Source organism: Mycobacterium nebraskense (assembly GCF_002102255.1).
GTDB lineage: Bacteria > Actinomycetota > Actinomycetes > Mycobacteriales > Mycobacteriaceae > Mycobacterium > Mycobacterium nebraskense.
This window is the reverse complement of sequence record NZ_LQPH01000158.1, coordinates 1-115,343: the sequence shown is the minus strand read 5'-3', so window position 1 is coordinate 115,343 and position 115,343 is coordinate 1. Positions and strand designations below refer to the sequence as shown.

The 115,343-nt window shown below is 66.8% G+C and carries 92 protein-coding genes, 5 tRNA genes and 2 pseudogenes (1 of these 99 running past the window's edge); 35 read left to right on the top strand and 64 right to left on the bottom strand.

Annotated elements, in window-relative coordinates; translation table 11 throughout:
- Positions 1 to 1,664 carry the 5' portion of an adenylate/guanylate cyclase domain-containing protein gene (locus AWC17_RS24180; RefSeq protein ID WP_046182130.1) on the bottom strand. The gene continues 577 nt to the left of window position 1, outside the view, so 1,664 of the gene's 2,241 nt are visible here — the first part of the coding sequence; it begins with the start codon at positions 1,662 to 1,664; its stop codon lies beyond the left edge, outside the window.
- A 152-nt stretch (positions 1,665 to 1,816) separates the two neighbouring features.
- Between AWC17_RS24180 and AWC17_RS24175 the strand changes: the two genes are divergently transcribed.
- The 3 genes from AWC17_RS24175 (at position 1,817) to AWC17_RS24165 (ending at position 3,971) form a co-directional block, all read left to right on the top strand.
- Positions 1,817 to 2,494, top strand: a complete 678-nt coding sequence (locus tag AWC17_RS24175; RefSeq protein ID WP_082122842.1) for a cation efflux transmembrane domain-containing protein — start codon at positions 1,817 to 1,819, stop codon at positions 2,492 to 2,494.
- Positions 2,495 to 2,584: 90 nt separating this feature from the next.
- Complete coding sequence (locus AWC17_RS24170; protein ID WP_047323207.1) at positions 2,585 to 3,463, top strand: PfkB family carbohydrate kinase; 879 nt, start codon at positions 2,585 to 2,587, stop codon at positions 3,461 to 3,463.
- 100 nt (positions 3,464 to 3,563) lie between these two features.
- Positions 3,564 to 3,971, top strand: a complete 408-nt coding sequence (locus AWC17_RS24165) for a hypothetical protein (RefSeq protein WP_046186578.1) — start codon at positions 3,564 to 3,566, stop codon at positions 3,969 to 3,971.
- 50 nt (positions 3,972 to 4,021) lie between these two features.
- Here AWC17_RS24165 and AWC17_RS24160 read toward each other — a convergent pair whose 3' ends face one another.
- Entirely contained in the window at positions 4,022 to 6,064 is a 2,043-nt protein-coding gene (locus AWC17_RS24160) for an NAD(+) synthase (RefSeq protein ID WP_046186577.1), read from the bottom strand.
- A gap of 59 nt (positions 6,065 to 6,123) precedes the next feature.
- Between AWC17_RS24160 and AWC17_RS24155 the strand changes: the two genes are divergently transcribed.
- Both AWC17_RS24155 and AWC17_RS24150 read left to right on the top strand, forming a co-directional pair.
- Positions 6,124 to 6,663, top strand: a complete 540-nt coding sequence (locus AWC17_RS24155; RefSeq protein WP_046186576.1) for a cysteine hydrolase family protein — start codon at positions 6,124 to 6,126, stop codon at positions 6,661 to 6,663.
- Between the two features lie 94 nt (positions 6,664 to 6,757).
- A pseudogene (locus AWC17_RS24150) lies at positions 6,758 to 7,616 on the top strand (Sir2 family NAD-dependent protein deacetylase).
- Here AWC17_RS24150 and AWC17_RS24145 read toward each other — a convergent pair.
- Positions 7,613 to 8,890, bottom strand: coding sequence for a cytochrome P450 (locus AWC17_RS24145; RefSeq protein WP_047323211.1), 1,278 nt, complete (start codon positions 8,888 to 8,890; stop codon positions 7,613 to 7,615). The pseudogene AWC17_RS24150 and the gene AWC17_RS24145 overlap by 4 nt on opposite strands.
- 103 nt (positions 8,891 to 8,993) lie before the next feature.
- Here AWC17_RS24145 and AWC17_RS24140 point away from each other — a divergent pair, with 103 nt between their 5' ends.
- The 3 genes from AWC17_RS24140 (at position 8,994) to AWC17_RS24130 (ending at position 10,678) form a co-directional block, all read left to right on the top strand.
- Positions 8,994 to 9,644 (top strand): TetR/AcrR family transcriptional regulator, encoded by a 651-nt coding sequence (locus AWC17_RS24140; protein ID WP_046187086.1) that lies wholly within the window; start codon positions 8,994 to 8,996, stop codon positions 9,642 to 9,644.
- A gap of 86 nt (positions 9,645 to 9,730) precedes the next feature.
- A complete protein-coding gene (locus tag AWC17_RS24135; protein WP_046187087.1) occupies positions 9,731 to 10,222 on the top strand; it encodes a MarR family winged helix-turn-helix transcriptional regulator in 492 nt (163 codons plus the stop codon).
- Positions 10,223 to 10,279: 57 nt separating this feature from the next.
- Entirely contained in the window at positions 10,280 to 10,678 is a 399-nt protein-coding gene (locus AWC17_RS24130) for a DUF5313 domain-containing protein (RefSeq protein WP_046187089.1), read from the top strand.
- Here the strand turns inward: AWC17_RS24130 and proB are convergent.
- From proB to clpX, 15 genes are all read right to left on the bottom strand, one after another.
- The gene (gene proB / locus AWC17_RS24125) at positions 10,675 to 11,787 is read right to left on the bottom strand and encodes a glutamate 5-kinase (protein WP_047323213.1); all 1,113 of its coding nucleotides are present in this window, start codon (positions 11,785 to 11,787) and stop codon (positions 10,675 to 10,677) included. The genes AWC17_RS24130 and proB overlap by 4 nt on opposite strands.
- A gap of 55 nt (positions 11,788 to 11,842) precedes the next feature.
- Complete coding sequence (gene obgE / locus AWC17_RS24120; RefSeq protein WP_046186481.1) at positions 11,843 to 13,285, bottom strand: GTPase ObgE; 1,443 nt, start codon at positions 13,283 to 13,285, stop codon at positions 11,843 to 11,845.
- 96 nt (positions 13,286 to 13,381) lie between these two features.
- Complete coding sequence (gene rpmA, locus AWC17_RS24115) at positions 13,382 to 13,636, bottom strand: 50S ribosomal protein L27 (RefSeq protein ID WP_046186480.1); 255 nt, start codon at positions 13,634 to 13,636, stop codon at positions 13,382 to 13,384.
- A gap of 14 nt (positions 13,637 to 13,650) precedes the next feature.
- Positions 13,651 to 13,962: a 50S ribosomal protein L21 gene (gene rplU, locus AWC17_RS24110; protein WP_007169506.1), complete on the bottom strand. Its 312-nt coding sequence runs from the start codon at positions 13,960 to 13,962 to the stop codon at positions 13,651 to 13,653.
- Positions 13,963 to 14,175: 213 nt separating this feature from the next.
- Entirely contained in the window at positions 14,176 to 17,058 is a 2,883-nt protein-coding gene (rne, locus tag AWC17_RS24105; RefSeq protein WP_085165170.1) for a ribonuclease E, read from the bottom strand.
- Positions 17,059 to 17,387: 329 nt separating this feature from the next.
- Positions 17,388 to 17,798, bottom strand: a complete 411-nt coding sequence (gene ndk, locus AWC17_RS24100) for a nucleoside-diphosphate kinase (RefSeq protein ID WP_046185968.1) — start codon at positions 17,796 to 17,798, stop codon at positions 17,388 to 17,390.
- Between the two features lie 51 nt (positions 17,799 to 17,849).
- A complete protein-coding gene (locus tag AWC17_RS24095; RefSeq protein ID WP_046185969.1) occupies positions 17,850 to 18,209 on the bottom strand; it encodes a DUF4233 domain-containing protein in 360 nt (119 codons plus the stop codon).
- Positions 18,206 to 19,651, bottom strand: a complete 1,446-nt coding sequence (gene folC / locus AWC17_RS24090; RefSeq protein WP_046185970.1) for a bifunctional tetrahydrofolate synthase/dihydrofolate synthase — start codon at positions 19,649 to 19,651, stop codon at positions 18,206 to 18,208. Before folC ends, AWC17_RS24095 begins: the two co-directional genes overlap by 4 nt.
- A 7-nt stretch (positions 19,652 to 19,658) precedes the next feature.
- Positions 19,659 to 22,316, bottom strand: coding sequence for a valine--tRNA ligase (locus tag AWC17_RS24085; protein WP_046185971.1), 2,658 nt, complete (start codon positions 22,314 to 22,316; stop codon positions 19,659 to 19,661).
- Between the two features lie 62 nt (positions 22,317 to 22,378).
- On the bottom strand, positions 22,379 to 23,638 hold the full coding sequence (locus AWC17_RS24080; protein ID WP_046185972.1) for a saccharopine dehydrogenase family protein: 1,260 nt from the start codon (positions 23,636 to 23,638) through the stop codon (positions 22,379 to 22,381).
- A gap of 78 nt (positions 23,639 to 23,716) precedes the next feature.
- The gene (locus AWC17_RS32835) at positions 23,717 to 24,241 is read right to left on the bottom strand and encodes a transglycosylase family protein (RefSeq protein ID WP_085165172.1); all 525 of its coding nucleotides are present in this window, start codon (positions 24,239 to 24,241) and stop codon (positions 23,717 to 23,719) included.
- A 1,053-nt stretch (positions 24,242 to 25,294) separates the two neighbouring features.
- Positions 25,295 to 25,900: a molybdenum cofactor guanylyltransferase gene (mobA, locus tag AWC17_RS24070; protein ID WP_046184056.1), complete on the bottom strand. Its 606-nt coding sequence runs from the start codon at positions 25,898 to 25,900 to the stop codon at positions 25,295 to 25,297.
- A gap of 1 nt (position 25,901) precedes the next feature.
- On the bottom strand, positions 25,902 to 26,993 hold the full coding sequence (locus AWC17_RS24065) for a 2-oxoacid:ferredoxin oxidoreductase subunit beta (RefSeq protein ID WP_046184057.1): 1,092 nt from the start codon (positions 26,991 to 26,993) through the stop codon (positions 25,902 to 25,904).
- Complete coding sequence (locus AWC17_RS24060) at positions 26,990 to 28,963, bottom strand: 2-oxoacid:acceptor oxidoreductase subunit alpha (protein ID WP_141224751.1); 1,974 nt, start codon at positions 28,961 to 28,963, stop codon at positions 26,990 to 26,992. The genes AWC17_RS24065 and AWC17_RS24060 overlap by 4 nt, the downstream gene beginning before the upstream one ends.
- A gap of 387 nt (positions 28,964 to 29,350) precedes the next feature.
- On the bottom strand, positions 29,351 to 30,631 hold the full coding sequence (clpX, locus tag AWC17_RS24055) for an ATP-dependent Clp protease ATP-binding subunit ClpX (protein ID WP_046184059.1): 1,281 nt from the start codon (positions 30,629 to 30,631) through the stop codon (positions 29,351 to 29,353).
- Positions 30,632 to 30,952: 321 nt separating this feature from the next.
- Between clpX and mmuM the strand changes: the two genes are divergently transcribed.
- Positions 30,953 to 31,885 carry a homocysteine S-methyltransferase gene (gene mmuM, locus AWC17_RS24050; protein WP_167385632.1) on the top strand — a complete coding sequence of 311 codons (933 nt, stop codon included), beginning with the start codon at positions 30,953 to 30,955 and terminating at the stop codon, positions 31,883 to 31,885.
- Here mmuM and AWC17_RS24045 read toward each other — a convergent pair.
- The 5 genes and pseudogenes from AWC17_RS24045 to AWC17_RS24025 all read right to left on the bottom strand — a co-directional run bounded on the left by AWC17_RS24045 (position 31,847) and on the right by AWC17_RS24025 (position 36,126).
- Positions 31,847 to 33,101, bottom strand: a pseudogene (locus AWC17_RS24045) (IS30 family transposase). The gene mmuM and the pseudogene AWC17_RS24045 sit on opposite strands and share 39 nt — an antisense overlap.
- 91 nt (positions 33,102 to 33,192) lie before the next feature.
- The gene (locus AWC17_RS24040) at positions 33,193 to 33,837 is read right to left on the bottom strand and encodes an ATP-dependent Clp protease proteolytic subunit (RefSeq protein WP_046184060.1); all 645 of its coding nucleotides are present in this window, start codon (positions 33,835 to 33,837) and stop codon (positions 33,193 to 33,195) included.
- The gene (gene clpP1 / locus AWC17_RS24035; RefSeq protein ID WP_046184061.1) at positions 33,834 to 34,424 is read right to left on the bottom strand and encodes an ATP-dependent CLP protease proteolytic subunit ClpP1; all 591 of its coding nucleotides are present in this window, start codon (positions 34,422 to 34,424) and stop codon (positions 33,834 to 33,836) included. The genes AWC17_RS24040 and clpP1 overlap by 4 nt, the downstream gene beginning before the upstream one ends.
- 127 nt (positions 34,425 to 34,551) lie before the next feature.
- On the bottom strand, positions 34,552 to 35,982 hold the full coding sequence (tig, locus tag AWC17_RS24030) for a trigger factor (RefSeq protein ID WP_046184062.1): 1,431 nt from the start codon (positions 35,980 to 35,982) through the stop codon (positions 34,552 to 34,554).
- A 67-nt stretch (positions 35,983 to 36,049) separates the two neighbouring features.
- Positions 36,050 to 36,126: transfer RNA gene (locus AWC17_RS24025), tRNA-Pro, on the bottom strand.
- A gap of 148 nt (positions 36,127 to 36,274) precedes the next feature.
- Here AWC17_RS24025 and AWC17_RS24020 point away from each other — a divergent pair.
- Together AWC17_RS24020 and AWC17_RS24015 are read left to right on the top strand one after the other, a co-directional pair.
- A tRNA-Gly gene (locus AWC17_RS24020) sits at positions 36,275 to 36,345 on the top strand.
- Between the two features lie 32 nt (positions 36,346 to 36,377).
- Positions 36,378 to 37,556, top strand: a complete 1,179-nt coding sequence (locus tag AWC17_RS24015; protein ID WP_046184063.1) for a serine hydrolase domain-containing protein — start codon at positions 36,378 to 36,380, stop codon at positions 37,554 to 37,556.
- Positions 37,557 to 37,610: 54 nt separating this feature from the next.
- On the opposite strand, the gene AWC17_RS24010 is transcribed toward AWC17_RS24015, so the two are convergent.
- From AWC17_RS24010 to AWC17_RS24000, 3 genes are read right to left on the bottom strand one after another with little or no spacing between them, the layout of a single operon-like run.
- A complete protein-coding gene (locus AWC17_RS24010) occupies positions 37,611 to 38,411 on the bottom strand; it encodes an Fpg/Nei family DNA glycosylase (RefSeq protein WP_046184064.1) in 801 nt (266 codons plus the stop codon).
- A 7-nt stretch (positions 38,412 to 38,418) separates the two neighbouring features.
- Complete coding sequence (locus tag AWC17_RS24005; RefSeq protein ID WP_046184065.1) at positions 38,419 to 38,898, bottom strand: ribose-5-phosphate isomerase; 480 nt, start codon at positions 38,896 to 38,898, stop codon at positions 38,419 to 38,421.
- 27 nt (positions 38,899 to 38,925) lie between these two features.
- Positions 38,926 to 39,549: a mycothiol-dependent nitroreductase Rv2466c family protein gene (locus AWC17_RS24000; protein ID WP_046184066.1), complete on the bottom strand. Its 624-nt coding sequence runs from the start codon at positions 39,547 to 39,549 to the stop codon at positions 38,926 to 38,928.
- A 105-nt stretch (positions 39,550 to 39,654) separates the two neighbouring features.
- On the opposite strand from AWC17_RS24000, the gene pepN reads away from it, so the two are divergent.
- A complete protein-coding gene (pepN, locus tag AWC17_RS23995; protein ID WP_085165166.1) occupies positions 39,655 to 42,237 on the top strand; it encodes an aminopeptidase N in 2,583 nt (860 codons plus the stop codon).
- On the opposite strand, the gene AWC17_RS23990 is transcribed toward pepN, so the two are convergent.
- The 3 genes from AWC17_RS23990 to AWC17_RS23980 all read right to left on the bottom strand — a co-directional run bounded on the left by AWC17_RS23990 (position 42,234) and on the right by AWC17_RS23980 (position 43,641).
- Positions 42,234 to 42,701: a DUF5130 domain-containing protein gene (locus AWC17_RS23990; protein WP_046184453.1), complete on the bottom strand. Its 468-nt coding sequence runs from the start codon at positions 42,699 to 42,701 to the stop codon at positions 42,234 to 42,236. The two genes, pepN and AWC17_RS23990, sit on opposite strands and share 4 nt — an antisense overlap.
- Positions 42,688 to 42,915, bottom strand: a complete 228-nt coding sequence (gene ctaJ, locus AWC17_RS23985) for an aa3-type cytochrome oxidase subunit CtaJ (protein ID WP_046184462.1) — start codon at positions 42,913 to 42,915, stop codon at positions 42,688 to 42,690. The genes AWC17_RS23990 and ctaJ overlap by 14 nt, the downstream gene beginning before the upstream one ends.
- Positions 42,916 to 42,993: 78 nt before the next feature.
- The gene (locus tag AWC17_RS23980) at positions 42,994 to 43,641 is read right to left on the bottom strand and encodes an HNH endonuclease (RefSeq protein WP_046184454.1); all 648 of its coding nucleotides are present in this window, start codon (positions 43,639 to 43,641) and stop codon (positions 42,994 to 42,996) included.
- A 142-nt stretch (positions 43,642 to 43,783) separates the two neighbouring features.
- On the opposite strand from AWC17_RS23980, the gene AWC17_RS23975 reads away from it, so the two are divergent.
- The 4 genes from AWC17_RS23975 to AWC17_RS23960 all read left to right on the top strand — a co-directional run bounded on the left by AWC17_RS23975 (position 43,784) and on the right by AWC17_RS23960 (position 47,728).
- Complete coding sequence (locus AWC17_RS23975) at positions 43,784 to 44,179, top strand: globin (protein ID WP_046184463.1); 396 nt, start codon at positions 43,784 to 43,786, stop codon at positions 44,177 to 44,179.
- Positions 44,179 to 45,777, top strand: coding sequence for a glycoside hydrolase family 13 protein (locus tag AWC17_RS23970; RefSeq protein WP_046184455.1), 1,599 nt, complete (start codon positions 44,179 to 44,181; stop codon positions 45,775 to 45,777). Before AWC17_RS23975 ends, AWC17_RS23970 begins: the two co-directional genes overlap by 1 nt.
- A gap of 179 nt (positions 45,778 to 45,956) precedes the next feature.
- Positions 45,957 to 46,589, top strand: a complete 633-nt coding sequence (locus AWC17_RS23965) for a DUF5134 domain-containing protein (RefSeq protein WP_231588595.1) — start codon at positions 45,957 to 45,959, stop codon at positions 46,587 to 46,589.
- Positions 46,590 to 46,714: 125 nt separating this feature from the next.
- Positions 46,715 to 47,728 (top strand): NAD(P)/FAD-dependent oxidoreductase, encoded by a 1,014-nt coding sequence (locus tag AWC17_RS23960; protein WP_046184465.1) that lies wholly within the window; start codon positions 46,715 to 46,717, stop codon positions 47,726 to 47,728.
- 68 nt (positions 47,729 to 47,796) lie between these two features.
- Here the strand turns inward: AWC17_RS23960 and AWC17_RS23955 are convergent, their stop codons facing one another.
- The 10 genes from AWC17_RS23955 to lipQ all read right to left on the bottom strand — a co-directional run bounded on the left by AWC17_RS23955 (position 47,797) and on the right by lipQ (position 65,302).
- Positions 47,797 to 48,471: a DUF8185 domain-containing protein gene (locus tag AWC17_RS23955; protein WP_046184456.1), complete on the bottom strand. Its 675-nt coding sequence runs from the start codon at positions 48,469 to 48,471 to the stop codon at positions 47,797 to 47,799.
- Positions 48,459 to 48,872, bottom strand: a complete 414-nt coding sequence (locus AWC17_RS23950) for an acyl-CoA thioesterase (protein WP_046184457.1) — start codon at positions 48,870 to 48,872, stop codon at positions 48,459 to 48,461. The genes AWC17_RS23955 and AWC17_RS23950 overlap by 13 nt, the downstream gene beginning before the upstream one ends.
- Positions 48,869 to 53,713, bottom strand: a complete 4,845-nt coding sequence (locus tag AWC17_RS23945; protein ID WP_085165164.1) for an NAD-glutamate dehydrogenase — start codon at positions 53,711 to 53,713, stop codon at positions 48,869 to 48,871. The genes AWC17_RS23950 and AWC17_RS23945 overlap by 4 nt, the downstream gene beginning before the upstream one ends.
- A gap of 118 nt (positions 53,714 to 53,831) precedes the next feature.
- Positions 53,832 to 55,508 (bottom strand): energy-dependent translational throttle protein EttA, encoded by a 1,677-nt coding sequence (gene ettA, locus AWC17_RS23940; protein ID WP_046184459.1) that lies wholly within the window; start codon positions 55,506 to 55,508, stop codon positions 53,832 to 53,834.
- A gap of 92 nt (positions 55,509 to 55,600) precedes the next feature.
- On the bottom strand, positions 55,601 to 56,107 hold the full coding sequence (locus tag AWC17_RS23935; RefSeq protein ID WP_046184460.1) for a single-stranded DNA-binding protein: 507 nt from the start codon (positions 56,105 to 56,107) through the stop codon (positions 55,601 to 55,603).
- A gap of 153 nt (positions 56,108 to 56,260) precedes the next feature.
- The gene (locus tag AWC17_RS23930; RefSeq protein ID WP_047323142.1) at positions 56,261 to 58,297 is read right to left on the bottom strand and encodes a bifunctional copper resistance protein CopD/cytochrome c oxidase assembly protein; all 2,037 of its coding nucleotides are present in this window, start codon (positions 58,295 to 58,297) and stop codon (positions 56,261 to 56,263) included.
- 29 nt (positions 58,298 to 58,326) lie between these two features.
- Entirely contained in the window at positions 58,327 to 60,696 is a 2,370-nt protein-coding gene (locus AWC17_RS23925) for a glycerol-3-phosphate 1-O-acyltransferase (RefSeq protein WP_046182841.1), read from the bottom strand.
- A complete protein-coding gene (locus AWC17_RS23920) occupies positions 60,693 to 62,435 on the bottom strand; it encodes an HAD-IB family hydrolase/lysophospholipid acyltransferase family protein (RefSeq protein WP_046182835.1) in 1,743 nt (580 codons plus the stop codon). The genes AWC17_RS23925 and AWC17_RS23920 overlap by 4 nt, the downstream gene beginning before the upstream one ends.
- Positions 62,432 to 63,901, bottom strand: a complete 1,470-nt coding sequence (locus AWC17_RS23915) for a WS/DGAT/MGAT family O-acyltransferase (protein WP_046182834.1) — start codon at positions 63,899 to 63,901, stop codon at positions 62,432 to 62,434. The genes AWC17_RS23920 and AWC17_RS23915 overlap by 4 nt, the downstream gene beginning before the upstream one ends.
- 153 nt (positions 63,902 to 64,054) lie before the next feature.
- Positions 64,055 to 65,302: an esterase LipQ gene (gene lipQ, locus AWC17_RS23910; RefSeq protein ID WP_046182833.1), complete on the bottom strand. Its 1,248-nt coding sequence runs from the start codon at positions 65,300 to 65,302 to the stop codon at positions 64,055 to 64,057.
- A 186-nt stretch (positions 65,303 to 65,488) separates the two neighbouring features.
- Between lipQ and AWC17_RS23905 the strand changes: the two genes are divergently transcribed.
- Positions 65,489 to 65,562, top strand: a tRNA-Arg gene (locus tag AWC17_RS23905).
- A gap of 193 nt (positions 65,563 to 65,755) precedes the next feature.
- The gene (locus AWC17_RS23900; protein WP_231588394.1) at positions 65,756 to 66,448 is read left to right on the top strand and encodes a cutinase family protein; all 693 of its coding nucleotides are present in this window, start codon (positions 65,756 to 65,758) and stop codon (positions 66,446 to 66,448) included.
- A 142-nt stretch (positions 66,449 to 66,590) separates the two neighbouring features.
- On the opposite strand, the gene AWC17_RS23895 is transcribed toward AWC17_RS23900, so the two are convergent.
- The 4 genes from AWC17_RS23895 to AWC17_RS23880 all read right to left on the bottom strand — a co-directional run bounded on the left by AWC17_RS23895 (position 66,591) and on the right by AWC17_RS23880 (position 70,360).
- The gene (locus tag AWC17_RS23895) at positions 66,591 to 67,769 is read right to left on the bottom strand and encodes a serine hydrolase domain-containing protein (protein WP_046182831.1); all 1,179 of its coding nucleotides are present in this window, start codon (positions 67,767 to 67,769) and stop codon (positions 66,591 to 66,593) included.
- Positions 67,766 to 69,238, bottom strand: coding sequence for a biotin carboxylase (locus AWC17_RS23890; protein WP_141224747.1), 1,473 nt, complete (start codon positions 69,236 to 69,238; stop codon positions 67,766 to 67,768). The genes AWC17_RS23895 and AWC17_RS23890 overlap by 4 nt, the downstream gene beginning before the upstream one ends.
- A gap of 110 nt (positions 69,239 to 69,348) precedes the next feature.
- Complete coding sequence (locus tag AWC17_RS23885) at positions 69,349 to 70,041, bottom strand: type 1 glutamine amidotransferase domain-containing protein (RefSeq protein ID WP_046182829.1); 693 nt, start codon at positions 70,039 to 70,041, stop codon at positions 69,349 to 69,351.
- A gap of 82 nt (positions 70,042 to 70,123) precedes the next feature.
- The gene (locus tag AWC17_RS23880) at positions 70,124 to 70,360 is read right to left on the bottom strand and encodes a hypothetical protein (protein ID WP_141224746.1); all 237 of its coding nucleotides are present in this window, start codon (positions 70,358 to 70,360) and stop codon (positions 70,124 to 70,126) included.
- A gap of 299 nt (positions 70,361 to 70,659) precedes the next feature.
- Between AWC17_RS23880 and AWC17_RS34040 the strand changes: the two genes are divergently transcribed.
- The 3 genes from AWC17_RS34040 (at position 70,660) to AWC17_RS23865 (ending at position 72,759) form a co-directional block, all read left to right on the top strand.
- Positions 70,660 to 71,073, top strand: coding sequence for a hypothetical protein (locus tag AWC17_RS34040; RefSeq protein ID WP_046182840.1), 414 nt, complete (start codon positions 70,660 to 70,662; stop codon positions 71,071 to 71,073).
- 520 nt (positions 71,074 to 71,593) lie between these two features.
- On the top strand, positions 71,594 to 72,364 hold the full coding sequence (locus tag AWC17_RS23870; protein WP_046182827.1) for an enoyl-CoA hydratase: 771 nt from the start codon (positions 71,594 to 71,596) through the stop codon (positions 72,362 to 72,364).
- Positions 72,365 to 72,468: 104 nt separating this feature from the next.
- Positions 72,469 to 72,759 carry an Mtp family mycobacterial-type pilin gene (locus AWC17_RS23865; protein WP_046182826.1) on the top strand — a complete coding sequence of 97 codons (291 nt, stop codon included), beginning with the start codon at positions 72,469 to 72,471 and terminating at the stop codon, positions 72,757 to 72,759.
- Between the two features lie 4 nt (positions 72,760 to 72,763).
- Here AWC17_RS23865 and AWC17_RS23860 read toward each other — a convergent pair whose 3' ends face one another.
- The 10 genes from AWC17_RS23860 to AWC17_RS23815 all read right to left on the bottom strand — a co-directional run bounded on the left by AWC17_RS23860 (position 72,764) and on the right by AWC17_RS23815 (position 83,746).
- A complete protein-coding gene (locus AWC17_RS23860; RefSeq protein ID WP_046182825.1) occupies positions 72,764 to 73,927 on the bottom strand; it encodes a dihydrolipoamide acetyltransferase family protein in 1,164 nt (387 codons plus the stop codon).
- Positions 73,924 to 74,979 carry a 3-methyl-2-oxobutanoate dehydrogenase subunit beta gene (bkdB, locus tag AWC17_RS23855; protein WP_046182824.1) on the bottom strand — a complete coding sequence of 352 codons (1,056 nt, stop codon included), beginning with the start codon at positions 74,977 to 74,979 and terminating at the stop codon, positions 73,924 to 73,926. Before bkdB ends, AWC17_RS23860 begins: the two co-directional genes overlap by 4 nt.
- The gene (gene pdhA, locus AWC17_RS23850; protein WP_046182823.1) at positions 74,980 to 76,080 is read right to left on the bottom strand and encodes a pyruvate dehydrogenase (acetyl-transferring) E1 component subunit alpha; all 1,101 of its coding nucleotides are present in this window, start codon (positions 76,078 to 76,080) and stop codon (positions 74,980 to 74,982) included. It abuts the gene before it with no gap.
- 208 nt (positions 76,081 to 76,288) lie between these two features.
- Positions 76,289 to 77,107 carry an HpcH/HpaI aldolase/citrate lyase family protein gene (locus tag AWC17_RS23845; RefSeq protein WP_046182822.1) on the bottom strand — a complete coding sequence of 273 codons (819 nt, stop codon included), beginning with the start codon at positions 77,105 to 77,107 and terminating at the stop codon, positions 76,289 to 76,291.
- The gene (locus AWC17_RS23840) at positions 77,104 to 77,634 is read right to left on the bottom strand and encodes a MaoC family dehydratase (protein WP_141224745.1); all 531 of its coding nucleotides are present in this window, start codon (positions 77,632 to 77,634) and stop codon (positions 77,104 to 77,106) included. Before AWC17_RS23840 ends, AWC17_RS23845 begins: the two co-directional genes overlap by 4 nt.
- Positions 77,598 to 78,764 carry an acyl-CoA dehydrogenase family protein gene (locus tag AWC17_RS23835; RefSeq protein WP_046182820.1) on the bottom strand — a complete coding sequence of 389 codons (1,167 nt, stop codon included), beginning with the start codon at positions 78,762 to 78,764 and terminating at the stop codon, positions 77,598 to 77,600. Before AWC17_RS23835 ends, AWC17_RS23840 begins: the two co-directional genes overlap by 37 nt.
- A complete protein-coding gene (locus AWC17_RS23830) occupies positions 78,761 to 80,767 on the bottom strand; it encodes an acetyl-CoA carboxylase biotin carboxylase subunit (protein WP_046182839.1) in 2,007 nt (668 codons plus the stop codon). Before AWC17_RS23830 ends, AWC17_RS23835 begins: the two co-directional genes overlap by 4 nt.
- A 5-nt stretch (positions 80,768 to 80,772) precedes the next feature.
- The gene (locus tag AWC17_RS23825) at positions 80,773 to 82,344 is read right to left on the bottom strand and encodes a carboxyl transferase domain-containing protein (protein ID WP_046182819.1); all 1,572 of its coding nucleotides are present in this window, start codon (positions 82,342 to 82,344) and stop codon (positions 80,773 to 80,775) included.
- A gap of 11 nt (positions 82,345 to 82,355) precedes the next feature.
- A complete protein-coding gene (locus tag AWC17_RS23820) occupies positions 82,356 to 83,006 on the bottom strand; it encodes a CoA transferase subunit B (RefSeq protein WP_046182818.1) in 651 nt (216 codons plus the stop codon).
- Positions 83,003 to 83,746: a CoA transferase subunit A gene (locus AWC17_RS23815; protein WP_046182838.1), complete on the bottom strand. Its 744-nt coding sequence runs from the start codon at positions 83,744 to 83,746 to the stop codon at positions 83,003 to 83,005. Before AWC17_RS23815 ends, AWC17_RS23820 begins: the two co-directional genes overlap by 4 nt.
- A 193-nt stretch (positions 83,747 to 83,939) precedes the next feature.
- Here AWC17_RS23815 and AWC17_RS23810 point away from each other — a divergent pair, with 193 nt between their 5' ends.
- Together AWC17_RS23810 and AWC17_RS23805 are read left to right on the top strand one after the other, a co-directional pair.
- A complete protein-coding gene (locus AWC17_RS23810; protein WP_082122920.1) occupies positions 83,940 to 84,596 on the top strand; it encodes an SACE_7040 family transcriptional regulator in 657 nt (218 codons plus the stop codon).
- Positions 84,597 to 84,665: 69 nt separating this feature from the next.
- On the top strand, positions 84,666 to 85,448 hold the full coding sequence (locus AWC17_RS23805) for an MmpS family transport accessory protein (protein WP_167385631.1): 783 nt from the start codon (positions 84,666 to 84,668) through the stop codon (positions 85,446 to 85,448).
- Between the two features lie 5 nt (positions 85,449 to 85,453).
- On the opposite strand, the gene AWC17_RS23800 is transcribed toward AWC17_RS23805, so the two are convergent.
- Positions 85,454 to 86,794, bottom strand: a complete 1,341-nt coding sequence (locus AWC17_RS23800; RefSeq protein ID WP_046182662.1) for an MFS transporter — start codon at positions 86,792 to 86,794, stop codon at positions 85,454 to 85,456.
- A 130-nt stretch (positions 86,795 to 86,924) separates the two neighbouring features.
- Between AWC17_RS23800 and cmrA the strand changes: the two genes are divergently transcribed.
- Positions 86,925 to 87,731: a mycolate reductase gene (gene cmrA / locus AWC17_RS23795; protein WP_046182663.1), complete on the top strand. Its 807-nt coding sequence runs from the start codon at positions 86,925 to 86,927 to the stop codon at positions 87,729 to 87,731.
- Between the two features lie 3 nt (positions 87,732 to 87,734).
- Here cmrA and AWC17_RS23790 read toward each other — a convergent pair whose 3' ends face one another.
- On the bottom strand, positions 87,735 to 89,309 hold the full coding sequence (locus tag AWC17_RS23790) for a helicase HerA-like domain-containing protein (protein WP_046182664.1): 1,575 nt from the start codon (positions 89,307 to 89,309) through the stop codon (positions 87,735 to 87,737).
- A 120-nt stretch (positions 89,310 to 89,429) separates the two neighbouring features.
- Between AWC17_RS23790 and orn the strand changes: the two genes are divergently transcribed.
- The 3 genes from orn (at position 89,430) to AWC17_RS34295 (ending at position 90,714) form a co-directional block, all read left to right on the top strand.
- Entirely contained in the window at positions 89,430 to 90,077 is a 648-nt protein-coding gene (gene orn, locus AWC17_RS23785; protein WP_046182665.1) for an oligoribonuclease, read from the top strand.
- Between the two features lie 53 nt (positions 90,078 to 90,130).
- Positions 90,131 to 90,206, top strand: a tRNA-His gene (locus AWC17_RS23780).
- A 289-nt stretch (positions 90,207 to 90,495) separates the two neighbouring features.
- The gene (locus AWC17_RS34295) at positions 90,496 to 90,714 is read left to right on the top strand and encodes an Rv1352/Rv1906c domain-containing protein (protein WP_482805291.1); all 219 of its coding nucleotides are present in this window, start codon (positions 90,496 to 90,498) and stop codon (positions 90,712 to 90,714) included.
- Positions 90,715 to 90,721: 7 nt separating this feature from the next.
- On the opposite strand, the gene AWC17_RS23770 is transcribed toward AWC17_RS34295, so the two are convergent.
- Entirely contained in the window at positions 90,722 to 91,933 is a 1,212-nt protein-coding gene (locus tag AWC17_RS23770) for a L,D-transpeptidase (RefSeq protein WP_046182666.1), read from the bottom strand.
- Between the two features lie 303 nt (positions 91,934 to 92,236).
- Here AWC17_RS23770 and AWC17_RS23765 point away from each other — a divergent pair.
- Positions 92,237 to 92,312: transfer RNA gene (locus AWC17_RS23765), tRNA-Lys, on the top strand.
- 192 nt (positions 92,313 to 92,504) lie between these two features.
- Here AWC17_RS23765 and AWC17_RS23760 read toward each other — a convergent pair.
- Positions 92,505 to 93,299 carry a bestrophin-like domain gene (locus tag AWC17_RS23760; protein ID WP_231588384.1) on the bottom strand — a complete coding sequence of 265 codons (795 nt, stop codon included), beginning with the start codon at positions 93,297 to 93,299 and terminating at the stop codon, positions 92,505 to 92,507.
- Positions 93,300 to 93,626: 327 nt separating this feature from the next.
- Between AWC17_RS23760 and AWC17_RS32830 the strand changes: the two genes are divergently transcribed.
- The 4 genes from AWC17_RS32830 (at position 93,627) to AWC17_RS23745 (ending at position 98,010) form a co-directional block, all read left to right on the top strand.
- A complete protein-coding gene (locus AWC17_RS32830; RefSeq protein WP_156174114.1) occupies positions 93,627 to 93,785 on the top strand; it encodes a hypothetical protein in 159 nt (52 codons plus the stop codon).
- A complete protein-coding gene (locus AWC17_RS23755; protein WP_085165160.1) occupies positions 93,782 to 95,146 on the top strand; it encodes an FAD-binding oxidoreductase in 1,365 nt (454 codons plus the stop codon). Before AWC17_RS32830 ends, AWC17_RS23755 begins: the two co-directional genes overlap by 4 nt.
- Before the next feature lie 307 nt (positions 95,147 to 95,453).
- On the top strand, positions 95,454 to 96,056 hold the full coding sequence (locus tag AWC17_RS23750) for a hypothetical protein (protein ID WP_231588385.1): 603 nt from the start codon (positions 95,454 to 95,456) through the stop codon (positions 96,054 to 96,056).
- Positions 96,057 to 96,267: 211 nt separating this feature from the next.
- Positions 96,268 to 98,010 carry a DUF3556 domain-containing protein gene (locus AWC17_RS23745; RefSeq protein WP_046182670.1) on the top strand — a complete coding sequence of 581 codons (1,743 nt, stop codon included), beginning with the start codon at positions 96,268 to 96,270 and terminating at the stop codon, positions 98,008 to 98,010.
- Between the two features lie 4 nt (positions 98,011 to 98,014).
- Here the strand turns inward: AWC17_RS23745 and AWC17_RS23740 are convergent, their stop codons facing one another.
- On the bottom strand, positions 98,015 to 98,242 hold the full coding sequence (locus tag AWC17_RS23740; protein ID WP_046182679.1) for a DUF3618 domain-containing protein: 228 nt from the start codon (positions 98,240 to 98,242) through the stop codon (positions 98,015 to 98,017).
- 98 nt (positions 98,243 to 98,340) lie between these two features.
- Here AWC17_RS23740 and bcp point away from each other — a divergent pair, with 98 nt between their 5' ends.
- The gene (bcp, locus tag AWC17_RS23735) at positions 98,341 to 98,814 is read left to right on the top strand and encodes a thioredoxin-dependent thiol peroxidase (protein WP_046182671.1); all 474 of its coding nucleotides are present in this window, start codon (positions 98,341 to 98,343) and stop codon (positions 98,812 to 98,814) included.
- Here bcp and AWC17_RS23730 read toward each other — a convergent pair whose 3' ends face one another.
- Positions 98,815 to 100,191: a cytochrome P450 gene (locus AWC17_RS23730; protein WP_046182672.1), complete on the bottom strand. Its 1,377-nt coding sequence runs from the start codon at positions 100,189 to 100,191 to the stop codon at positions 98,815 to 98,817.
- A gap of 184 nt (positions 100,192 to 100,375) precedes the next feature.
- On the opposite strand from AWC17_RS23730, the gene AWC17_RS32190 reads away from it, so the two are divergent.
- Entirely contained in the window at positions 100,376 to 100,669 is a 294-nt protein-coding gene (locus AWC17_RS32190) for a hypothetical protein (protein WP_141224743.1), read from the top strand.
- A 21-nt stretch (positions 100,670 to 100,690) separates the two neighbouring features.
- Here the strand turns inward: AWC17_RS32190 and AWC17_RS23725 are convergent, their stop codons facing one another.
- The 5 genes from AWC17_RS23725 to AWC17_RS23700 all read right to left on the bottom strand — a co-directional run bounded on the left by AWC17_RS23725 (position 100,691) and on the right by AWC17_RS23700 (position 113,997).
- Positions 100,691 to 102,016, bottom strand: coding sequence for a dipeptidase (locus AWC17_RS23725; protein ID WP_046182673.1), 1,326 nt, complete (start codon positions 102,014 to 102,016; stop codon positions 100,691 to 100,693).
- Positions 102,017 to 102,026: 10 nt separating this feature from the next.
- The gene (acpS, locus tag AWC17_RS23720) at positions 102,027 to 102,425 is read right to left on the bottom strand and encodes a holo-ACP synthase AcpS (RefSeq protein ID WP_046182674.1); all 399 of its coding nucleotides are present in this window, start codon (positions 102,423 to 102,425) and stop codon (positions 102,027 to 102,029) included.
- A gap of 109 nt (positions 102,426 to 102,534) precedes the next feature.
- Positions 102,535 to 111,774: a type I polyketide synthase gene (locus AWC17_RS23715; RefSeq protein ID WP_046182675.1), complete on the bottom strand. Its 9,240-nt coding sequence runs from the start codon at positions 111,772 to 111,774 to the stop codon at positions 102,535 to 102,537.
- A 525-nt stretch (positions 111,775 to 112,299) separates the two neighbouring features.
- Positions 112,300 to 113,022 carry a glycoside hydrolase domain-containing protein gene (locus AWC17_RS23705; RefSeq protein WP_046182676.1) on the bottom strand — a complete coding sequence of 241 codons (723 nt, stop codon included), beginning with the start codon at positions 113,020 to 113,022 and terminating at the stop codon, positions 112,300 to 112,302.
- Between the two features lie 60 nt (positions 113,023 to 113,082).
- Positions 113,083 to 113,997 (bottom strand): MerR family transcriptional regulator, encoded by a 915-nt coding sequence (locus AWC17_RS23700; RefSeq protein ID WP_046182677.1) that lies wholly within the window; start codon positions 113,995 to 113,997, stop codon positions 113,083 to 113,085.
- A gap of 40 nt (positions 113,998 to 114,037) precedes the next feature.
- Here AWC17_RS23700 and AWC17_RS23695 point away from each other — a divergent pair, with 40 nt between their 5' ends.
- Positions 114,038 to 115,234 carry an aromatic ring-hydroxylating oxygenase subunit alpha gene (locus tag AWC17_RS23695; protein ID WP_046182678.1) on the top strand — a complete coding sequence of 399 codons (1,197 nt, stop codon included), beginning with the start codon at positions 114,038 to 114,040 and terminating at the stop codon, positions 115,232 to 115,234.
- The last annotated feature ends 109 nt before the right edge of the window (positions 115,235 to 115,343 follow it).

Below are 115,343 nucleotides of genomic sequence, written 5' to 3'. Positions count from 1 at the left end.
ACGACCGACTCGGGCATCAGCGCCAGCAACAAGCGGTCGTTCTCCCGGCGCTGTTCGTTGAGCAACTCCTCCTTGATCGCCAGGTTGCGGCTCATCTCGTTGAAAGCCGCAGTCAGGTCGCCGATTTCGTCGCGTGTCTTTACCGGGATGTTGACCTCGTAGTCGCCGGAGCTGATCTTCTGCGTGCCGGCCTGCAGCCGACGGATCGGCCGTAACATCAGCTGGGCAATCACCATCGATGCCACGCAGATGACAAAGATCATGACCGACACCGCCAGCACCAGCGTTCTGCTGAACCTGCCGAGGCGCGCGAAGGCATCGGAGTTGTCGCGCGTCGCCAGGATCGACCAGTGCAGATCGGAGTTCGGCACCGTCAGCGGGGCGTAGGCTTCCAGCTCCCTGTTGCCCAGATAGTCGGTGGCGCTGACGACTCCGGTTTGTCCGCGTTGTGCGGCACGAAGGCCCGCGGTCGGGACCGGCTGCACCAACGTCGTGCCACCCAGGCGGATCGCTTCCTCCACGATGTCGGGCGGGGTGCCGGATGCAATGGCCTCGCGCCGGTATTCAGCTGGATCGTCGAGGAAAAGCCTTGAGTCGGAACGCATCAGGTTATCGGGGCCGGCCAGGTACGTCTCCGTTGCGGGGCCCATACCGGCGGCCTCCCAGTGTTTGTCGGCGGTCATGATCTTGTTGATCTTCGAGATCGGCAGCGGCAGCGCCATGACGCCGTTGAATTTGCCGTTCATTCCGACTGGCGACACCACCCACGCCGTGGGGACGTCGAGTTGCGGCTGGTACGGCTGGAAGTCGGTGATCCAGACGAAGTTGAGATCGTTGGAGCGCAAGGCCTTTTGGTATGCGTCCCGCAGATTGGATTCGCGGTACGGGCCGGTGAAGATATTCGTGCCAAGGTCTGGGCCCTTGTTCACCGAAAAGACGACGTTGCCCTGCATGTCCAGCAACAGCGCATCCGGATATTCGAAACGGGTGACGATGTCGCGCATGTAGAAGCTATAGCGGGCGCTGGCCGCCGACCACGCGCTGCCGTCGCCGGCGTCCTCGACCTTCCGCGCCTCGGAGATCGACGGGTACGGCGCGGTGTAGTAGGCCTGAAGGTACTTCTGCGCGTTGGAACTCGGGAAGATTGCGTTGCGATCGAGTTCCTCACCGGTGATTCGTTTGATCGGTTTGATCATGTTGTTGTCGTAGTAGTTGACGAGCGCCTGCTGCTGGGCCGGCGTGATCGTCGCGTTGGACAACTGCGCGAAGCCGTCGGTGAACGCCGTCGTCGCCTCGACGATGCTGAAGCCGCCGCTGTAGACGATCAGGGAATTCGTCACCTCTTTGAAGAGCGACTGCACCTGCCGCGCCTGGGACTCGCGCAGCTCGGTGAGTCGCTCGGATTCGACTTGGCGCAGGGCGGTGCGGCCCGACGACGCCCCGATGAAGGCGATCACCCCGATCGACAGGATGCTGCAGACCAGCAATATCAGCAAAAGCTTGGACTGAAGGCCGATCCGGAAAAGCCGCCGACGGCGAAACCTTTGGCGTTTGCGAACCTCGCGTTCCGGCGCCGCGGCCATTTCGGCCGGGGCGGGTGCCGGGGCATGTTCCGGTGCGGTCTTGGAAGCCGGCTCAGCGTCTTGTAGCTCGCTCGATGTCACTCGACTTCGCCCTTCCTCGGACACGCAGCATCGCTCACGCAGCACACTAGCGCGCGCGTCTCAAGATATGGGTGATTGCGGCAAAGCGTTCAACGCACGCCAAGAATGCTTGCGCCTTTATTCAAATAGCGGAGCGCACTTATTCTTGGCGTATGGGCGATGGGTGTGCGGAAGGTTGCGGCTGCGGGACGACCGGCGTGGCAACCACCCGACGACCGGAGCGCGACGCCGAATGGGTACGGGCCGCGCGCTGGGCGCGTTGGCTCGCGTGGGCGAGCCTGTTCTGGATGTGCGCGGAGGGCGCGCTCGGCCTCTGGCAGGGGTTCGCCGTGGAATCCATCTCCCTGATCGGCTGGGCGCTTGGTAGCGCGGTCGAGGGCTTGGCGAGCGTGATCGTCGTGTGGCGGTTTACGGGTTCACGCACGCTGTCGGAGACTTCGGAGCGCCGGGCGCAACGCGGGGTGGCCATTTCGTTCTGGCTCATCGCGCCCTACATCGCGTTCGAATCGGTCCGGGATCTGCTCACCGGGGCCCGCGCCGAGACGACGTTGATCGGGATCGCCCTGACTGCCGTGGCGCTGGTCCTGATGCCGCTTCTGGGATGGGCCAAGCGGCGGCTCGGCGCGCGCTTGGACTCGCGGGCGACCGCCGGGGAGGGCACACAAAACTACTTGTGCGCCGTGCAGTCCGCCGCGGTGCTGCTCACGTTGACCGTCATCGCCGTGTGGCCGGGCGGCTGGTGGCTGGACCCGGCCGTCGGGCTCCTGATCGCCGGTATTGCGGTCCGGGAAGGTTTCGAGGCGTGGCGCGGTGAGGAATGCGGATGTTGACACGAGCGCCAAAATCACTGTGCTGCAGTTGGTTTGGCTATTTCTGAAGTCCCGGTACGCGGAGAATTGCAACCGACTAACGTCAGCGCAATGGCACGAGTCTGTGTGGTCGGCAGCGTGAACATGGACCTGTCGCTGCGCGTCGACGCCCTTCCCCGCCCCGGCGAGACGGTCCTGGCGACGTCGTTGACCCACGCACCGGGCGGCAAGGGCGGCAATCAGGCGGTGGCGGCGGCGCGCGCGGGCGCACGGGTGCAATTCGTCGGAGCGGTCGGCGACGACCCCGCCGCCGAACAGTTACGCGCCCATCTGCTGGACAACGGCGTCGGGCTCGACGCCACCGCCGAAACGCCCGGACCGAGCGGCACGGCGATCGTCGTTGTGGATGGCGACGCCGAGAACACCATCGTGGTCGCGCCGGGCGCCAACGGGCGGCTGACGCTGGACGCCGAGGCCGTGCGGGGCGTCATCGCCGGCTGCGACGTGTTATTGACGCAGTTGGAAATTCCGGTGCGGGCGGCGGTGGCGGCGGCACAGCAGGCCCGTTCGGCCGGGGCGGTCGTCATCGTCAATGCCTCGCCCGCCGGCCAGGACCAAAGCTCGTTGGCCGACCTGGCGGCCGCGGCCGACGTAGTCATTGCCAACGAGGCCGAGGCCGACGCGTGGCCGTGGCGCCCAACTCACCTGGTCACCACGCTGGGTGCGCGCGGCGCGCGGTACGTGGGCGCCGACGGCGACTTCGTCGTGCCCGCTCCCGCGGTGGCCGCGGTGGACACCGCGGGGGCCGGGGACGTGTTCGCGGGCGTGCTGGCCGGAAGCTGGCCGCGCAATCCGGGTTCGCCCGCCCAGCGGCTGCGCGCGTTGCGGCGCGCCTGCGCCGCGGGCGCGCTGGCCACGCTGGTACCCGGCGCGGGCAACTGCGCACCGGACGCCGAAGCGATCGACGCGGCGCTCGAATCACCGGCCTGACCTGCGGTTGGCAGTGGTTGGCAGCGTCTGGCGTCGATCTGGCAGTGGTTTGCGGGCAGCGTCGGTGGCGATCGCTATAGCCATCGCAGAAAGGAACATCATGTCCGCCACCACGATTGACCGCACGGCCACCCGGGCCGGCCTGCTTCGCCTGGCCATGCGCGCCGACGCCGTCATCAGCGGCCTGGTCGGCCTGGCCGGTATCCCGCTGGCCGGGAGGCTCGCCAAGCTCTCGGGGACCACGACGGCGTTCGAGTACGCCATGGCCGCGTTCTTGATCGGCTACGGCGTGATCGTGTTCGGGCTCGCCGGTCTGCCGTCGGTACGCCGCGCCGGTATGGGCGTCATCATCGCCAACTTGGCGTACACGGTGGCCGCCGTCGTGCTGGTGCTCGCCGATGTCTTCCCGTTGACCTCGGCCGGCGTCGCGTTGAACCTGGCGGCCGGCGCCTACACGCTGGTGTTCGCGGAGTTGCAGTACCAGGGGTGGCGCCGCGCGATAGCGTGAGCCGGACGCTCTGGGCCCGCCCGGCAGTCCCGGGCGGGCTCATGGGCGTGCTATTCCTCGGGAATCTGCCGCTCGATCTCGTCGAGCCAGATGCGCGCGGACATGTCCGACGGGGCGCGCCAATCACCCCGGGGCGACAGCGCACCGCCGTGGGACACCTTCGGGCCGTTGGGCAATGCCGAGCGCTTGAACTGGCTGAACGAATAGAACCGCTGCACGAAGACCCCCAGCCAGTGCCGAATCTCCTTCAGGGAGTAGACCGGTCGCTTGTCCTCGGGGAATCCCGGCGGCCAGTTGCCCCGCTCCGGGTCGCTCCACGCATGCCAGGCCAGGAACGCGATCTTCGACGGCCGGAACCCGTAGCGCAGCACGTGGAACAACGAAAAGTCTTGCAGGGCATAGGGTCCGACTTTGTCTTCGCTGCTCTGCAGCTCTTCCTCTTCGCCGCTCGGAACGAGCTCGGGGGAGATCTCGGTCTCCAGCACCGACTGCAGCACGTCGGTGACATCGGACTCGAACTGGCCGGACGCGATGACCCAGCGAATCAGGTGCTGGATGAGCGTCTTCGGGACACCGCCATTGACGTTGTAGTGCGACATCTGGTCGCCCACCCCGTACGTCGACCAGCCGAGCCCCAGCTCGGAGAGGTCCCCGGTGCCGAGCACGATGCCGCCGCGCTGATTGGCCAGCCGGAAGAGGTAGTCGGTGCGCAGCCCCGCCTGGACGTTTTCGAAGGTGACGTCGTAGACCTTCTCGCCGCGCCCGAAGGGATGGTCGATCTCCTTGAACATCAGCATTGCGGTCTCGGTGATGTCGATCTCGGAGAAGGTGACCCCGAGGGCGCGGCACAGTTCGATGGCGTTGCGTTTGGTGCGATCGCCCGTCGCGAACCCGGGCAGCGTGAACGCCAGAATGTCGCTGCGCGGCCGTTCTTCGCGATCCATCGCCCGTGCGGCGACGATCAGCGCATGGGTCGAGTCCAGTCCACCGGAGATCCCGATGACCACCTTCGGGTAGTTCAGCGCACGCAGCCGTTGCTCGAGCCCGGCGACCTGGATGTTGTAAGCCTCGTAGCAATCCTGTTCCAGGCGTTGCCGATCGGCGGGCACGAACGGGAAACGCTCGATGTCGCGGCGTAATCCGATATCGCCGCCGGGCGGCTCCAGCCGGAAGTCGACGCGCCGGAACGACTCGGCCGACCCGCGGTGGTGGCGCCGGTTGTCGTCGAATGTCCCCATGCGCAGCCGTTCCGAGCGCAGCAGGTCGATATCGACGTCGGCGACGCTGCGTCGCTCCCCTTTCGGAAAGCGCTCCGATGACGCCAGCAGTTCGCCGTTCTCCCACACCATGGTCTGGCCGTCCCAGGCCAGGTCGGTGGTCGATTCGCCCTCGCCCGCGGCGGCGTAGACATAGGCGGCCAGGCATCGCGCCGATGCCGAGCGGGCCAACAGGCAGCGGTCCTCGGCGCGGCCGATGGTGATGGGGCTGCCGGACAGGTTCGCCAGCACCGTCGCGCCCGCCAACGCCGCTTCCGCACTGGGCGGGATCGGCACGAACATGTCCTCGCAGATTTCGACGTGCAGCACGAAGCCGGGGATATCCGATGCGGCGAACAGCAGGTCGGGGCCGAATGGGGCGTCGGCGTCACAGATCCGGATGGTGCCGCGCTCGTCGTCTCCGGCCGCGATCTGGCGCGCCTCGTAGAACTCCCGGTAGGTGGGCAGGTACGACTTCGGCACCACCCCGAGCACCGCGCCACGGTGAATGACCACCGCGGTGTTGTAGATGCGATGCCGGTAGCGCAGCGGGGCGCCGACTACCAGAACCGGCAGCAGCTCGGTCGAGGACGCGACGATGTTCTCGACGGCGGCTTTGACGTCGTCGAGCAACAGGTCCTGCATCACGATGTCCTCGATGGAGTAACCGGACAGCGTCAGCTCCGGGAACACGGCCACCGCGACGCCGTCGTCGTGACACTCACGGGCCAGCCGCAAGACCGACTCCGCGTTGGCCGCCGGATCGCCGATCGTGGTGTGATGCGTGCACGCGGCGACTCGGACAAAGCCCTGGCTGTAAGCGTTGTAAAAGTCCATCGCCCTTCCATTGTCGCCTGACCGGTGTCAACCCGTGGCCGCCGGGTATCCCCTACATCATGAGCGATACTGCGGTGGTGGTGGTCGACATGATGAACACCTATCAGCATCCCGATGCTGAAGAACTGATACCCAATGTCGGCAAGATCATCGACCCGCTGGCCGATTTGGTCCGGCGCGCACGCGAATCCGACGACGTGGACCTGATATACGTCAACGATAACTATGGCGATTTCGCCGCCCAGTTCTCCGACATCGTCAGCTCCGCGCTCGACGGCGCGCGACCCGATCTGGTGAAGCCGATCATGCCGGCCGGGGACTGCCGCGTGATGACCAAAGTGCGACACAGCGCGTTCTACGCGACCGCGCTGGCCTATCTGCTGAACCGGCTGGAGACCAAGCGGTTGATCATCGCAGGACAGGTCACCGAGCAGTGCACCCTCTACACCGCGCTCGACGCCTACGTGCGCCATTTTCCCGTCGTGATCGCGACCGACGCCGTCGCGGGCATCGACGCTGAACTGGCCGCGACAGCCCTGAAAATGATGGAGAAGAACATGTCCGCGGAACTCACCACGGCCGCGGAGTGCCTCGGCTGACGATCCGCCGCCAGGGTGTGCGCAGAATGCCAGGTTTTGCCGGCGTGTCGCCGGGCAAACACACGCACGCTCGCGCAGGGCTAGCCTCAGATAGGTGACCACCCGCTGCGCCGAATCGCCGGAGCTGGTCGCGGTGCTGGTCGGTTGCCGGATCGCGGTGTTGACGGGCGCGGGCCTGTTCCACGGACTCCGGCATTCCCGACTATCGCGGACCTGATTCGCCGCCCAGCAATCCCATGACTATCCGCCAGTTCACCTCGGATCCGGTGTTCCGGCAGCGCTACTGGGCGCGCAACCACGTCGGCTGGCGACACATGGACGACACCGCGCCCAACGCCGGGCACCGGGCGTTGGCCGCGCTCGAGCGCGCTTCGGTGGTGACGGGGGTGATCACCCAGAACGTCGACCTGCTGCACACCAAGGCCGGCAGCGCGAACGTCGTCAATCTGCACGGCACCTACGCGCAGGTGGTCTGCCTGGGCTGCGGATACACCCTGAGCCGCGCCGCACTGGCCGAACAGCTGGAAGCGCTCAACCCGGGATTCATCGAGCGCGCCGAAGCGGTCGGCGGTCTCGCGGTGGCACCCGACGCCGACGCCGCCATATCCCCGGCCGCCGATACCACGTCGTTCCGCCACCTCGACTGTCCGCGCTGCGGCGGCATGCTCAAGCCGGACATCGTCTACTTCGGCGAAAACGTCGCCAAAGGCGTTGTCGACCAAGCATATTCACTGGTTGATGAAGCCGATGCGCTGCTCGTTGCCGGCTCGTCGCTGACGGTGTTCTCCGGCTACCGGTTCGTGCGTCACGCCGCCGCGCTGAGCAGGCCGATCGCCATCATCAATCGTGGCCCCACCCGCGGGGATGACCTGGCCACCGTCAAGGTCGACGGCGGCTGCTCCGAGCTGTTGGCGCTGCTCGCCGATGAATTATCGCCTATTCCAACGCGTTAGAACGTGCACGGCATGCTGCGGACGGCGTGAATGAAGTTGCCCGCCACGTACGTCGGATCACCCGCCTGAATCTGCGGCAGTTGCCGCAACAACTCGCCGAAGATGGCCCGCAATTGCGCCCGGGCCACATGGGCGCCGAGGCAGAAGTGCACCCCACCGCCACCGAAGCCAACGTGCGGGTTGGGGTCGCGGCTGAGGTCGAAACGCTCCGGATGGTCGAAAGCCTGGGTGTCCCAGTTGCCGGACGGGTAGAACATCACGACCTTTTCCCCCGCCCGGATGGTCTGGCCACCCAGGTCGACATCCTTTGCCGCCGTGCGCCGGAAGGTCATCACCGGCGATGCCCACCGGATGAACTCCTCGACCGCCAAGGGAATCCGGTTGTCGAAATCCTCGAGGAGCCAGGCCCTCTGATCTCCGAAGTCGGTGAGCGCCTTCATCGCATGGCTGGTGGTCTGCCGGGTGGTGTCGTTGGCGGCCACCGCGAGCAGCACGAAGAACGCGGCTACTTCCGCATCCGTCAGCCGGTCGCCGTCCACCTCGGCGTTCACCAGGCCGCTGAACAGGTCGTCGCCCGGCCGCCCGCGGCGGTCGGCGGCCAAGGCGCCGGCGACCTGATGCAGATACATCTGGTTCTCGACCAAGACCTCCAGCGGATTGCGGCCGTCGAGGTAAACCGGGTCGGCCCAGGACACCATCGCATCGGCGGCCTGCGCCACCCGCTCACGCTCGGATTCCGGGATTCCCACCATGTCCGAGAGCGTGCGGATGGGCAGCTGCTTTGCGCACTGCTCGACGAAATCGACGCCGCTGCCGGCGGCCCTGAGCTCTTCGACGATGGCCTTGGCGTTCGCCTTGATCGAGTCCTCGATGCGGCGGACCTGCCGCGGAGTGAACGCTGCGCTGACGAGCTTGCGCAGCTTGGTGTGTCGCGGTGGGTCCATCGCCAGGAAGGATTGCGACGCCTCGAGCAGTTCGGTCGGAACGTTCTCGAAAATCACGCCCTGGCCTGACAGGAACACCTCATTGTTGCGGCTGACCGAGACGATGTCCGCGCGCCGCGTGACCGCCCAGTAGCCGGGGTCGTCGGGATCGGGCATCAGGGCGTCCTCGACCGGTGGGTGCCAGCTCACCGGGCGTTCGGCCCGCAGCACCGCGAACGAACGTTCCCTCTCGGCCGCGGTCGTGGACCAAAACGCGCGCGAGGACAGGTCGATCGGGTCGTAGGCGCGGCCGGGCTTCTCGGTGCCCGACGTGCCGGTCATGACGGTCATGGTGGTCCTCCGTTGCGTATGACCTCGGTCACAGACTGCCAGCGACATTATTCCTAGACATAGTGTCTAGTCAAGTCGTCACATAGCGTTCTATGCTGGTTGAATGCCATCGGTCACCCGTAAGCCGCAGGCGAACCGCGAACAGGAACGTCAGCAGCGGCGAGAACAGATCGAGCGACGGTTGCTGGACGCCACCGAGCGCCTGATGCGCGATGGCGCCAGTTTCACCGAGCTCAGCGTCGACCGGCTCTCGACCGAGGCCGGCATTTCCCGCGCGAGCTTTTATATCTACTTCGAGGACAAAGGCCACCTGCTGCGCCGCCTGGCCAATCAGGTCTTCGCCGATCTCGCCGAGAGTGCGGACCGCTGGTGGAGCGTGTCGTGGCGGCACGATCCCGGAGACGTCCGCGCCGCGATGGACGGCATCATCACCAGCTATCGGCGTCACCAACCGGTGCTGGTCGCGCTCAACGAGATGGCCGGCTATGACCCGCTGGTCGCGGCGACCTACCGCAACCTGTTGACCGCGATCACCGGGCGGATGGCCCGGGTCATCGAGGAGGGTCAGGCCGATGGGTCAATCCGGCCAGAGTTACCCGCGGCCACCACTGCCAACGCGCTGACCTGGATGGTAGAGCGGGCCTGCCAGCAGAACCTCCCGGTGCAGCCGCGCGACTACGACGCGGAACTGGCCGCCACGCTGGCCGAGATCGTCTGGGGTGCCTTGTATCTCAAGGCCACCTCGGTGCGTTGATGCGCCGGGGGTGGTCGGCGGCCGTGACGAAATCTGTGACGAGGACGACATAATTAATGTCCTAACTATTAGGGTAGTATGCAAATATGGCGTCGCTGGCCGCACCGGAGATCGACCCGCTTTCCCTCGAACAGCAGGTCTGTTTCGCGCTGAGCGTGACCAACCGCGCCGTCTTGGCGGTCTACCGGCCGTTGTTGGAGCCGTTGGGGCTCACCCACCCCCAGTATCTGGTGATGCTGACACTCTGGGATCACCAGAAGGCGGCAACGGGCCAGCAGAAACCGCTGTCGGTCAAGGAGATTGCGACGACGTTGCAGATGGATTCGGCCACGCTGTCGCCCATGCTCAAGCGCTTGGAGGGGCTCGGCCTGATCACCCGTACGCGAAGCGCCGTCGATGAGCGCTCCACCGACGTCAAACTCACCGACCGCGGCACCGCCTTGCGTCGACGTGCGCTGAAGATTCCGGCCGCAGTGGTCGCGCGCCTGGGCGTCGGCATGGGCGAACTTCAGCACCTGCACCAGGTGCTCACCCGCATCAATACGGCCGCCTTGGCAGCGGGCGCATTACAGTCCTGAAACCGCCCGCCCATAGGAGTCACCGTGACCAAATCCAAGACCAGCACCAAACCCAACATGTGGCAATACATCGCCTACTCGTATGGGCGATGCCTACCCGACTCGATGCGCGACTGGGTCGCCAACGATCTGGCGGGCAAAGGAGCCGTGCGCCGGCACATGATCCGGTGGGCCATACCACCGCTGTTCGTTCTCGCGCCATTCTGGCTGCTGCCCGCTTCGCTGTACGTGCATAGTGAGATGACGGTGCCGCTCTACACCTGGGCCCTGCTGATCTCGCTCGCGTTGAACAAGGTTTGGCGTCGGCACCGGCTGGCGCAGCATGGCCTCGACCCGAACCTGGTCGATGTGATCAAGAACAAGAAGCAAGCGAGGATGCACGAAGACTACGCCCGCCGTTTCGGGCCGCGTCCCGAATCGGCGGCCTGGCAGGACAACAGCAACCCCTTCAGCTAGCCGACCTGTACCGCCACCAGGTCGTCGGCGTGCACCGCGGGCCTGCGCAATTCGCCGGGTAGCTCGGAGGTCGACCGGCCGATCATGGTCGCCAGTTCGGTGGCGTCGTAGGCCACCACGCCCCGGGCCACCATGGCCGCGTCCGGGCCGCGCAATTCGACGACGTCTCCGGCATAGAACCGGCCCGACACCGCGGTGATACCCGCGGCCAGCAGCGAGCGACGCTGGGCCACCACCGCGCGCACCGCGCCCTCGTCCAGGATGAGCGCGCCCGCCGCCTCGGCGGCATACCGCACCCAGAACCGGCGGGCCGACATCCGAACGGGCCGTGCGGCAAACACCGTGCCGACCGAGGCGTCGGTGAGCGCGGTCGCGGCGTCGGCCGCGGCGGCCAGCAGGACCGGCACTCCGGCGTCGGCGGCCAGCAATGCCGACGACACCTTCGACACCATTCCGCCGGTACCAAGGTCGCTGCCCGGCCCGGCGACCACACCGGACAGATCCCCCGCACCGGAGACCTCCGCAACGAATCGCGCGCCCTGCGTTTTTCGGGGATCTGAGTCGTACAGACCGTCAATGTCGGAGAGCAGCACCAGGGCTCCGGCGCCGACCAGGTGAGCCACCAGCGCCGAAAGCCGATCGTTGTCGCCGAACCGGATCTCGTTGGTGGCCACCGTGTCGTTCTCGTTGACGATCGCCACCGCGTGCAGGGCCCGCAGCCGGTCCAGGGTGCGCTGGGCGTTCGTGTGCTGAGCCCGCATGGAGATATCGTGCGCGGTCAGCAGCACCTGCCCCACCGTGCGGCCATACCGCGCGAACGCCGCGCTCCAGGCGTTCACCAGCGCGACCTGCCCGACGCTGGCCGCGGCCTGCTTGGTCGCCAAATCCTTGGGGCGACGGGTCAATCCGAGGGGCTCGATCCCGGCGGCGATGGCGCCCGAAGAGACGATGACGACGTCGGTGCCCGCCTTCATGCGCGACTCGATGGCGTCGGCCAGCCCGGCCAGCCGGCCGGCGTCGAATACTCCCGACGCTGTGGTCAGCGCGTTGGTCCCGACCTTGACCACCAGGCTGCGCGCGGTCCGGATGGCCTCACGATGAGCGGTCACGATGCGCCGCTCTCCCCGCGAGCGGGCGATGCTCCCACTGCATCGTCACCGGCGCTCACGACTCGTCACCGCGCTCGCGGCGCTGACGGCGAGCCGCCTTGCGCTCCGCGGCACCGGCGCGCTCGCTGCGTTCCAGCCGCACATCGGTTCCGCGGCCCGACATCGCAACGTGTTGTCCCGCAGGCGTTTGCGGCTCCCAGTCGAATGTCATGTCCCCGATCGTCACGGCGCACCCGGGTTGCGCGCCCAGCCGCAGCAGCTCCTCCTCGACACCCAGCCGGGCCAGGCGGTCGGCGAGATAGCCCACGGCTTCGTCGTTGTCGAAGTTGGTCTGCCGGACCCAACGCTGAGGCCGGGCGCCGGTGACCACAAAGCCGCCCTCACCGTCGGGCTCGACGGTGAAGCCGCTGTCGTCGACGGGAACCGGGCGGATCACCGGCCGCCGTGGCACGATCTGCGGCCGGGCGGCGTTGTATTCCGAGATCATCCGCCAGAGCCCGAAGACCAACGGCTGCAAGCCTTCCCGCGACACCGTCGACACGAGGAATACCGGCCACCCGCGCTCGGCGATCTCGTCGCGGACGAATTCGGCCAGCTCGCGCGCCTCGGGCACGTCGATCTTGTTGAGCACCACCGCCCGTGGCCGCTCGGCGAGGTCACCCAGCGTCGTATCCCCTTGCAGGGTAGGCGTATACGCGGCGAGTTCGGATTCCAGCGCGTCGATGTCGGAGATCGGGTCGCGGCCCGGCTCCGAGGTGGCGCAATCGACGACGTGCACCAGCACGGCGCAGCGCTCGATGTGCCGAAGGAAATCCAGGCCCAGGCCGCGGCCCTGCGATGCGCCGGGAATCAGGCCCGGCACGTCGGCGACGGTGAAGGTGTGCTCGCCGGCCGACACCACGCCGAGGTTGGGCACCAGCGTGGTGAACGGGTAGTCCGCGATCTTCGGTTTGGCCGCCGAGATCACCGACACCAGTGACGATTTCCCGGCCGAGGGGAACCCGATGAGGCCGGCGTCGGCGACGGTCTTGAGCTCGAGCGTCAGGTCCCGCGCTTCGCCCTGCTCTCCGAGCAGCGCAAAGCCGGGGGCCTTGCGCGCGCGCGACGCGAGTGCCGCGTTGCCAAGGCCACCACGGCCACCGGCCGCGGCTTCGAAGCGGGTGCCCGCACCCACCAGATCGGCCAGCAGGCGACCGCTTTCATCCAATACGACGGTGCCGTCGGGGACTTTGACTTCCAAATCCGCGCCGGTCGCTCCGTCGCGGTTGTTGCCCATCCCCTGTTTGCCCGACGGCGCAGTGACGTGCGGATGGAAGTGAAAGTCCAGCAGGGTGTGCACCTGCGGATCGACGACAAACACGATGCTGCCGCCGCGTCCACCATTGCCGCCGTCGGGACCACCCAACGGCTTGAATTTCTCACGATGGACCGAGGCGCAGCCGTTACCGCCGGAACCCGCACGCGCGTGGATGACGACCCGATCGACAAATCGAGGCATCGAATACCAGCCCTTCGAATGTCACGCCAGGGCGAAATACCTCGCGAAGCCGCCGCAGCGTTCCCCGCACGGGGGCGGTGCCCCCGGCTCGCGAGGCTAGACCTGGGGCGTGATGCTGACGGTTTTGCGTCCGCGCTTGATGCCGAACTCGACGGCTCCGGCCGCCTTGGCGAACAGCGTGTCGTCGCCGCCACGCCCGACGTTGAGACCGGGGTGGAACTTGGTGCCACGCTGGCGAACGATGATCTCGCCCGCCTTGACGATCTGGCCGCCGAACCGCTTGACACCCAGCCGCTGAGCGGCGGAATCGCGACCGTTTCGCGAGCTGGAAGCGCCCTTCTTGTGTGCCATGTCTGTCGCCTTTGCTACTTGATCCCGGTGACCTTCAGGACCGTCAGCTGCTGACGGTGTCCCTGACGCTTGTGGTAGCCGGTCTTGTTCCTGAACTTGTGGATACGGATCTTGGGGCCCTTGGTGTGCTCGAGCACCTCGCCGGTCACCGCCACCTTGGCCAGCGCGGCGGCGTCGGTGGTCACCTTGGCGCCGTCCACGACGAGGGTGACGGGCAGCGACACATTCGCGCCCGGGTCGGAGTCGAGCTTCTCGACCTTGACCACGTCCCCGACGGCGACCTTGTACTGCTTGCCGCCCGTCTTGACGATTGCGTAGGTCGCCATCGTTGCTCCTGCCTTCTTTCCTCTGCTCAGCCGCTTCTTCGGCTCTTCGCGCGCGAGCCACCGGCGGTGCGCTCGAACAAGCTCAGTGGGTCTTGGGTGCGGGTCTGCGCCGACTGCCCGGGAGTCCCGCTGTCGCCGGCCAAAGTCCGAACGGCCTGGCGACAACTGTCCTAGGGTACTTGACCAGCGGCTACAGGGTCAAACCGGGCCAGGTCAATCGGCGTGGATCGGCGGGCCGGCCGGCCTGCCCGCCGCGCGGCGCCGCCGCGGGCGTTCGAACCCCGATCCGGCGTTGACGGACCCTCCGGGACCTTCGTCGGAGTCGGAGTCATCGGAGTCGGAGTCATCGGCGTCGGAATCATCCTCGACGTCCAGGTCGTCGTCGTCCATCTCCAGGTCGTCGTCGTCATCGCCCAGGTCTTCCTCGTCGTCGAGGTCCTCGTCGTCGTCCTCGTCGAGATCTTCGTCGGTGTCGTCGTCAGAGTCGTCGGTGTCTTCGTCAGACTCCTCGAAGTCCTCCTGATCGGTGTCCTCCGCGTCGGCCATATCCCGCTGCTTCTGCTCGTCGAGCTCGTCGGTCGGTTCCTCGGCGGACTCGTCGGATTCTTCGTCGTCACGGCCGGTCTGCCCCGGCCCGCCGGCGGCCATCGCCTTGAACATCGGGTGCTCACCGGGAGCGTGCGTGGGCACCTTGGCCACCACCGGCTCCTCGGCGCGGTTCTTCTTGGAGCGCCTGCCGCGGCGACCACCGGACTCGGACTTGCGCCCGTTCGAGGGGGCCGAATCCACCGGGTCGGTGTGCAGCACGATCCCCCGGCCGCCGCAGTGGGAGCACGAGGTCGAGAAAGCCTCGATCAGCCCGGTACCCAATCGCTTGCGGGTCAGCTGAACCAAGCCCAGCGACGTCACCTCGGACACCTGATGGCGGGTGCGGTCACGGGCCAGCGCCTCGGTCAGCCGCCGCAACACCAGGTCGCGGTTGGACTCGAGGACCATGTCGATGAAGTCGATGACCACGATGCCGCCGATGTCGCGCAGCCGCAGCTGGCGCACGATCTCCTCGGCCGCCTCGAGGTTGTTCTTGGTGACGGTCTGCTCGAGGTTGCCGCCGGACCCGGTGAACTTTCCGGTGTTGACGTCGACCACCGTCATGGCCTCGGTCCGGTCGATCACCAGGGTGCCGCCCGACGGCAGCCACACCTTGCGCTCCATCGCCTTGGCGAGTTGTTCGTCGATGCGATGCACCGCGAAGACATCGGGCCCCCCCTGACCGTCCGGGCCGCTGGGCGGCTCGTACTTGTTCAGTTTCGAAACCAGATCGGGCGCAACGGAATTCACGTATTCGGTGATAGTCGTCCACGCTTCGTCGCCGGAGACGATGAGGCCGGCGAAGTCCTCGTTGAACAGGTCACGGATGACCTTGACCAGCACGTCCGGCTCTTCGTAGAGCGCGACCGCCGCGCCGGCGGCCTTCTCCGTGATCTCGGTCGCCTTGGCCTCGATTTGCTTCCAGCGCTCCTGCAGGCGAGTGACGTCGTTGCGGATGTCGTCCTCTTTGACGCCCTCGGACGCGGTGCGGATGATCACCCCGGCGTCGGTCGGCACCACCTCGCGCAGGATTTCCTTGAGCCGCTGCCGTTCGGTGTCGGGCAACTTGCGGCTGATCCCGGTCGACGACGCACCGGGCACGTAGACCAGGTATCGACCGGCCAGCGACACCTGGGTGGTCAGCCGGGCGCCCTTGTGCCCGACGGGGTCCTTGCTGACCTGGACCACGACATAGTCGCCCGGTTTGAGCGCCTGTTCGATCTTGCGGTCGGACCCGCCCAGCCCCGCGGCTTCCCAGTTGACCTCGCCGGCGTAGAGCACGCCGTTGCGGCCGCGGCCGATGTCGACGAACGCCGCCTCCATCGAGGGCAGGACGTTCTGCACGATCCCGAGGTAGATGTTGCCCACCAACGAGGCGGAAGCGGCCGACGTCACGAAGTGCTCGACGACGATGCCGTCTTCGAGCACCGCGATCTGGGTATACCGGGCCCCCTGATGCGGCGGCTCGATGCGGACCCTGTCCCGCACGACCATGACCCGTTCGACGGCCTCGCGGCGCGCCAGGAACTCCGCCTCGGTCAGTACCGGTGGGCGGCGCCGTCCGGCGTCGCGGCCGTCTCGGCGCCGTTGCCGTTTGGCCTCCAGCCGAGTGGAGCCGTCGATGCCCTTGATCTCGGCGTTGGACGAGCCGTTGCCGCCATCGCCGCCGTTCTTGCCGTTTCGCGGCGGCCGCTCGTGCACCACCGTGTTGGGCGGGTCGTCGGGCGATGAGGATTCGTCACCGTCGTCACCCGAGCCCGACTTGCGGCGCCGGCGCCTGCGGCGCCGGCGGGTGGCGCCCTCCGCCGAACCGTCGTCACCGGTGTCATCGGAGTCCGAATAGTCAGAGCCCTCTTCGTCGTCGCCGTCCTCGGCGTCGGAGGAGTCGCCCTGACTCGCCTTCTGGCGCCGCTGTTGCGGCTCGTCGTCGTCACCGGCGTCGTTTAAATTATCGGCCCCGCCCTGCTCGCCGCGGCCGCGGCCGCGACCGCGACGGCCTCGACGTCGCCGCCGGCTGGCCGGCCGATCGTCCTGCTCGTCGTCTTCGTCGTCGGTGTCGGAATCGTCGGGCTCGTCGGAGTCGGTGCCCTCGTCGGCGTTTCCGTCGTCTTCGTCCTTTATCGGCTGCGGCGCGACGAACAGCGGCATGTAATGCGGCCGCTCGGCGGCGTTCTCCGGGGCCGCCAGCATCAGCCGGGATTCGGGTTCCTCGGCCGCGGCTTCGACGCTTACATCGCCGGCGACCACGGCGGCCGCACCGCCGTCCGCATTCTCGGCGCCCTCGTCGGGCTGGGCGGCCAGCAGATCGCGAACCCGGACCGCGTCATCGCGGTCCACGGTGGAATGCGCGCTGCGTATCCGCCCGTCGAGTGCGCTCAGCGCGTCCAACACCCGCTTACTGGTGGTTCCCAGAGTTCGGGCCAGCGAATGAACTCTCAGACGGTCCGGCAGTTCGTCGTGCCGGGTCGGCTCTTCGAATGACTCTGTGGATGGTGCACCGTCTACCACGTATTCTCCTCAAGCCCCCGGGCGCGTCCTTGCGACGCGGCCACGCGAGGGCTTCGCTATGGGCCCGGATAACTTCCCCCGGGCTTGTGATGGTCTCGCCCCGAGAGGTTCGCGGAGAACGCACTCGGCGCCGTGCTGAATGACGGCCTGACATGCCGCGCACCAACGCGGGGTGGCGATGATCGCGCTTGTCTAAGTCTTCATTCGGGTGTCCGACACCGGTCCGGCGACGTTCACCCTTCATCAGTATCCCACATCACTCGGCGAGCCAACCCGCCCCTGAGCGAACGCGCTGTCAGCGGCGCGGCGCGGCCTTGTTAGCTGGGGCGCTACGCCTCGGGAAACCAGAGCGCGATTTCGCGCTTCGCGGACTCGGTCGAATCGGACCCGTGCACCAGGTTGAACTGCGTCTCCAGCCCGAAATCGCCCCGGATCGTGCCCGGTGTGGCCTTGTCCACCGGATCGGTACCGCCCGCGAGCTGCCGAAACGCGGCGATCGCCCGCGGTCCCTCGACGATCGCGGCCACCACGGGCCCCGAGGTGATGAACTCCAACAGCGATCCGAAGAACGGCTTGCCTTCGTGCTCGGCGTAATGCTCGGCGGCCAGGTCCTCGCTGACGCGCCGGAGCTCCAGCGCAGCAATGGTCAGGCCCTTCCGCTCGATGCGGCCGATGATCTCCCCTACCAGCTGCCGCTCGACGCCGTCCGGCTTGATCAGTACCAGGGTCCGTTCGGTCACGGCGGACAGCGTACAGCGGCGATTGGGGCTGGGGCCTCGGGGACGGTTGCTCTACCGCTGGCGGCGCCGTACCTCGGCGCGGAAGTACGCGATCAAAGCCCACAGCCCGGTGAACAGCACCCCGATGAATCCCACGCCCGGGTACACCACGAAGCCGGCGAGCACGATCAGTTGGACACCGAGGTTCGCCCAGATCGCCCAGGGCTTGCGTTGCACCCCGCCCAGCAGGATGAGCAGCGCGGCCAAGCCGATGAGATAGCCCAGCGACACGGGCGTCAGTCCGCCACCGACCGCGCTCACCACCGGGATCGCCAGCAACACCACGATCGCTTCCAGAAGCAGCGTCGCGGCCATCACCGCGCCGAAGCTCCGCCACGGGTCGGCCGGCGGGGCCGGGTTTTGGTCGGTCATTCCGGATCACGACCGAACAGGGTCCGTGCCGCCCCGGCAGTGACGACCGAGCCCGTGACGACGATCCCGGTACCCGAGAAGGCGTCGGCGTCCCCGTCCAACGCCGCGTCGTCGACCAGGGCGGTCGCGGCGTCGATGGCGTCGCGCAGGTTCTCGGCGGAAATCACCCGATCCGGTCCGAACCGCTCCCCCGCGGCCAGCGCCAGCGACTCGACGTCCAGTGCCCGCGGCGACCCGTTATGGGTCACCACGACGGCGTCCAACACCGGCTCGAGTGCGGCGAGGATGCCGTTCACGTCCTTGCCGGCCAGCACGCCGAGCACACCGACCAGATACCGGAAGTCGAATTCGTCGCTCAGGGTCTGCGCCAGCGCGGCCGCACCCGCAGGATTGTGCGCGGCGTCGATGAACACCGTGGGCGCGCTGCGCATGCGTTCCAGCCGACCGGGACTGGTGACGGCGGCGAATCCGGCCCGCACCGCCTCGACGTCGAGTTGCCGCTGCGCGCCCGCGCCGAAGAAGGCTTCCACCGCCGCGAGGGCCACCGCCGCGTTGTGCGCCTGGTGCTCGCCGTGCAGCGGCAGATAGATGTCGGAATACACGCCGCCGAGGCCCTGCAGCTGCAGCACCTGTCCGCCGATGGCGACCTGACGCCCCAAGACCGCGAACTCCGAATCCTCGCGGGCCACCGCGGCGTCGGCGCGCACGGTCTGGGCCAGCAGCACTTCCATCGCTTCCGGCACCTGGCGCGCGATGACGGCGACGGTGTCAGGGGCGCCTTCGGGAGCGTGGGTGATGATGCCGGCCTTTTCGCCGGCGATGCCGGCGATGTCGTCACCGAGGTATTCGACGTGGTCGATGCCGACCGGGGTGACGACGGCCACCGGCGCGTTGATGACGTTGGTGGCGTCCCACCGCCCGCCCATGCCGACCTCGATGATCGCAACGTCGACGGGGGCGTCGGCGAACGCCGCGAACGCCATGGCGGTCAGCACCTCGAACTTGCTCATTGCCGGGCCCCCGGCTGCCTGTGATTGCGCGTCGATCATGTGCACGAAGGGCTCGATCTCCCGGTACGTCGCCACGTACTGCGCCGGGGTGATCGGCCGTCCGTCGATCGCGATGCGCTCAACCGCCGATTGCAGGTGCGGGCTGGTGGTTCGCCCGGTGCGCCCGTGCAGTGCGGTGACCAGCGCGTCGACCATGCGGGCGACCGAGGTCTTGCCGTTGGTGCCGGCGATGTGGATCGAGGGATAGGCCAGCTGTGGCGAGCCCAGCAAGTCCATCAGGGCGCTGATCCGGGTCAGGCTCGGCTCGATCTTCGTCTCCGGCCAGCGCTGGTCCAGCAGATGTTCGACCTGCAGCAGGGCGGCGATCTCGTCCGGGGTGGGAGCCAGGCTGGTGGCCTCACCGCGCTCGGGCCAGTCGGACGGCTCGGTCATCGAACACTCATCGCAGGTCGGCCAGGCGCGCGTTGATCCGGTCAGTCTCGTCCTGGGCCACGCGCTGACGGTCCCGGATCTTGCCGACGACGTTCTGCGGGGCCTTGGCCAGGAAGTCCTCGTTGGCCAATTTGGCGGTGGTCGACGCCAGTTCCTTTTGCGCCGCGGCGAGGTCCTTCTCCAGGCGGCGGCGTTCGGCGGCGACATCGATGGTGCCCGAAGTGTCGAGTTCGACGACGACCGTGCTGTCCATGGTGGGGCCGAGTCGCACCTCCAACGACACCGACGGCTCGAAATCGTCGCCCGGCGCGGTGAGCCAGGCCAGCGACGTCACCGAGGCCACCTGGGCGCTCAGATCGGCGCTGTCCAACCCGCCCAGCCGGGCCGGCACTTTCTGCCGATCGGCCAGGCCCTGATCGCTGCGGAACCGGCGGACTTCGGTGACCAGCCTTTGCATATCGCTGATCCGTTGTGCGGCAACGGGATCCAGGTCTATACCCGACGATTGGGGCCAGTCGGCGATCACCAGCGACTCCTGGCTGGTCAGCGCCTGCCACAACGCCTCGGTGAGGAACGGGATGACGGGGTGCAGCAACCGCAGCAGCGTGTCCAGCACGGCGGCGAGCACGGCGGTGGTGTGTGCGTTCCCTTCGGCCAGCTGCGTCTTGGCCAATTCGACGTACCAGTCGCAGAATTCGTCCCATGCGAAGTGGTAGAGCGCTTCGCAGGCGCGGCTGAACTCGTAACCGTCGAGGGCCGAATCAACTTCGGCGCGAACCTCTTCCAGCCGTCCCAAGATCCAACGGTCGGCATCGGTCAGCTCGTCTTGTGCGGGCAGCAGTGCGACGTGTGCGCCGTTGAGCAGCGCGTAGCGGGTGGCGTTAAACAGCTTGGTACAGAAATTGCGTGACGCCCGCACGGCGTCCTCCCCGACGGACAGGTCACCGCCGGGGCTGGCACCGCGGGCCAGCGTGAACCGCAGCGCGTCCGCGCCGAACATGTCCACCCAGTCCAGCGGGTCGATGACATTGCCCTTGGACTTACTCATCTTGCGACCGAATTCGTCGCGGATCAGCCCATGCAGGAACACATCGGTGAACGGCACCTGCGGCCCGCGGCGGCCGTCCAGGGTGATGGCCTCGTCACCTCCGACGAAGGTGCCGAACATCATCATGCGGGCCACCCAGAAGAACAGGATGTCATAGCCGGTGACCAAAACGCTTGTCGGATAGAACTTTTCCAGTTCCGGCGTTTTGTCCGGCCAGCCCATCGTGGAGAACGGCCACAGGGCCGAGGAGAACCAGGTGTCCAGGACGTCGGGGTCCTGCTCCCAGCCCTCCGGCGGCGTTTCGTCCGGCCCGACGCACACCTGCTCGCCGCCCGGCCCGTACCAGATCGGGATGCGATGGCCCCACCACAGCTGCCGGGAGATACACCAGTCGTGCATGTCGTCGACCCAGGCGAACCAGCGCGGCTCCAGGCTGGCGGGATGAATGACGGTGTCGCCGTTGCGAACCGCATCACCGGCGGCCTTGGCCAGCGATTCCACCCGGACCCACCATTGCAGCGACAGCCGCGGCTCGATCGGCTCCCCGCTGCGTTCGGAATGCCCGACGCTGTGCAGGTAGGGGCGCTTCTCCTCGACGACACGATGCTGGGCTGCCAACGCCTCACGCACCGCGACCCGGGCCTCGAAGCGGTCCATACCGTCGAATTGTGTTCCGGTGTCGGCGATTCTGCCCTTGGTGTCCATGATTGAGATCATTGGCAGTTGGTGCCGTAGGCCGATATCGAAGTCGTTCGGATCGTGGGCGGGCGTGACTTTGACCGCGCCCGTGCCGAATTCGGGATCCACGTGTTCGTCGGCGACGATTGGGAGCTGCCGGTCGGCGAAGGGGTGCGGCAGGGTGGTGCCGACCAGGTGGCGGTAGCGCTCGTCCTCGGGGTGGACCGCGATGGCGGTGTCACCGAGCATCGTCTCGACCCGCGTGGTGGCGACCACGATGTGCGGTTGCGCGTCGTCGAGCGAGCCGTAGCGGAACGACACCAGTTCGCCTTCGACGTCAATGTAGTTGACCTCGAGGTCGGAGATCGCCGTCTCGAGCACCGGGGACCAGTTGACCAGCCGCTCGGCCTGATAGATCAGCCCCGCGTCGTAGAGCCGCTTGAAGACGGTGCGCACCGCTCGCGACAGACCCTCGTCCATGGTGAACCGGTCGCGGCTCCACGCCACTCCGTCACCGAGCCGGCGCATCTGGCCGCCGATGGCACCGCCGGACTCACGCTTCCAGTCCCACACCTTTTCGACGAACAGCTCCCGGCCGAAGTCCTCCTTGGTCTTGCCGTCGATTGCGAGCTGCTTTTCCACCACGCTCTGGGTGGCGATGCCCGCATGGTCCATACCCGGCTGCCACAGCACCTCATAACCCTGCATCCGTTTGCGACGGGTCAGGGCGTCCATCATGGTGTGTTCCAGCGCATGGCCCATGTGCAGGCTGCCGGTCACGTTCGGCGGCGGCAGCACGATCGAGTACCCGGGTTTGGCGCTCGTCGGGTCCGCCTCGAAGTAGCCCGCGTCGAGCCACTTCTGGTAGATCGCGCTTTCGGCGGCAGCGGGATCCCACGACTTGGGCAGGTCGGTGGCGGGGCTGCGGCTGGCGGTCACCCGTCAATTCTAGGGAGCGCCGTTTACCTCGATGTAAGTGCCCAAATCGCAGGTGAGTCGGGTCACTTTGTGAGCCGGTCGACCTGCAATGTCACACCGGCGGCGGGGAACCTGGCCAGCAGGGCGTCACCCATCGCGGCCGCGGGGGTGAGCACGCCGTGCAAATTCGGCAGCTTGTCGCGGTCGAATGCGAGCGCAAGGCCGCACTCCCCCAACAGCACCGAGGTCGCCTTGTAGCCGGGGTCTCCGCGCTGCTCCATGCGCGCGGCGTAGCGCGCGCCGGTGGTTGTGGTGGTGTAGGTCTCGATCCGGTAGTAGCCGCGCTCGCGCGCCGCCTCGCTGGGGCCCGTCCCGGGCTTGGGGACGATGCGCTCCACCAGCCGGCGGGGCAGCAGCCGGAAATAGCGGCTGCCCAATCCGAAGGTGGCGTTGGCTACCCCACCCACCGCAGCGGATGCCAGCGGTGCCAGCGGCGACGACCCCAGGCTCATGCTTTCGGTGTAGCGGAATTGTCGGCCGTACGCCCAGTCCAGTAATGCGTTGCTGCGCCGCACGATACGGGTGTTGTAGGGCGCCATCACGAATCCCGACGTCCACAGCCCGCTCAGTTCCGGCGCGATCTGACGACCACGGCGCCACGGCAGGTCGGGCTGCGGGCCGATTTCCGGCTCGGCGCTGCGGTCGGTGCTCAACGTGTACGGGTCGGCGAGCTGACGGCGGGCGTCGGGATCGCGGGAAGCCCTGTCCAGCACTTCCAACATCGACGCGACGGTTCCGCCGGATACTCCGCCCGAGAAGGACCGCACGACGAGGTCGGTGTCTGCGAGCTCTCCGGCGCCGTCGTCCCGTGCGGCCCGGTACAGCGCATAGACACTGAGGTCTGAAGGGACGGAATCGAATCCACAGGCGTGCACGATGCGGGCGCCGGTGTCAGCGGCCTGCTTGTGGTACAGGTCGATGCTCTCGCGGACGAACATCGCCTCGCCGGTCAGGTCGGCGTAGTCGGTGCCCGCCGCCGCGCACGCGGCCACCAGTGGCAGCCCATAGCGGGTATAGGGGCCGACCGTGGTGATGACCACCTGGGTGCGGGTCGCCATCTCATTCAGCGTCGACGGCGACGAGGCGTCGGCGGCGACAAGCGGCCAGGACTGCGCGGACTCGCCCAGTGTGTCGCGGACGGCCCGCAGCCGTTCGGTTGACCTGCCGGCCAGCGCCACCCGCGTGCCAGGCCCGGAACGGGCCAGGTATTCGGCGGTCAACTTCCCGACGAAGCCGGTCGCCCCGTACAACACGATGTCGAATTCGCGCGGCGTTGCGGTCACGGGCCCGACGCTACCCGACCCGCTAATAAGTAATGCCGGGCCATGGCCCGGCATTACTTATTACTGCGTAGTGGGTCGTCAGCCGCGACGCCCGCAGACCGGCCAAGCGCCGATGCCCTGCGAGTGCAGCACGTTCTCGGCCACCCGGATCTGCTCCTCGCGGCTCGCGCCGGACGGGGAACCCGACCCGCCGTTGGCACGCCAGGTGCTCGGGGTGAACTGCAGGCCGCCGGAGAACCCGTTACCGGTGCTGATCGACCAGTTGCCGCCCGACTCGCACTGCGCGATGGCGTCCCAGTTCACGCTGTACGCCCGGACCGGCGGAGGCGGCGGGGCGTCCGGGCCCGGAGGCGGCGGCACGTTGGGGTCAAAGCCCGCGGGTGCCGGCGGCGGGGCGTCGGGCGCCGGGGGCGGAGGAGGAGCGTCCGGAGCCGGGGGCGCCAGGGCGTCCGGCGCCGGGGGCGGCGGAGGCGCGTCCGGTGCCCCGGCGGGCGCCATGTTGGGGTCAAAACTCATCGGCTCCGCACTGGCGGTGGCCGACGGGATGCTCACGAGGGTGCCCGTGATCGCGGCAAGAACGAGCGTCTTACGGACGTTCTTCAATATCTTTCCTTTCGCGGTGCGCGCGCGCCAAAGCAAGCCCACGGGTGTGGGCTGACGGTGTTTGTTGTTGCGGAAAACCTGCTTTGGAACGTGCCGAGTTGTTCCGGCACGACAGCGGTGGGCTCGAGTCGCCCGGCGGGCTGCTACCCCGCCGGCCGCGGACGGGGTTTCGCCGTCCGCAGCCCCGCTCACACGCGGGTCCGTGGATTCTATTTTCAGTTACTCTTCCGTAACCCGTTGCGGGCTAACACGGACCGTACGAGACCCAGCCGCATTCGTCATCTTCGGGAAACGGACATCTCCGTTCGGTAACGGGGTGATCACAGCGCAATACCGTCACCATTTTGGCAGGTCAGCGACGCAATTCCGACAAGTACCCAACAATCGCAAAGACTTTCAAATCGTGAGCCGAATCACGCCCATTTTGTGAACTGGCCCACGTATTTGCGCCTGCACGTTTAGGCCTTCGCAGCACCAACGGACTCGGGTCCGCCGCCGCGAAGCGGCGTAGCCTACAACAAGTTACGGTGGTCCGTCACATGACACGCCCGACCACGCGAGCGAATTGCGTTGTCCTGCTGGCTAACTTGCATCGTTCAAATAGTGCACACGATGCCGGGCGTGTTGCCTGCGCATAGAGGCCCGACATACCGAAATATACTTCCGTACAATGACTTTGGAGAGACCAGCCGTGTGACGACACGCCGCGGGTGCGGGCGCAACGCCACCGCCGAACGGCTCCCGAGCCGCCGTCCGATCCAGCCAAATCAATTTGCTCAGAAAAATCTGATTCCGGATGGCGCCGAAGCGCGACGATGTCACACCTCCGGCGGAGCAGCGCTCATTCGATCCGAAATTCCCGGTGCCCCAACAGATCACGGCCGCGGCCCAACTCGGATACTCCACCGCCCGCAGAGCGCCCAGCCATTACCGCAAGCGAAAAGAAGAACTCGTCTTATGTCTAATAGAATTGCGGATTCTCGCGCATAATCGCGGCGCCCGGATGATTTACTCAGAATGTATCCGACGCGATTCAACCGCGACCGGATTGGGTCAGCTGGGGGACTGCGCGAGAGCGCGGAGGTCCGCGTCGGTGTTGACGTTGGTCAGCGACCGCAAATCCGACGTCACGATGCGCTGGGCATCCGATGCGTCCACCAAGGCGCGCATCTTGCGCTCGCCGGCGGCTACCAACGTGTCGACACGGTCGGCCAGGTCGGTCCGGTACACCGCGGCAAGGTAGTGGTCCTGGCCGTCCCACGGCAGCACTACTTCCGCGCCGGTCTCCAGCGCCTTGCGGGCGAGATCGTCGATGAGTTCGACTGCCAGGAAAGGCATGTCGACGGCGCAGACGAAGGCGAGCCGGGCACCGGCATCGGCGGCCGCACGCAACGCCCGCCCCGTCGCGGGCAACGGCCCCAGCCCGCGCAGTTCGTCGCGCATGACCCGGGCTTGCAGCTCGGGCAGCGGCTGGCCCTGGGCGGCCATGACAAGGACCGGGTCGCAGCGCTGTCGGAGGATGCCGACCACGTGCTCGACCATCGTGGTTGCTTCCGACCCGGCGGATGCAGGAACCGGGAGGCTGGCCTTGTCGCGGCCCATTCGTTGCGATGCGCCGCCGGCGAGCACTACGCCGGCCAGTGAACCTGTTTCGCCCACGTCAGTCGACGGTCCAGGTGTCGCGCCCGCGCAGCAGCGACTGCAGGGCGGCGTCGTCAAACGGCTTCGAAGCCCGCGCGGCCTGCACCTGGGAGCGCGCCGCGTCGTCGTAGGTGGGCCGGTTGACGTCGCGGAAGATGCCCAGCACGGTGTGCTCGAGATTCTGATCGGAGAGCCGGGACAGGGCAAAGGCGTAGGCCGAGTCGTCGGTGTGCGCGTCGTGCACCACGATCTCGTCCACGGACACGTCTGCGGTCTTGGCCACGTCGAGGCCGAAGCCGGATCGCACCACGCAGTACTCGCCGTCGGCGCCGAAGACGATTGGCTCACCGTGGCGGACGTTGATCACCCGCTCCTCGGCGCCCTCCTTGCGCAGCACGTCGAATGAGCCGTCGTTGAAAATCGGGCAGTCCTGCAGGATTTCGACCACCGCGGCACCGCGGTGCTCCGCGGCGGCACGCAATACCTCGGATAGTCCGTTGCGGTCGGAGTCGAGGGCCCGGCCGACGAACGTGGCCTCGGCGCCCAGCGCCAACGACGCCGGGTTGAACGGGTGATCCAGCGATCCCATCGGCGTCGACTTGGTGACCTTGCCGACCTCCGACGTCGGCGAGTACTGGCCCTTCGTCAGCCCGTAAATCCGGTTGTTGAACAACAGGATCGTGATGTTGACGTTGCGGCGCAGCGCGTGGATCAAGTGGTTGCCACCGATCGACAACGCGTCGCCGTCGCCCGTGACCACCCACACCGAAAGGTCCTCGCGGGCTAGCGCCAGACCGGTCGCGATCGCCGGCGCGCGGCCGTGGATCGAGTGAAACCCGTAGGTCTCCAAGTAATACGGGAACCGGCTCGAGCAACCGATGCCGCTGATGAACACGATGTTCTCGCGGCGCAGCCCGAGCTCGGGCAGGAAGTTGCGGATGGTGTTGAGGATGACGTAGTCACCACACCCGGGACACCAACGGACCTCTTGGTCACTGGTGAAGTCCTTGCCCTTCTGCGGCTGATCCGCAGTGGGCACACCGTCGTTCTTCTTCAACCTCGGAGTCAGCCCGAGGTCGGTGCCCGCCAGATTTCCCATCAGGTCGGTCATTCGCTAGCTCCCGCTCCAACCGTTGCTGCCGCCATTCTGGCGACCATCGTCTTGTCTTGCTCGATTTCGGCCAGCGTGCCGCCTATCGCTGCGCGGATGAGGCGCCCGATCTCGTCGGCAAGGAACGCGACACCTTGGACCTTGGTGACGGATTGCACGTCGACCAGGTACTTGCCGCGCAGTAACAGGGCCAGCTGGCCGAGGTTCATCTCCGGGCAGACCACCATCGGGTAACGCCGCAACACGTCACCCAGGTTCGCCGGGAACGGGTTCAGGTGACGAAGGTGGGCATGCGCGACCTTGACGCCCTTGCGCCGCGCGCGCCGGCAGGCTTCACCGATCGGGCCGTACGAGCTGCCCCAGCCGATGAGCAGGAGCTCGGCGTCGCCGGTCGGGTCGTCGACCTGAAGGTCGGGAACCGAGATGCCGTCAATCTTGGCCTGGCGCAACCGAACCATCAGGTCGTGGTTGACCGGCTCGTAGGAGATGGCGCCCGAACCGTTGGCCGCTTCCAGGCCACCGATGCGGTGCTCCAGGCCCGGGGTGCCCGGAACGGCGAATTGGCGAGCGAGGGTCTCGGGGTCGCGGTTGTAGGGCTGGAAGGGCTCATCCGGTTTGGCGAAGGTGTGCTTGATCGGCGCCAGCGTGCCGACATCCGGAATGCGCCACGGCTCAGAACCATTGGCGATCGCGCCGTCGGACAAGACGATCACCGGGGTGTGATATGACACCGCGATGCGCACCGCCTCGAGCGCGGTTTCGAAACAGTCGGACGGTGAGCGTGGCGCCAGCACCGCAAGCGGCGACTCCCCGTTGCGGCCGTACAGCGCCTGCAGCAGGTCGGCCTGCTCGGTCTTCGTCGGCAGGCCGGTCGAGGGCCCGCCGCGCTGAACGTCGATGACCAACAACGGCAATTCGGTCATCACCGCGAGGCCCAACGCTTCGGACTTCAACGAAATCCCCGGACCCGACGTGCTCGTGACTCCGAGGGCACCGCCGTACGAGGCGCCGATTGCGGCACAGATGCCGCCGATCTCGTCCTCGGCCTGGAAGGTGATCACGTTGAAGTTCTTGTGCTTGGACAGCTCGTGCAGGATGTCCGATGCCGGCGTGATCGGGTAACTGCCGAGCACCACCGAAATGTCGGCCAGCTGACCCGCCGCGACGATGCCGTAGGCCATCGCGGTGTTGCCGGAGATCTGCCGGTATTCGCCGGATGGCAACGTCGCCCGCGACACCTCGTAGGTGGTGCCGAACGCCTCAGTCGTCTCGCCGTAGTTCCAGCCCGCCTTGAGGGCCAAGACGTTGGCCTCCGCGATATCGGGCTTGCGGGCGAACTTCTCCCGGATGAACTTCTCGCTGGTCTCGATCGGGCGGCCGTACATCCACGACAGCAGGCCCAGCGCGAACATGTTTTTGGCGCGCTGGCCGTCCTTCTTCGACGCGCCGATCGCCTCGACGGCGCCCAGCGTCAGCGTCGTCATCGCGACGGAGTGCACGACGTACTCCTCGAGTTCGTCGGTCTCCAGCGGGTTCGTTACGTAGCCCACCTTGGTCAGGTTGCGCTTGGTGAACTCGTCGGAGTTCGCAATCACCATGCCGCCGCGCGGCAGATCACCGAGGTTGGCCTTGAGCGCCGCCGGGTTCATCGCGACGAGCACGTCGGGGCGGTCACCGGCAGTCAGGATGTCGTAGTCGGCGATTTGGATCTGGAAGGACGAGACCCCGGGCAGGGTGCCTGCGGGAGCCCGGATCTCGGCGGGATAGTTCGGCTGGGTCGCCAGGTCGTTACCGAAAAGCGCTGCCTCCGACGTGAATCGGTCGCCGGTCAGCTGCATTCCGTCGCCGGAGTCCCCGGCGAAACGAATGACGACTTGTTCCAGGCGCTGGCGGTGGGAACCGCCACCAGAAGGCGAACCATTCGAGCCGTTATGAGAATCAGACCCGGCTCCGCTGCCGTTCGGATCCACGTATCCGCCTTCCATTGGTTATCCGGATAGGCACTTCGCTGGAGCTTTAAGGGTACGCGCCATTGAGGCGACTCCCGCGCCCGCGAGCTTGTGTGTCACTGGTAGTACCAATTATGGCACTCCTTTTCGGCGAGAATGTGCGTCTCTAAACCATTACATGCAGCGGTTTTACACCTAAAGCCGATGTCAGCGAGGGGACGCTGGTGCGGACCATTCAAAACTGTGGTATTGGTCACTTTTGCGCGCGGCGCTCTGTTCGCTCGGCGCCGCTTCCGGCATCGCGTTCAGTAGACGATGAAAGCCTGCGCCGGCGAGCGCGCCCAGGAAAGGCGAACGCGGGCATCCGCAGTTGGTACCCAAGTGTGCGGCCGCTCGACCGCGGAGGTGCTAGGCGCTCTTGTCGCGGCGCTCGGTGCGCGACGGCTTGCGCGGCACGATCGTCGGAAGCACGTTGTCTTGCACGGTCTCCTTGGTCACCACGACCTTGGCGACGTCGTCGCGGCTCGGGATGTCATACATCACCGGCAGCAGGACCTCTTCCATGATGGCGCGCAAACCACGGGCGCCCGTGCCGCGGTGGATGGCCTGATCGGCGATCGCCTCCAGCGCGTCCTCGGTGAACTCGAGTTCGACGCTGTCCATCTCGAACAGCCGGGTGTACTGCTTGACCAAAGCGTTCTTCGGCTCGGACAAGATCTTGACCAACGACTCCCGGTCCAGGTTGGTCACCGAGGCGACCACCGGCAGCCGGCCGATGAACTCGGGGATCAGGCCGAACTTGATCAGGTCCTCCGGCATGACGTCGGCGAAGTGGTCGGTGGTGTCGATCTCGGCCTTGGAGCGCACCTCGGCGCCGAAGCCCAGGCCGCGCTTGCCGACGCGCTCGTAGATGATCTTCTCCAGGCCGGCGAACGCCCCCGCCACGATGAACAGCACGTTGGTGGTGTCGATCTGTATGAACTCTTGGTGCGGGTGCTTGCGGCCGCCCTGCGGGGGCACCGACGCCTGGGTGCCCTCCAGGATTTTCAGCAGGGCCTGCTGAACGCCCTCGCCGGAGACGTCACGGGTGATCGACGGGTTCTCGCTCTTGCGGGCGATCTTGTCGACCTCATCGATGTAGATGATTCCGGTTTCGGCACGCTTGACGTCGTAGTCGGCGGCCTGAATGAGTTTGAGGAGAATGTTTTCGACATCCTCACCGACGTATCCGGCTTCGGTCAGCGCGGTGGCGTCGGCGATGGCGAACGGCACGTTGAGCATCTTGGCGAGCGTCTGGGCCAGGTAGGTCTTGCCGCAGCCGGTGGGCCCGAGCATCAGGATGTTGGACTTGGTCAGCTCAACCGGCTCGTGCCGGGAGTCACGGCCCTTCTCCCCGGCCTGAATGCGCTTGTAGTGGTTGTAGACCGCGACGGCCAGTGTCCGCTTGGCGGTGTCTTGCCCGATGACGTACCCCTCCAAGAACTCCCGGATCTCAACGGGCTTGGGGAGTTCGTCAAGTTTGACGTCGTCGGCGTCGGCGAGTTCCTCTTCGATGATCTCGTTACAGAGATCGATGCATTCATCGCAGATGTATACACCGGGGCCAGCAATGAGCTTCTTGACCTGCTTCTGGCTCTTCCCGCAGAACGAGCACTTCAGCAGGTCACCGCCGTCTCCGATGCGCGCCATGGTGCTGAGGGCCTACTTCCTTTTCGCCGTTCGTCTTGCTGTGCCGCATGTATCCCCCGACGCTACCCGCTAGATCGGGCCCGACGCGACCATTAAGGCCGAATCGCGTCGGTGGTATTCATGCTGTCCGTCCCGATGAAACATATAGCCCGACGGCGCCCGTCATTCGCGAAAGACGCGCTTTGCGTGTCTTTGGCGTGTCGCGGTCGTTACCCGACCGAGGCTCAAGCGCCGACCGACCCCCAGATCCGCCCGGAGATGCCGATCCAGGCGGAGCATGGGCAGATCCCCAAGAAATCACCCTACAGTGGCCGGGTGGGATTGGCTCTGATCAGCGGATCGGTCCTGATCAGCGATGGCGGTTTGGCCACCGAACTGGAAGCGCGCGGTCATGACCTTTCCGACCCGTTGTGGTCGGCGAGGCTACTGGCGGACGACCCGGACGAAATCGTCGCCGTGCACGCCGCCTACTTTCGCGCCTGCGCCATGATCGCGACGACGGCGAGCTATCAGGCATCGTTCCAGGGCTTCGCATCGCGCGGGATCGACCGAGACGAAGCCGCCGGGCTGCTGCGCCGCAGCGTCGAACTCGCGAAGACCGCGCGTGATGAAGCGGACACCAGCGGGCTCGTCGTCGCCGCTTCGGTCGGCCCGTACGGCGCGGCGCTGGCCGACGGATCCGAATACCGCGGCCGCTACGGCCTATCCGTCGCGGCCCTGAGGCGATGGCACCGACCCCGGCTGGAAATCCTGGCGGGCGCCGGCGCCGACGTGCTGGCGTGCGAGACCGTGCCCGACGCCGACGAGGCTGAGGCGCTGGTCGATCTGGTCGGTTCGGTCGGCATGCCGGCCTGGCTCAGCTACACCGTCGACGGCACCAGGACCCGGGCCGGGCAACCGCTGACCGATGCGTTCGCCGTCGCCGCCGGGGTGCGCGAGATCGTCGCGATCGGCGTCAATTGCTGTGCGCCCGAGGACGTATTGCCGGCGATCGAGATCGCCTCGGCTACCGGCAAGCCGGTGATCGTCTACCCGAACAGCGGCGAGCGCTGGGACGGCCGGGGTTGGGCGGGGCGGCGATCGTTTTCCGCGCGCCTCGCCAAGCAGTGGGTGGCGGCCGGGGCGCGCATCGTCGGTGGCTGCTGCCGGGTGGGGCCCGCCGATATCGCCGAGGTTCGCCGAGCGTGCACTGAGCGCGAAAAATCAGGGGCGGTTTCAAGGTTTGGTTGCAACAGTGGTTTCTGTCGGGGATGACAGTAGCCGGTTGAGGACTTGGGCGGGACTGTCCCAGCCGAATCGTTTGCGTGGGCGTTCGTTGAGTTCGGCGGCGACTTGGGCGAGGTAGTCCGCGGAGTGCACCGATAAGTCGGTGCCTTTCGGGAAGTATTGGCGTAGAAGGCCGTTGGTGTTCTCGTTGCTGCCGCGCTGCCACGGTGAGTGCGGATCGCAGAAGTAGATGTCGATGCCGGCGTCGATACTGATGCGAGCGTGACGTGACATTTCGCTGCCTTGGTCCCAGGTCAGTGAGCGGCGCAACGATTCAGGCAGGGTCTTGATGGCGGCGATCATCGCCTCGGCCACCGTCTCGGGATCGCGGCGGGCGGGCAGATGCAGGAGTTGGACGAACCCGGTGGAGCGCTCGACGAGGGTACCGATCTGAGAATGTTGGTTTTTGCCCAGGATCAGATTCCCAGTGCCCGGGCACCGCGCGGTCCGCGGCCTCAGCGGGCCGCTCACTGATGTTGACCATGCCCGGAATCCGGCCACGCCCGTTGCCACCACGGGCCCGACCATGTGGCCGGCGTAACGCCCGCCCGGTCCGCAAACACTTGGCCAGCTCACGGCGCAGTTCCCCACGCCCTTGCACATAGAGCGCTTTGTAAATGGTTTCGTGGGACACCTGCATCTCCGGGCGATCGGGGTAAGTCCTGGCCAACACCCCAGCGATCTGCTCGGGGCTGTACTTCTTGACCAACCACGCTTGCACCTCGGCGCGCAGCGCCGGGCAGCGCCCCAGCTTGCCGGTCTTAGGCCGGCGCGCCCGCTGCTCACTGCGCAGCTGAGCAATCCGCGCCGAGTACCCCGACTTGGCGTCCCAGCCGGCCCGGCGGGCCCCGAAGCGATACCGGCCGCGATAACGGCCCACATACCCCCGCATGACGCCGTGGTGGGCGATCTCGCGCATCACCGTCGAGGGGGCCCGGCCCAGCCGGGCTGCCATCGAGCGGATCGACTCACCTTGAGCGGTGCCGATCATGATCTGTTCACGCTCATCAGCCGACAACCGCGGCCGTTTCTGCCCCTGGGGTGCTAACCATCGCGGATTCACACCACCAAACCTGCGAAACCACGTGCTACCGCACGTCGGCGACACGCCGACCGCAACCCCGGCATCCTCCGAAGACACCCCTGCTGCGATCAACTCCCAATACCGACGCTGCACCGACAACAGCTGAGGCACACCCGTCATCAACACCCCTACCTACGAAGTGTTGCAATCACCCCTTGAGCCCAGGGCGAAGATTCGCGCTGAGCGCACGGTCGGCGGAGGGCCGTTGACGCTAGGCGGTTTGCGCGGAGAGCTTCCGGTACTCCAGGACGGTGTCGATGATCCCGTACTCCTTGGCCTCAGCCGCGGTCAGGATCTTGTCGCGGTCGGTGTCCTTGCGGACGGTCGCGGCGTCCCTGCCGGTGTGGTGGGCCAGCGTGGTCTCCATCAGCGTGCGCATCCGCTCGATCTCGGCGGCCTGGATCTCCAGATCGGAGAACTGGCCCTGGATCACGCCCTGAAGCGACGGCTGGTGGATCAGCACCCGGGCGTTGGGCAGCGCCATCCGCTTGCCGGGAGTGCCCGCGGCCAGCAGCACCGCCGCGGCGGAGGCGGCCTGGCCCAGGCACACCGTCTGAATGTCGGCGCGCACGTACTGCATGGTGTCGTAAATCGCCATCAGCGAGGTGAATCCGCCGCCAGGCGAGTTGATGTACATGGTGATGTCGCGGTCGGGGTCCAGCGACTCCAACACCAGCAGCTGCGCCATGATGTCGTTCGCCGAAGCGTCGTCGACCTGGACGCCGAGGAAGATGATGCGTTCCTCGAACAGCTTGTTGTAGGGGTTGGACTCCTTGATGCCGAAGCTGGAGTGCTCGATGAACGACGGCAGGATGTAGCGCGCCTGCGGCTGGATCTGGGGGTGCTGCGTACTCACTGGGCTTCTCCGTTGGTGATGTGGGCGGCGCGCGTAATGATGTGGTCGACGAACCCGTATTCCAGGGCCTCCGGGGCGGTGAACCAGCGGTCGCGATCGGAATCCGCCTCGATGCGTTCGATCGACTGGCCGGTGAATTCGGCGTTGAGCCGGAACATCTCCTTCTTGATGACATGGAATTGCTCGGCCTGGATGGCAATGTCGGCCGCGCTACCGGTCACCCCGCCCAGCGGCTGGTGCATCAGGATGCGGGCGTGCGGCAACGCGTAGCGCTTGCCCTTGGTCCCCGCCGCCAGCAGGAACTCACCCATCGACGCGGCCATACCCATCGCGTAGGTGGCGATATCGCAGGGGGCCAGCACCATGGTGTCGTAGATGGCCATGCCGGCGCTGATGGATCCGCCCGGCGAGTTGATGTACAGGGAGATGTCTTTGTCGCCGTCCTCGGCGGCGAGCAGCAGGATCTGCGCGCACAGCCGATTGGCGACTTCGTCGTTCACCTCCGAACCCAGGAAGATGATGCGCTCGGAGAGCAAGCGCTCATAGACCGAGTCCGTGAGGTTCAGACCCTGCGAATTCGAACGCATGTCAGACACGACTGGGTTACCTGCTTTCTCGAGTTCTTCTATGCACCGACACTAACCAACTGAGCCCACTGTTTGGCGGCCACGCTCCCCCTCAATTGGGCGCTTTCGCTCACAGCTTCAAGATCGGTCACTTCGCTTCGTCGTCGGAGGCTTCCGTTTCCAGGACGTCGTCGGCCCCCTCTGTCGGATTGTCGGCCTCCTCCGCCTCGCCGGCCAGCTCGGCTGCGTCGGCCTCCGAACGCTTGCCGAAGAACTCACTGGTGTCGATGGCGTTCCCGTCGGTATCGGTGACCGTGGCCGCCCGCACCACCTCGGCGACGGCCAGCCCGCGCCGGACGTCCGCGAACATGGCCGGCAGCTGGTTGTTCTCCTGCAGGTAGCCCAATAGCTGCTGCGGCTCGATGCCGTATTGCCGGGACGTCGCCACCAGGCGTTCGGTAAGGTCGTCCTGTCCGACCTGGACCTCCAGCTCGTCGGCCAACGCATCCAACACCAGCTGCCTCTTGACGTCGGTCTCCGCGGCGGTGCGCGTCTCGGTCTCGAATTCTTCGCGCGTCTTACCCTGCCCGGCGAGCGCCTCTTCGAGCTTGGCGTCGTCGTGGTCGAGGCCGTGCAGCGCGCCGTGAATGGTGCTGTCGTATTGAGCCTGGACGATCGCTTCCGGCAGCGGCACGTCGAGCTGTTCGATGAGAGCGTCCAGCGCGGCGTTACGTATCTCGTCGGCCTGCTGAGCGCGCTTGAGCTGACCCACCTGCTCACGCAGGTTGGACCGCAGCTCCTCGATGGTGTCGAACTCGCTGGCCAATTGCGCGAACTCGTCGTCGGGTTCGGGGAGCTCGCGCTGCTTGATCGACTTGACCGTGACGGTCACCTGCGCGTCTTGCCCGGCGTGTTCGCCGGCCGCCAGCTTCGCGGTGAACTCCCGGGACTCGTCCACAGACAAACCGACCAGGGCATCGTCGAGACCCGCGATGAGCCGGCCCGACCCGACCTCGTGGGACAGCCCTTGCGCGGCGGCCCCCGGCACCTCTTCGCCGTTGATGGTGGCCGACAAGTCGATCGAGACGAAGTCGCCGGTGGCCACGGGGCGGTCGACGCCGGTCAGGGTGCCGAACCGGGCGCGCAGCGACTCCAATTCGGCGTCGACGTCGTCGTCGCTGACCTCGATCGGGTCCACCGAAACCTTGAGCGCACCCAGGTCCGGCAGCTCGATCTTGGGGCGGACGTCGACCTCGGCGGTGAACGCCAGCTCCTGGCCATACTCCTTCTTGGTGACCTCGATTTCGGGCTGACCAAGGGGCTGCACCTCCGAGTCCACGACCGCCTGCCCGTACCGCGCGGGCAGCGCTTCGTTGACGACCTGGTCGAGCAGCGCCTCCCGGCCGAACCGGGCCTCCAGCAACTTTGCCGGCGCCTTGCCGGGCCGGAAGCCGGGGAGCCGGACCTGCTTGGCCAGCTCCTTATACGCGCGCTGGAAATCGGGCTCGAGTTCGGCGAACGGCACCTCCACGTTGATGCGGACCCGGGTTGGGCTCAACTGCTCGACAGTGCTCTTCACGGGGGTTGCTCCTCGGTGGTCGTTCCTGGCGGTCGGTGGGCCGTGTGTATACGGCACGGGGTCGTGCTGGTCGGGGTGACAGGATTTGAACCTGCGGCCTTCCGCTCCCAAAGCGGATGCGCTACCAAGCTGCGCTACACCCCGCGCTGACCTCGATGATCCTAAGGCCCCACCAGGCAGGGTCGGCCATTGGCTTCGCGGTGACCTCGCAGACCCTCACGGAGCGATCACAAGACCGCGTCGATTAGATTTGATCTTGGTCGACAGCTACAGTCACGCTCGACTAACACATGCGGGCGTAGCTCAATGGTAGAGCCCTAGTCTTCCAAACTAGCTACGCGGGTTCGATTCCCGTCGCCCGCTCGGGGTAAGGCTCTGCTCCACAGAAAGGCGCCATGAGCGACGTCAAAATCCATGGCTCATGCGCGTCGGACTTCGTCGGAGTGCGCGACGCGTTCGAGCGCAATTTCACGCTGGGCGATGAAGTCGGCGCGGCCGTCGCGGTGTGGGTGGACGGGTCGCTCGTCGTCAATCTCTGGGGCGGCTGGGCTGACGCCGCCCGCACCCGGCCCTGGCAGCAGAACACCCTGACCACGGTGTTGTCCGGGACCAAGGGCCTGTCGGCCACCTGTGTCCACCAACTGGCCGACCGCGGCGAGCTGGATCTGCAGGCCCCGGTCGCCCATTACTGGCCCGAGTTCGGGCAGGCGGGCAAACAAAACATCACGCTGGCGATGGTGATGAGCCACCGGTCCGGCGTGATCGGCCCCCGCACCCGGTTGCGCTGGGAAGACGTGGCCGATTGGGACTTCGTCTGCGAACAGCTGGCCGCCGCAGAACCCTATTGGGAGCCGGGCACCGCCCAGGGCTACCACATGACCACGTTCGGATTCATCCTCGGCGAGGTGTTCCGGCGGGTCACGGGCCGGACGATCGGCCAATACCTACGCACCGAGATCGCCGAACCGCTCGGCGCCGACGTGCACATCGGGTTGTCGCTGGCCGAGCAACGCCGCTGCGCCGAGCGGGTCAACAAGCCGCACGCCCGCGACCTGCTGGCCGACGCGCAAGCCCCCAACTACCCGGCCAGCCTGGCCGAGCATCCCAAGGCGGGGCTGTCGATCTCGATGGGGTTCGCCCCCGACGACGAGCTCGGCTCGCACGACCTGCAGTTGTGGCGCGAACTCGAGTTCCCCGGTACGAACGGGCAGGTGTCGGCCCTGGGATTGGCGACGTTCTACAACGCGCTCGCCCAGGAGAAGGTGCTCAGCCGCGAACACATGGACCTGGTGCGGGAGTGTCAGGGCGGCCTGGAGACCGACTTGGTGCTGGGGCCACGGGTCGCGGACCACGGCTGGGGCCTGGGTTACATGCTCAACCAACGGTGCGTCAACGGGCCCAACCCGCGCATCTTCGGCCACGGCGGGCTGGGCGGCTCCTTCGGGTTCGTCGATCTGGAACACCGGATCGGCTACGCGTACGTGACGAACCGCTTCGACGCCACCAAGGCCAACGCGGACCCGCGCAGCCTGGCCCTCAGCAACGAGGTCTACGCCGCGCTGGGCGTCACCTAGGTCCGGTACCCGCCACCGGCCGCGCGTAGTTCTCGGCCGGCCCGGTATGTTGCATCATTTCTGGCAGGTGGGACACCAGAACACGTTTCGGCCCTCCAGCACGGTGGTGCGGATCGAGTCGCCGCAGACCCGGCAGGCGTCGCCGGCGCGCCTATACACATACGTTCGCGGCCGGCCGGCCCGATACGACGGCGGTCCGTGGTCGTGCTCGGGTCGCACCACGATGATCTTGCCGCGGCGCAAGCCGACCTTCATCAGTGCCACCAGGTCGGTCCACGCCGCGTCGAACTCCGCCTGGCCGATGTCCCGGCCGGGACGGAACGGGTCGATGTGGTGGCGGTACAGCAGCTCGTTGCGGTAGACGTTGCCCACGCCGGCGACGACCGTCTGATCCATCAGCAGCGCGCCAATCGGCCTGCGGGACTTGGCAATTCGGTTCCACGCAGAGGACGGATCGGCGTCGTTGCGCAACGGGTCGGGGCCGAGCCTGGCCAGCACGTCGGAAACCCGGCCCTCGTCGATCACCTCGCACACCGTGGGGCCGCGCAAATCGGTGCCGTAGTCGGCGCCGACCATCCGCATCCGCACCTTCCCGACCGGTTCCGGAACGACCGCTCCCTCGCGCGGCCACTCGGTGAAGGCACCGTAGAGGCCCAAATGCACGTGCACGATCGGTCCGCCGTCGTAGTGGTGGAACAGGTGTTTGCCCCAGACGCTGGTGCGGCGCAACACGCGGCCGTCCACCACAGCCGAATCGGCGAAGCGGCCCTGCGGGCTCGACACCGCGACTGGCGCGCCAGCGAATCGGCGCTGGTGCAGCCGGGCCAACCGGTGCAGGGTATGCCCTTCGGGCATGCGCGCCTCAGCTCTGCGCGCCAGGCACCGGCGGCGCCTGGTGAGTGCGTTCGTATTCGGCGAGGATGTCGATACGCCGTTGGTGGCGTTCGGCTTTCGACCATTGCGCACTCAGGAAGGCGTCCACGATGGCCAACGCCTCCGGGGCGGTGTGCATGCGACCGCCGATCCCGATCAACTGGGCGTTGTTGTGTTCGCGGGCCAACGTCGCGGTCTCGACACTCCACGCCAGCGCGCACCGGGCTCCCGGCACCTTGTTGGCCGCGATCTGCTCGCCATTGCCCGATCCGCCCAGCACGATGCCCAGGCTGTCGGGGTCGGCCACCGTGCGCGTCGCGGCGGCGATGCAGAATGCCGGGTAGTCGTCCTCGGCGTCGTACGTGTAGGCGCCGCAATCGATCGGCTCGTGGCCGGACGCTTTGAGGTGCTCGATGATCTGCTGCTTGAGCTCGAATCCGGCGTGGTCAGAGCCGAGGTAGACGCGCATGCCCGCAATCCTTACACGGGGCGCTCGTCAGTCGAATTCGGGCTTCTCGGTGCGGGTCCGCTTGAGTTCGAAGAAGTGTGGGTAGGACGCGAACGTCACCGACGCGTCCCAGAGCTTGCCGGCCTCCTCGCCGCGCGGGATCTTCGAGAGCACCGGCCCGAAGAACGCCACACCATTGACGTGGATGGTCGGCGTGCCGACGTCGTCGCCGACGGCGTCCATGCCGGCGTGGTGGCTCTTGCGCAGGGCGTCGTCGTAGGCCTCGCTGTGCGCGGCCTCGGCGAGCTCCGCGGGCAGGCCGGCGTCGGCCAGCGACAGCTTGATGACCTCTTCGAGATTCTTGTTGTCCTCGTTGTGAATCCGGGTGCCCATGGCGGTGTACAGCGGGTCCAGCACTCCGGCGCCGTGGGCCTGCTCGGCGGCGATCGCCACCCGCACCGGTCCCCACGCGTGCTTCATCATCTCGCGATACTTGTCGGACAGGCCTTCTCGGTTCTCGTTGAGGATCGCAAGGCTCATGACGTGAAAGTGCACGTCGATGTCGCGAACCTTCTCCACCTCGAGGATCCAGCGCGACGTGATCCAGCACCACGGGCACAGCGGATCGAACCAGAAATCGGCTTGGTCTTTCCCGGCAGCCTTGTCAGGCATAGCGCAGTCCTCTCGTCGGTCAACACACCGTTCAGCACAACCGTAGGCGCCTCGCCCCTGTTCCCGCAGTGCCCGAGATGCGAGCCGGGCACGTAAGTTGGACGCGTGGCCCTTCCTAATCTCACCCGGGACCAGGCCGTCGAACGCGCCTCCCTGATCACCGTCGACAGCTACCGGATCGACCTCGATGTCACCGACGGCTCCGGTTCTGGCGCTCCAGGCGAACGGACCTTCCGGTCCACTACCACGGTGGTGTTCGACGCGCTGCCGGGCGCCGACACGTACATCGACCTCGCCGCCGAGACGGTCCGCGCCGCCACCCTCAACGACCACGAACTCGATGTGTCCGGATACGACGAATCGACCGGCATCCCGCTGCGCGGCCTCCAGAAACACAACATCCTCGTCGTCGACGCGGACTGCCGCTACTCCAACACCGGTGAGGGGCTGCACCGTTTCGTCGACCCGGTCGACGACGAGACGTATCTGTACTCGCAATTCGAAACCGCCGACGCCAAGCGCATGTTCGCCTGCTTCGACCAACCCGACCTCAAGGCGACGTTCGACCTGCGGGTGACCGCGCCCAAGCACTGGAAGGTGATCTCCAACGGCGCCACGGTCTCGATCGAGAAGGGGACACACACCTTCGCCGCCACCCCGCGGATGAGCACCTATCTGGTGGCCCTGATCGCCGGACCGTACGCCGAGTGGAAAGACAGCTACACCGACGAACACGGGGAGATCCCGCTGGGCATCTTCTGCCGGGAATCCTTGGCGCGGCACATGGACGCCGAGCGGCTCTTCACCCAGACCAAACAGGGATTCGGCTTCTACCACAAGAACTTTGGGATGCCGTACGCGTTCGGAAAATACGATCAGCTGTTCGTCCCCGAATTCAACGCCGGCGCAATGGAAAACGCCGGTGCGGTGACCTTCCTGGAGGACTACGTTTTCCGCAGCAAGGTCACCCGCGCCTCCTACGAGCGGCGCGCCGAAACCGTGCTGCACGAGATGGCGCACATGTGGTTCGGGGACCTCGTCACCATGACCTGGTGGGACGACCTGTGGCTCAACGAGTCGTTCGCGACCTTCGCGTCGGTGCTGTGCCAGGCGGAGGCGACCGAATTCACCGAGGCCTGGACGACATTCGCGACGGTCGAGAAATCGTGGGCCTACCGCCAGGACCAAATGCCGTCGACGCACCCGATCGCTGCGGACATCCCCGATCTGGCCGCGGTCGAGGTGAACTTCGACGGCATCACCTACGCCAAGGGCGCGTCCGTCCTCAAGCAGCTCGTCGCCTACGTCGGGTTGGAGCACTTCCTGGCCGGGTTGCGCGACTACTTCCGCAGCCACGCGTTCGGCAACGCAACCTTCGACGACCTGGTCGCCGCGCTGGAGAAGGCGTCGGGCCGGGATCTGTCGGACTGGGGCCAGCAGTGGTTGAAGACGACCGGGTTGAATACGCTGCGGCCGGATTTCGACGTTGACGCCGACGGCCGGTTCACCCGGTTCGCCGTGACGCAAGGTGGCGCCGCCCCGGGGGCCGGTGAGACCCGAGTGCACCGGTCGGCGATCGGGATCTACGACGATGACGGCGCCGGCAAGCTGGTGCGGGTGCGGCGGGAAGAACTCGACGTCGCGGGTCCTGTCACGGATGTGCCTGCGCTGGTTGGTGTTTCGCGCGGCCAACTGGTGCTGGTCAATGATGACGACCTGACGTACTGCTCACTGCGGTTGGACGGCGAGTCGCTGCAGACCGCGCTGGGGCGGATCGCCGATATCGCCGAGCCGCTGCCGCGCTCGCTGGTGTGGTCGGCGGCGTGGGAGATGACGCGCGAGGCCGAACTGCGGGCCCGCGACTTCGTCGCCCTGGTCTCGGGCGGGGTGCACGCCGAAACCGAGGTTGGGGTGGCGCAGCGGCTGCTGATGCAGGCGCAGACGGCGCTCGCCTCCTATGCCGAGCCGGGCTGGGCGCACGAACATGGTTGGCCGCAGTTCGCCGACCGGCTGCTGGAGCTGGCGCGCGCCGTTGAGCCCGGCTCGGATCACCAGCTCGCCTTCGTCAACACCCTCTGCTCGTCGGTCCTGTCCACCCGGCACGTCGTGACGCTGGCGGACCTGCTCGATCACGACCCGGCCGGCTTGGGGTTGACGGGCCTCGAGATCGACACCGACCTGCGGTGGCGCATCGTGACCGCGCTCGCCAGCGCCGGCGAGATCGACGCCGACGGGGCCGCCACACCCTTCATCGATGCGGAGGTGCAGCGCGACCCGACCGCCGCCGGCAAGCGGCACGGCGCCCAGGCGGCGACGGCGCGGCCGCAACCGCAGGTCAAGGAGGACGCCTGGACCACGGTGATCGAGGACGACACCATGGCCAACATCACGGCCCGCGCCATCATCGCCGGCTTCGCCCCACCCGGGCAGCATGACTTGCTCAAACCGTTCACCGACCGCTATTTCGACGCGATACAGGGCGTGTGGGCGCGGCGGTCCAGCGAAGTCGCCCAAACGGTGGTGATCGGGCTGTACCCCCACTGGAACATCAGCGAGGACGGCGTCGCGGCCGCCGACAAGTTCCTGTCCGCTCCGGAGGTGCCGCCGGCGTTGCGGCGGCTGGTGGTGGAGGGCCAGGCGGGCGTGAAGCGGGCCCTGCGGGCCCGCAGTTTCGACTCGCCTGACTAGGCCGGGGAGATCCCCGCGCTCAGGACGCGGATCGCGCTGACCAGTCCGTCCACCAGTTCGCCGCGCTCGAAAGCCGAAGAGGCGGCGGCGACCCCCAGCGGTGCGGACGACTCGGCGCCGCGGCCGCGGACCTGAGACCCGTAGACCACTTCGATGACCTTCTGGTCGGGCGAGACCGCCAGGAGCACCGCGTCGTCCGGCGTCGGCACCTCGGCCAGGAGCTCGCGGGCCCGCGCGGCGGTGTCGTTGCCCAGGTCGCCCAGGTAAATGGCGAACCGAGCCTTCGATGCCCGCGAGCCGAACTTCAGCGCGTCGTCGATGGCAACGAGGTCCTTGGTCGGGAACGGGAAATGCACGGAGAGCTCACCGGGCTGCGTGACCCCGGAGATCCGTCCGCTGGTGGTGATCACCCACCCGTTGGGCAGCTCGGCGGGCTCGATCGTCGCTACATCACCACGTGCCACTGGCGCCACCTCCGACTGAGAATTCGTGTCCACCGTGCCCGCCGTGCGCGTGGCCGACGTCTTCGTCCGTGGCCGCCCACAGGATCGGCGGGTGCGTCCACTTGTCCGGCAACTTGTAGGTCGCCGGGTGTGGTCCCTTGTGGGACCAGATCAGCACCGCCAGCACGGCCACCAGCAGCAACGGTATCCCGATGAAGTACAGGTGAATCTGCAAAAGGCTCACGACGAAAACCGTATCCCACGCGGCGATCCATCGGCACACTCGGACACAACATGTCCGGCGATCCGGACGCTACGCCGCGCCTTCACCGAGGTAGCGCGCCCAGGCCGGATCGAGCTCCTTGACCGTCGACAGCAGTCGCCAATGCTGTCCCGTGGGCGGCAGCGGCGTCCGGCGCAACACCCAGCCGAGTTCGGTGAGCAGCTTGTCGCCCTTGCGGTGGTTGCACGTCGAGCAGCAGGCGACACAGTTCTCCCAGGAGTGGTCGCCGCCGCGGCTGCGGGGCACCACGTGGTCGACGGTGTCGGCCTTCGTGCCGCAATAGGCACACGAGAACCGGTCCCGGTGCATCAGGGCGGCCCGGGTCATCGGGACCCGGGCGCGGTACGGAACGCGGACATAGGTCCGCAGCTGAATGACCGAGGGCACCACGATCGAGCTGGTGGCCGAGTGGATCACCGGTCCGGCCGGGTCGTGGTGGACCACGTCGGCCTTCCCACAGATCACCATCACGATGGCCCGCCGCATCGGCAGCGCGGTCAGGGGCTCGTAGGTCGAATTCAGCAGCAGCACCCGCCGACGACTCCACACGGATGCGCCGTCTTGGCGGGTGGGGGGATGGGTATCGACGCTATGCAGGGATGACGCGGTTGGGGGCCCGGTTAACCCTGCCGCGGCACCGGTACTGCGGTGGCCGCGGCGTCTCTTGCCCTGCGCCATAGATCCTCCGCGGATAGTCCACCATGATTCGTCGCCAATCGCACCCCTATTGCAGGTGAACGGCATGTCGTCCGGGTAAACAGCGCGAGCGCCGCCGGCCCGGCTCAGCCCCATGCCGCCGCGATGGACCACAATGGATCCGATGGATTCCGAGCCACAGTCCTTCTATGACGCCGTCGGCGGTGCCGAAACCTTCCATGCGATTGTGTCCCGCTTTTATGCCCAGGTCGCCGAGGACGAGATCCTGCGCCAGCTGTACCCCGAAGACGACCTGGCGGGCGCCGAGGAACGGTTGCGCATGTTCCTCGAGCAGTACTGGGGCGGCCCGCGCACCTACTCCGACCGCCGGGGTCATCCCCGGTTGCGGATGCGTCACGTCCCCTTCCGGATCACTCCCATCGAGCGCGACGCCTGGCTGCGCTGCATGCACATCGCCGTCGCCTCGATCGACTCTGAGACCCTCGACGACGAGCACCGACGCCAGTTGCTCGATTACCTGGAGATGGCCGCCCACTCGCTGGTCAACGCAGCGTTGTGATGTCGGCCCAAGAAACTGAGCGGGGTGGAATGAACTCCTCCAAGCCGTGGTGGTCAAGCGCGGTCTTCTATCAGGTGTATCCGCGGTCGTTCGCCGACAGCGATGGCGACGGCGTCGGCGATCTGGACGGTCTGACGGCCCGGCTGGAGCACCTGGAACGGCTCGGTGTCGACGCGATCTGGCTCAACCCGGTCACCGTCTCGCCGATGGCCGACCACGGCTACGACGTCGCCGATCCCCGTGACATCGACCCGTTGTTCGGCGGGATGGCCGCGGCCGAACGGCTGATCGCGGCGGCGCACGAGCGGGGCATCAAGGTCACCATGGACGTGGTTCCCAACCACACCAGCTCGGCGCACCCGTGGTTCCAGGCCGCGCTGGCCGCGGGCCCAGGAACCGAGGCGCGGGACCGCTACTACTTTCGCGACGGCCGGGGTTCCGACGGGGAACTCCCGCCGAACAACTGGACGTCGGTATTCGGCGGGCCCGCCTGGACGCGTGTAGTGGAGCCGGACGGCAATCCAGGCCAGTACTACCTGCACCTCTTCGACACCGAGCAGCCGGACCTGAACTGGGAACACCCGGACGTCTTCGACGACTTCGAGAAGACGCTGCGTTTCTGGCTGGAGCGCGGCGTCGATGGCTTCCGCATCGACGTGGCGCACGGGATGGCCAAGCCGGCCGACCTGCCCGACGCGAAGGACGACGTCAAGGTGCTGAGTCACAGCGACGACGACCCCCGCTTCAACCACCCGAACGTGCACGAGATTCACCGCGGGATCCGCAAGATCGTCGACGACTATCCCGACGCGGTGACCATCGGCGAGGTGTGGGTGTTGGACAACCTCCTGTGGGCCGAGTATCTGCGGCCCGACGAACTGCATCTCGGCTTCAACTTCCGGCTGACGAAGATCGACTTCGACGCCGGCGAAATCCACGACGCGATCCAGAATTCGATGCAGGCCATCGCGATCGAAAACGCCATCCCGACCTGGACGCTGTCCAACCACGACGTGGGCCGTGAGGTCACCCGTTACGGCGACGGCGAGATCGGGCTGCGCCGGGCGCGCGCCATGGCGATGGTGATGCTCGCGCTGCCGGGCGCGGTGTTCGTCTACAACGGCGAGGAGCTGGGGCTGCCGGACGTGCAGCTGCCCGACGAGGTGCTGCAGGACCCGACGTGGGAACGCTCCGGGCATACCGAGCGCGGCCGCGACAAGTGCCGCGTTCCGATCCCGTGGTCGGGCGACGCCCCGCCGTTCGGGTTCTCGTCGTCGCCCGACACGTGGTTACCGATGCCGCAGGAATGGGCGACGCTGACCGTCGAGAAGCAGATCGCGGACCCCGAATCGACCTTCTCGTTCTTCCGCCGCGTCATCAAATTGCGCAAGGAGCGCACCGAATTCGATGGTGAGGAGATCGATTGGTTGGACGCGCCACGCGATGCGCTGATTTTCCGGCGACGGGGCGGCGGGGCAGTGTGCGCAGTGAACGCCGGCCGCAGGCCGATCCCATTGCCGCCGGGAGAGCTCATCGTGGCCAGCGCCCCGCTGGTCGACGGCGAACTCGCGCCAGACGCCGCGGCCTGGCTGGTCTGAGCGGCTGGCCCAAAGCCGCCGCAGAACAGTCGCTTTCGCATTGCGGTCGGCCGGTTACTCGGGGTGTCGCTGCGGAGAAGATACCCTGCGGGGGTACTGTCGTTCCATGACCGCGAACGAAACCGCGACTTCGGGTCTTAGGCTGATGCCGTGCGCGCCCACCGGTGAAAGGCGGGTTGGTGGATAACACGTTGCGATGGGTGGTGACGGCGCTCTTTGCCGTCAGCTTCGCTGCCTACGCGTATTTCCTTGTTGCCCAACGCCGCTGCTGGACAGGCGTCGTCAGCCAGGTGCTACACCTGGCGATGTCGGCCGTGATGATCTTGATGGCCTGGGGCGTGGGCATGACCCTTCCTACGATCGCGGCGACGATGTGCTTCCTGCTGGGCGGCGCCTGGTTTGTCGGCATCGCCAGTCACGCACCCCGGGCCGTGGACGGCAGGCTGACGAACTACTACTACGCCGTGATGATGGTGGCGATGGCCTGGATGTACGGGGCGATGAACGGCAGCTTGCCTGGCCGGTCCGCTCACTCGGGCGGCGAGGCGATGAGCATGCCCGCACACGACGCCGTGTCGGGGATGCCGCACCCGGCACATCACATGCCCCAAGCCGCGCCCGACTGGGTCGCCATAGTGAACTGGACCGCGGCCCTGGGGTTCGGCGCGGTGGCGATCTACTGGGCGTACCGCTGGATGGCCCGGCGCTGGACGAATCTGATGCCGCGCGCCATTGGACTCACGCACGCGCAAATCGTGACTCAGACGGTCACCGCCGCCGGCACGGCGCTGATGTTCGCCGACATTGTGTGAGCGGATTCTGCGGAGCGCTCCCGGGCGCTCGGGCCGGTCGGCTCGCCAGGTTCGGCCAACGTTTCGACTCAGCGCTTGGCTTGTCGCTCCTCTATACCTAGTACATGGCGACCTACGCGTGGACAGTGATCGGAGCCGGACCCGCGGGTATTGCTGCGGTGGGAAGGCTGCTCGATCAGGGCATACCGCCTGACAAGATCGCTTGGATCGATCCCGCCTTCGCCGGAGGGGACCTGGGCGGTAAGTGGCGGTCGGTGTCCAGCAACACCATTGCCGGGACTTTCCTGGATTTCTTGAATGGCTCTGCGGCCTTTCGGTTCTCAGCAGCCCCGCCGTGGCCGCTGGCCGAAGTCGACCCGGGGGAAACCTGCGCCCTTGCCCTGGTCGCCGACCCATTGGTGTGGGTCACCGATCATCTGCGCGAGCGCGTGCACAATTTCGAGACGACGGCCACCACCCTGTCCCTGCAGCGACGGCGCTGGCGGATCGAAACCCAGGACCCGGAATTGACCTCGGACAACGTGATCCTCGCCGTCGGCGCGGAACCCAAGAGGCTCGACTACCCCATCGATGAGATTCCGGTCGAGGTCGCCCTCGATGCCGAGAAGCTCGCCGAGGTGCCGCTCGAGGGCGCGACGGTTGCCGTCTTCGGCTCGTCGCACTCGTCGATGATCGCGTTACCGCACCTGCTGCGCCTGCCGGTCGCCAAGGTGATCAACTTCTACCGCAGCCCGCTCAAATATGCTGTCTATCTCGATGATTGGATCCTGTTCGACGATACCGGTCTCAAGGGGCGAGCCGCCGTGTGGGCCCGCGAGAACATCGACGGGGTGTACCCGGAACGATTGGAGAGGTGCTGGGTTTCCAGCCCGCAATTCGAAGAGAAGGTCGCCGAGTGCGACCACGTCGTCTACACCGTCGGTTTCGAGCCGCGCAAGCTGCCCGAGACCCCCCAGTGGGGCCCGCTGCGCTACAACCGGATGAACGGAATCCTTGCCCCTGGCCTGTTCGGGCTGGGCATCGCGTTCCCGGAGTACGCCAAAGACCCGTATGGCTATGGGCAATACCGCGTGGGCCTCAAGAAGTTCATGGACTACCTGGACTCGGTCCTTCCGTTGTGGATGGTCTACGGCACGTGACGAGTTGTCGTGCACGCCCGGCATTTAACTCAAGGTGATTCAGAAACGCCGTCGGGCGGCGCGACGCGTCAGCGCAGCAGCAGCGCCGGGTCGCCGCGGCGTCGGTACACGGAGCCGAACCGGGCGTCGATACGTAACCAGGTCGGCAGGATCCGGACTCGGATCAATTCGTCGGCGCCGACGGCATCCGGTGACTGCGGCAGGAAGCCCATCGCGGTCAGGGCGAACACACACCGCATGGGCAGCCCCACGCTGGCGTCGGTGGAGTTCACCTGAACGACCTCTTGGTCGAGCAGCGATACCGGCGGGCCATGAGAACTGCCGTGTTCCTTGGCAAGTCGCGCGCCACGCTGCGCCAGGTCAAGCACCACCCGGGCGGGGATGTCGTCGAGGTGCGTGAAGCCGGAGTCCGGGGGCAACGCACCCCGCCACGCGGAGTCCATCGCGAAGCCCGGATCGACATAACCCGAGTCGTCGTCCATCGCCGACAGGCCGCGCGCGAGCGCGTCCGCGCCCACCGACAGATCCTCGGGTCGCACCTCGCCACCGACCACCCGGCTGGCCAGGACGTCGAAACCCGTTGCCACCCAAGCCGTCAGCAGCCCGGGCGATCGGGTGCGGAGGCGAATGACCGCGGCGTCGTCGAGACGCAGCGCGTGATCTACGAACGCGGCCAGATCCCTGCGCTGCGCGGAACGGTCCTGTGGCCCCAGCCAAAGTCCGCGGTCAACTACCGAATCCACCGCTGCAAATACTCCCGATGGTGTGGGGAGAGCCGCACCAGCCGCTGCTCCTTGATATGGACGGCCGCCAGCTGCGATTCGGCGATGACGGCGGGTTTCGACTCCGGATCTGCGCTGACCGAGCGCACTTCGTAACCCAGCGTGAAGTCGACCGCCCGCAGGCGCTTCGTCCAGATCGTCACCTGCAGCGGTGAATCGGCCAGCCGCAGCTGGTCTTTGTAGGTGACGCGGACGTCGGCGATCAGCAAGCCGATGGTGGTGATATCGGCGCCGAACGGTTCCTTGAGGAACGGGACCCGCGCCTCCTCCAGAATCGTGACCATGGTGGCGTGGTTGACGTGCTGATACATGTCGATGTCCGACCAGCGCACCGGTACGGGGGCTACGAAGCCGACGCTCAACTCGACGATCCTCTGCCACTGGTGCGGGTCATGCGCCGGATCTGGCGCGCGGCCACCGACAGCGTCGCGAGATCCTTCTCCCCGCTCTCCTGGATTTCGATGAGGGTGCGGCTGGCGCGCGCCACCCGTGACGCGGACAGGTGCTCCCACTCGGCGATCTTCTCCTCGCCGCTTTCGTCCGGCTCCCCCACGGCGAGCACATCGAAGCACAACGACCGCAACGAGGCGTAGATGTCGTCGCGAATCGCCAAGCGCGCCAGGGAATGCCAGCGGTCGTTGCGGGGCAGTTCGGACACCGCCGTCAGCAGGCTGTCGGTGCCCAGCCGGTCCATCAGGGCGAAATAGGTGTCCGCGACCTCGGCGGCGTCGATGTCGTTGATGTCGCCGATGTCGATGATGTCCAGCAGGCTGAAGCGGTACAGGCCGGCTGCGATCATGTACGCCAGGTCGTCGGGCGCACCCTGCGAGGAGAACTCGGCGGCTTCCTTCTCGACGATCGCCTTGTCGTCGCCGCGCAACCACTCCGACATCCGGGGGGTCAGGTCTTTGACCTTCGCGGCGAACCGGTTGATCTCGGCGCCGACGGCCAGCGGCTGTGGACGGTAGTTGAGCAACCAGCGGCCGGCGCGGTCGATCAGCCGCCGGGTGTCCAGCGTGAGCCGGTCCGACAGGGCCACCGGCAGATTCGCCGCGCGGATCCGCCGCCAGATCTCCCCCACGCCGAAGATGGCGTCGGTGGCGACGTAGGTTCGCACCGCGTCGACCGGCCCTACGCCGACATCTTCGGCGACGCGGAACGCGTAGCTGATGCCGGCGGTGTCGACCAGGTCGTTGATCAGCATTGTGGTGACGATCTCGCGGCGCAGCTGGTGGGTGCGGATCTCTGGGGCGAACCGTTCGCGCAACGGCGTCGGGAAGTATTGCGGCAACCGGGATGCGAACACGTCCTGCTCGGTCAGTTCGGTGTTCAGCATCTCCTCTTTGAGCCCGAGTTTGACGTGCGCCATCAGGGTGCACAGCTCGGGCGACGTGAGACCGATGCCCGCATCGCACCTGCGGTCGATTTCCTTTTCCGATGGCAGCGCTTCCAATTCGCGGTTGAGCCCCCGCTCGTCGACCAGGTACTGAATCTGCCTGCCGTGCACCGGCAACAGGCTGGCCGCGTTGGCGCGGCTGGTGCCGATCAAGTCGTTCTGATCCTCGTTGTCGGTGAGCACCAGCTGCGAGACCTCGTCGGTCATCGACTCCAGCAGCTCCTTGCGCTCGTCGGGGTCGACCCTGCCGGCGGTGACCAGCGAGTCGATCAGGATTTTGATGTTGACCTCGTGGTCCGAACAGTCGACGCCGGCGGAGTTGTCCATCGCGTCGGTGTTGATGCGCCCGCCCGACAGATCGAACTCGACGCGGCCCAGGGCGGTCACCCCGAGGTTCCCGCCTTCGCCGATCACCTTGGCGCGCACCTGACTTGCGTTGACCCGCACGGGATCGTTGGCGCGATCCCCCACGTCGGCGTCGGACTCGGATTCCGCCTTGATGTAGGTGCCGATGCCGCCGTTGAACAGCAGATCGACGGGCGCCTGCAAGATCGCCTTGATCAGGTTGGGCGGGGTCATTTCGGTGATCTCGCCGTCGATGCCCAAGGCGTCGCGCACCTGGGGGCTGACGGGGATGGACTTGTGCTCGCGGCTGTACACCCCACCGCCTTCGCTGAGCAACGACTTGTCGTAGTCGTCCCAGCTGGACCGCGGCAGGTCGAACATCCGGCGGCGTTCCTCCCAGGAGGCCGCGGTGTCGGGGTCGGGGTCGAGGAAGACGTGCCGGTGATCGAAGGCGGCGATCAACCTGATGTGTTTGGACAGCAGCATGCCGTTGCCGAACACGTCGCCGCTCATATCGCCGACGCCCACCACCGTGAAGTCCTCGGCCTGGGTGTCGACGCCCATCTCCCGGAAGTGCCGTTTGACGGCCTCCCACGCGCCCCTGGCGGTGATTCCCATGGCCTTGTGGTCGTAGCCCACCGATCCGCCGGACGCGAACGCGTCACCCAACCAGAACCCGTAGGACTTCGCGACGTCATTGGCGATGTCGGAGAAGGTGGCGGTGCCCTTGTCCGCGGCCACCACCAGGTAGGCGTCGTCGCCGTCGCGCCGTATCACCTCCGGCGGCGGGCTGACCTTTTTCGTTGCGTGATCGACGTTGTCGGTGACGTCGAGCAACCCGGAGATGAACAGCTGATAGCAGGCGACGCCTTCGGCGCGGGTGGCATCACGGTCCTCCCCCTGATCGCCGGTGGCCAGCGGCGGCCGCTTGACGACGAAGCCGCCCTTGGCCCCGACCGGCACGATGACGGCGTTCTTCACCGCCTGCGCCTTGACCAGGCCGAGGATCTCGGTGCGGAAATCGTCGCGACGGTCCGACCAGCGCAGCCCGCCCCGCGCCACCGGGCCGAACCGCAGGTGCACCCCTTCGACGCGGGGCGAATAGACAAAGATCTCATACTTGGGACGCGGCAGCGGCAACTCGTCGATGAGCTGAGCATCGAGCTTGAGGGCCAGCACATTTCGGGTGCGGGCCGACCCCTCACGCGTCACAAAGTAATTGGTGCGCAACGTCGCCTGAACCAGCGACGCGAACGCCCGCAGGATGCGGTCGGTGTCCAGGCTCATCAGCGCGTCGATGTCGGCGGCGACCGCCGCCGCCGCCGCTTGTGCATCCCGGTTCCTTGACACACCCGACGGCCGGGGATCGAACAGCGCCTCGAACAAAGCGACCAGCGATCGCGCGGTGGACGGGTGCTCGTTGAGCACTGACTCGATGTAGGACTGGCTGTAGGGAAAGCCCGCCTGCCGTAGGTATTTCGCGTAGGCGCGCAGCAGCACGACTTGCTGCCAGGTCAGTCGCGCGCGCATGACCAGCTCGTTGAACCGGTCGATCTCGACGCGACCCTGCCAGATCGCGGTGACCGCGTCGGCGAATCGTTGCGCGGTCGCGTCGCGCTCGGCGGCCGTCGTCGCCGGCGCGATCGTCGGGTGCGTGGAAATCTTGAACTGGTAGATCCACACCGGCAGCCCGTCCGGGCGGGTCACGGTGAACGGTCGCTCCTCGAGCACCACCACGCCCATGCTCTGCAGCATGGGCAGCAGCTGGCTCAGCGAGGCGGTGCGCCCACCCAGGAACCAGGTCAGCTGGGCGGCCCCGTCATCGCCGCGTTCGGAGAACACCAGCTTGACCGAATTGTCTTGCAGCTCTTCGATGATGGCGATGTGCTCGATGGCATCGACCGGGGTGACGGCTTGTTTGTAGACCTCGGAGAAGGCCGTCGCGTAGTGCTCGGCGTCGGCCTGCTCAACGGAGCCTTCCGTGGCCGCGCCGATCAACCGGTCGGTCCAGGTCCGCGCCGCCTCGCTCAGCAACCCCTGGATGCGGATCCGGTTGTCCTCGGAGACGTCGACCGGTGCCGCTGCTTCCGGCAGCCGGACCATGAAATGCATGAGGGCCCATGGTGATTCGCTGACACGTGCGGTGAATTCCAGTCGCGTGCCACCGAACTCGCGGACCAGGATGTCCTCGATCTGCAGCCGCACCTGCGTGGTGTAGCGGTCGCGGGGCAGGTAGACCAGGCACGAGACGAAGTATTGGAGCCGATCGGCGCGCAGGAACAACAACGCCCGCCGTTGGGATCCCAGATCCACCACTGCTTTGGCCATCGCCAACAGCCGCTCGGCGCTCAGCGTGAACAGTTCCGAGCGCGGCACGGTCTGAATGACGTCGAGCAGCAGTTGGCCGGGGTGAATCGGGTCGCTGTCGGCGAGTGCGAGCACGTTGCGCACCCGGGTCGAGACCATCGGGATTTCCAGGACGTCCGCGTTCATGGCGGTGACGGTGAAGAGCCCGACGAAGCGGTGCTCGACAATGCCGTCGGCGCCACCGACATTTTCCCGAACCGCGATGGCGTACGGGTAGGCGCCGTAGCGCAGGTAGCTGCCGACGACCGATTGCGCCAACACCAGCAACTTGTCGTCGTCGGTCAACCGGGGGCGCGAACCGGTGCGGGTGCGCAGCACGCCGAGGCCGGGCGACCCGTCACCGGAGACCAGGCCCTCGTGCACGTGGCAACGTTGGTAGCCGAGCAGCAGGAAGTTACCGTTGCCCAGCCAGCGCAGCAGTGCCGCGACATCGTCGCGGTCGGGGGCCGAGAAGTGGCCTTGCGCGTTGGTTTCCACTTCCGCGGCCAGGCCGCTCAGGGTGGCGATCAACGCGTCCGCGTCGCTGGCGACCTGTTGCACGTCGGACAGGACCTTGGGCAACAGCCGTTCGACTTCGGCCAGGCCCTTGCTGTCGACGGACGGCAGCAGCTGCACGTGTATCCAGGCTTCACCCACGTATTGCGGTGCGCCGGGCGGTTTCGGTTCGACTACGACCAGGTCGCCGCTCGGGTCGCGGTGCACCTCGAAGACCGGCGTCATGATGGCCACATAGGGCACGCCGAGGCGGTGCAGCAGCACCGTGACGGAGTCCATCAGCATGCCGCCGTGGTCGGTGACGACTTGCAGCGCGGGCCCGAATCCGGCCGGGTCGTCCGGGGGGTAGACCGCGACCCGGCTTTGACCAGCGGGACGATGCTGACCCAGCTGATAGTGCGCGCGGAGCATGGCGGGAGTCACGATGGCCGATGGCAAGGTCAGGTCGACAGGCCCGGATTCTGCGACCCCGGGTTCGTCGCCGTGCGGCCCGCGATAGCTATCGATATAGGCCTTCGCGATCCAGTCCGGAATGTCCTGCTGCTGGGTGAAGGTGGTCCACGGCTTGAGGGCCTGCTTGGCTCCGGGATCGATCGTCATGCCGATGGCTCCCAACTCGTGACCGATGCCACTGTGCTCAACCGCCCACTGTCCCCCGCGAGGGGTGTACCCCGACAGCGGCCGCCTGGGCCGCATCGTCGGGGCTGCGCAGCTGACACTAGTCGCGCGTGAGCTTCCGGTGGGTCACTCTGTGCGGCCGGGCCGCGTCAACACCGAGCCGTTCGACCTTGTTCTCCTCGTACGCACCGAAGTTGCCCTCGAACCAGAACCACTTGGCCTCGTTGTCCTCGTCGCCCTCCCAGGCCAGGATGTGCGTGCACGTGCGGTCCAGGAACCAGCGATCGTGGGAAATCACCACCGCGCAACCCGGGAATTTCTCCAGGGCATTCTCCAGCGAGCCAAGCGTCTCGACGTCGAGGTCGTTGGTCGGCTCGTCGAGCAGAATCAGGTTCCCGCCTTCTTTCAGCGTGAGCGCCAGGTTCAGCCGGTTGCGCTCGCCACCGGACAGCACGCCGGCCGGCTTCTGCTGGTCTGGACCCTTGAACCCGAAAGCCGAGACATAGGCGCGCGACGGGATCTCGTTCTGGCCCACCTCGATGTAATCGAGGCCATCCGAAACGACTTCCCACACGGTCTTCTTGGGATCGATACCGGCACGGGACTGGTCCACGTAGCTGAGCTTGACGGTTTCTCCGACCTTGACCGTCCCACTGTCCGGCTGTTCGAGCCCGACGATGGTCTTGAACAGCGTCGTCTTGCCCACACCGTTGGGACCGATCACACCCACGATGCCGTTGCGGGGCAGGGTGAAGGACAGGTCCTTGATCAGGGTGCGTCCGTCGTAGCCCTTGTCGAGGTGATCGACCTCGACGACCACGTTGCCCAGTCGCGGCCCGACGGGGATCTGGATCTCCTCGAAGTCGAGCTTGCGCGTTTTCTCCGCTTCGGCGGCCATCTCCTCGTAGCGCTGCAGTCGCGCCTTACTCTTGGCCTGGCGCGCCTTGGCACCGGATCGAACCCAGGCCAGCTCCTCCGTCAGCCGCTTGTGCAGCTTGGCGTCCTTGCGGCCCTGCACCGACAGCCGCTCGGCCTTCTTCTCCAGGTATGTCGAGTAGTTGCCCTCGTAGGGATACGCGCGACCGCGGTCGAGCTCGAGGATCCACTGGGCGACGTTGTCCAGGAAGTACCGGTCGTGGGTCACCGCCAACACCGCGCCCGGGTAGGCGGCCAGGTGTTGTTCGAGCCACTGCACGCTCTCCGCGTCCAGATGGTTGGTCGGCTCGTCGAGCAGCAACAGGTCGGGCTTGGACAGCAGCAGCTTGCACAGCGCCACCCGGCGCCGCTCACCACCGGACAGATTCGTCACCGGCTCGTCGGGTGGCGGGCAGCGCAGCGCGTCCATCGCCTGCTCCAGCTGAGAGTCGAGGTCCCACGCGTCGGCGTGGTCGAGGTCCTCCTGCAGCCGGCCCATCTCCTCCATCAAATCGTCGGAGTAATCGGTGGCCATCAGTTCGGCGACCTCGTTGAAGCGGTCGAGCTTGACCTTGATCTCGCCGAGCCCTTCTTCGACGTTGCCGCGGACCGTCTTCTCTTCGTTCAGCGGCGGCTCCTGCAGGAGGATGCCGACGGTGGCGCCGGTGGCCAGAAAGGCCTCGCCGTTGTTCGGCTTGTCCAGCCCGGCCATGATCCGCAAGACGCTCGACTTGCCGGCGCCGTTGGGGCCGACGACACCGATCTTGGCGCCTGGGTAGAAGCTCAACGTGACGTCGTCCAGGATCACCTTGTCGCCGTGCGCCTTGCGGACCTTTTTCATCGTGTAGATGAACTCAGCCATGCCGCGGTTATGCCTTTCTGGTCGTTCAGAGTGATCTCGCGGACCATCCTAGGCACCGCCCGACAGCCATCGGCCTGCCCCTAAGCCGACCGTCAAGTGAGAACGGACAGCTTGGCGCGGTCGGTGGCGGTGTTATCGGAGTCAGCCGGGTCGTCGCCGGCCTTGAGGTCCTCGTCACCACCAACGTCGGCGGCTGCCCCCGAAGTTCCATTCGCGACCGTCTGCTCCGCATTGGGACCGGTGTAACCCGGCTTCTCGATCCGCACGATGACCCGTGACAGGTCCGGTCCCACGGCCGTCGCGCGCATCTCCAGCGACGAACGGCGATTTCCGTCGCGATCCTCGTACTCGCTGGTGTACACCTGGCCGACCGCGATCACCGGCGCGCCCTTGCCCAACGCGGCACCCACACCGGTGACCAACTTTCCCCAGCAGTTGACGGTGATGAACAGCGAGTTCCCATGTTCCCAGCCACCGTCACCGGTGCGGCGACGTGAGTTGCTGGCCACCCGGAATTTGATGACCTCCTGATCGCCGACCTTGCGGCGCTGGGGGTCGTTGACGATGTGCCCGACGACGGTAAGCGGGGTTTCGAACATTGGCCTGATCCCTTCTCGGTTGCTTTGGGCGGCGAACGCGTCACCGCCCGTCCTGGCTGCCATTGAGCTCGGCGCCACCGACGGGCCGGCGGGCGAAAAGACCCTGAATCCGGCGATGCGCGCTGGCCCTGTGGAAGAAACCGCGACTGTGGATTAGTCGGCGGGTTGGTGAGAGCGCTTCGGCGTGTCGCGCCGCGCCAGTTCGGCCAGCATCGCGTTGTAGGCGACCAGATCGGCGTCGTCGTCGCGTTCGGCGGCGCGGTCCAGCCGCCGGGCGGTGCGGTTGTCGCTGCGCGCCCACTGCACCAGCAGCGCCAGCATCACGATCACCAGGGGCAGCTCCCCCGCCGCCCAGGCGATGCCGCCACCCAATCGCTGGTCACTCAGCAGGTCGGTGTGCCAGCTCAAACCGAGCGAGCGGTAGTAGTCGGCGCCGAGCACCTTGCGGGTGCCCATCAGCACCACCCCGAAGAACGCGTGCAGCGGCAACGACGCGAACACGACGCCCACCTTGGCCAGCGGCGGGATCGGGCGCGGGGTGGGGTCGACCCCGATGACGATCCAGTAGAAGAGGTAGCCACTGAGCAGGAAGTGCACGTTCATCGCGAGATGTCCCGCGTGACTGCCGACGGCCGTGTCGAACAGGCTCGACAGGTACAGCCCGTAGAAACCGGCGACGAAGAGCACGGTGGCGACGACCGGGTTCGTGAGGAACCGCGACAGCCGGCTGTGCAGCGCGGCCAGCAGCCATTCCCGCATACCGGGCGGGTCCTCGCGGCCGGCGGCGGGCAACGCCCGCAGGGCCAGGCTCACCGGGGCGCCGAGCACCAGCAGGATCGGCACCAGCATCGACAGGCCCATGTGGGCGACCATGTGGATGCTGAACATCGCCGGCATGTAGCGGCCGACGCCCGACGAGGTGACGAACAGCAAAGCGAGGCAGCCGAGCAGCCAGGCCGCGGTCCGGCCCGGCGGCCAGGCATCGCCGCGGCGGCGCAGGCGCACCACGGCGGCCACGTAGAGGCCGGCGAATACGATCGCGGCGCTGCCGAAGATCAAGTCGAAGCGCCAGTCGAACAGGATGCGCGCCGGGGTGGGCGGCCCGTTGAAGTCGTAGCCGATCTCGGCTTCGGGAATCGAGGGCAGCCTGCTAGGCGGTGGTGGCGGCGGGGTGCGGCCCAGCCCGACGGCGACACCGAAGGTGAGGCCGAAGACCGCGGCCTCGGCAAGCGCCAGTCCGAGCAGGGCGCGGCGGGCCCCGGGGTGAGTCGGTTCCGCCTGCAGCCGGGCGACCGAGGACCGCCGCTGGCGCCAGCCGATGACCCCGAGAACGCACAGCGCGACGAACTTGGCGATCACCAAGCGCCCGTAATCGGTGGTCAACAGGTCACCGGGCGGCACGCGCACCACGGCGTTCATCACGCCGCTGAGCGCCATCGCGACCCAGCACCACAGCGCGATCGCGGAGAACCGCCGCGCCGCCAGGGCGATGTGCCCGCCGCCGCGCAACCCGTATGCGGCCAACGCCAGCAGGCCACCTGCCCACAGGCCGGCGGCCACGAGGTGGATCAGCAGGCTGTTGGTCGCCAGGTCATGCGAACCACCGGCCGACGAATGGCCGGTTAGCCCTAGCGGGATGAGCGTCAGGAGCGAGCCGGCGAACAGCAACGGCGTCCACGACCAGCGCAGTACCGACAGGCTGGCCAGCATCACCAGCGCGGCCAGCGCCGCGGTCCAGCGCCACGCGGAGGCGGTGGTGACCAGCCCCGCCACCGACCAGATCCGCACCGGGTTGAGCAGCGCGACCAACGGTCGACCCGACACGTCGGAGATGGTCAGCGGTACCAGCAGGGCGGCACACACCGCCCAGACCCCCGACGCCACCGTCCCCAGCCGAAGCGCCCGGTAGCCGTCGGCGTCCAGGACGCCGCTGCGTTGCGGTGGCACGAAAAACGCCGCGAACAGGAACGACCCGACGGCCAGCACCGCGGCGATCTCCCCCGCCGCCCGGACGAACGGCAGTCCCAGCGTGGTCGCCGGGCCCGGGTTCGGCAAACCCGTGGCGGTCAGCGCGTCGGCCAGCGACAGCGCCCCGATACCGGCCGCCGTGCAGCCCGCCAGCAGCGCGACGCCGAGCAGCAGCGGCCATACCAGCGCGCGGGGCGTGGTCACCGACCGATCGACCGTCATATAGCCAGGGTATGGGCGCGGGCCGGCGACTACCGAGTCAGGCGCTCCTGACGCGCCTTGATCTCGCGGGCGACGAACTGGTTGCGCGCGATCCGCCCGACGTAATCGGAATCGCGCAGGACGTCCCGCAGTTCCGCCCGAAAAGCAGTCCGTCGTTCGGCGAGGTCCGGGGCGGGCGCTATCAGGTCCTGATCGACGACGACCTGATACGCGGTGGCGAAGAGCAGCGTCGACACCGATTCGCTGCTGCGGACCCGGATCTGCGCCACGTATTGGCGGCCCACGCCGAGGGCCGATTTCGTCAATTCCTTCTGGTCGACGTCGGCCGGCGCGTCCCGCAGCACGTCGGCGACGATCTCGTAGGCCTCGAAGAACACCCGCAGCATCGCGTCTGCCATCAGCGGGCGCTTGGCGAACAGCAGCGCCTCGATCTCGTCGCCGCCCGCGGCGACGTGGGCTTCCCAATCGTCGTGCCAGGCCATCTCTTCGGCGATGTTGTCCCGAAACGCCGCCGAGTCCGCGAAGTAGAACTCGAACTTGAGCAGGTCGCGCAGCCGCATCGCCTGATCCCAGAAGGCCTGCATCCGGTCGCCCTCGGCATGCCGGGCGTGTGCCAGCGCGAGTTCGACGATGGAGGTCTCCAGGAAGGCATGGATCAGCGAGTTGCGGTAGAACGCGGCCGCGTGTTGCTCGTCGGGTGCGATGCGCCACACCGGTTCCCGGCCACCGTCGACCCGGGTGATCGGGTGCTCGTTGGACAGCGCGTCGACCGCCGCGCGGACCCCGTCGCGCGAGCGCAGCCGCAATGCGCTCGTCGACATCGGGGTTTGTTTGCGTTCCAGATAGTCGAGCGAGTCCTGCAGGGTGTGGTGCAGCTGATCGAGCGTCAACGCCGCGCCGCGGGTGGTCAGCAGCAAGGCGCACACCAGACCCGTCGCCGTCACCGGAGTCGCCTGCAGTATTCGCCACGCAACTTCGAACGACATCTTTTGCAGCGCAAGCCGTTTGGCGTCCTGGTCGTGGGCCAGCGCACCGTGCACCGGACCCAGGTACTGGCGCATCGAAACGGCTTCCGGGAAGCGAACGTAGATCTTGCCGTAGTTGCGTTCGCCCTGCGCCCTGATGAAGTTGTACAGCCAGCCCACACCTTCTGGTGTCTTCTCGCCACCGCGGGCGTAGGCCGCGTACTCGTCGGTCTCGTGCAACTGATCGAAGCTGATGGACACCGGTTGCAGCAGGATGTCTTCGCTGCGGCCGTCCAGGTAGGCGTCGGCGACGTAGGCCAGCAGGCCGAGTTTTGGGGGCAGCATCTTGCCGGTGCGCGAGCGGGTGCCTTCGATCGACCAACTCAGGTTGAACCGCTTTTCGACGATGTAGCCGACGTATTCGCGCAAGACGTATTTGTAGAGTGCATTTTCGCCGATGTTGCGGCGGATGAAGATGACGCCGGACCGGCGCAACAGCGGACCCATCGCGCCGAACGACAGGTTGATACCGGCGAAGACATGCACGGGCGGTAGCCGGTTTTCCTGCATCGCTACCGGCACAACCGCGCCGTCGATGTAGGAGCGGTGCGAGAACAACAGCACCGCCGGGTGGGTTTCCAGGGCGGTGCGCATCGCCGCGACCTGATACCCGTCGTAGTCGATCTTCGGGTCGAATCCGCGGCTGATCATCCTGCCGAGGACGGAAACGAGGTCGACGGACACCCTGCTCCAGCCGGTGGAGAGTTCGTCGAGCATCTCGCCCGCCTCGTCGACGGTTGCCCCGGGGATCTTCTTCAGGCCGTCACGAAATCGGCTGGACTCCAGGATCTCCGGCTTCAGCAGCCGCGGAGACTTGTACTGCGGCCCCAGGATCCGGTACTCGACGCGTTCCAGCGCCAGCAGCGCGCGGCGGATGACGAACCGGGCGAAGTCGCTCTCGTTCTCGCCGACGGTGATGTCGCGCCACTGTTGGCGCAGTTCGGAGACTTTGGCCGGTTCGCCGGCCACCACTCGCGCCCGCTGGGGCGCGTTCCGCATGATGTGCAGTTGCTGACGTTCGTTGGGGTGGTAGGGATCCCGCCCGGGTAGCAGGCCGGCCAGCTTGGCGATTCTGCCGCGATCCGGTGGTGGCAGCCAGAACACCCGCACCGGCACGATGGAACGGTCGTCGGTGGCGTCGTCACCGGCATTGTCGCCGGCCTCGAGCTGCTCGATCAGTGCGGTCAGCGCACCGGGCGGCGCGTTGGGCGGTGGCAGTTCCAGGACGTCGAATCTCGTCTCCGGCTTGTCGGCGCGTTGTTGCGCCATCCAGGCCGTCACCAGTTCCCTCTCGATCGGCGAGGCCATGGAGGCCAACACCAGCGAGTCTTGGCCGGTGAGGACCGCGGTGGTATCCGCGGCCGGTTCGGTCACGGCCACCCTTCGGGCGGAGATTCCGGCGGTTCGGCGCTGACGGCCGCCTCGGTGGGACGTTGTGCCTCACCATCTTTGAGATCGGCCTGGGACTCGTGGGGATTCGCCTTGGCGGGCTTAACTTTCGAGGCGGCCTTCTTCGCCGGCGCCTTTTTTGCCGGTGCCTTCGAAACGGCCTTAACAGTAGTCTTTTTCGCTGGGCCCTTAGCCTTGGTCGCCGCCTTCTTCTCCGCGTTCAGGTCGACTTGGGGCAGCTCATCGACAGGCCAGTTCGCCAGCGTGTCCAGATACAGCTGACGGACCTCGGCGATGCGCTCCGGCAGGTTCTCGACGGTCCAGTCCTGCACCGAAATCGGCGGAAACACCGCAACATCGACCGTGCCGGGATTGATGACGGTGGAGTTTCGGGCGGCGACGAGCTCCGCGTTGCGGATCACAATCGGGACGATCGGAATTCCGGCCGCCATGGCGAGGCGGAACGGCCCCTTCTTGAACGGCCCGACTTCGGTGGTGTCGACCCGAGTGCCCTCCGGGGCGATGACGATCGACAGCCCCTTCCTGGCCCGGTCTTCGACCGCGTGCATCGTCTCGACCGCGGCGGCGGGATTGTCGCGGTCGATGAACACGCCGTCGAGCAGCTTGCCGAGCGTGCCCATGATCGGGTCTTTCTCCAGCTCCTTCTTGCCCACGCCGATCCAGTTGTCGCGCACCAGCGCGCCGGCGATGACCGGGTCAACCTGGTTGCGGTGATTGAAGATAAACACCGCCGGCCGCTGCGCGGTCAGGTTCTCTTGGCCGATGACGTTGAGGTGCACGCCGGTGATCGCCAGGGACAGCTGGGAGAAGGTCGAGGTGAAGAAGTTGACCCCGCGCCGCCGGTTGCGGGTCAGCACGCCGATGCCCACGGCGCCTGCGGCAACCGGGAACATCGAGCCGAAGCCGGCGAGGGTGCGCAGCTGCCGCCGCAGACCCACCGGACCCCGGCTGCTGAATCGCAGGATCGGCCAGCCGCGGCGCTTGGCCACGGCGGCCATCTTGCCCTCGGGATTGGTCGGGCGCGGGTTGCCGACCAGGTACATCAGGGCGACGTCTTCGTCCCCGTCGGCGTAGAAGTAGCTGTCCTTCAGGTCGATGCCGTTCTCGGCCGCAAACCGTTGCACCGCAGCGGCTTTGCCCGGTCCCCAAAGGATCGGCTTCTGCACACCGCCGGTGAGCATCCCGTCTTCGGTGGTCTCGAACTTGTTGGTGAGCATGTTCGAGATGCCCAGGAATCGCGCCACCGGGTTGACCTGGATGGTCAGCGCCGAGGAGCTGAGCACCACGGTGTGTCCGCGAGCCACGTGCGCCCGCACCAGCTCGCGCATCTCCGGGTAAATCCGCGACTCGATCCGCTGCACGAACAGCCGCTCGCCGATCTCCTCCAGGTCGTCCAACAAGCGGCCGGCCAATGCCGCGGCGGCCTTGCCGATGAGGTCCTCGAACTCGATGCGCCCGAAAGTGTGGCTCAGGCCGGCCTGGACCATGCCGAGCAGCTCGCCCACGCCCATGTCACGACGCAGCAGCCGCTCCTGGGTGAGGATCACCGCCGTGAAGCCGGCCACCAGCGTCCCGTCCAGGTCGAAGAACGCCCCGATCTTGGGACCCGGTGGGCTGGCCATGATTTCGGCGACCGAGCCCGGCAAACGCATGTCCGCCCCGGGTGCTCCGCGCTCGTCTGCCTGGTCTTTCGAGACGCTCATGAGCCCGACACCGTCCGTGCCGAAGTCGCCGGTTCGGTGAACGAGGCGGGCACCGCGTGGGGTGCCCCCTGACCGGCCAGCGCCAGAATTTCGTCGAAGCCCTCGAGCAGGCATTGAGCGAACAGTGGTTCGTTGCGAACCGACGCGCGGTCGTAGCGCACGGTGATGGTGCACCAGCCGCCGCGCGAGATCAGCACCACCATCATCGCCACCCCGGGCAGTGGACCGATACCGTACTGCCGCAACACCTTTGCACCCGCGATGTAAGTGTCTCCGGGGTACACCGGGACATTGCTGGCTTGGACGTCGGAGCCGATCACCGAACCGGTGATCCCCTCGAGCACCGCGGTCGGCAGGACGCTGAGCAGCGGTGCGACTGAACCGATGATGTTCATCGCGGGCTCGTCGCGGCGCTGCGTCATTTGCGCGCGGATCTTTTTCATCCGCGAGACCGGGTCGACGGTACCCACGGGAGCGGCCAGGTTGACACCGGTGAACCGGTTGCCGCCGGCCGTATCGGCATCGGCCCGCAGGCTCACCGGCACCGCCATCGGCAGCGTGCTGATCGGCACGCCGAGCGCCTCGTGGTAGCGCCGCAAGGCGCCGCACAGGCCCGCGAGGTAGGCGTCGTTGATCGATCCGCCCCCGGCCTTGGCGGCCCGGTGCAGGTCCGAGAGCGGGATGTCGATCGCTTCGGTGCGGGTGGCCAGGCTGCGCCGTCGCAGCAGCGGCGACGGTTCGGCCGACCGGTTGAGCACCCGCATCCCCGACATGGCGTAACCCACGATCCCGGACACGGTGGATCCCGGTTCCAGGACCGCGCGTCCGGCCGCCGACACCGCCCCGGACACCGCGCTGAGAACGCCACCGATCACGGCGGTCGGCAGATGGTTAATGCCTTGCCGCATCAGGTCATTGGACGTGAGGTCCTGCGGGATGGGCAGCGGGGGCGTCGGCTTGGCCGGCGGGTGGCGCTCGAGGTCGTAGATTTCGGCGAACATCTGCACCCCGCCGACGCCGTCGGTGACCGCGTGGCTGACATGCAGCAGCGTCGCCGCTTTGCCACCGGCCAGACCCTCGACCAGGGTGGCCGTCCACAGCGGCCGGGAGATGTCCATCGGCGATTGCAGGATCACCTCGGCGAGGTTGAAAACGTCACGCAGTGTGCCGGGTTCGGCCACCCTCATCCGGCGCACATGGAATTCGAGGTTGAAATCGGGGTCGACCACCCAGCGGGGTGACGCGGTCGGCAAGGTGGGCACGACCACCTTCTGCCGCAGCCGCAACACCCGTCGGGAGGCGTTTTCGAATCGGGTCAGGAACTGATCCCAGTCCGGCGTGGTGTCGAGGAGTTCCAGCGCCATGATCCCCGACCGCGTCCGGGGATTCGCTTCGCCCCTATGCATCAGATAGTCGACCGGTCCAAGCTGGTCGGACAATTTCACGACCTCGACGGACTCAGTCATGGCCCTCCGACCGACGCGCCAACCCTGTCACCGAAGATCAAGCCTCCTGCCTCGGACCCGCCGCCGTCCCCATCGCCAACACAACGCTAGTCGGGTTGCGGCGCTGGTGAAAGGAGCGGTCGGGCCCTGGGGCCGGTTACCGGGGGCCCGGGCTCAGCTGGCGGACGTAGCCGACATCGGGACGAAGTCCAGCAGCGAGCTGACGCGCCGGCCGTAGATGACACCCAAGAAATCGGCGACGGCGTCGGCGGCCAGCCGCGATCGCACCGTCGAGAGGATGTCGAACGCGTGGTGCGCGTTGGCGAGTTCGGCGTGAGCCACCGTCGAAGCGCCGGCCGCCCGCAGCGCCGCGCAGAAGGTTCGGGCCTGGCCGCTGGGAACCAGTTCGTCCTTCTCGCCGTGCAGCACGAAGAAGGGCGGTGCTTCGCTGTGCACGTAGGAAACCGGTGACGCCGCCTTGAACCGCTCGGGCTCGTCGCCGTAGCGGGCCTTCACCACGAACTGCTCCAGGAACGGCAGCATCAAGCCGTGCATGTTCTCGAAGTCGGTGAAGTCGTACACGCCGTAATAGGGCGCGACGGCTTGAACAGTCGTGTCGGCGCCCTCGAATCCGGGCTGGAACGTCGGGTCGTTCGGGGTGAGCGCGGCCAGGGAGGCCAGGTGCCCACCCGCCGACCCGCCGGTGATCGCGATGAAGTCGGGATCGCCGCCGTAGTCGGCGATGTTTTGGCGGACCCACGCGATTGCCGTCTTCACGTCGATGAGGTGCGCGGGAAATGTGGAACGCGGGCTCTTGCAGTAATTGATCGAGACGCAGATCCAGCCGAGTTCGGCCATGCGGCTCATCAGCGTGTAGGCCTGCACTCGTTTGTCGCCGACTGTCCACGCCCCGCCGGGGACCTGGATCAGCACCGGCGCCCGGCAGCCCGGGGCCAGGTCGTCGCGCCGCCAGATGTCGAGCAGGTTGTCGCGTCCACGAGGACCGTAGGAGATATTTGATGTCTGTGCCGCGTACCGGCGGTGTGGCCCGGGCCTGCTCAACATGCCGCCACGCGAGGCACAGACGGGCTTGATGCTGGCCGGGTGGCACACCTGCTCGCGGAAGTCCGGACCGAGGGACTCCTCTAACGCCGTGGTGAGGGCCCGATCCGCCCGCTGCGCCGCCCAGGTGGTGCCGACGCGGCCGATCGACGGGTGCGAAACCCGCGACAACGCGTGCCCGGTCAAGACGTGCGGGGGAAACTCGGTGGAAAGCCAGCCGACTAGGCAGCCCAGCGCCATCGGCGAGCCGCGCAGCAACAGCGTGCCGGCCCGATAGGCATCCATCGCATCGCCCGCGAGGCGTGCTGCCTGGGTACCAGCCCACGAGCACCGTGAAGTCAAGTGCATGGTCACGCTCATAGCAACGCCACCCCTCGACGGTATGCACACGCCTCATTGCGGTAAACGGCCGATGACCGGCCGGTGTTCTACGTGTGTCGAGGTTCCCAACCATAGCCGATAACCGCGGAGCCGGAACGCTTTTCGCGCGCGTCGTGGCGGCGAGTCGGATTACGACACGCCGTTGGATAGACTGACCTGCACAATGCCTCCGTAGCTCAGGTGGATAGAGCAAGGGCCTTCTAATCCCTAGGTCGCACGTTCGAGTCGTGCCGGGGGCACTCTGAGCTTGTATGACGTCGGTTGATGCTTGACGTTTCGGCTTCGGGTGAGGCCTGACAGTGTTTCGGTTGATCCTTTACAGTGGTTTCGGCTGATGCTTGACAGTGGTTTCGGCTGATCCTTGACACCACTACGCGCTCTACAGCGCAATTTGGGCGGTACGCCTGGGTCACGATATGTCAGCATTAGGACGTGAACGCACGCCAATTCCCTCGCTGGTTGGGCGCTGCGGTGGCGATACCCTGCGCGACGCTGCTGAGCGCACCGATCCTCATGGCCCCCGCGTCCGCTGCTCCCTGCCCGGACGTCGAGGTGACCTTTGCCCGGGGCACCAGCGAGCCAGCTGGTGTTGGTGGGGTCGGACAAGCCTTTGTCGATTCACTGCGCTCGCAGGTTGGCGGCCGGTCCTTCGGGGTGTATGCCGTCAACTATCCCGCCACCGAAGATTGGCCCCCGTCCGCATCGGCCGGCGCCAGCGATGCGAACGCTCACGTTCAATCCATGGTCGCGAACTGCCCGAACACCAAGCTGGTGCTCGGGGGATATTCCCAAGGCGCGATGGTCATAGATCTGATCACCATCGCCCGAGCATCGGTTGCCGGCTTTAACGCCGCCACGCTATCGGCAGACCAGGCTGATCACGTTGCCGCCGTCGCCGTCTTCGGGAATCCGACCGATAGATATCTGGGTGGGCCGATAAGCGAGATCAGCCCCTGGTATGGGGCTAAAGCCATTGACTTGTGCGCGCCCGGCGACCCGATTTGCACTCCGGGCGGGGGCCTGTCGCTGCCGACACATGACGAGATGTTCTCCGCGGCACACCTGTCGTATGAGCACTCCGGAATGCCCAGTCAGGCCGCGACTTTCGTGGCGAGCCATCTCTAACCCGCGCGCCGGAGACGACTCGAAGCTCATCGTTAATCATCGCCAATGACCATGATTCGTTGCAAGGTGGCGGGGCATCACCGGTGCCCAACGTTAGCCACAACTGTTGTAGCACAAGCAAGAACGGGCAGGCGGCCGCGAACTAACTGGTGATTCCAGCCAGCTCGTGTGCCACCGCATCGAAGGCGCGCAGCGTGTCCAGCATGTGCGGCTCGTGGGAGTGGGGCTGCGTGGACACCTTGGCGGCGACCGTCTCCGCGGCGCGGTTGACATAGACCATCTGGCCGCACATGCCCAGGCACAACACGACGTTGCTGCCTGGATAGGGGAACCACATTTGGTTGCGGTACATCCCGCCGGGCAAATCAGTGTCGTGGTCGGGACTGGCGGCGAACGCCTGCCGCGAGTCGGGGCCGCCGTCGAAGGTGTCGGCGACCCACGCCGCCGGTATCACTTGCTGGCCGGTCAGCGAGACACCGTCGCGCAAGAACAGCGACCCGAACCGGATCAGGTCGGTAAGGCAGGCGTTGACGCCGCCGTCGAAGAACCCCGTGCCGACGGGATCGACAGCGATGGTGGCGTCGTATTGGGCGCCGATGCGGCTCCACAGCAGTTCCGACATCAGTCCGGGCATCCGCTGGCCGCCGGCGACCTCGCAGATCCAGCCCAGTACGTCGGTCTCACACGAGCGATATTCGAACGGGCCGCCGTGAGCTGACTTCTGCCGCAAGGTCAGCAGGAAGTCGCGCAGCGTGGACGGGGCGTCCGGACTGCTCTTGGGCGCCCAGCCCATCGCCTGATCGAGCAGGTGTATCTCCGCGGCCGGGTCGTCGTAGTTCTCTGAAAACTTGATACCCGACCTCATATCCAGCAGGTGGCGCACCGTCGCACCGGCGTAGCCGCAATTCGCCAACCCAGGAACGAAAGCCGTGACCGGCGCGTCAAGCTCGATCGCACCGGCCTCATACAGCGCGCCGACGACGGCACCCACCAGTGACTTGCTCACCGAGAACACCAGGTGCCGGGTGTCGGCCGCCATGCCGTCGAGGTACTCCTGGGCCACCAGCGACCCGCGGTGGGCGACGGCCCACCCGTCGGTGACGGTGGCGGCCATCACCGCGCCGACCGTGGTGGCCGCCCCGTCAGTGTTGGTCACGGGGATCTCAGCCACCGGATTGGGAACCGCGGGCAGCGCGGCGATCGGCCCCGTCCCCCGCGGGATCAAAGCGGTCGGCACGAAGTCTTCGACGTGCTGGAACGACCACCGCGCATAGGGCGCCAACAGCCAGTTGTCCAGGGAGATTCCGGCCGGGACGCTCACGCGCGCGCGACGAGCCGCGAGACGATGGGCGTGGCCGGCGCCAGGGGCGTCGAGACGAACTTCGCCTTCATGCCCTTGACCCAGCGCTGGCAGCGCTCGGTGAGCCGGTAATCGTCAGTCTGCAGGTGTCCGCGGGTGACGAGCACCCCGAGTTGTGCGCCCTCCGAACGTAAGTCGCCGGGGGCCGCCACCCGCATGTAAAAGGCCTCAGACCCGTCGAGCAGCGTGGCCCAGTCGTTGGCCGTGCGCGAAAAGGAGACACGGCCGTCGTCATCGATGCGCCACACACCGGTGCGAGGCGTCGAGGTGAAGAGCTCGACATCCGGCGAGGTCTCCGTCAATATCACCTGGCCCCAGACCTCGTCCTCGCCATAACCGCGCTCCCAGCGAGCGTTGATTCCCTCGATGTCGAGCTCGTACTCCACGTCCATGTACTCGAGCAGGTGAAAGAGAAACAGGGGCATATCGGCGTAGGCCTCGGTCGTCAGATTCGTCATCGGGCTGGCGCCGCTCAGACGAGGGTTCACTTCCCCGAGGTAGAGCTGGTCGGAGTCCAAGTCATGCAGAAGGTCCACCTCGAAATATCCGCGGTACCCCTCGCGGCTCAAGATGTCGCCCAGCTTTCCCACCATTTCCCGCGCGGCGTGCGTCTGGTCCGGCGGCAGAACTTCGCGCCAAATGTCGTTGCCGCACCACGCACCCCGGTGCGGGGTCAGCTCCGGGTAACCCACGAGGCTGGTCATCGCGGGCCCGATCACGGTGCCGTGGCGGGTCACGGCGCCCTCGATGCACACCTCGACATTGCGGATGCGCTTCATGACTTTGAATTCCTGCTGCGCGGTCAGGTCACCGGCGTGCTCGTCCCAATCGCGCTGGCCGCGGACGAAGAAGGTCCCGCTGCCCGCGGCGCCGTACGGGATCGAGATGACGAGGTCATCGCCCAATCCGGCGTTCTGCGCGAGCGTCAGCAGTTCGTCGTAGGAGCCGGCCCGTCCCATCGTGTGGGGCACGCTCGGTACGCCCGCGTCGTCGGCCAGGCGCGTCATGACGGTCTTGGAGCCGAGACGATTGCGCAGCTCCACCGGCGGATGCATGACCTCGAGACCCGCCTGCCGCGCGAGGGCCTGGGTCTCCTCGTCCATCATCACAAAGCAGGCTTTGCCACCCGGACCCTTGCCCGCGATGAACTCGAGCGTCTCGGGATCGCGCAGGAGGTGGTTGCAGACGTCTCCCATGGATTCGAAATCAATGCGGTCGCGCCGCCGGGGCACGAACACGCGTGAATGTATGCCCTCGAACGCGTCAAAGTATGTGAGGTAAAAGAAGTTTCGTATCCAGCGGTCGATGCCGAGCAGGTTGAACGGGGTCGGCGAAATGAAGTACAGCGGCACGGTATTGGTGTGAAAGAACGCGCGTACGTCCGAAAGGCCTTTCAGCGGGCCGCGCCGATCCGGCTCGGGCACGGTCACGCCACCCGCGCTGACGTCGACGGCAGGGGTGCTGCGATCAGCGCGCAGGCGGTGAAGTCACACATTTTCATTCTTCAAGTGTGGACCGGCAACGGCCGTTCGGCAGTCGCTTAACGGAGTTCCTTCATGAACTCTTTCGCCAGAGGCGCAGCGGAGGCCGGGTTCTGGCCCGTGAAGAGATTGCGGTCTTTCACGGTGTAGGGCTTCCAGACTTCGCCACGGGAGAAGTCGACGCCCATCTTCACCAGTTCGTCCTCGGCGGTCCACCGCGCCTTCTCCCGCAGCCCGACGGCATCCTCTTCGTCGTTGGTGTAGGCCGTGACCTTGTAGCCGGCGAACGGCGAAACCCCGTCTCGCCGAGTGGCCATCATGGCGACCGGCGCGTGGCATACGATGGCCAGCGGCTTGCCGGAGGCGAGCGCCGCGATGAGCAGCCGACCCGAGTCGGCGTCCTGCCACAGATCCTCCATCGGGCCATGGCCGCCCGGGTAGTAGACGGCGTCATAGTCCTCGAGGCGGGCGTCGGCCAACTCGATCGGGCGGCGCAATTCCTCGGCGGACCGCAGGATCTCCTCTAGGTCCCGAGCGATCTCTTCACTGCCGGCCATCGACGGACGCAGGCTCATCACATCCACATGCGGGACAACGCCTTTCGGGGTAGCCACCACGACCTCATGACCGGCGTTGGTGAGCTCGCGGTACGGTGCAGCGAACTCCTCGGCCCAATAGCCGGTCGGATGCCTCGTGCCGTCCTTGAGTGTCCAGTAACTTGCGCCAGTCACTACGAACAAAACCTTTGCCATCGCGCATCCCCTCGTTAGCGCACCGGATTGACCCGTCCAAGCGTCACCCATCCCACGGCCGGTGTGCAACCGCGAACCGCCACTACGACGCCGGTGCGAGCTGCCACACAAGGTCGTGCGCACTGGCAGTCGTTCTGTCGCAGGAGACCGTGTGGCCGGTCGCGTCATGCGTCGTCGCATTCCGCATCGAACACGGATGACCCGCGGCGGGTTTGTTCGCGGAGATGAGACCCAGACCGACCGCGATCAGGACGGCGATTACAGCAGACACAATCGCCAGGCGGAGGTAACCGATTTTCTTGTCGTCCTTCTCCGCCACGGTTCGCATTAAGTGCTCCTGCCGTCGGTGTCTAATGGCGCGCGCTCTCGCCAGCCCGGCACCAGCATCAGCGGTAGGCCTTGGCGGATTCTCAAAAGCTCCTTGGCGGCCTCGCGCACTGGCCGGCGCGCTGGAAGACACAACGGTGTAAATGGCTCTTAACAAGTATCGCGGCGGTGCCCGCGCCAAGAGGTTGCCAATTAGACGGTTAGGGAACAACAATTGGCGTGTCGTGCGAGCAGACGACGCCAGCAGGGGGATCATGACTTATGGCGTCTCTATTCGAGGGGTGGTCGACGATGACGTCGGACGACTGGCAACCGGTGGTGCGAGTCGGGGAACCAAAGTTCGTAGCCGGTCTGGGGAACAGAATCAAGGTCGAGGTCAAGACACGGGGGTGGCTAAGCCGAGACTGGCGCGCCTACTTCGGTCTGCAGGTATCGCAGCAAAGGCTCGATGCCAGGTACTCCACCTATCCCTGTTGGGACGAGGTCCAGCGCATCGAGGGCACATGTGCCGTCGATGACGCGGAGCGCTACATCGAAATGATCGATGCGGCAATCCACTACGCGAACACGAGGTTGCGATGCGACGCGTCGTCAACCACAGTGATCCAGGGGACGCAGCGGGACCAACGAGCGTGTGCGGTACGACGGCGCCAAGCGGCGCTCGATCAGCTGGCGAAGAAATTGGCAAGACCCGAGGCAGGGTAAGCAGACTAGCCAAGACCGCGGCGTGACTCGGGATGATTCCGTGGGCTTCGTGATGTGACGCAGCAACGTGTCACCGTGCTGAACTACGTCCAGGTAATTCATGGCCGGACCGACGACATCCTTGCCGCCAATTGATGCCCCGGCAGCCTTTCGGGTGACGGCTCGAGCACGCGACCCCAAAAGCATTCGCGTTCGTTCAACCATTCTTTGGAAATACTCGAAGTTAAGCAATCTCCTGCGGGGTCAAACGCAATACGAAGGCAATTAATAGGGTCCCGGAGCGGGTGCACACGGCGACCAGCCATGCCTTTCCTCGACAGCTGCCGCCCCAGGTGCCTTAGTCGTCGACGAGAGCTTGCCTGGTGCCCACTCGGCGAAAACTCGGACCGACCGCGCTCAACACCGGCCACCGTCCGTGAGCACGCCCCGCAGTACCCTTACCCTGCCCCGGAGTCGCAGCCGACGGCACAGCAATCGTGCGTTGCACAGACCCGCCAACCCCAAGCCGCGGAGGTGCCCGATGGCCCAATCCGAACTCGTGTTGTTCACCGTCGACAATCGCGTCGCGCTGATCACCGTCAACGACCCCGACCGACGCAACGCGGTGACCGCCGAGATGTCGGCGCGCCTGCGCGCTGCCGTCGAGCGAGCCGAGGCCGATCCCGACGTGCACGCCGTGGTCGTCACCGGTGCCGGCAAGGCCTTCTGCGCCGGCGCGGACCTCAGCGCGCTCGGCGCCGCGGGCGGGGACAAAGCCGAGACGGGTCTGCAGCAGCTCTACGACGGCTTCATGGCCGTCGGCAGTTGCCGGCTGCCCACCATCGCCGCGGTCAACGGCGCGGCGGTCGGCGCGGGTCTGAATCTCGCACTGACCGCCGACGTGCGCATCGCCGGACCGGCGGCGTTGTTCGACGCCCGATTCCAGAAGCTGGGCCTGCATCCCGGCGGTGGTGCGACGTGGATGCTGCAGCGGGCGGTGGGCCCCCAGGTCGCCCGCGCGGCTCTGCTCTTCGGCATGCGTTTCGACGCCGAAGCCGCCGTGCACCACGGCTTGGCGCTTTCGGTCGCCGACGATCCGGTCGCCGCGGCGCTGGAGCTGGCCGCGGGGCCCGCGGGTGCCCCGCGCGAGGTCGTGCTGGCGACGAAGGCCACCATGCGCGCCACCGTCACCCCGGGATCGCTGGATCACGAGCAACACGTCTTCGCCATGCGCACAGAGCTTGGGCCGCAGGCCTACTCCATCCAGTCGCCGGAATTCGCCCAGCGACTGGCCGCGGCGCAACGCCGGTAGCGCCGAGCGTGGTGTGAGCGGGTTGGGATCGGTAGCGCAGCCACCGCGGTGCGCTTGCGGCGAAGACGCCATCCAGCCTGGCGCATGAGCAAAGGACATGCAGCGTGCACATCACCCACATCTTCACCCGAATCGCCGCCGGGGTCCTATTGTCCACCGGGGTCGCGGCGGCCGGAGCCGCACTGATTGCGGGCACCGCCCACGCCCAGCCGGGCCTTGCGCCGCAGGTGTATTGGTGCCCGAACCAGCCGTGGAACCCGGCATGGGGTGAGAACAAGTATTGGAATCAGTGCTGGGACACCGACAACCCGCCGCCGTACCCGCCCCCACCGCCTTTTCACCAGCCCAATTTCAACTGCGGCCTGTTTTGGTGCCCCGTACCGCCGCACCCCTGAGCTCTTACAGGTCGAGCAACGCGGTCATGGGTGACTCGATCAGGTCCCTCAGCTCGGTGATGAACTGGGCCGCCTGGGCGCCGTCGGCGACTCGGTGGTCGAACACGCAGGTCAGCGTCATCGTCGGGCGCACCACGACCTGATCACCGACCGCCATCGGGCGCGGTTTGATTGCGCCCATCCCCAGGATTGCCGCTTCGGGATGGTTGATCACCGGCACGCCGTCGTCGGCGCCCAGCGCCCCGAAGTTCGACACCGTAAATGTAGAGCCGCGCAACTCCCCCGGCGTGAGCGTGCCTTCCCGCGCGCCGGTGATCAATTCGGCTGCCCGACTTGCCAGTTCGCGCGTTGTCTTAGTGTGCGCGTCGGTGATCACCGGGACCAGCAGTCCCCGGGCGGTGGCCACCCCGAATCCCAGATGCAGTCGATGCTCGACGCGAACCCGCGGGCCATCGGACGAGTCAACCCATGTCGAGTTGAGGATCTCGTTGTGGCGTAGCGCAATCACCAGCAGCCGCATTGTGAGGACAAACGGCGTGATCTTCTGATCCGTCGACGCCAGGTCCGAGAGCCGCATCAATTCGGTGCAGTCAACCGTGACGCTGACTTTGGCGGCCGGGATCTCTCTGTGCGACAACGTCATCTTCTCGGCCATTCGGGCCTGCACGCCGCGTACCGGCCGGACGTCGGCGCCGTTTTGGCCGGCCGCCGCCAGCACGTCCGCGCGGGTGATGATGCTGTCAGGGTCGTGCTGCAGCGAGGGCAGGTCAACCATTAGCTCCTTGGCCAATTTGCGCGTTGGAGGCGCGGCGCGCGGGCGGCTGGTCCGTCGGCTGGCGTCGATGCCGGCGTCCGCGCCATAGCCGACCAGCGTGGGGATCTCCCCGGCGTCCGCGGGGATGTCGCCGTTCACCGGCGCCGTGTCGATACGGACCAGCACCGCCCCCACCGCGAGCACATCGCCCTCGCCCCCGTGCGTTTCGACGATCCGCCCCGCATACGGGCTGGGCAGCTCCACCTCCGCCTTGGCGGTCTCCACCGAGCACAACACCTGGTTGAGCTCGACTTCGTCGCCCGCGACGACGTTCCAGTGCGTCACCGTCACTTCCTGTAATCCCTCACCGAGGTCGGGAACCCGGAATGCCTTGACCCGGTCGTCGGCGCTCACGGTTGACCCAACGCACGCTCGACGCAGTCCAGCAGCCGGTCAGGGCCCGGTAGCCACAGTCGCTCCAGCCGAGCCGGCGGGTACGGGGTGTCAAACCCGCAGGCGCGCAACACCGGCGCCTCCAGCTCGTAGAACATTTCCTCTTGAATCCGGGCGGCCAAACCGGCGCCATATCCCAGGCTGCGAGGCCCCTCGTGCATCACCACGCAACGTCCGGTCCGATGAATCGACGCCGCCACGGTGTCGAAGTCCAACGGAACCAGTGACCGCAGGTCGATGACCTCCAGGCTCCAACCGCGTTGTCGCTGCGCCTCTTCCGCGGCGGCGACCGCGGTGCTGACCAAGCTCCCGTAGGTCACGACGGTTACATCGGAGCCGGGCCGTCGCACCATCGCCCGCCCGATCGGCGGTTCGGGCCGCTCCGTGTCGACCGCACCGCGGACCTGATAGCGCCGCTTTGGCTCGAGGTACATCACCGGGTCCGGGCAGGCGATCGCGTGGCGAAGGAGCCAATATGCGTCGGCCGGGCTGGATGGGACCACCACCTTCAGGCCGGCGGTATGCGCCCAATACGATTCGGTGGAGTCCGAATGGTGTTCGGCCGCACCGATTCCGCCGAAGGACGGGATCCGTACCGTCACCGGCATGTTGATCTCGCCGCGGGTGCGGGTTCGGTACTTCGCCAGATGGCTGACCACCTGATCGAAGGCCGGGTAGGAAAACCCGTCGAACTGAATCTCCGGCACCGGCACGAAGCCGCGTAAGGCCAGCCCCACTGCGATGCCGATGATGGCGGATTCCGCCAGCGGCGTGTCGAAACAGCGTTTCTCGCCGAACGTTTCGGCCAGCCCTTCGGTTACCCGAAACACCCCTCCCTCGACCGAGACGTCCTCGCCGAAGACCAGCACCCGTTCATCGGTGGCCATCGCGTCGTGCAGGGCACGGTTGAGCGCCTGAACCATGGTCAGCGCCTGAGCGCCGAGCGCGACGTTCTCCGCTGCGGCGGTGAGAGTTTCATCGGGACTGGCCGGACGATCGGCGAGCTGAGTCATTCACGCCTCCCAATCGCTTCGGTCGAGTTCGGCTCGCAGCGCTTCGCGCTGCGCCTGCAACCCGGGCGTCATCTCGGCGTACACCGTGGTGAACACCTCGTCGATGTCGAAATCGGGTGCATCGAACACCGCGTCGCGCAGTTCGGCGCGCATGCGCTTCGAGCGGGCAGCGACCCGGTCCTCCAATCGGTCCGACCACAAGCCCTGCCCCTGAAGGTAGGTGCGGTAGCGCGGGATCGGGTCGAGCGCCGCCCAGCGGTCCACCTCCTCCTGGGTCCGGTAGCGGCTGGGATCATCGGAGGTGGTGTGCGGGCCGAGTCGGTAGGTGACCGCCTCGATCAGGGTCGGGCCATCGCCCGCCCGGGCGCGGGCGGCAGCCTCGGCCATCACCGCATAGCAGGCCAGCACATCGTTGCCGTCCACCCGGATCCCCGGCATGCCGTAGCCGATTGCCTTGTGCGCGATGGACGGTGCCGCGGTCTGTTTGTGGATCGGCACCGAGATCGCCCACTGATTGTTCTGCACGAAGAACACGCATGGCGTGGTGAACACGGCCGCGAAGTTCAACGCCTCGTGCACGTCCCCCACGCTGGTGGCGCCGTCGCCGAGGAAGGCCACCGTCACCGAATCCTCGCCCAGACGTTGCGCGGCCATCGCCGCGCCGACGGCATGCAGGGTCTGGGTGCCGATCGGAATCGAGGTCGGGGCGCAGCATTTCTTGGTGAATTCCAGTCCGCCATGCCAGGTTCCGCGCCACACCGCACCGACGTGCCCGGGCGGGATGCCGCGTACCAGATACGCACCGAGCTCCCGGTATTGGGGAAACAGCCAGTCCGTCTTGCGCAAACAGGCCGCCGCGCCCACCTGGGCGGCTTCCTGACCGCGGCAGGACGCGAACAACGCCAACTCTCCCTGGCGCTTCAGGTTGATGAACTCGGTGTCCAGCTCGCGGGTGACCACCATCATTTCGTAGAGCCAGCACAGTGTCTCCGCGGGAAGGTCGCGGCCATAGCGAAGTTCGGACGTCGGTGTGCCATCCGCGGCGACGAGTTGCACCGGCTCGAGGTCGACGGTCATCGGCAGTTGAGCCACCTTCGCCATACCGTCTCCCTACTTCGGTGCCGCAGGGGTCACAGCGAAAGCTCAGCCGGGACCTACGCGAGCCGAAGTCGATCGCCAGCTACACGAAAGGCTCCGCTCGCCGCGACACTGGCGTACTAACCATTATGCGCTCAAACGAGAAGAGAGCGCGGTGATCGCGAACGTGTCGCGCCCACCAGCAACGCCGTTCGGGGGCGGGGTTAGACGGTCATCCGGCGGACTGCCCCGCCCTGCGCACCAGCATCTCCGCATGCTTGAGCACCGGCGAGTCCACCATTTGTCCCTCGAACGCGAAAACGCCGCGCTCGGTGCGCGCCGCCTCCAATACCCTTCGCGCCCAGTCGAGTTTGTCCTCGCTGGGGCGATAGGCGTCGCGCACGACCGGGAGTTGGGTCGGGTGAATGCAAACGGTCCCGTGGAAGCCCACCGCGACGGCGTCATGGGCTTCCGCCCGCAAGCCTTCGAGGTCGCGGATGTCCAAATGCACCGCATCGAGCGCGATCCGGCCGAAGGTGGACGCCGCCAGCAGGACCGTCGACCGCACATGGCGGGCAACGTCGCGGTAGGTGCCGTCGGCCAGGCGGCTGGAGCTGCCGCCAAGGGCGGCGACCAGGTCCTCGGCGCCCCACATCATTGCGACGGTTCCCTCGGCGGCGGCGATCTCGGTGGTGAAGACCGCACCGCGGGGCGTCTCGATCAGCGCGATGACGTCGCGCGGCGCCAGCGCGGACACTTGCGCGGCCGATTCGGTCTTCGAGAGCATCACCGTCGTGTAAGGAGTCTCGGCCAGGGCGTCCAGGTCGCGGCCGTGCTCCTCGGTGCCGGCCGCGTTGACGCGCACTACGGTGCGCTCGGGATCCAGCGGGGTCTCCCGCAGCGCCTTGCGGGCGGCGGCCTTGTCCGCCTCGGCCACGCCGTCCTCGAGGTCGAGGATCACCACGTCGGCCGCGGCGGCGGCCTTCGCGAACCGCTCGGGGCGGTCTGCCGGGCAGAACAGCCAGCCTGGACCGGCGGCTTGCAGGTTCACTGGGACTCCTCCCCGTTTGGCCGCTTCTGGACCAGCGTGGTCCGCACCGCGCGCGCGACGACATCGCCGTGCTGGTTGCGCCCGGTGTGCTCGAGGGTGACGATCCCTTCGCCGGGCCGGCTTTTGGACTCCCGCTTGGCGGTGCACACGGTCTCGGCGTACAGGGTGTCGCCGTGGAAGACCGGCTTGGGGAACGACACCTCGGAAAAGCCCAGGTTGGCGACGATGGTGCCCAGAGTCAGCTGCGAGACCGACAGCCCGACCAGCGTGGACAGGGTGAACATCGAGTTCACCAACCGCTCGCCCCGAAAGCCCGGCTGCTCGGCGGCCCACGCCGCATCCAGGTGCAACGACTGGGTGTTCATCGTCAGCGTGGTGAACAAGACGTTGTCCGCCTCGGTGATGGTGCGGCCCGGCCGGTGCAGGTACGTCGTGCCGATCTCGAACTCCTCGAACCACAGGCCCCGCTGGATGATTGACTTGGCTTCGGTCACGACAGCCCCAGCGATCGCGCGATGAGCATCAATTGCACCTCGGTGGTCCCCTCACCGATCTCGAGGATCTTGCTGTCGCGGTAATGACGCGCCACCGGGTACTCGTTCATGAAACCGTACCCGCCATGGATTTGGGTGGCGTCGCGCGCGTTGTCCATGGCTGCTTCTGACGCGATCATCTTCGCGATGGCTGCCTCCGTCTTGAATGGCTTGCCGGCCAACATCTTTGCGGCCGCGTCGTAGTATGCCGTGCGGGCGACATGCGCGCGTGCTTCCATCCGCGCGATCTTGAAACTGATCGCCTGGTAGGAGCCAATCGGCTGACCGAAGGACTGGCGTTCCTTGGCGTACTTGACGCTCTCGTCGACGCAGCCCTGCGCGGCGCCGGTCGCCAGCGCGGCGATCGCGATGCGGCCCTCGTCCAGGATGGACAAGAAGTTCGCATAGCCAGTGCCGCGGGGGCCCAGCAGGTTCTCCTCCGGGACGCGGGCGTCGGCGAAGCTCAACGGGTGGGTGTCCGAGGCGTTCCAGCCGACCTTGCTGTAGACCGGTTCGACGGTGAATCCCGGTGTGCCGTTGGGCACGATGATCGTCGAGATCTCCTTCTTCCCGTCGGCGATAGTGCCGGTGACCGCGGTGACGGTGACCAGTTTCGTGATGTCGGTGCCGGAGTTGGTGATGAATTGCTTGCTGCCGTTGATCACCCACTCGCCGTCATCGAGCCGCGCGGTGGTCCGGGTGGCGCCCGCGTCGGAGCCTGCGCCCGGCTCGGTCAGCCCGAAGCCGGCCAGGGCCCGGCCGGCCGTCAGGTCGGGCAGCCACTTGGTCTTCTGTTCCTCGGAGCCGAAGCGGTAGATCGGCATTGCGCCGAGGCTGACGCCGGCCTCCAGCGTGATCGCCACCGACTGGTCGACCTTGCCGAGTTCCTCGAGCGCCAGCGACAGCGCGAAGTAGTCACCGCCCATGCCGCCGTACTCCTCCGGGAACGGCAGGCCGAACAACCCCATCTCGCCCATCTTGGCGACGACTTCGTACGGGAAGCTGTGCTCTTCATCGTGCTTGGCCGATACCGGCGCGACCACCGTGCGCGAGAACTCGGCCACCGTGTCGCGAAGATCCTCGTATTCCTTGGGTAGCGTTCCCGCGGTAATGGATGTCGTCATGTTTCGTCCTTACTCGAATCGGCTGCTGCTTCAGGCTCTTCGGGAACCAGTCGGGCCAGCACCTGGTCAACGGTGACCTGATCGCCGACGGACACCAAGAGCTCAACTCGTCCCGAAACCGGAGCGGAGAGCGAGTGTTCCATCTTCATTGCCTCCACGACCACCACCACGTCGCCCGCGGCGACCTCGGCGCCGGAGGCGGCCTGGACGTCGATCACGCTGCCGGGCATGGGGCTGAGGATTTCGGCCTGCTGCGCACCGGCCGCGCGGTGGATCTTGTGCTCCTCGGCCTCGCGCAGGTGCCAGGCTCCCCGCTCGTCGGCGATCCACAGGTGACGGTCGGCCTCCGCCCATCGGTATTCGCGGCGCACCCCCTCCAGCGTCACGTCCATGCGGTCGCCGTCGACTTGCACGCTCGCGGAACGGATCTCACCGTCGCCCACCTGCACCCGGGCGTCATCCGGTGGTCCCCAAACCGACACGGTGTCGCGGCGCAGCGGGGTCTGCATCTCGGTGCGCACGGGCGCCGGCGCACCCCCGACCCGCCACCCGGTCGGCACTGCCCACGGGTTGCCCCCGGCACGACGGTCCAGGGCCCACTGGCGGTAGAGGCCGCCGGCGGCGAGCACGTCGTCGGGCGCCGGCAGCGGCGCGAAGTCCGCCACCCGCTCGTCCAGCAGCGCCGTGTCGAGGTCACCTGCTTGCACTCGCTCGTCGGCCAGCAGGAAGCGGAGAAATTCGATGTTGGTCTGCACACCCAGGACCGCGGTCTGCGCCAGCGCCCCATCGAGTTTCGCCAACGCCTCGTCGCGGTCCTCCCCGTAGGCGATCACCTTGCTCAGCATCGGGTCGTAATCGCTGCCGACCAGGGTGCCGGGCAGCAGCGACGAGTCGACCCGCACGCCGGCGCCGGAGGGTTCGGCCACCTGCAGCACCCGGCCGCCGGTGGGCAGGAATCCGCGTGCGGGATCCTCGGCGTACACGCGGGCCTCGATCGCGTGGCCGTGTAGCTCGATGTCGTCCTGCGCGAACCCGAGCTTCTCCCCGGCGGCCACCCGTAGCTGCCACTCCACCAGGTCCAGGCCGGTAATCGCTTCGGTCACCGGATGTTCCACCTGCAGCCGGGTGTTCATTTCCATGAAGAAGAACTCGTCCGGGCGGTCGGCGGAGACGATGAACTCCACCGTGCCCGCGCCGACGTAATCGACGCTGCGGGCGGTGTTGCAGGCCGCCGCCCCGATGCGGGCGCGCGTCTGCGGGTCGAGCAACGGCGAGGGCGCCTCCTCGATCACCTTCTGATGGCGCCGCTGCAGGCTGCACTCGCGCTCGCCGAGGTGTACCACGCTGCCGTGGGTGTCGGCGAGCACCTGCACTTCGATGTGCCTGGGGCGCAACACGAATCGTTCCAGGAACAGGGTGTCGTCGCCGAACGACGAGGCAGCCTCCCGTCGGGCACCCAGCAGGGCGTCGCGCAACCGGCTCGGGTCATCCACCAGGCGCATGCCCTTGCCGCCGCCACCCGCCGACGGTTTGATCAACACCGGATATCCGACGTCTTCGGCGGCCGCGATCAGCTCGTCGTCGCTCAGTCCCGGCTTGGCCACACCGGGCACCACCGGCACGTCGAAGGCGGCGACCGCGTTCTTGGCGGTGATCTTGTCGCCCATCACCTGGATTGCTCGGGCCGGCGGCCCCAGGAACACCACCCCGGCACGCTCGCAGGCGGCGGCGAATTCGGAGTTCTCGGAGAGGAACCCGTAGCCCGGATGGATCGCCTGGGCTTCGGTGCGCGCCGCCGCATCGAGCACCTTGCCGATGTCGAGGTAGCTCTCGCGCGCCGCGGCGGGGCCCAGGCGAACGGCCGTGTCGGCCTCCAGGACATGACGGGCGTTGGCGTCGGGGTCGCTGTACACCGCGACCGACCGGATACCCAGTCGGCGCAGGGTCCGCATCACCCGGACCGCGATCTCGCCGCGGTTGGCCACTAATACGGTGTCGAACATCGTCATCACATCCGAAAGACGCCGTAGGAGACCGGCTCCAACGGGGCGTGCGAACATACCGAAAGAGCCAGCCCGACAACCGTTCTGGTGTCGGCCGGATCGATGATGCCATCGTCCCACAGGCGAGCGGTCGAATAGTACGGGTTGCCCTGATCCTCGTATTGCGCGCGGATCGGCGCCTTGAACGCCTCTTCCTCGTCGGGCGGCCACGGTTTGCCGGCCGCGGCGAGCTGCTCACCGCGCACCGTGGCCAGCACCGAGGCGGCCTGCTCGCCGCCCATGACCGAGATGCGCGCATTGGGCCACATCCACAAGAAGCGCGGCGAGTACGCCCGTCCGCACATCGAATAATTGCCCGCGCCATAGGATCCGCCGATCACGACAGTCAGCTTGGGCACCCGGGCACACGCCACGGCCGTCACCATCTTGGCGCCGTGCTTGGCGATGCCGCCGGCCTCGTAGTCGCGGCCGACCATAAACCCGGCGATGTTTTGCAGGAACAGCAGCGGGATCTTGCGTTTGTCGCAGAGTTCGATGAAATGGGCGCCCTTCAAGGCGGATTCGCTGAACAGGACGCCGTTGTTGGCGATGATACCTACCGGATGGCCATGGATGCGGGCGAAGGCCGTCATCAGCGTCTTGCCGTAATTGGCTTTGAATTCGCTGAATTCACCGCCGTCGACCAACCTCACGACGACCTCGTGCACGTCATAGGGCACCCGGGGATCCGGCGGCACCACGTCGTAGAGCTCGCTCTGCGGGTGCTTGGGCTCGACCGCGGGCTGAACGTCCCATTGGCTGGGTTCACGCGAGCCGAAGGTGGCCGCGATGGCGCGCACGATGCGCAGCGCGTGCTCGTCGTCGTCGGCGAGATGGTCGGTGACACCGGAGACCCGCGAGTGCAGGTCGCCGCCGCCGAGGTCCTCGGCCGAGACGATCTCGCCGGTGGCCGCCTTCACCAGGGGCGGACCGCCGAGGAAGATGGTGCCCTGCTCGCGGACGATGACGGCCTCGTCGCTCATGGCCGGCACATAGGCGCCGCCAGCCGTGCACGAACCGAGGACGGCGGCCACCTGCGGGATTTCCTTGGCGCTCATGGTCGCCTGGTTGTAGAAGATCCGGCCGAAGTGCTCGCGGTCGGGGAACACCTCGTCTTGGCGCGGCAGGAATGCGCCGCCGGAGTCCACCAGGTAGATGCAGGGCAAGCGATTCTGCAGCGCGACTTCCTGTGCGCGCAGGTGCTTTTTGACCGTCATCGGGTAGTAGGTGCCGCCCTTGACCGTGGCGTCGTTAGCGACGATCACACACTCACGCCCGGACACCCGGCCGATTCCGGTGATGATTCCGGCCCCCGGGGATTCGTCGTCGTACATGCCGTTGGCGGCCAGTGGGGCGAGCTCCAAGAACGGGCTGCCTGGGTCGAGCAGGCGATCCACCCGCTCACGCGGCAGCAGCTTGCCGCGGCTAACGTGGCGCTCGCGCGCGCGTTCATTGCCGCCACGCGCCGCGGCCGCCAGCTTGGCGTTCAACTCGGCGACCAGCCGGCGGTGCTCATCGGCGAACGATGGCGCGGTCATCACAGATGAACTCACGAATGCCTCCCGGTTGTCGCCAGCGCAAGCGGCGGTTCGGTCTTGTCGAGTACCTCGTCGGCCGAAACGCCGGGGGCGGTCTCGACCAAGTACAAGCCGTCATCGCATACGTCGATGACGGCCAGGTCGGTGATGATGCGATCGACACAGCCTGCACCGGTCAACGGAAGAGTGCACCGTGCAACGATTTTCGGGCTGCCATCACGGGCGGTGTGCTCCATCATCGCGATCACCTTGCGGGCGCCGTGGACCAGGTCCATCGCACCGCCCATGCCCTTCACCATCTTTCCCGGAATCATCCAGTTGGCGAGGTCGCCGGTGGCCGAAACCTGCATCGCCCCAAGCACGGCGACGTCGAGGTGTCCGCCGCGAATGATCCCGAAAGAGGCCGAGGAACCGAAGAAGGCCGCACCCGGCATCGTGGTGACGGTCTCCTTGCCTGCGTTGATCAGATCCGCGTCGACGTCCTCGGGTCGGGGATACGGTCCCACGCCCAGGATTCCGTTTTCCGAATGCACGACGACGGTGACGTCGGGCGGGATGTGGTTGGGGACGAGGGTGGGCATCCCGATGCCGAGATTGACGTATTGGCCATCCTCGAATTCGGCGGCCACCCGCGCGGCCAGACCCTCTCTGCTCCAACTCATCGGACCGTCATCTTCTCAATCCGCTTGACGGGGTCCGGCGCGTGGACGACCCGTTGCACATAGACGCCCGGGGTGTGCACGGCTCCAGGTTCGATCTCTCCCGGCTCGACGAGGTGTTCGACCTCGGCGATGGTGATCCTGCCGGCCTGGGCGCAATCCGGGTTGAAGTTGGCGGCGGCCCCGCGATAGACGAGGTTGCCGTGCCGGTCACCCTTCCAGGCGTGCACCAGCGCGAAGTCCGTGCGGATCGCCCGCTCGAGAACGTAGGTGACACCGTCGAACTCGCGGGTCTCCTTCGGCGGCGACATCACCGCCACCGCGCCGGCGCCGTCGTAGCGCCACGGCAACCCACCATCGGCGACGGCGGTCCCCACCCCCGCCGCCGTATAGAAGGCCGGAATCCCCATCCCACCGGCGCGCAGCCGCTCCGCGAGTGTGCCCTGCGGGTTGAGTTCCACCTCGAGTTCGCCGGCGAGGAACTGGCGGGCGAATTCTTTGTTGTCGCCCACATACGAGGCGATGGTTCGACGAATTCGCTTGTGCGCCAACAATGGCCCTAGCCCGACTCCGTCGCCGCCGCAGTTGTTGGACACGGTCTCCAAGTCCCGCACGCCGGTGGCCACCAGCGCGGCGATCAAGGCCTCGGGAATGCCGCAGAAGCCGAAGCCCCCGACCGCCAGGGACGACCCGTCGGCTATGTCGGCGACCGCCTCAGCGGCCGTCGCCACCACCTTGTCCATCGCCGCAGCAGCCTCCTTGCCGTCGGGCGGGGCGTTTGAGTTAATGCTCATTAACTCGCTGCTGAGAATACCATCGCCGATCCCAACGGTCCAGGGACGACGGCACCGGGCCGTCGCCGTCCGTTGCGGCAGGTTAATTGTGAATAACTCGTGCTAAGTTAGTGGCGATTAACCAACTGGACGGGGGTTCGTCATGACAGCGTCCACCTCCGACGGACAGCCCGGCCCCCTCGATGCCCCAAATCGTCGCAGCCAGTTGAAATCCGACCGACGCCTTCAGTTGCTGTCGGCCGCCGAGCGCCTGTTCGCCGAGCGCGGCTTCCTCGCCGTGCGGCTAGAAGACATCGGCGCCGCCGCCGGTGTCAGCGGTCCGGCGATCTACCGGCACTTCCCCAACAAGGAGTCGCTGCTAGTCGAGTTGCTGGTGGGGATCAGCGCGCGGCTGCTCGCCGGCGCCCGCGACGTGCGGATTCGCAACTCCGACGCGGCCGCGGCGCTGGACGGCCTGATCGACTTTCATCTGGACTTCGCGCTGGGGGAACCGGACCTGATCCGCATCCAGGACCGCGACCTCGCGCACCTGCCCGAGGCGGCCGAGAAGCAAGTACGCAAGGCGCAACGCCAATACGTTGAAGTGTGGGTCGGGGTGCTGCGCGAGCTGAACCCCGACCTGGCCGAGGCCGATGCCCGGCTAACCGCGCACGCGGTGTTCGGCCTGCTCAATTCGACGCCGCACAGCATGAAGTCCGCCGACACCTCGCGCAGCAAGTCCGCCCGCGCGGCGCGGTCCCGCACCGTCATGCGGGCGATGACGGTCGCCGCGCTCGCCGCCGGGAACCAGTGCCCCTGAGTTGCCGCTGGTGAGGTGATCCGCCGTTCGGGCGCCTGGCGCAGGTACTCTGCAAACCATGAGGTGGACATGAACGATTCACGTCCCACCGAGCGGTTCAGTCCCTCTTTGCCGGGATCGGCGCCGCAGGGCCCGTGGTACCCGCCGGCCGACCCGGCATACGCAGATCAGGCGCCCTACGCGCCCTACTCACCCGCCTATGGCGGGCAAGCTCCGCCGTGGGCACCCAACATGAACGAAACCAACACGACCAGAGAGCTACCGGCGTACTGGCAGCACGAACTTCCTCCGTCGGGCCAACTGCATCCCCAGGCTCCCCCGCCGCCGGGCGGCCCCAAACCTCCACCGCGATGGCTGTGGATCGTCGCCGGCGCGGCCGTGCTGCTGGTGGTCGCCTTGGTCATCGCTCTGGTGCTGGTGAACGACGCGATCAAGACTCAGACCGCCGTCCCGCCGCTGCCCGCCATGCCGGAGACGACAGCGACGATGCCGAGCCCGTCGACACGCACGTCACCGCCGCGCATCCCGGCTCCGGTGCCGCCGACCGGCGGCTCGCCGACGCCCACTGAGTCGACCGGCCCGGCCGCGATGCAAGACATCGTCTACAGCGTGGCCGGCGAAGGCCGCGCGATCAGCATCATGTACATCGACACCGGAGACCTGATCCAAACCGAATTCAACGTCGCGCTGCCCTGGAGCAAAGAGGTCAGCCTGTCCAAGACGGCCGTCCACCCGGCCAACGTCACGATCGTCAACATCGGTCACAACGTCACCTGCTCGGTCACCGTCAACGGCGTCCAGATGAGCAAGCGCGTCGGCGTGGGTCTGACGATCTGCGACGCCAGGGGGTAAGCGCGCTACGACGATTCGGCTGCGAGGGCGCCGCGCGCCGGAACCCGGACCGCCAGCATGGCCAGCAGCCCGGCGGTCAGCACCAGCGTGATGCCGGCGAGACCGGCGCGCACGGCGCCGAATACGTCCACGAATACGGAGAACAGCCACGGCGCGACGAACGCCACCGCGCGCCCGGTCATCGTGTACAAGCCGAAGGCGACGCCTTCCCTGCCGCGCTTCGCCATGTGCAGTAGCAGGGCGCGCGAGGACGATTGCGATGGCCCGATGAACATGCACAGCAGTAGTCCGCATATCCAGAAGGCCACCGAACCGGACAGCAGCATCAGCGTGAGCCCCAGGACGACGATGGCGGCCAGCGACCCCACGATGACGGGTTTCGCCCCGATCCGGTGATCGACGAACCCACCCAGCACCGCGCCCACCGCGGCCACCACGCTTGCCACCACACCGAAGATGAGGACGTCGCCCTGCGAGATGCCGTACACGTTGACGCCCAGCACGGCGCCGAAGGCGAAGATCGCCGCCAACCCGTCCCGGAAAAGCGCACTGGCGAACAGGAAGTAGACCAGATTGCGGTCGCGCCGCCATTCGGCGGAGACCTCCGTCCACAGCTTGCGATAACCGCCGAGCATGCTCGTCGGCTCGTGCACCTCGGTCGAGTCGGGAAGCCGGTGTGCGACGAACAGCAGTGGCAGCGCAAAGATCGCCAGCCATGCCGCCGCGACCAGCATCGCCTCCCGGACGTAGAGCCCATCGTGAAGAGATACCCGCAACAGCCCACGCGTCGCATCCGGCCCGGAGCCCTTCCCCGAGATGAATCCGGTGTAGACCACGAGCAGGAGCAGGACGCTGCCGACGTAGCCGGCCGCCCAGCCCAACCCGGAAATCCGGCCGGCGGTCTGCGGCGTCGAAAGTTGGCGCAGCATAGCGTTATACGGGACGCTGGCCAGGTCGCTGCAGGCCGCTGTTGCTCCCATCAGCACCAGCCCGGCCCACAGGTAGCCGGGACGGTCGTGGATGAAGAACATCGCGCATGTCAGCGCAACGGCCAGACCGGTCAACACGCTCAGGGCCACGCGCCTGCGATGCGGGGAACCGACCCAGACGCCGACGGCCGGGGCCAGTAGGGCGACGGTCAACCCGGCGATGGCCGCGGCGCGCCCCAACCAACTCGCCGGCGTGGTGCCGCCGGAGATTCCCACCCCCACGCTGCTGGTCAGGTAGACGGCGAAGACGAAGGTCGCCACGATCGCGTTCAGGCCGGTGGAGCCGCAGTCCCACAGCGCCCATGCCACCACCCGGGATGGCACCGGCGTGAGTGAACGCGACGACGGCTGGCCCATGCCCGGCACTCTATGTGCTTCGCAGCCGACCCGCCGCGCCCGGCTTCGCCGCGCTCGCGATCGCTGCAATGTGCTTCGCAGCCGACCCGTCCCGCCCGGCTTCGCGGCGAGGGCTGTCTACGATTGGCTCATGCCGATCCCCGCTCCCAGCCCGGACGCGCGCGCCGTCGTAACCGGGGCTTCGCAAAACATCGGTGAAGCTCTGGCCACCGAACTGGCCGCACGCGGACACAGCCTGATCGTCACCGCACGACGGGAAGACCTACTCAACGAGCTGGCCGCCCGCCTGAGCGACAAGTACCGTGTGGCGGTCGATGTGCGGCCCGCCGACCTGGCCGATCCCGCGGAACGGGCGAAACTCTGCGACGAACTGTCCGCCCGGCCCATCTCGATCTTGTGCGCCAATGCGGGAACCGCGACGTTCGGTCCGGTAGCGACGCTGGACCCGGCGGCCGAAAAAGCTCAGCTGCAGCTGAACGTGCTGGGCGTGCATGACCTTACGTTGGCAGTGCTACCCGGCATGGTCGAGCGCAAGGCCGGCGGCATCCTGATTTCCGGCTCGGCGGCGGGCAATTCGCCGATTCCGTACAACGCAACCTATGCGGCCACCAAGGCGTTCGCGAACACCTTCAGCGAATCGCTGCGCGGTGAGCTGCGCAACTCGGGTGTGCACGTCACGCTGTTGGCGCCGGGACCGGTGCGCACCGACCTCCCCGATGACGCCGAACGGTCGCTGGTGGAACGGCTGGTGCCGGACTTCCTGTGGATTTCGACCGAGCACACCGCCCAGATCTCCCTGGATGCCTTGGAGCGCAACAAGATGCGCGTCGTCCCGGGGTTGACGTCCAAGGCGATGTCGGTGGCCAGTGGCTACGCCCCGCGCGCCATCGTCGCGCCGATCGTGGGCAGCTTCTACAAAAAGCTCGGCGGCGGGTAGCCCTTACTTCCGGCGGCGACGGCCGGTACCGAAGAGGTTCTTCGTGATTTCGCGTATCGCCGTGTTGATGCCGCTTTTCACGGTCGGGTTACTCAGCACTTCCTCCCACATGGCGGAGCCTTTTGGCTCCGCCGGCGCCGGCATCGGCGGAGGCGGGTCATTCGCAGGGACTGGCGGGTAGTCGGACTGGGCGTGCGGCGGCTGCGGCCCGGGCTGAGGTTGCCCGTCACGCGGGACGGCCTGAGGCTGCGCCGGTTGTTGAACCGTTTGGCCGTATTTCGCCTGCAGCGGGCTGGCTTTCGCCGCTTTCGAGATCGCGTCTGTGCCGATCGAGGCCATCAACGAGCGTGGCACCCGCATGCGCGTCCACGCGACGGGTGTGGGTGCGCCCTTCTCCGACAGCACGGTGACGACGGCCTCACCGATTCCCAGCGACGTCAACGCCGACTCCAGGTCGTACACATCGGTTTTCGGGTAGGTGCGGACGGTCTTGCTCAGCGCCTGCTGATCGTCCGGGGTGAATGCCCGCAGCGCGTGCTGGATCCGCGCGCCCAGCTGGGAGAGCACGTCGTTGGGCACGTCGGTGGGTAGCTGGGTGCAGAAGAACACCCCGACGCCCTTGGAGCGGATCAACTTGACGGTCTGCTCGACCTGTTCGAGGAAGGCCTTGGAAGCGTCGGCGAACAACAGGTGCGCCTCGTCGAAGAAGAAGACCAGCTTGGGCTTGTCGATGTCACCGACCTCTGGCAGCGCCGTGAACAGATCGGCCAGCAGCCACATCAGGAAGGTGGAGAAGATGACGGGACGCAACGACTGACCGCTGAACTCCAGCAACGAAATGACGCCGTGGTCCTGGCCGTCGATGCGCAGCAGATCGTTCGGGTCAAGCTTCGGCTCGCCGAAGAACGTATCCCCGCCCTCACCCCCCAGGTTCACCAGCGCCCGCAGGATCACGCCCGCCGTCGTCGACGACACCCCGCCCAGGTCTTTCAGGTCGGCCTTACCCTCCTCGCTGGTCAGGTGGCTGATGACGCCGCGCAGATCGTCCAGCGTTACCAGCGGACGATTGTTCTCCTTGGCCCAGTGGAAGATCAGTCCCAGCGTCGACTCTTGAGTGGCGTTGAGGCCCAACACTTTCGACAGCAGAACCGGTCCGAAGCTGGCAATGGTCGCGCGCACCGGCACGCCCACTCCCCCGGTGCCCAACGACAAGAACTCGACCGGGAATCCGGTTGCCACCCAGTCGTCGCCCGTGTCTTTGGCACGCGCGGCGGTCTTGTCGTTGGCCTCCCCGGGCCGGGCCAGACCCGACAGGTCGCCCTTGACGTCGGCCATCATCACCGGAACGCCCGCCGCGCTGAGTTGCTCGGCGATCAGCTGCAGCGTCTTGGTCTTGCCGGTTCCGGTGGCACCTGCCACCAGACCGTGCCGGTTGATCGTGGCTAGCGGGATGCGAATCTGTGCCGTGGCGTCGGCCGCCCCGTCGACGACGACCGTGCCCAATTCGAGTGCCTGTCCGGCGACGGCGTAGCCGTTGGCGATCCGGCGTGCGGGTGTCTCCGCTGAGTCGGTGCTCATTCGTGCTGCGCCCCCCGTCCTCCAGTGGTTCGGCATGCGGCCCGGCAACGCTCACACTACTTCTCCGGCGGAGTCGGGGGCGACGCCCGCCACGCGCCACATGCGCCTAGTCTGAGCGCTGTGCGAGACGAGTTGGTGTGGATCGACTGCGAGATGACCGGGCTGGATGTCGGCTCGGACAAGTTGATCGAGATCGCGGCCCTGGTCACCGATGCCGATTTGAACATTCTGGGCGACGGCGTCGACGTAGTGATCCACGCCGACGACGCGGCGCTGTCGTCGATGATTGACGTGGTCACCGAAATGCACTCACGTTCAGGGTTGATCGACGAAGTGAGGGCGTCCACCGTCGACCTGGCGACCGCCGAGGCGATGGTGCTCGATTACGTCGGCAAGCACGTCAAGCAACCCAAGACGGCGCCGCTGGCGGGCAATTCGATCGCCACCGATCGTGCGTTCATTGTCCGCGACATGCCCGCACTCGACTCGTTCCTGCATTACCGGATGATCGATGTGAGCTCGATCAAGGAGCTCTGCCGGCGCTGGTATCCGCGGATTTATTTCGGCCAGCCGGTCAAGGGACTCGCTCACCGGGCGTTGGCGGACATTCACGAATCCATCCGCGAGCTGCAGTTTTACCGCCGGACCGCGTTCGTCTCCCCGCCGGGGCCGTCTACCAGCGAGATCGAGGCCGTGGTCGCTGATCTGGACGGCGGAAATGGCACGCCGCGATCAAACGATTCGGCGCCCGAGCCACCGAGCGGTTAGTATCGACGTCGCCGCTCGTTGGCCCACATTCCGGGGGCCGGCTCGCGGCCATGGTGGGTGTAGTTCAGTTGGTAGAGCGTCAGGTTGTGATCCTGAATGTCGCGGGTTCGAGTCCCGTCACTCACCCCAATCGGCTGGAAGGCATTGCTGCTTCCTGACCGCTTGGGTCGTAATCGACCCACGCAACGCGATTGCACCCGTAAACGGAGGGGACAGCGGGCCGTGCCGCCGAACCATCGCCGGATACGCCACCCGCTTGCCCTGCGAGCAGCCGTCGCGGGCTGTGCCGTCCTTCTCGCGGGCTGCGGCGGGTCGAGCCACACGGCGACCACCGTCACCTCGACCGTGCCGGCAGTGACCAAAACGGTGACCGTGACCTTCACGCCACCACCACCGCCGCCCGGGCCGAAAAACGACCATCCAGTCGAACGGCACGTTCATCGTCGGCACCGACATCGCACCGGGCACCTACCGCAGCGCCGGCAAATACGGGTGCTACTGGGCAAGGCTGCGGAGCCTGGACACCGGCGACGTCATCGACAACAACGTCAACGACGGTCCCCAGGCGGTGCAGATCCTGCCGACCGATCGCGCATTCCTGACCAGAAATTGCGCGGAATGGCAGAAGGTCGGCTGACCGCGCGTCAGGTGTTGGCGTTGCCCGCTTTCCACTGCACCCAGGGGACGTTCCAGTCGCCCAGGCCTTCGGTGCCCGGCAGCGTCGGCCCCACCGTGTTGATGACCTCGACGACGTCGCCGGTCTTGCTGTGGTCGTAGAACCACTCGGCGTTGCTGGGGCTCACGTTCAGGCACCCGTGGCTGGTGTTGGTGTGCCCCTGGGCACCGACCGACCAGGGCGCGGAGTGCACGAAGACGCCGCTGTAGGACATCTGGGTGGCCCAGTCCACTTCGGTGCGGTACCCGTTGGGCGAGTTGACCGGCACGCCGTAGGTGGATGAGTCCATGATGATGTGCTTGAACCGGCCTCCGATGATGTAGAAGCCGTTGTCAGTCGGCGTGCTGTCCTTGCCCATCGACGTCGGCATCGTCCTGACCACTTCGCCGTTGACGCGCACGGTCACCGTCTTGGTGGTGTCGTCGGCGGTCGAAATGACCTCGTCGCCAATGGTGAAGTGCGTCTTGACGTTGTCCTCGCCGAACATTCCGTCACCCAGGTCGACGCCGTAGGTGTTGACCGCCACATCGATGGCCGTTCCCGATTTCCAGAAATGCTCTGGGCGCCAACGGACTTCGCGATTGTTGAGCCAGTAGAACGCACCTTCGACGGGCGGGTTGGTGGTGATCTTGATGGCCTTCTGTGCCGCGGTGCGGTCCGCGATGTTCTCGTCGAACCGGATCGCCACCGGCTCGCCGATGCCCACGACCTCGCCGTCGCCCGGAGCGACGTAAGGCATCGTCAGGTGCGCGGGCGAACTGGTCTGGAAGGTCATCTGCCGGTTCGCCGCGCCACCCATGCCCAGCGCTTTGGCGCTCAAGGTGTAGCGCCGGTTGTAGCCGAGCTGCTCGGTGGTCGACCAGCGCAATCCGTCCGGGCTGAGTTGGCCGCCGATGGACTTGCCGTTCTCGTTGACCATGGTGACCGACGCGAGAACGCCGTCGGCGACGCTCACCGTCACCGGCGAATCCACGGTGACGCCGACGGCGCCGTCGGTCACCGAGGCGGTGAGCTTCGGGACGAGCAGATCGGCAAATGGAGTGCCCTTGTCGAAGATGACCTTCGGCGGCGCCGCGGTCTGGTTGCCACCGCAGGCAACGCCGAACACAGCAACCGAAGCGATCGCGGCAGCCAGCCACGATCGTCGTCTGCGCAAAGGCGTCATCGAGTGACCTTCCATGGAATTCGACGTAGTTGGTCACCGCTGACCAGAAACAGTGCATGAATTGTAATGGGTTTTGTGGCGCTCGCACGCCGTCCTCGGCAAGTCCACGATTCGGTGTCGCGCACGCCGCCCCCAGGCCACCGCGCGGCGTCGGCGCAGTGCAACTACGCCGCCTGGCTGACCCAGTCGTGGGGTTCCGCTTCGACCCGATCACGGGTCGTGGCGGCCTCGACACGTGTCTATCCTGGAGGGGATCCGGGATTTCACTCCGCGGCAGGACGCCTGTTATTGTCGCGTACGCGGTCTCGGCCGTCGAAAGCGCCGTTAGCTCAGTTGGTAGAGCAGCTGACTCTTAATCAGCGGGTCCGGGGTTCGAAACCCTGACGGCGCACCAACCAAAACCGCCCGAGGTCAGGCATGGTTTTTCCTGGCCCATTGGTGTTCGCTGACATACCCTGCCGGAGACTGGTTCGGCGAAAATCCTCCACGTCCGGGGAGCGATCGGCCACAGCAACAGCCTGTGGCGGTAACTGCATCAGTACCGTCACCCAAGCGGTCGACCTTCGTCCCCGTAGCTGAATCGCGACTACGCCGGGGAGGCCGACAGGACCTGGACAACCGCGTTTAGCGGCTCTGGCGACGTCGCAGTGTCGCCGATATACGGGTGGGCGAGTTCCAAGACGAGGAACAGGTCGGTGGCCAGCAGCACGCCCACGGTCGCGACCAACGCGTAGTGAATGGTGGGTTTCTCGACGCTGTAAACGATGACGCAGACAAGGACCAGCGCGCTGAGAAGGAAGAAGACTATCCACATCGATCCGGGTAGGCCGTTTGCGGTGCGGGCCCGGATTATCCGGTCTGTACGTGCCTGACTGATCTTGTTAAGGGAATCAAAAGAGGTAGCGAGGTAAGTCTTTTGGGTATCGGTGCGCGGCTGAACTTGCTCGTATGCGGTGTGGAGGCGCTGCAGCGCTTGGCCGGCCGCAGGGTAGGTGTGACCCTTGGCGGCCAGCGGCCACTCTGTTACGGCCGCGCGTTCATAGTCCAGCAGCGCCTGATGGATTCGGTCGCTGTCGGCCTTGTCGAAGACGTTGAGGTCGTTGGCCATCTGTACCCCGGTCGTGCCCTCGGCCCGCATCGCGTCGTCCGCAGTATTGGTCTGACCCCACATCGCGCTGACGATGAAACCTGTGAAGAACGCGTACACGAATCCGACCAACAAGAAGGCGAACTGTGTCACCTCGCTGCGCTCGTCCCCCCTGAGTCCCGGGAACCGATGCCGGACAATTCTCAGCGCGAGCACGGCTCCGCCTGCGATGACGACGTTGAGTCCGAGTAATAGCAGCCAGGACGGAACGTTGCTCACGATCCAACCACTCACAAGCCACACTCCTCGAAAGCATCGCGCCGGAAACCCGTGCGAGGGATGCAGAATCAGGCCGGGCGTGGACACGCGCCCGGCGTTTCGACTCTAGGCGCATGTCCCCGGCGCGACGCCCACTTCGGCCACATTGTCAACGGGTTCCGGACTCGGTTCGCGGACGACACACGCCTATTGGCAATCGGTTGCGCATCGAACGAAAGAGTGCTTCACGATAAAAGGTTCGGGAAAAAGAAAGTTTGCTGAAAACAATCCGTCTCGGCGTCTAGGGTCCGTAGTGCCCCTCAATGGAAGGTGGGGCGGCGAAACGCGACGAAAGCTTTGACGGTGCGCGGAGAGGCGCGTGTTCCCGACCTGATCGTCGCCGGCTTGATCGTCGCGGGCGGAATGTACTTCCAAGTAATGCTGATCTTCAGCCGCGGCGTGCTGGGGACCGAGCCCGGAGACGCCGATCTCTGCGCAGCGAGCTCAGGAGTGACCGAATGACCAGCAAGCTGACGGGAGAGGTGGTGCGTGCGGGCGATCCCGGCTACGAGGCGGCGCGGGTCGGCTGGAATCGCCTGTATTCGCGCTATCCCCACGCAATCGTGTTCTGCGGCAACACGCAGGACGTGGTCAACGCGGTCGAGTGGGCGCGCGAGGAGGGCATCGCCATGCGTGCCCGCAGCGGACGCCACAGCCTTGATGGCTGGTCCTCGATCGACGGCGGCCTGGTTGTCGACGTCAGTCGGATGAAGAGCGTCACGATCGACGAGGCGGCGCGCACGGCGACGGTCGGGACCGGGCTTACGCAGAAGGAGACCGTCCCGGCGCTCGGGCAGCGCGGCTTTGTCATTCCGAGCGGCTCGGAGGGGAGCGTCGGGCTCGGCGGAGTGGTTCTCGGCGGTGGCTTCGGATTACTAACCCGCAGTTTGGGATTGGCGTCCGACAACCTGCTCGCGGCCGAGGTCGTGGTGGCCGACGGCTCGCGCTCGGCGAAAGTTGTCGAGGCCACCGAGCACAGCAACTCCGACCTGCTGTGGGCGTGTCGCGGCGGAGGAGGCGGCAACTTCGGGATCGCCACGTCCTACACGCTGCAGCTGCAGCTGCAGCTGCAGCTGCAGCTGCAGCTGCAGCTGCACGAGCTCTCCCACGTCGAGTTCGCGATTGTCAAGTGGACCGGCCACGATGATCTGGGCCCGATACTTCGCACGTGGCAGCGTGACGCGCCGGTCGCCGACGAGCGCCTGACCAGTGCGCTCGAGGCGAATTCCACCGGGGTCGAGCTCACGGCCCTGCTGCACGGCGGCTCACGCGACGAGTTGGACGCCGAGCTGCGTTCGCTGCTGGCGATCGGCAAGCCCGAGGTGACCCACATGAACGAGGCCTGGCCGACCATCTACGAAAATATCAATAGGGCGCGGGATCTCCCGTTTTCGAAGTTCTACTCTCAGTTCGTCACTCGCCCATTCCCTGACGAAGCGATTGATCTGGTCGTTCGCTTCATGGCGAACACACCCAGCGCGGCGAGTAACTTCTTCTGCTCAAGCTTCGGCGGGGCGGTGCGCCAGGCTCCGCCCGGTGGGGCGGCGTTCCCACACCGTGACGCGCTGTTCTACTGCGAGCCGGGCGCGGCCTGGGACGACCCCGCGCTGAACTCGAAGGCTCTGGGCTGGGCAGCCGCCTTCTGGCGCGCACTGCGCCCCTTTGGCGACGGGGCCTACGTCAACGTGCCCAATGCACCCTCATCCGACTGGGAACGTGAGTATTACGGCTCCAACCGTGAACGGCTGCGCAAGGTTAAGGCCAAATACGACCCGGCCAACGTCTTTTGCTTCGAGCAAAGCGTGCCTCCCGCCGCCGGCTGATCTGGTTGTAGCGTCGGAGGGGTTTGCCGCCCCCGCCGCAGGCACCTCAGGCGGCGTGGCCTGGCCAATTCCGACGGGTGAAATCAACCCACGAAACAACCCTGAATGTATGGACGAGACGACAAACCCTCGTGGACGACGGCCCAGTCGGGCAGACTGAGCTACGTGGAAACGAGCACGTCGGAGTGCACACTGGGAGAAGCGCGTCAGCGCAAGCGCCGCGAAGACTGGCAGTAGTGCCATGAGTTGGGAAACCTTGCTCACGACCACTCTTGTGCCGGTCGCGTCCGTTTTGTCAACTGCGACGGTGGCGATCTGGACCAAGCGTATCGACGCCAGAACCAAGCGAGAGGACCGAGACCACGCACTAGTCCTCGACTACGAGAAGCGGGCTGGGGACGACAAGAAGGCTGTGCTGAAGCGCCTCATCTCGGCAACCCTTTACCTCAAGCGCGGGGCAGAACCCCTCGCGGGCACCGAAGTCACCGAAGAGAGCATCAGCCGAAGGCGGGCGGCGGCCACCACAGAGTTGTACGAATTCCGCTCACGGCTGGGTCTCGACGACGGAGTCGCCGAGCTGATGATCTATGCCGCAGAGCCGGTTCGCGACCTCACCGAATTGATCCTCGACGAATGGGACCGCCAATTCCGCGAGCACGGCTACTCGCTGACGCAGCTGGATGCGTGCAAGGAGCAACTCCAGACAGCCGTCGACGTCCCACAAAATAGCGAGGAGGCGATGATCGAACGGAAGCGAAAGTGGAATGCGCTGAAGGACGAAGAAGCGTCGTTTCTCAAGCAACTCGGCGATGAGTCGGACCTCGACGTCGATGCGCTGGTGGTGCTGTGCAACCGGTTGTTGAAAGCCGCCCACACGGATCTCCGCGGTGGCTACGGCATAGAGACGTGACGTGCGGCGCCCGGGGTTCGAAACCCTGACGGCGCACCATTGCCAAGCTCCGGAGCGCCCATCGGCCGCCCCAGTCCGGCCCAGCGCGCCTGAGATGTGCGTCCACCCCTTTTTCGACGTGATTTGCCTGCCGCACGAATGATGCTGCCGGTAGCTTCTCCTTCACAGCGAGTGCCCAGGACTGCCGTCGAGCTGCGCCGAAGGAGCCGAAATGGGGTTCATCCAGCCGAATCTGCCCGTCGTCGACGTGGCCGAATGGAGCAAGCGGAGCCGCGCCGAGCGGATCGTGCCGATGGTGCGCCACATCGCCGAGAACGGGTTCGGTACCCCGCTGGTGATGCATGTGATGTACGGCGTGAAGATCGCGCTGTACATCCTGGGCGGCTGGGTGTTCGGGTGGTGCACGACGGGCATCGGCAGCTTCACCGGCGTCGGCTCGTGGTGGTCGGAACCGATCGTGTTCGAGAAGGCCGTGCTGTACACGATGCTGTTCGAAGTCATCGGCCTGGGTTGCTGCTTCGGGCCCCTGGCCGGCCGTTACTTCCCGCCGATGGGCTCGATCCTCTATTGGCTGCGGCCCGGCACCATTCGGCTGCCGCCGTGGCCCGATCGGGTGCCGCTGACCAAGGGCAGCGTCCGCAGCCCGATCGATGCGGCGCTCTACGGCGCGCTGCTGGTGTTGCTCGCCATCGCCCTGGTATCCGATGGCACCGGCCCAATTCCCGCCCTGGACACGAAGATTGGCGTGCTGGCGCCCTGGCATACCGTCGCGATCCTGGCGGTCCTGGCCGTCATCGGCCTGCGCGACAAGGTGATCTTTTTGGCCGCGCGCGGCGAGGTCTACGCGCCGCTGGCGCTGGTCTTTCTGTTCGCCGGGGCGGACTCCATCATCGGGGCCAAGGTCGTCTTCATGGTGATCTGGCTCGGGGCGGCCACCTCAAAACTCAACAGGCACTTCCCCTTCGTGATCTCGACGATGCTGGCGAACAACCCGTTCATCCCATCCGGGGCGCTCAAACGCTCGATGTTCAAGCGCTATCCGGACGACCTGCGGCCCAGCGCGCTGGCGGGTTTCATCGCGCACTTCTCCACCGCCGTAGAAGGCCTGGTGCCGCTGGCGCTGCTCTTCTCCCAAGGCGGCTGGCCGACCGCCATCGCCGCGTTCGTGATGATCGTCTTCCACTTGAACATCCTGCTGGCCTTCCCGATGGGGGTGCCGCTGGAGTGGAACGTGTTCATGATCTTCGGGGTGCTGTCGCTGTTCGTCGCGCACGCGCGCCTCGGGTTGTCCGATCTGGCGAACCCGTTGCCGGTGGCCATTCTGTTCGTCGTCATCGCCGGCATCGTCGTCGTCGGCAACCTCTACCCGCGCAAGGTGTCCTTCCTGCCGGGCATGCGCTATTACGCGGGCAACTGGGACACCACCGTGTGGTGCGTGAAGCCATCGGTCGACGACAAGTTCCGCACCGGGTCGCGCGCGCTCGGGCCGATGCAACACCTGCAGCTCGAGCGCCTCTACGGCTCCAAAGAGGACACCCTGGTCCCGCTTCACCTCGCTATGGCGTTCCGCGGGATGAACACCCACGGCCGCGCGCTGTTCACCCTGGTGCACCGCGCGCTGGCCGGCTATGACGAGGACGACTACAACCTGTGCGAGGGCGAGGTCCTGTGCGCGATGGTGCTCGGGTGGAACTTCGGCGACGGGCACATGCACAACGAATGCCTCATCCAGGCGCTGCAGCAGCGCTGCGATTTCGCACCCGGCGACGTGCGGGTGGTGATCCTGGACGCGCAGCCCATCCACATCCAGCGTCAGGAGTACCGGCTCGTCGACGCGGCAACCGGCGAATTCGAGCGCGGGTATGTCGACGTCGAGGACATGGTCACGGCGCAGCCCTGGGCCGACGACATTCCGGTGCACGTTCAGAGCGGCACCGGCGCCGGCATGACCTGACGCGTCAGCGGTTCCTCACCCGGTGCACCACCACCACGACGACGAGGACACCGACGCCGGCCAGAGACACCGTCACCGCGGGCTTCTTGACGAAGGCGATCACCTTCACCTTCAGGTCATCGGCGAGGCGGCGCGGGTTGGCCCGCACAGCGAGTGAGTCGACGGTGGCCGCCAGCTGGTCGCGGGCGACGTCGATGTCCCGCATGATGGCCTCGGGGTCCCGGTCCGCCACGTGTCTGTCCTCCCAATCGGCCTGATGCACCTGACGCACTACCCTAGATCAGCCGGCGATAACCCCAACGCTCCGGTGAACAGAAAGGGGCCCAGAAATTGGCCGAGACCACGCGGCTTGCGCCGGGCGACAAAGCGCCCTCCTTCAGCCTGCCCGACGCCGACGGCAACAAGGTGTCGCTGGCCGACTACAAGGGGCGTCGCGTCATCGTGTACTTCTACCCGGCGGCCTCGACGCCGGGCTGCACCAAGCAGGCCTGCGACTTCCGCGACAGCCTGCACGAACTCGGCGACGCCGGCCTCGACGTCATCGGCATCTCCCCCGACAAGCCGGAGAAGCTGGCCAAGTTCCGCGACGCCGAGAAGCTGACGTTCCCGCTGCTGTCGGATCCCGACCGCAAAGTGCTGACGGCCTATGGCGCTTACGGCGAGAAGCAGATGTACGGCAAGACGATCACCGGCGTCATTCGCTCGACGTTCGTGGTCGACGAAAAGGGCAAGATCGCCGTCGCGCTATACAACGTCAAGGCCACCGGCCACGTCGCCAAGCTGCGGCGCGACCTGTCCGTCTAGTCAGTCGCCGATGACGGCGGCCTCCTTGTACTCGGTGATTGGCCGCGCGATTCCCTGCTCGTCGCAGACCCGCTGCAGCTTCTCCAGCGTCTCGTCGATCCCCGGTCCGAGCCGCTTGCCAGGCGTGAAGGTGGCCGGAAGGTGCTGCATGCCCTGGATCACCCCGATGGTCCGATAATGCACGGTGCCCTCGGGATCGCAGCGGTAGTCGGGCATCCGGTCGAGCACCGCTGTGAGCATCGACTTGAATACGACGCGCGCGACATTGGAGCCGATGCAGCGGTGGATGCCGAGCCCAAAGCTGAAGTGCCGGTTGTTCTTACGGCTGAGGTCCAGTCGATTCGGGTCGGGAAACACCGCGGGGTCGCGGTTGGCCATCGCCCAGGACAGCCAGAGGCGCTCGCCCTCCTTGAACTTCGTGCCCGCGATTTCGAGGTCGGCGGCGATCGTGCGGCCGTCCCCTGGAGCGGGCGTGAAGTAACGCAGGAATTCCTCGGTCGCGGAGTCGAGCAGCGTGTCCGATTCCCGCTTCAGCAGTTCGCGCTGCTCGGGATTTTCGCCCAGCCATTCGAGTGCGTGCGCGGTCAGCGCCGTCGTCGTGTCGAAACCTCCGCCGATGATCAAGCCGAGCATTCCGACCAGTTCGAGGTCGGGGGCGGGTTCGCCGTCAATCCGTAGTTTGGCCATCGCGTCCACCAGGCCCGGGCGCGGGTTCTCACGGATCTCGAGGAGGTGGTTGAACAGGTCCATCCCCATCGCCACCGACTGCTCCATTACCGCTGGGAATTCGGGGGAATCGGCAGGGGTGTACACGCCGGCGTGGGCCGGCTCGCAATAGAGCTGCCATTTCTTGAGCGGAACGCCCATCATCGCCAGAGTCAGGACGGCGGGCACGACGTTCGCCAGATCGTCGACGAAGTCGATCCGGCCGCCTTCGATCTTTTCGTCGATGCTCGCCCGCACGATCTCGTCGACGAACGGCACCCAGCGCTTGACGGCGGCCGGCGACAGGTACGGATTCAGGACACTGCGGTAGGCGGTGTGCTCGGGTTCATCCATCTCGAGCATGCCGCCACGGATGCCGGTGCCCTGCGGTGTCGTGGGAATGGTGATGCCCTTGTAGGCAGGACGTTCGCCGGTGACGTCGTGGTCGTTGGACACGTGCGGGCATCGAGCGAGCTCGAAAACTTCTCGACTGCCCGCGGCCACCCAATGCCCGTCGTAGGTGTCGGTCCACGCCAACGGGCATCTGGCGTGCATCTCCTCGGTGATCGCGGTGAACCGCTCGCGGTACTCCGGGGTGTGGCGATCAAAGTGGTAACGGTTGGTCTTACCGGCCTTATCGGCACTGCCGGTCAGGGTGTCTTCCGTGGTCACCGCGGCGTCTCCTGCGACGAGTGGCTGCTTATAGAAGCAGTATGCGACGAGACGACCGATCTAGATGTGCATTCTGGGTCGCGGCACCCCTGCAGTTGGGATCGGTAGGCGCAAGCGGCCGCCAAACTTTCGCGAGTGGATCGCCGCGAGGTGCGGCGCAACTGACAACGAAAAGGGTCTTCCGATGAAAACACCTCGCAGTCTGGGTCGGATCATCGCGGGCGCGTTGGTTTCTGCCGGCGTAGCGGCGGCCAGCCTTGGCGTGGCCGCACCCGCACAGGCTGGGCCGTCGTATTGGCATTACTGCCCTGGCCAGAAGTGGGGATACACGGTTCCGATACCGCCAGGATTCGATCTGAGTGTGTGCCACTGGTTCGCCGTTACCGTTGAGAACGGCCCGTCGGGCCCGGTGTATCACTTTGCGGAGGCCGATCCGTCCCAAGTACCCCCGCCGGCGCCCGGCTTCCCCTGGCCCTAAGAGCCCTCGGCCTGCACGCAATCAGGCCAGGTTGGCCAGCAGCAGCGCCTCGGCGATCGCGGCGCGTTCCAGTACGCCGAGGTGCAGGCTCTCGTTGATGCTGTGGGCCTGAGTACTGGGGTCCTCGACGCCGGTGACCAGGATCTTGGCTTGCGGGAACGCGTCGGCGAACTCGGCGATGAACGGGATGGAGCCACCCATGCCCATGTCGATCGGCTCAGTACCCCACGCTTGGCGGAACGCCGCGCGAGCGGCGTCGTACACGGGTCCGCTGGCGTCGATGGCGTAGGGCTCACCAACATCGCCGCGCGTGACACTGACCTGTGCACCCCATGGCGCGTGCCGCTTTAAATGAGCGGTCAACGCAGCCAGGTGCGCCGAGGCGTCGCCGCCGGGCGCGACCCGCATGCTGATCTTGGCGCGGGCCCGCGGGATCAGTGTGTTCGACGCTTTCTCGATGGGCGTGGCGTCGATACCGATGACGGTGATCGCCGGTTTGGCCCACAGCCGCTGGGGCGCCGACCCCGAACCGATCTCGGACACCCCGTCCAGCAGCCCGGAGTCGGCACGCACCCGCTCGGGCGGGTAATCCACCGCGGCGGCCGTACTTTCGTGCATGCCGGCCACCGCCACGTTGCCGTGGTCGTCGTGCAGGCTCGCCAGCAGCCGCACCAGGACACTCAGCGCGTCGGGAACCACCCCGCCCCACAGGCCGGAGTGCAGCCCGTGGTCGAGGGTGGCGACCTCGACCACGCAGTCGACCAGGCCCCGCAGCGAAACCGTCAGCGCCGGAACGTCGGTGCTCCAGTTGTCCGAGTCGGCGATGACGATCACGTCGGCTTCAAGCGCATCGCGGTGGGCGGCCAGCAACCGGCCCAGTGACGGCGAGCCGGATTCCTCCTCGCCTTCGACAAAGACGGTCACGCCCACCGGCGGTTGGCCGCCGTGCGCCTTGAACGCCGCCAAATGCGTTGCGATCCCGGCCTTGTCGTCGGCGCTGCCCCGGCCGTAGAGCCGCCCGCCGCGTTCGGTGGGCTCGAACGGTGGCGACGCCCACTGGCTGGCATCGCCTTCGGGCTGCACGTCATGGTGGGCGTAGAGCAGTACGGTCGGCGCACCCGGGGGCGCGGGATGGCGTGCGATGACCGCCGGCGCACCGCCTTCGCTGACGATCTGCACGTCGCCAAAACCCGCCTGCGACAACAGATCCGCCACCGCCCGAGCGCTGCGGTGCACCTCGTCGCGGCGGCCGGGGTCGGCCCACACCGATTCGATGCGCACCAAGTCCTCGAGGTCGCGGCGTACCGACGGCAACACCTCGCGGACGCGCTCAACAAGATCACTCATGATCTCGAGGCTAGTCGGCGGTCGTCTCCAGGATCGCCACAGCGGCGGCGGTATCCCCCTCGTGCGTCAGCGACACATGAATCGTCACGTCGGCCAGATGCTTGGCGATGTCGCCGCTCAGCCGCACCCGGGGCCGCCCCCACATGTCGGTGACCACCTCGATGTCGCGGTGGATGTCCTCGGGCAGCACGGGTCGTTGCGCGAACCGGGACCCCGACCAGGCCTTGATCACCGCCTCCTTCGCGGCCCAGCGGGCCGCCAGGTGGCGCGCCGCCGATGAGCTCTTGTCCGAGGCGTCGCGGCGCTCACCCGGTGTGAACGTCTCGGAGAAAACCGTTCCCGGCTGGTCGACCTGCTCGGCGAAATCAGGGATGGAGACGACATCGATCCCCACACCGACAATTCCCATGGGTGGCCAGGCTAACGGACGGTCGAGCCCGGCGACGATGCGGTCCGCGCTGGGGGCCGAGGTGGGGGTACCTCCCGCTTGCGGGGGAAAGCCGGGCAATAAACCGACGTCATCCGGCTGAGACCTCGTAGGCCTCGCCCTCACCCAGCCGGGAAGCCGGGTTGAGCAGCATCGCCGCCTCCTGGCGCTTCTCCGGTGCGTCATGGTCGAACCGACGGTCCGCTGGCCGCTCGTACATCGGCGTGCCGCCGGCGATGGCCGAGGCCAGCCGGCGCTGACCGGCCAGCAATCGCGCATCCGCACGCCGCTGGTAGTCCGCGCGCTGATCGGCGTCCAGCGTGGCGATGAAGGCCTGCGGGTGCACCAGCGCCACCAGCCCGGACACGTGGCCGAACCCGAGGCTGGTCAACATCCCCGCCTTGAGCGGGAACTTCTCACCCAGCCGCAGCGTCTCACGCACCCAGACGAAATGGGCCGACCCGGCCAGTTCGTCGTCGACACAATCCAGGCTGCGGTTGGGCGGGATCACGCCGTCACGCAGCATCTGGCACAGGCCCATCATCTGGAAGACCGCCGCGCCGCCCTTGGCGTGCCCGGTGAGGCTCTTCTGCGACACCACGAACAGTGGGGCGCCCTCGGAGCGGCCCAACGAATCCGCCAGCCGCTCATGCAGCTCGGTCTCGTTGGGATCGTTGGCCAGCGTGGAGGTGTCGTGCTTGGAGATCACCGCGATGTCGTCGGCGCCAACGCCGAGCTTGGCCAGCGAGCGCGCCAACGCCGATTCCTTGCCGCCGCGGCCCGCCCCCAGCGCGCCCAAACCCGGGGCCGGGATCGAAGTGTGCACGCCGTCGGCGAACGACTGCGCGTAGGCCACCACGGCCAGCACCGGCAGACCCATCTTGAGCGCCAGGTCGCCGCGGGCGAGCAGGATGGTGCCGCCGCCCTGCGCCTCGACGAAACCGAGCCGGCGCCGGTCGTTGGGCCGGGAGAACTTCGAGTCGTGGATTCCCCGGCCCCGCATCATGCTGGTGTCGGCGGTGGCCGCCATGTCGCCGAAACCGATGATGGCTTCCAGCGTCAGGTCGTCGAATCCACCGGCCACGACCAGTTCGGCCTTGCCGAGGCGGATCTTGTCGACGCCCTCCTCGACCGACACCGCCGCTGTCGCGCACGCGCCGACCGGGTGGATCATCGCGCCGTAGCTGCCCACGTAGCTCTGAATGACGTGGGCGGCAACAACATTCGGCAGCACTTCCTGCAGAATGTCGTTCGGCTTGTTCCGGCCGAGCAGGTTGCCGTGATACATGGTCTGCATCGACGTCATCCCGCCCATGCCGGTGCCCTGGGTGCTGGCCACCAGACCCGGGTGCACCCATCGCATCAACTCGGTCGGGGTGAATCCCGAAGACAAGAACGCGTCGACGGTTGCGACGATGTTCCACAGCGCCACCCGGTCGGTGGAGCTGGCCATGTCCTGGCTGATGCCGTACACGGTCGGATCGAACCCGGTGGGGATCTGCGCGCCGACGGTTCGCGACAGCTTGGTCTTGCGCGGCACCCGGATCTCGGTGCCCGCCTTGCGCGTGACTTGCCAGTCGCTCGAATCGGGGACCGGCCGCGCCACCGTGTGCTCCGGATCGAACTCGACGAACCCGCGAGCGTCGGCCTCCGACGAGACGACGAAGGTGAAGTCCTTGTCCAGGAACACCGACACCAGCAACGGCGAGGCGTGATCGGGGTCGATAGCGCCGTCATCGACGAACTCGCGAATCCCCACCCGCTCCACCACGGTGTCGTGGTAGCGCTCGACAAGCTCGGTTTCATCAACCAGATCGCCGGATTCCGTGTCGTACCAACCCGGTTGTGGGTCGTCCTCCCAGCGGATCAGTCCCGTGGTCCAGGCCAGCTCCAGGACGCCCGCCGCCGACAGTTCGTTGTCGACCTCCATCTCGAACCGGGTGCGCGACGAGCCGTACGGGCCGATCTCGGCGCCACCGACGATCACCACCAGGTCGGCGGGGTCGACGTCCAGGTCGGCCCAATCCGGCGCCGGTGCCGGCGTGAAGCCGCGCGGCGGCGACGGCAACGCGGCGATGGTGCCCGCGGCCGCGGTGTCGTCGGTGGCGTGCTCGCCCGATGTGGCTTGCTCGCGGGCTTTGGCGGCCAGTTCGGCCATGTCGAGGTTCGCCTCGGCGAGGCCGCCGGTCAGGTCCGCCTTGATAGGCGCGCCGGCCGCCGCGACCTTGGACTCGACGTCGCAGAGGTCCAGCAGCATGGCCGCCATCTCGTCGGTGGAGTAGGTGGTGACACCGGCCTCCTCGACGGCGTCGACGATGGCGTCGTTGTGGCCCATCAGCCCGGTGCCGCGGGTCCAGCCGATCAGCGCGTGCGCAAGGCTGACCCTTGCCGCCCAGGAGGATTCGGCGCGCCAACGGCTCACCAACGCGTCCAGCGCCGACTTGGCTTCGCCGTACGCGCCGTCACCGCCGAACATTCCGCGGTTGGGCGAGCCGGGCAGCACCACGTGCAGCCGCGACGCGATGTCGCGCTCGGCGCCGATCTTGGACAGTCCGCCGATCAACCGCTGCACCGCCCACAGCAGAACCTTCATCTCCATCTCGGAGCGCGAACCGGCCTCCGATAGGTCGCCGGCGACGCGAGGCGCCGCGAACGGGAAGAGCAGCGTGGGGGTCTGCGCGTCCTTGATGTGAATGGATTGCGGCCCAAGGCTTTCGGTCTGTTCGGTACCGATCCATTCGGTCAGTGCGTCGATGTCGGAGTAGGACGCCATGTTGGCGGCGACGACCCAGAGCGCCGCGCCGTACCGGGCGTGGTCGCGATACAGCCCGCGGTAGAACGCCAGCCGCTCGTCGTCGAGCTTCGATGTCGTGGCGATGACGGTGGCCCCGCCGTCGAGCAGTCGCGCGACCACCGACGCCGCGATCGAACCCTTCGAAGCGCCTGTCACCACGGCGACCTCGCTGCTGTAGTGACCGGGATCGGGGTTCTCGGCGCCGGCGGCGATGCGGCCGTAGAGCGACGCGTGAATCTGGCGACCGGCGGCCAGCGATTTGCCCTGCCACCAGGTGGCCTGGGTGGCGACGACATGGCCTGCGCCCTCGAACCTTTCGGACAGGTTCTTCCACTGGGCGTCGATGTCACCCTCGTCGGTCAGCCAGAGCTTGACCAAGTCCTCCCGGGCGCTGGCCCATCGGTCGTCGAACACGACGGCCTTCTTGGCGTCGAAAGCCGGTGCCACCAACCGCGGCCAGTCCGCACCGAGTTCGGCGGTGACCAGGTCGATGAGCTCGGCGTCCGTGGCCGCCGGCAACGCGCTGACCGGGTCGTCCAATCCCAACTGGTTCAGGACGAGGCGGGCCGCCGAGGCGAGCACACCGTCGCGACCGGTGATCTGATCGGTGAATTCGCTCAACGCGGCCGCGTCGACGGTGGCACCACCGGCGCCGCCCGACGACGGCAGCGCCACCGCGATGCCACGGCGCGCGGCGACCGATGTGACGGCGGCGTCCACGACTTTGTCGACCGAGGCGGCGTCGGCCAGCGCGCCCTCGTGCAGGTGGCCCATGGCGCCCCCGCGAACGCTGGTGCCCTCACGGGTTCCCAGTGCCACCTCGACCGTGACGTGCTTGGCCCAACCGTCGCCGAGCTCCCAGGTCTTCTTGACCCGCTCGGCGATGGCGCCGGGCCGCTTGCCCGAGGGCCCCAGCACCGTGCGCAGCTGGTCGTTGATCGCGTCGGAAAGCACTGGGCCGAAAGGCTTGTAGGTGCGCGCCAGCTTGGTCACCTGTGACCGCAGCCCGGCCAGGTCGGCCTCGGCGGCGCCGTCGATGGCGCCCAGGTTCAACTCCGAACCGAGGTCCACCAGCAACTGGTTGCGGCGCGACGAGGCGCCGTCGGTGATGGACTCGATGGAGTCCAGTTCCTCGATCTGGTCGATGCGCATTTTGGCCGACAGCGCGATCAACGCCAGGGTGGCGTCGGCGGCGTCGAACCCGATGTCGTCGGGGCGGGGGCCTGACGGAGCGGCCGAGGGCGCAGGCGCCGGTACGGCCTCCACGGCGGCGGCACCTGCCGACTCGGTCGACTCGGCCGGTTCCGCGTCCTCCTCGGGCTCCGGCTCGGGGTCGGTGTCGGTGGCGAACAGCACTGCGGCGTCGCGCTCGGCGTTGAGCACTTCCACTGTGCTGTGGGCATATTCGGGCAGCTTGAGGGTGTTGGTGGCCAGTCCGGCGACGGTCGGCGCCGGCTTCACGCCGATTTCGACGAACCGTTCCACGCCCAGACCGCCCGCGGCCTCCTCGGTGAACAGCAGGTCCTGGGTTTCGATCCAGCGCACCGGGCTGGCGAACTGCCATGCGAGCAGCTCGATCAAGACGATGCGCGCCATCTCGTTTCGGCGCTCGGTGAGCCACGTGTCGTAGTCCGCGAGGATCGCGTCGAGCGGTTCGGCCGGCACCAAATCCCGGATCTCCTGGATGAAGTCGCGGTCCAGGGTGAACGGACGCGGCACGAGGTTGGGGATGTAGCGCCCGATGATGACGTCGGGGTCCTTGTCGCGCGGCATCACGCGTTCCAGCGAGCGGCGGAACTCAGCGACCCCGACGCGCAGCACCCGCGAGTGGAACGGCACGTCGATGCCGGGCACCAGGATGAACGAGCGCTTGCCGCCGGTGAGCTCGCGACGCTGCTCCACCTCGGCTTCCAGCTCCTCCAGACCGCGGACCGTGCCGGCGATCGCATACTGCGAACCGCGCAGGTTGAAGTTCACGATCTCCAGGAATTCACCGGTGCGGTCGGCGATTTCGGCCACAAACCCGGGCACCTCGTCGTCCGGGAGGTCGATCTGCGACGGCCGGATGGCCGCCAGCCGATAGTTGGAGCGGCCCAGCTCGTCGCGCGGCACGATGTCGTGCATCTTCGAGCCGCGGTGGAACACCGTCTCCAGCAACGCTTCCAGCTCGTAGATCCCGGTCACGCAGGCCAGCGCGGTGTACTCCCCGACGGAATGGCCGCAGGCGATGGCGCCTTCGACGAACGCGCCTTGCTCGCGCATCTCGGCGACCTGCGCCGCCGCCACGGTCGCCATCGCGACCTGTGTGAACTGCGTCAGGTACAGCACGCCCTCGGGGTGGTTGTAGTGCACGCCGCTGGCGATGATGCTGGTCGGGTTGTCGCGCACGACGTGCAGCACCGAGAAGCCCAGCGTGTCACGAGTGAACTTGTCCGCCTTGTCCCACACCTTGCGGGCGGCCTTGGACCGAGCGCGGACGTCCATGCCCATGCCCTTGTGCTGAATCCCTTGACCGGGGAAGGCATACACAGTGTTCGGGGCAGCCAGGCGCGCCGTCGCCGACATCACCAGATCGGACCCGATGCGGGCGGCCACATCCAAAACCTCTGCGCCCTGATCGATTCCGACGCGCTCGACGCGGAAATCGACCTCGTCGCCGGGACGCACCATGCCCAGGAACCGCGCGGTCCAACCGACCAACCGGGCCGGGGGCCGAGCCTGGCCGTCGGTGGCGGTCACCGCGTGCTGTGCGGCGGCCGACAACCACATGCCGTGCACGATGGGCGTTTCCAGGCCGGCCAGCAGGGCGGCCGCCCGGTCGGTGTGGATCGGGTTGTGGTCACCGGACACCACCGCGAAAGGTCGCATGTCGACCGGGGCGGTCAACCGGACGTCGCGGCGGCGGCGACGCGGAGTGTCGGTCGCGTTGTCCGACACCGCACCGCCGGCCCGCACCGGGTCGGTCAGCTCGGCGGCACCGGTACGCCCAAGGATCGCGAACCGCTCATCGAGACTGGCAATCGGCACGCCGTCGGCGTCGGCGATCGTTACCGATACCCGGACGACACGGCCCATATCCGTGTCGATGGCCGGCGAAGCCGTTGCGGTGATTGCCAATTGGGCCGGGACTTTGGGCAGCACGCCTACCACGCGCGCGGCGTGGTCGAGATGCACGAGACTCAGCAGACCCTCGACGACCGGGACGCCGGCGTCGGTGACCGCCGAGCCGATCGCCGCGAAAACCGCGGGCCAGCAAAGGCCGACCAGCGCGTCGGGCACGGTGGTGAGGCCGGGCGCCAGCGGCTCCCCGAAGGTGGCCGTGACGCCGGTGTGGTCGGCGACCCGCTCGGGATCCCAGTCCACCGTCACGTTGGCCGTCCCGTCGACGACCGCGGGCAGGAATTCCGGCCCGTCGACGCCGGCGGCGATCGCCAGCACCGCGCGCATGGCGGTGGCAGCGTCTTCGGTGGACACCACCGGTGTCCCCCCATCGATTGTGTTGGGGGGCAGGGTGAATGGGATGTCGATCCAGGTTCCCGACAGCGGGACACTCAGCACCACTCGGTCGCCGTCGACCTGGAGCCGCGCCCCGGTGGACGAGTGCGTGGCGCGGTGACTTTCGGGTCCGTCGTGCACGAGCCAATCGCCGGGGTCGGCGATCCGGTGGACCGGGTTGATCGCGGTGCGGCCGGCCCACTGCACATCGGGAGCATCGAGCACGACGGCCAAGGGCCCGGTCACGTCGGGGCGACCCAGCCTGCGCGACGCGACGGCCCGGGGCTGCCCGTTGGAAGACAGCACCTCGTCGATGGCGGCCTGCTCGAAGCGGTCCAGCAATTCACCGACGGGTTCATCCATCCGGGTGATGCCGGCCACGGCCGCGGTACCCGGGATGATGCACACCTGGTCGGCGTCGTAGCGGGCATCGTGCGCCTGCCACAGCGAGTCGCTGCGCCACCAGCGCCGCACGTCCTTGTCGATGACCGGGACGAAGTTGACCGGCTTACCCAGCGTCTTGCACAGCGTGACGAAGAACGGGACGTCGGCCGGGTGCAGCTGCACGGTCTCGGCGTCGGGGTACTGCGCAAGCAGCGTGGCGATGGCCTGCTGGGGGCTTTCCAGAAGGGTCGCGTCGTCAAATAGCGTCTCGATCGGGCCGGAATCGTTTGCGTGCAAACGCGCTTCGGCGCGCTGCAGCATCTGCTGGAACCGGTCGCGCCAGGTGTCGGCCAGCCACGGGCTGCCCGGTGCGGCGGTGTCGGCGGTGGAGTTGCCCTCACCGATCGCCAGCTCGACGTAGCGCTGCAACCACTGCAGGTAGGTCATGTCGGCGACGTCGCCGAAGTAGGGCTTGGCGGTGTTGGCCATCGCCGCGATGATCTCGTCGCGACGCTCGGCGACGGCCTCCGCGTCACCAGCGACCTCGTCGAGCAGCCGGCCGCACCGCGAAGCGCTGTTGTCGATCTCGTGAATGTCGGCACCCAGCTGGCTGCGGCTGGAAGCCATGCCGCCCACCGCTTTTCCGGCGCCGACCCAGTGGTCAGTGCCTTGCGTCTCGACCAGCATCCGCTTGACCGACGGCGACGTGGTGGCCTCCTTGGTCGCCATCGCCGCGGTGCCGACCAGGATGCCGTCGATCGGCATCAGCGGGAAGCCGTACGCCTGCGCCCAGCGCCCGGACAGGTACTCGGCGGCCCGCTCGGGTGTGCCGATGCCACCGCCCACGCAGACGGTGATGTTGGGGCGCGACCGCAACTCCGAATACGTTGCCAGCAGCAGGTCGTCGAGGTCTTCCCACGAATGGTGGCCACCGGCGCGGCCACCCTCGATGTGCATGATCACCGGCTTGGTGGGCACCTCGGTCGCGATGCGGATGACCGAGCGGATCTGCTCGACCGTGCCGGGCTTGAACACGATGTGACTGATGCCGACGTCGTTCAGCTCCGCAATCAGCTCGACGGCATCCTCGAGGTCGGGAATCCCGGCGCTGATCACCAGTCCGTCGATCGCCGCACCGGACTGACGCGCTTTCTGCACCAACCGCTTTCCACCGACCTGCAGCTTCCACAGGTACGGGTCGAGGAACAGCGCGTTGAACTGATAGGTGCGGCCCGGCTCGAGCAACGTGGAGAGCTCGTCGATGCGGCCGGCGAAGATTTCCTCGGTGACCTGCCCGCCGCCGGCCAGCTCGGCCCAGTGCCCGGCGTTGGCCGCGGAGGCGACAATGTTGGCGTCGACGGTGGTCGGGGTCATGCCCGCGAGCAGGATCGGCGAGCGTCCGGTCAACCGGGTGAACTTCGTCGAGAGCTTGACCCTGCCGTCGGGAAGGCGAACGACGGTGGGGGCGTATGTCGACCACGCCCGCGCGACCTCGGGGACGGCCCCGACGGTGAAGAGGTTGCGCAGCCCGCCGCGGGTCGCGGCGGGCACGATGCCGACACCCAGGCCGCGGATCACCGGCGCGGTCAATCGGGTCAGGATGTCGCCCGGACCCAGGTCGAGAATCCAGCGCGCACCGGCCTCGTGCACACGGCTGATCTCCTCGACCCAGTCGACACGTCGCACCAGGATGGCTTCGGTTAGCTCGCGGGCCAGCGCGACGTCGAGACCGACCTTCTCAGCCCAGCCGCCGACGATGTCGATGCCGTCGGCCAACCGGGGCGTGTGGAAGCCGACCTCCACCTGCACCGGATCGAAGACCGGCGAGAAGACATCCCCACCGCGGAGCTTGTTCTTGCGGTCGGCTTCTTCCTTTTCCGAGATCTGCTGGCAATAGAGCTCGAACCGGGACAGCTGTTCTGGCGTCCCGGTGATGACGACCGAACGCCGGCCGTTGCGAATGGACAACACCGGCGGCAGCACGGTGCGGACATCCTGCGCGAACTCCTCGAGCAGCCGGCTGATGCGCTCGGGGTCGGCGTTGGTCACCGACACCATCGGCGGCCGGTCGCCGAGCACGGAGATCCCGCGTCGACGGGCCACCAGCGTCCCGGCGGCACCGATCAGCTGGGCCATCGCCAACAGCTCGGCGTCACGGGCGCCCGCGGCCTTGAGCGCCTCAACGGCGAGCACCCCTTGCGAGTGCCCGGCGACGGCCACCGGCGGGGATGCTTTGAGGTCCATGCCCTGGCGCGCCAGCGCGCGCACGGCCGCAATCTGGGTGAGCAGCACGCCGGGGATCGACACCGCCGCCGACGTCAGGTGCTTATCCGACGGGACCGGGTCCTCGGCCGCCAGCGCACGCACCCAAGCGAGCGGCTCGAAACCGATCGGCCGCACCACCACCAGCTCTTTGGCCACCGGCTCGAGCAGCAGTTCCACCTCACCGACGAGCGTTGCCAGGTCGGATTCGATCCCAGCCGACGACACCAGTTCTTCGAGGGTCTCCAGCCAGGCGCTGCCCTGGCCGCCAAACGCAACGGCGTACGGCTCGCCGGCCGTCAGACGGTCGACCAGAGCATGGGTCTCCCCGGCTACCGCGTGGGGGCCTTTTCCATCGCGATCAGCGGAAACCCGGTCGTGCTCGTGGATCGTCACCTTCTTTGTCTCCCTGTATGCGTCTTTACGTATCGGTTCATTCGGCCGGTCACCACCGGCGGCGGGTTCGGCGATTCGGCGTCGAATCAAGCCGGGAAACGGCTGACCGGTGTGTTGTCGGCGGGCCGCCCCTGTGGATCGAGCGGCGCGGCGGACTGCATCGGCTGCACTAAGAGTGTCATAAGGATGGACCCCCGTTTTGCGTGGTGAGTGGTTACTGATGAGTTCTACGCATGGGTAACCGTGTCGTGGGTAACACCGGGTTTGATCGGCGGCGCGGGCGCGGCGAACAAACCTGCTGCATGCAGGTGGTTACGGTCGAGTAGCTATAACTGCGCTGATCAAAGCAGTTTTGTTATGTAATCGTTATGTAAAAATTTCGAGCCGTGGAGTCGCGCTGAGCCGGCTTCGGTCGCGTCGAGCGGGCGGCGTTCGCGACCGCTGCGCCGAAAAATGAGCGAACGAGTGTTTGCTGGGATCTCTAAGAGTCGCGGGCCGCCGGTGACGGGTGAAGGAGCCGTGGGGCTAGGCCCACTGCCCGAATTGCGGCTTGAGGATTTCGTTGATGTCCACTCCGACCCCGCCGACGCTGCGTTTGTCGATCTCGACCTGATGCAAATGGGCGGCCGGGTGGGCGAACCCCTTGGGCGAGCCCCAGTTGTGCTGCCAGAAATAAGAGCCCAAATCGTCGTGCAGCGCCCAGTCGATGGTCTTCGAATTGGCGTACACACCTGTGCGCTGATGGCCGATCACCGACTCCCAGGACCGCAGGTAGGGCGCAATCTGCTGTTTGTACTGGTCATAGGACGGGTCGTCGTCGATCGAGGCGTAGATCGGCGCGCTGGCGGGTCCGCCCGCGGCGGCGTGCAGCTGCATTCCGCGTTGCGCGTGCTGGAGTCCGGCGTTGGCTCCGCCGAGCCAGTCGGCGCTGTTGCCCTTGCCGTACTGGTAACACGAAACGATCTTCAGTCCATTGCTATTGAGGTCACGTGCCTCGGCGACCTGGATCGGCTTGCCCAGCATCCAGTTGCCGCCAGGGCGCCGGTCCGACACGTATCTGATCGAGCCCACAGCGCCGGCGGCCCTGATCTGGCTGGCCGGGATGACCCCGGCTGCGTAGTCCAACAGCGTGCCAAGCGACGCCGACGCCGGTGCGGGACGCAGCGACGCGCCCGCAACGCCCAGGCCTACCAAGGCGGGGGTCGCGGCCGCCCATTTGAGTAGGTCGCGTCGCGAAACCGATGACACAAGCGACAGAGTACGACAGGAACACCATCTGACACATTGGCCACACTGGTTACATCTGCATCACAGTGCCGCATCGTTGGTTTCGGTCCGCGTCGCAGCGGGGAGCACGATGACGCTCACGGCCTCCAGGCCGCGACGAGCGGTCTGCCGGGCGATCTCGTCGAGGAAGTGGGCGGCCGCCGGGTTGATCGACCCCGCCCAGGCCCGAAATCCCTGCACGATCACGGGGTCACGCTCCAACGACGGCTGCACGCCTCGAAGCACGCGGACCACGTCGTCGGGCAGTGGGTCGGCCAGCTGCTTGTCGATCCAGCTGTGCGCGAGTTCCGTTGCACCCGCCCGATCGTCACCCAACCCGACCACGTCGCCGGCGAGGTTGCGCAACCGGTCGAACAACACTTCACGCCCCGGTGCCTCGGCCAGTTGGGCCAGCAGGGTGCTGGCCGCCGGTGGCAGAACCATTTGCCCGAACAAGACCGGCACCGGCAAGTCCCACTCGTCGAACAGGTCGGCGTACATGGCGGCGACGGGCGCAGACAGCGGCGCGCTGAGCCGCCCGATGACCCCGATGCTGTCGCGGTGCCTGGTCGCCAGCTTGCGCAGGATGTCCTCGTTGACGTCGGCGTCGGGGCAATCGGCGGCGGCGAGGGATTCGGCGCGGGATCGGTCGATGGCCGCGATCAACTCGTCCAGCCGGTCGCGCTGGTGCATCAACAACGCCCGGTGCTCGTCGAGAACACCCGCCAACGTCGTGCGCCCGCCCGCGATCAAGCGCTGGATGTCGCTGATGCTGAGGCCGAGACTTCTCATCAGATCGATGCGCAGCAGGTCGAGCACCTGCTCCACGTCGAAGACCCGATAGCCGTTCGACAGATGCTCGGCGCGCAGCAAACCGATTTTCTCGTAGTGGCGGATGCGACCGGAAGCGATTCCGGTCAGGGCCGTGACGTCGCCGATCAGCAACTGCTCAGCCACTCCTTGACCTTACAACCGTGGCAAGGTCTGTACTGGGCAGATGGAACGCGACCAGCTGATCGATCTCACCCGCCGCGCCTTGAAGTTGGCGCGCGACAAGACCACCGACCTCGCCCCGGCCGAGTACCGGGTCGAGGCGCGGGCCTACACGTCGGCCGAGCGCCACGACCTGGACCGGGCCATGGTGATGGCCAGCCCGCAGTTGGTCGGCTACGCCTCGGAGCTGCCCGGCCCCGGCGCGTACTGCACCAAGATGGTGATGGGCCGGTCGATCCTGCTGACCAGAACGGCCGATGGATCGGTCAGAGCATTCAACAATGTCTGCCTGCACCGCCAGTCCCAGGTGGCGACGGGCTGCGGCAGCGCGAAGCGGTTCACCTGCCCGTACCACGCATGGACGTACGACAACACCGGGCGGTTGGTCGGCCTGCCCGGCCGCGAAGGCTTTCCCGGCGCGGCGATCGCAAGCGCGGCGAAGCCTGGCGCTGCGGGTCGCCGCCAAAGCAACGTCAAGGCCAACGGCCTGACCGAACTGCCGGCCACCGAGTTCGCCGGATTCCTTTGGGTCGCATTGGATCCCGGGTCCCCGCTCGACGTCGCCGCACACCTCGGCCCCCTGGCCGACGAACTCGATTCGTGGGGCATCGGGCGGTGGTCGCCGCTTGGCGAGAAGATACTCGACTGCCCGATCAATTGGAAGCTGGCGGTCGACACCTTCTCGGAGAACTACCATTTCGCCACGGTGCACCAGCAGACCTTCGCCACGATCGCCCGCAGCAACTGCACCGTTTTCGACGCGTTCGGACCGCACCACCGGTTGATCTTCCCGCTCAACACGATCCTGGCGCTGGATGAAATCCCCGAAGAGCGGTGGGATCCGTTCCAGAACATGGTCGTGATCTACGCGCTGTTCCCCAACATCGTGCTATCGGTAACCATCGCCAACGGTGAGCTGTTCCGGATCTACCCCGGCGATCGACCAGGGAGATCGATCACCGTTCACCAGAATTCGACACCGCTGGACCTGTCCGACGAATCGGTGGCCGCCGGCGCGCAAGCCGTCTTCGAGTATGCCCACGCCACGGTGCGCGACGAGGACTACCGGCTGGTCGAAGGCCTGCAGGCCAACCTCGAGTCGGGCGCAAGCGACCACCTGCTGTTCGGTCGCAACGAACCCGGACTGCAGCATCGCCACATCACGTGGGCGCAGGCGGTTGACGAGCTCCACCACAGCTGACGGCCGCCGTTCGCGACACTTAAACCACGCACACGACACGCCGGGTGGATTCATACGGTCAGTGCAACATCCGTGGATTTGGGAGGTTGCCATGCCGAGTGGATATCCG

Bases quoted from the DNA above. Each gene is read 5' to 3' on its own strand.
- AWC17_RS24155 (WP_046186576.1), top strand. From the start codon at position 6,124: ATGAGCGATACTGCGGTGGTGGTGGTCGACATGATGAACACCTATCAG.
- AWC17_RS23745 (WP_046182670.1), top strand. From the start codon at position 96,268: ATGGGGTTCATCCAGCCGAATCTGCCCGTCGTCGACGTGGCCGAATGG.
- AWC17_RS23920 (WP_046182835.1), bottom strand. From the start codon at position 62,435: ATGAGCGTCTCGAAAGACCAGGCAGACGAGCGCGGAGCACCCGGGGCG.
- obgE (WP_046186481.1), bottom strand. From the start codon at position 13,285: ATGCCTCGATTTGTCGATCGGGTCGTCATCCACGCGCGTGCGGGTTCC.
- AWC17_RS23805 (WP_167385631.1), top strand. From the start codon at position 84,666: ATGAACGATTCACGTCCCACCGAGCGGTTCAGTCCCTCTTTGCCGGGA.
- AWC17_RS24065 (WP_046184057.1), bottom strand. From the start codon at position 26,993: ATGACCGACCTGATGGGAAATCTGGCGGGCACCGACCTCGGGCTGACT.
- AWC17_RS23915 (WP_046182834.1), bottom strand. From the start codon at position 63,901: ATGACTGAGTCCGTCGAGGTCGTGAAATTGTCCGACCAGCTTGGACCG.
- ettA (WP_046184459.1), bottom strand. From the start codon at position 55,508: ATGGCTGAGTTCATCTACACGATGAAAAAGGTCCGCAAGGCGCACGGC.
- AWC17_RS24015 (WP_046184063.1), top strand. From the start codon at position 36,378: ATGAGCGACGTCAAAATCCATGGCTCATGCGCGTCGGACTTCGTCGGA.
- AWC17_RS23870 (WP_046182827.1), top strand. From the start codon at position 71,594: ATGGCCCAATCCGAACTCGTGTTGTTCACCGTCGACAATCGCGTCGCG.
- AWC17_RS23725 (WP_046182673.1), bottom strand. From the start codon at position 102,016: ATGAGTGATCTTGTTGAGCGCGTCCGCGAGGTGTTGCCGTCGGTACGC.
- folC (WP_046185970.1), bottom strand. From the start codon at position 19,651: ATGACCGAGCCGTCCGACTGGCCCGAGCGCGGTGAGGCCACCAGCCTG.
- AWC17_RS23770 (WP_046182666.1), bottom strand. From the start codon at position 91,933: ATGGAAGGTCACTCGATGACGCCTTTGCGCAGACGACGATCGTGGCTG.
- AWC17_RS34040 (WP_046182840.1), top strand. From the start codon at position 70,660: ATGACGTCGGACGACTGGCAACCGGTGGTGCGAGTCGGGGAACCAAAG.
- AWC17_RS23695 (WP_046182678.1), top strand. From the start codon at position 114,038: ATGGAACGCGACCAGCTGATCGATCTCACCCGCCGCGCCTTGAAGTTG.
- AWC17_RS23975 (WP_046184463.1), top strand. From the start codon at position 43,784: ATGGATTCCGAGCCACAGTCCTTCTATGACGCCGTCGGCGGTGCCGAA.
- clpX (WP_046184059.1), bottom strand. From the start codon at position 30,631: ATGGCGCGCATCGGAGACGGCGGTGACCTGCTGAAGTGCTCGTTCTGC.
- AWC17_RS23930 (WP_047323142.1), bottom strand. From the start codon at position 58,297: ATGACGGTCGATCGGTCGGTGACCACGCCCCGCGCGCTGGTATGGCCG.
- AWC17_RS23945 (WP_085165164.1), bottom strand. From the start codon at position 53,713: ATGACGATCGATCCCGGAGCCAAGCAGGCCCTCAAGCCGTGGACCACC.
- AWC17_RS24000 (WP_046184066.1), bottom strand. From the start codon at position 39,549: ATGCCTGACAAGGCTGCCGGGAAAGACCAAGCCGATTTCTGGTTCGAT.
- AWC17_RS24170 (WP_047323207.1), top strand. From the start codon at position 2,585: ATGGCACGAGTCTGTGTGGTCGGCAGCGTGAACATGGACCTGTCGCTG.
- lipQ (WP_046182833.1), bottom strand. From the start codon at position 65,302: ATGAGCGTGACCATGCACTTGACTTCACGGTGCTCGTGGGCTGGTACC.
- AWC17_RS24145 (WP_047323211.1), bottom strand. From the start codon at position 8,890: ATGACCGTCATGACCGGCACGTCGGGCACCGAGAAGCCCGGCCGCGCC.
- AWC17_RS23825 (WP_046182819.1), bottom strand. From the start codon at position 82,344: ATGACCGCGCCATCGTTCGCCGATGAGCACCGCCGGCTGGTCGCCGAG.
- AWC17_RS23810 (WP_082122920.1), top strand. From the start codon at position 83,940: ATGACAGCGTCCACCTCCGACGGACAGCCCGGCCCCCTCGATGCCCCA.
- AWC17_RS24010 (WP_046184064.1), bottom strand. From the start codon at position 38,411: ATGCCCGAAGGGCATACCCTGCACCGGTTGGCCCGGCTGCACCAGCGC.
- rpmA (WP_046186480.1), bottom strand. From the start codon at position 13,636: ATGGCACACAAGAAGGGCGCTTCCAGCTCGCGAAACGGTCGCGATTCC.
- pdhA (WP_046182823.1), bottom strand. From the start codon at position 76,080: ATGGCGAAGGTGGCTCAACTGCCGATGACCGTCGACCTCGAGCCGGTG.
- AWC17_RS23800 (WP_046182662.1), bottom strand. From the start codon at position 86,794: ATGGGCCAGCCGTCGTCGCGTTCACTCACGCCGGTGCCATCCCGGGTG.
- AWC17_RS23755 (WP_085165160.1), top strand. From the start codon at position 93,782: ATGACCAGCAAGCTGACGGGAGAGGTGGTGCGTGCGGGCGATCCCGGC.
- bkdB (WP_046182824.1), bottom strand. From the start codon at position 74,979: ATGACTCAGCTCGCCGATCGTCCGGCCAGTCCCGATGAAACTCTCACC.
- AWC17_RS23820 (WP_046182818.1), bottom strand. From the start codon at position 83,006: ATGAGTTGGAGCAGAGAGGGTCTGGCCGCGCGGGTGGCCGCCGAATTC.
- clpP1 (WP_046184061.1), bottom strand. From the start codon at position 34,424: ATGCGTTCGAATTCGCAGGGTCTGAACCTCACGGACTCGGTCTATGAG.
- AWC17_RS23790 (WP_046182664.1), bottom strand. From the start codon at position 89,309: ATGAGCACCGACTCAGCGGAGACACCCGCACGCCGGATCGCCAACGGC.
- AWC17_RS24175 (WP_082122842.1), top strand. From the start codon at position 1,817: ATGGGCGATGGGTGTGCGGAAGGTTGCGGCTGCGGGACGACCGGCGTG.
- acpS (WP_046182674.1), bottom strand. From the start codon at position 102,425: ATGGGAATTGTCGGTGTGGGGATCGATGTCGTCTCCATCCCTGATTTC.
- AWC17_RS24165 (WP_046186578.1), top strand. From the start codon at position 3,564: ATGTCCGCCACCACGATTGACCGCACGGCCACCCGGGCCGGCCTGCTT.
- AWC17_RS23980 (WP_046184454.1), bottom strand. From the start codon at position 43,641: ATGGCGCAGGGCAAGAGACGCCGCGGCCACCGCAGTACCGGTGCCGCG.
- AWC17_RS24095 (WP_046185969.1), bottom strand. From the start codon at position 18,209: ATGACCGACCAAAACCCGGCCCCGCCGGCCGACCCGTGGCGGAGCTTC.
- AWC17_RS23935 (WP_046184460.1), bottom strand. From the start codon at position 56,107: ATGTTCGAAACCCCGCTTACCGTCGTCGGGCACATCGTCAACGACCCC.
- rplU (WP_007169506.1), bottom strand. From the start codon at position 13,962: ATGGCGACCTACGCAATCGTCAAGACGGGCGGCAAGCAGTACAAGGTC.
- AWC17_RS24130 (WP_046187089.1), top strand. From the start codon at position 10,280: ATGTGGCAATACATCGCCTACTCGTATGGGCGATGCCTACCCGACTCG.
- AWC17_RS24005 (WP_046184065.1), bottom strand. From the start codon at position 38,898: ATGCGCGTCTACCTCGGCTCTGACCACGCCGGATTCGAGCTCAAGCAG.
- AWC17_RS24135 (WP_046187087.1), top strand. From the start codon at position 9,731: ATGGCGTCGCTGGCCGCACCGGAGATCGACCCGCTTTCCCTCGAACAG.
- AWC17_RS24140 (WP_046187086.1), top strand. From the start codon at position 8,994: ATGCCATCGGTCACCCGTAAGCCGCAGGCGAACCGCGAACAGGAACGT.
- AWC17_RS23970 (WP_046184455.1), top strand. From the start codon at position 44,179: ATGTCGGCCCAAGAAACTGAGCGGGGTGGAATGAACTCCTCCAAGCCG.
- AWC17_RS24160 (WP_046186577.1), bottom strand. From the start codon at position 6,064: ATGGACTTTTACAACGCTTACAGCCAGGGCTTTGTCCGAGTCGCCGCG.
- AWC17_RS23835 (WP_046182820.1), bottom strand. From the start codon at position 78,764: ATGACGACATCCATTACCGCGGGAACGCTACCCAAGGAATACGAGGAT.
- AWC17_RS23815 (WP_046182838.1), bottom strand. From the start codon at position 83,746: ATGGACAAGGTGGTGGCGACGGCCGCTGAGGCGGTCGCCGACATAGCC.
- AWC17_RS23885 (WP_046182829.1), bottom strand. From the start codon at position 70,041: ATGGCAAAGGTTTTGTTCGTAGTGACTGGCGCAAGTTACTGGACACTC.
- cmrA (WP_046182663.1), top strand. From the start codon at position 86,925: ATGCCGATCCCCGCTCCCAGCCCGGACGCGCGCGCCGTCGTAACCGGG.
- AWC17_RS23830 (WP_046182839.1), bottom strand. From the start codon at position 80,767: ATGTTCGACACCGTATTAGTGGCCAACCGCGGCGAGATCGCGGTCCGG.
- AWC17_RS32190 (WP_141224743.1), top strand. From the start codon at position 100,376: ATGAAAACACCTCGCAGTCTGGGTCGGATCATCGCGGGCGCGTTGGTT.